This is a genomic window from Mucilaginibacter sp. GW822-FHT03E02, assembly GCF_058801545.1.
The window spans coordinates 1,095,757-1,209,826 of record NZ_JBXANJ010000001.1 but is presented as its reverse complement, the minus strand read 5'-3'; the positions used below and the strand labels follow the sequence as shown (position 1 = coordinate 1,209,826).

Sequence of the window (114,070 nt, the reverse complement as noted above, 5' to 3'; positions counted from 1 at the left end):
CGTAACTCGTCAACCGCTTCTTTTAAATCGGCCAGGCGGGTTTTAATGGTTTGCAGGGTTTCATCTTCCAGCGCCTTTTCTTCCGACAGGCGTTTGATGTTATAAAAAACGTGGTTTAACTGGTTTTTATCTTTGTCCAGTTCCTCTGTCAGCCGTGCCTCTTTATCCTGCTGGAATTTTAGCTGCTCGTTCTTAATCTTTTTCTCGCTTTCGTAAGCACGAATCTTCGATACAAACTCGTTAGTGGTTTTTTGCTGTACTGATAGATTTTTCTCTTTGGTAATGCTATCCAGCTTTTGCTGTTGCAGGGCCGCCTCCAAAGTATCTATCTGGGCAACAATGCCGCCTTTGTCAGCTTTTTGTTTTTGCTCCTGGTCCTGAATTTTTGCCAATGATTCGCTGAAGGATACGATGCGGAACGAGGCCAGCATAATGCTCAACGACTTGTACTGATCCTTTATCCGGTAATAACGCTCGGTTTTTTTTGCCTGGTTTTCCAGTGTTTTTAGGTTCTTTTCAATCTCGAAAAGCAGGTCCTCCACGCGCTCCAAATCGGCCTCGGTATCCTTTAGCTTGTTAAAAGTTTGTTTTTTGCGCAGTTTGTACTTAGAGATGCCGGATGCCTCCTCGAATAAATTACGGCGCGAGCCTTCCTTGTTGGTAATGATCTCGTCAATCATCCGAAGCTCGATAATAGAGTACGAATCTGAGCCGATACCCGTATCCAGGAAAAGATCGGTAATATCTTTTAAACGGCACTGCACATCATTAAGCCGGTACTCGCTTTCGCCGGTGCGGTAAAGCTTGCGGGTAAGGGTAACCTGCGAATAATCAGTAGGCAGTACGTTTTTGGTGTTATCAAAAGTAAGGGAAACTTCGGCAAGATTGGCTGCTTTACGGCTTTTGGTGCCGTTAAATATTACGTTGTCCATCTTCTCCGAGCGCAGCATCTTGGTGCTTTGTTCGCCCAATACCCAGCGAATGGAGTCGACAACGTTTGATTTACCGCAGCCGTTGGGGCCTACAATGGCAGTTACACCCTCATTAAAATTAATGGTGATCTTATCTCCAAAACTCTTAAAGCCCTTGATTTCTAAGCGGGTAAGCTGCATTTAATTTGTTGTATCCCTTGCAAAAATTTAACCTTCAAAGTAATCATAAAAAATTGAGTTTATTAAACTTTTTTTGGGAAAGGGGGAGGAGGTAAAGGCGAAAGGTAAAGGGTGAAAGGTTAACGTGTTTTGTTTGGTTATTTCAGTTTTGGGTAATGGTAAAATTTGGCGAAAAGCCGAAGGAGGAATTACGTTTATCGCATGCCGGCGAGTCAACTCACCCCGACATCGCTGCGCTTGTCACCCCTCTCTCCGCTTCGCGCATAGAGGGGTTAAAAAATAAAAAAAAAGAGCTTCACCCTCTTTGCGGCCTCAGCCGGAGAGAGGGTCGGCCAGCGTAGCGTAGCCGGGGTGAGTCGTAGCCAGCGTTCAAAGCCGATGTTTATTTGAACCGAAACACGTCTGAGTAGTAGGAACCGAAGTTATAAGTCCTTAGTCGATTTTGTATTTTCCGACCCCAGAACATGAACAAAGCTTAACCTAAACTTAAAACAAATAATGCCGCTGTATTTTATAATACTGTGTAACTTTATATCAGCAATAACCAATAAAACCAATTGAGATGAACACACAGGAAGTAGCAGAAAAATTAGTTGAACTTTGCCGCGCCGGCAAAAATTTAGATGCCATAGATGAGCTTTATGCTGATGATGTGGTAAGCCATGAACCCAAGGGCTCGCATATGGAGCTTTCGGAAGGCAAGGAAGCCGCGATAGCCAAAAATCAGCAATGGTATGATATGGTTGAAGAGGTTCACAGCGGCCAGGTATCTGACCCCATTGTGAGCGGTAACTTTTTTTCGGTTACCATGGATATGGATGTAACCTATAAAGGCCAGGGCCGTAGCATGATGAGCGAAGTTTGTGTTTACGAAGTTAAAGATGGTAAAATTGTAACCGAAACATTTTTTTATAACCTTCCCCAATAAACCTGAATATAAAAGCCCTCCGGATATACTATCGGGAGGGCTTTTTTAAATTATGGACGCGGCGGCAAAGGCGGGCGCGGCGGCGTTGGCAAATGCAATGGATTTGGCGGTGCTGGCGGACGTGGCGGCAGCCTTAAATGTAACCTGCGATGCCTGCGTACGCGCCGGTGATGCCTCCTGAACGGATTTGGCGGTGCAGGTGGCCGTGGCGGCGGTGGCGGAAGCCTGATCTGCAAAACAGAAGTTGCTTCAACAACCGGCAATGCTTCGGCCGTGGCATCAAAAGCCTCAAAGCTCATTAGCGCTATGGTTGCAATCGTGATAATTTTTGTTACTTTCATATCTTGTAGTTAATTGGATCAAAGCAAGTTCAACATTATAACTACAAAAAACAACAATTGTTTACTCCGGTTTCTTAAATAATATTTCGTAGTAAAAATCGGCTGCAAATTGTGCTGCCTCAAGCCATCTTTTTTGCGTGGGCTTACCTGCATCAAACAAAGGGTTGAAATGCCGTTGCAACTCGTGGCCAAAACCTTCAAACACTTTTACGCTATTTTTGATATGCAGTTCATCAGCCTTGTGGTGGATAGCGATACTGCCATACATCCCGGTATCGGCTTGTAAAGGTTTTACGATACGGTCATGCGAGCCATAAGCACTCACAATAGGTACCCGCGCATTTTTTAACCAGCGGATGTCAAGAATGCCTCCCCAAAAGTTAATGATGCCCGCAATTTTGGCTTTGTCGCCGGGTTTAAGCAGGGCTGTCGAGTCAACTACGCCTGTACGTCTTGATAGTTCGGCGTTGCTGCTATAAGCGGCTTGTAAGGCTATAATGCCGCCTGCCGAATTGCCGGCAAGGATTATTTTGTTGGTGTCAATATTGTATTCGGCCTGGTGTTGTTTAAAATAGGCAATGGCTGTTTTAACGTCTTCCACGGCGTAATAAATACTTTTTTGCAATTCATCAAAATGAAATACCGGGTTGTTTTTGCTTAGCCGGTAGTTTATAGCCGCGCATACGTATCCGCGCTGAGCAAAATCATTACTCCATATTTTGATGCCATTGTCGGCCTTTGAGCCATATTTAAAACCACCGCCGTGCATCCAGATAATAAGCGGCCTTGCCGCGGTATGGTCGCTTTTGGGTTGATATAGATCAAAAAGGTATGAATTACCGTCGGCAGGCTTTGCACCGGGATTATAAGTTAGGTTTTCTGTTATGCTGATATTAGGGAAAACATGGTCTTTATATTGATGGATAGGCTGGTTTTGCGCCAGCAGGTTAAGGGCGGCGGCTATAGCTATGAAAATAGATAGGGTGTACTTATACATTTGCTTGTTTAATGTATATACGTTACAACCAACACTATCAGATGTTTGCAAGCATGCTTGTTATAACCTGAAGTTGGAAAGAAGATGATTTTTTGATTTTTGCGAAGTGCCCAGAACGAGATTCGAACTCGTACATCCTTACGAATGCCACCCCCTCAAGATGGTGCGTCTACCAATTTCGCCACCTGGGCATTATAGATTTGAGATGTTAGATTTGAGATATGAGACCGGAAAATAATCACACATCCGATTCAATTCTGACACTCGATAACCAGATGTTGGATTTGAGACGAGACGTGAAATTTTCTCAAATCTCACATCTCAATTCTCATATCTTAAAAAAGGCGTGCCCGAAGAGAGACTCGAACTCTCAAGAGACAATTCTCAACGGCTTCTGAGACCGCAACGTTTACCAATTTCGCCATCCGGGCCTGTTGTTTTATTAACAAGCGTGCAAATATAAACGTTTCCGTCAAAAAGCATTATAATAAATTAAAAAATTGGTGGGCAGTTGTTACTTGCCCGGTTTAGGCTTAATTTAGGCTTTATGAAACGTTTTTACCAGCTAATAATCACAGTTTTACTGTTTACGCCATTTATTTCGGCCGCGCAAACCATCACCATTTTACAGCAGGATAAGCCAACCAGCATCCGCGGTTTATCGGTTGTAGATGATAAAATAGCCTGGATAAGCGGCAGCAAAGGCCACATAGCCATTACTACTGATGGCGGCACAACCTGGGCCTGGCAACAGGTTGCCGGCTATGAAAAAGCCGATTTTAGGGATATTGAAGCATTTAACGCCAAAGAGGCCGTGATTATGAGTTCGGGCACTCCGGCGCTGGTTTTAAAAACTACCGATGGCGGTAAAACCTGGCAGGAAAAATGCCGCAAAACCGATAGTATCTACTTTTTTGATGCCATGGATTTTGCAGATGCCAAACACGGCTACATTTTAGGCGATCCTATAAAAAATAAATTCCTGCTGATGGAAACCAAAGATGGCGGCGAAACCTGGGCCGAGATGCAAAACACGCCCGATGCCTTACCCGGCGAGGCCGCTTTTGCGGCAAGCGGCACCTGTTTAAGGGTTAATAAAGATTTGGGCGTGGTTATAGCGAGCGGCGGCATGGCTGCCCGTTTTTTACAATTGTGTAATTGCGATAAGCCACAATGGCAAACAAAAAGTTTACCGCTGGCACAAAATGCAGGCAGTAAAGGCGCCTTTTCGATATCTGATGATTTGCTGGTGGCAGTAGGAGGTAACTATTCAAAAAATAAGGCAACAGATTCTGTAATTTGTAAGTACGACAAAAAAAGCAATGCCTACAAGGTTTTGCCGGCAGGCGTTACGGGTTTTCAGTCATGTGTGGAGCGCATACAGGGGCGGATATATTTATCCACCGGGACATCTGGCACCAGCCTATCAGCAGCCTACGGCGAGTCATGGAAAAAAATTGATAGCACCAGCTTTAATGTTTGCCGCAGAGCTAAACACGGAAAACTGGTTTTATTGGCCGGCGACAAGGGTAAAATAGCTATATTTAAAATGTAGTTTATTGGCAATTAATAGCTTAACAAATACTTTACAATTAATTACAATTAGCACTTGCATCGTATTATTAATCGCCCTATATTTGCACCACTTTAAACGGGAACGGTAGCAGTATCGAGAAAGTTGAAAAGTAATGATTCCGTAGCTCAGCTGGTAGAGCATAACACTTTTAATGTTGGGGTCCTGGGTTCGAATCCCAGCGGGATCACGAAAAGCCTTTGAAAGAAGGCTTTTCTTATTTAAAACCATAATGAATCGCTTTGAACCGAAACGGTAGCAATACCAAGAAGGTTGAATTTTGATTCCGTAGCTCAGCTGGTAGAGCATAACACTTTTAATGTTGGGGTCCTGGGTTCGAATCCCAGCGGGATCACAAAGACCACCCAACAGGTCGATCGTTTAAAGCTAAAAGGCGCATGAAAATGCGCCTTTTCTGCTTAAAATGCATTTTAAATGCATATTTGGCCCCTTCCGCCAAAAAATAATCAGATCATTTCAAATCAAAGCGATTCATTCTAACTGGTGCCCTATTTCGATTGGGCACCAGTTGAATTATATTTGGGCACCAGTTCGGCAGTTAATTAATTGCAAGAGAATGGTTTAGGGCAACAATTTAAGTTTCGGAGTTCCGCAAAACAAATTGTTCACCAAAGTTCATTAAAATGAGAAATCATCAAAAATTGACGTTGCTATTTTGGCATCGTAAATCAAAACCAGACGCAAAAGGATTTGCGCCTGTCATTTGCAGAATTAGTATTGAAGGCGAAGTTTCTGAAGAGCTCGCCATTGGGATGAAAGTCCATCTCAACGACTGGGATGTCGAAAACAAAAAAGCGAAAGGCGGCAGCCATGGCAAGAAGGTTAACCTTAAAATCAGTGAGGTTACCGTCGATCTTAACAGAGAGTTTGTCATATTACAAGCTGGCCACGAGCTAATAACACCGTTGATGGTCAAAAACGTATACAATGGATTACCGGCTAATAACATAAAAACTACCATTAAGCCGGTGCTTAAGCTAATCCCTACCCTGTTACAGATTTCTGATCTGCACATTGCTAACTTTAAAAAGATGGTAGATAAAAAGCTTCGTTCACCGGAAACGTTAAAACAATGGAATGCCACCAGAAAGAAACTGGAGGAGTTTTTAATCTATCACTTCCGGTCAAAGGATATGGATCTAAGTTCAATAGAATTTTCATTTGCTGTCCAATTTTATAATTACCTAACCGTGGAACGAGATAAAGTTCTTGGGGAAGCAGCAGCAAAAAAGCAAGTTAAAAATTTAAAGGAAATCCTGACGGTAGCTGAAACACATAACTGGATAGTAAAAAACCCTATCATTAAGTTTAAGTGTGGTGGTGACGAGACAGACGTCCCCCCATTAGAATATTTCGAGGTGGAGAAAATATGGAACAAGGATATCAGGATCCAAAGAATAGCCGAGGTGAGGGATGCGTTTATCTTTCAATGTTTTACAGGTTTCGCCTTTCAGGACGTCTTTGCACTGACCACTGAAAATATTGTTAAAGTGGGTATCAAAGGTGAAAAGTGGCTAATCAAAGACAGGGGCAAAACCGGGGTCAGTGAAACTGTTCCAATCCTTCCTATTATTGAAGAACTTATCGAAAAATATAAGGACCATAATTGCCGGAGAGAAAATGGCTTACTGATACCTGTTAACAGCAATGCGCGGTATAACGGATATCTCAAGGAACTTGCAGTGATCTGTGGAATTAACCGGGAATTAAATACGCATTTGGCGAGACACACCTTTGCTGATATTATGTTGAATATAATGGAGTTTTCACTGGAGGAAGTAAGTAAAATGCTTGGCCATAAAACGACCAGGACTACGCAGCGTTACGCAAAAGTGAGGAAAAACAAGATCAGCAAGACGCTGGCTCGGGTTAAAGGAATTGTATTTACGGAGGAGGGACAATTGAGGAGAATTGCCATCTAAGGAATAAAAAAATGGCGGAATAAAGTTGGTAATTCACCAACTTTATTTTATCTTTGATTTATCATTCCGGGAAGGTCCCGGTTGAGCGACGTAAAAATGTAAAAAAGTAAGAAATTAAGGAGATCGCCGATGACAAACAATAAACGCAGAAACGATGATCATCATCCGTCAAATGAAATTGAAGGAATTTGCAAAAAAACATGCAGACGCCGCTAACAGTATCACTACCTGGAAAAAGGTAGTTGAACAAGCCAAATGGAAAAAAGGTGCCGATATTTTGGCCGACTTTCCGAAAGCTAAACTTATACCCGCGAAACGGGCACGCTTCAAAATAACAGGTAATAAATACCGGTTGATTATCGAACTGGATTATGCCGATCAAATCGTAGAAATTCGATTTATAGGCACGCATGCAGAATATGATAAAATTGATGCGAGTACCGAATAGGGTTAACTTACTAAGATATGACCAAAAAGCATTGGTTTTTACTAGAAACCGAACAACAGTATAATGAAGCTGTTGACCGGTATGAAGCAATCAAATATGCAACAGCAGGAGAAGATCATCAGGAAAAACTCCTGTTGGTGCATTTGATTGCTAATTATGAAGAAAAAAACTGGGACCTTCCGGAAGTAGATCCTGTCGAGATGATCAAGATCCGTATGGAGGATTTCGGGTATAAGGCGTCCGACCTGGCTGCTGTTTACGGCGACAAAGGTACCGTGAGTAAGGTGCTCAATTATAAGCAGCCCTTATCGTTGACCATGATCCGAAAATTCAGCGAATTCCTGCGGCTGCCTGCAGCAGCGCTGGTTAAGGAGTACGACCTGACTCATTAATATTGCCCCTTCCGCAAAAATTTAAGGAGTTGTAAAAAAGTTTTTGCGGACTGCTGTAAGCGGCTATTTTTGGTTCTTATGACTACAGCAAGGGATCAGATCAAAGCAGAATTAAAAAGGCTTTCTAACCAGGGGGTTAACCTCTTCAACGCCATGCAGGTAGAGCAATTTCCTGAAAATATGGAAAGTCACTTTACCAACGTATTAAAAAAAGATTACCAGTCCTTCGTTAAAACACTGCCCGTCTTTGGGCAAGAATACCAAATCTGGTACTCCGCCGCTCAGGCAGTTATCAGGCAGTTTTTGCCGGGCCGTCTTCCGGATTTCATCAATCTTTATGAGCAGCCTAAAGGACGAAAAGAAATTCGGTCGGATAATTATGTCATCGAAGATTATTTAAAAAAGGTTGTCATTACCGCCGGATTTGACAAAAAAATCGTCGCCAGTCCCCCGGACGCCATACCCGTTTTTCAGCAACAGGTAAATATCCTGAATGCTGTTTTTGACCGGCTGGATAATTCTCTTTTCGAAATCAGGCAATTGCTGCAGGCAGAGTTGCTGGACCAGGAACTGGCCGTAGCCCGCCAGCTGGGTAAAGGACAGTTTATCAGATCTGCGGGTGCGATTTGCGGTGTCGTAATGGAAAAGCATTTCAACGAACTTTGTCATGTTCATCATATCAAAGTGAGCAAAAAGAATATGCTGATCAAAGATTATAATGAATTATTAAAAAAACACCAGGTCTACGGGTTTGAGACCGCTCGTTTCATCCAGTATTTGGGCGATTTGTGGGAGTTAAGCTGCCGCAATAAAAAGGAAATGCCTACAAGTGAGGAAATCAACGATTTGATTGAGGGTACGGAAAAGTTTATCAAAACAGTCTTTTAGCAATTACTGGCTTGAGATATTTTACGGTCAAGTATCCAGTTCCAGGCAGCAGCTTTCCAATTGCGGATGCGGGTTTGCCGTTTATTTTTCCATTTCCTTTTATGAAAGTAATCATAAAAGGAAATGGCTTCCTGTTCCGGTACATATTTTTGAGAAAAGTAGACCAGGACATGGGCCTTTACAGGTGGTACTGATCTCCCTGCTCCATTAGCTGAAGTTGTCATATTGGTAACTGGGTGTTTCTATGCTATATACTTTTGCGAACCCTGTTGGTTTCAAACAATTGGTATATATCATCCGGGTCATAATAAATATTGCCACCTATTTTGGTGAATGACAATAATCCAGAATCGCGGATGGTTTGTAGTTTACCGGGAGAAACGCCGATCAGTTTCCGGACTTCAGATGATTTCAACCATTTTTTGGGGCCATTTTCACTTTTGATCATGGACTTTATGGCGGATAAAAGATCGGTTTTGAAGATCTCCAGGTCTTCGATCGTGACCAATTGATATTTATTATCTTTTGACATGGTTACAAAAATCATGGATAAATGAGTGAGACAGAAAGGCTACTGCCTTCTACCTTTGGGAGAAATGTCGTTATTGATATTTCGGAGCGCGTCCCGCTTGCTTATATTCTCCGCAATAAAAATGTCCAGGCCTGTCGCTGATAAAGGGGTCACTTTTGCCTTCCAGTTCATTTGAAAAGGATGCTCAAACAAAAGATCTGTTTCACCGATGCCGTACTCGCGGGCGACGGCCACTGGATCGAGTTTCAATTCATTGGGAATTTCGAGCACGACAACATTTTCGGGCATTTCGAAAAGGTTCTCATCAGCACTAAAGAGCTCATGCGATTCCGTATTATAAAAGCATAAATATTCTTCACCGCTGTCCGACATTTCCATGTCCTTAAAGCTGATGGACTTCCAGGGTAATTCTGTTTCTCTAAATTCTTTCAGGCGCCAGTCGATCGTGAAATCGGTTCCTGCTAAATCAATGTGTGGCAGCCTGCCTGAAAGCCTGAGTGCGGTATCATGATCACCAAGATAAAAACCCCATTCATTATGCTGGCTCATCGCGTTAATATCCTTTTTAAACGTTTTTGTCCACGATGCCGCAGCATCGATTACCGGTGCCGGAATTTTAACGGTGATATTTTTTTTATAGATATTAAAGACTGCAGTATAGACATCATCCGATTTATCTAAGGCGGAAAAGTTAAGAACGTTGTCGGGCTTGTTGAACTGCCTGAATTCCTTTTTTACCGGATCAATGATAAAAGGCGTTGCGCCGATAGCGATCATGGCTATACTATTTTTCATGCGATTCGGTTTTGGAGAGTACCGGTGCTGCCTGGTCGAACAGGCTGTCGATGTAGTCTTTCCGGGCTTTTAAAAGTTCGAGGATTTGGCCAAGTGCCTTTTTCAGGACAGTATTGTCAACTCCGGTAAAGGTAAATTGAACCTTCAGATCGTCCACACTGATAATGGTGACGTGTGAGATATTTAAACAGTGCATAAGTTTAGTCTGCCGTACTTTAAAATCCTTGATCTGCATGGGCTCCAGCCAGGTCACTGTTTTGACTATGATACCGGTGCTGCTCATGAACATTTCAGGAGAAATGATATACAATTCCGCACATAATAAACTGACATGGCAGACAAACGCAATTAGCATCAGCCAGCTTATGATGACCAGTAATGGGTTTAACAGGTAAGCACCTGCGATACAACAAAGGAATAATATGAACCAGGAAAAAGTGCGAATAAATATAAATCGGACGGAAGGCCGCATGGGCGCTATCCCAAAAGGAAATGGTTTCATAAATAAGGAATTAAGTAAGAAGTCAGCAGGCGTTTTCAAGGAAGAGGAAAAGCCTATAATGCATTAAGGTGAAAGCATCGTTCACCTCAGAAAATGATTTAAAAATAAAAATCCCCAAACACTCGCTGCCGGGGACTTTCAACCTAAACCTTATCACAAATTCGGGCAGAGAAGCCCGCTTTTAAGATGTTGCAAAATAACAATTAAATTTAATAGTTCCTGTTGTAGGAGGCATTGCGCATGTAATCGTTAAACCTGCGCTGGAATTCTCTTTCCTGGTTTATCCGTTTATGGAGCACTGAACATCTCCAGGCACATAAGCCAATGGCCAGAAAGGCCACAGATAAACAAGTCAATGTTTCTTTTCTTGCTTCAGCGGCCTGGGCAGGGGTCATTTCAGCTTTGCTGTGTTTTCTGCCTACTGCGCCAAAGAAGCAAAACATAGAGATTACACAGGTTAGTAAAATGTTGCGAATAATAGCTTTCATAGCGCCGATTTCTTAGTTAAAAATACTAAATTACTTAGTAATATACAAGCTTTTTTTCAATTTAATTCATAAATATGATTGTTATGCCTGGCCTGCTGGACCCGCTCCCGGATGGTATCGGTGACCTTTGATACCGGGATACCCCGGAACAGTACCACCTGATTTTCAACATCCGTCGTTTTCAGGGTCAGGTACATGAGCTTGAATAATTGCAACAAAAAAGGTTGTGTAATAATGTAGTCTTTTACCCGGAACATTTCGACCTGGTCAATGCGTTTAAAGAATATGCCACGGGTGATCAGGATATATTCGGCGCTTATTAAATACTTAAAACTGCGTATATAGAGCAATCGATACCAGGCCACGCCGCAAACGGCCATGCTAAAGACGATAAAGTATGGGGAAAGTGTCCAGGCCAGAAAAAGGAAAGCGATAGCGAACAGCATTAGCGGCGCCACTTTAACAAAAGCGAATAACATAGCCGGCTTCAATAAGATATCATCATTCTGCGTCATGTTTTAATTGGTCTAAAAAGTTTAATGATCCGACCGGCTTGGCCGTGCGGAAGCGTGGACGTATGGAAAAAGTTTCCTGAAAAGCATGCAGGGAAATCTTTTCCTGATTAAAAACCTGTAAACGTTGGCCACGATAAATATGGATTTCTGAGCCCATATAGCTGATCTGGACAGGGATATTTTTTATTGCCGCTGCTAATTTTATATCGGTGATATGCCCGATCAGGTCTTTACCAAATACCAGTGTAACCAAACGGCCAGGAAAACTTTGCCTGATCCATTCAGCCTGCGCGTTATGCATCCTGTTGCCTATGGCGATAAATGCCAGCTGCTCCAGCCGTGGAAACCGATGGCGGTTAAGCGTGATAAAGGCCATGGCTTCCATTACGGAATAGGTAATGATCAAATGTGTTGCATGACTGGTGCCTGCAAACCACAGGTTGGGCGTGGATGGTACGATGTGAAAACCTGCACCATATCGTTCATGCTGATCACCATAGGAAAAGAAGAGTTCCTCATCTGCCTTAAAAAACGCCTGGATTTCCGATGGAATACCAAGTCTTATTAACTGTTGATTCATCACCGCTTACCTTCCCTTTCGGGACTGCGACCGTTCGAACTGGTGCGGCTTGAAACCATGCTGGTTCTCGATATCCTTAATCGCCTGGTAATAGCCTGGGCTTAATTTTTCAGCAGCTTTTTGATCACGTTTCTGGTTAAATAAGGCATTCAGCCCTTTAAATACCATATAGGATATGCCGCCGTCCATCAGGATGGATGCAACCAGCGCCAGTTTATTGGAGCGGATACCATGCCGGTCTGTTGCGGAATAGCTGAAGCGGGTGCCGTCTGGTATCTGCACTTCTTTGCCCTTTCGGTAATTCTCTTTTTGAGCAGGGGTCAGAAATTCCTTATTGACCATATCGGGGGCTAAGATCTTCTCCGTATCTGAAACGATAAATTCCTTTGTTTCCGGATCGTATTCGACCAGCATTTCCTTTTTATTGCCATGGTTATCGAGGGCTATTCTCAGCACACTCCCAACTTCACCCTTTTGTAATTGAAGGGCTTCATTCCTGGTCAGCAGATCGGGGATCACCGCATCGCGATAGATCGGGTGGATCAAGAGGTCTATCTGCCCGTTTTCATTCGGCTTTAGCGATATCTTGGCATTGATCGATTTGATCTTGAAATTTTCTGATTCCAGGTCATGCAATTCGAGTAAGCTGGTACGGCGACCTGAAAGCAAAGCTTTCAGGTCATCGACGTTCAACAGCAGCTGGCCGCCAGCGGCCAGCCCGATGGTCTCCAGGTCCTTGACCGGGAGATTATCTTCGTGATATAATACCGGGTTCATCTTATCGTCCTATTTTATAGTTTTGTCCCTGTTCTTCGGATTGGCCCTGTGCCTCGTCGAGCGCCAATTCGGGTTCCCTCGGATTGGTTTTGGCCTCTAACAAAGATTTGTAAAGCCCGTATTCCGGCTTCAGCACTTTACGGGCACCATCGGCATCTTGTACTTTGATGCTTTTGGTTTTGTAGGTTTCCAGCACCTTGTAAGTGGTGTCCAGGTAGGCGATCTCGTCACCTTTCTTAAACCCGGTTTCGACACTTTGCTTTTGTTCCCTTTTCTGGTTGACACCCAGGAGGAGGTTGGCGATCTTTTGTGCATCCCGGGAAGCCTTGGCAATTTCAAAAGGTTCATCCTTTAATATTTTAACGAAATTGTTCATATAGGCCGCCTGCTGTCCGAAGTTATGGCCGATCTTCAATTCGCCTCCGATCAGAATGCCGGCAATGGCTGCGCGTAATTCTTCGCGGGCATAATCCATAGAGCCGAATTTTCCCTCCATCGGGCGGTTAAGGCGGTTTTCATGACCGGTCCAGTGCGCCAGCTGGTGGATAGCTGCCTGCAGGTATTTAACCTCATTGCCAAATGTCTCCGGTTCTGGCAGGAATATGGCATCCCGTTTTTTGTCAAAATAAGCTTCCTGTCCGCCATGGATAATGACGGCTTTGCTGTCATCGATCAATTTCATGGCACGTTCCGTTGGATCCATCGTTTGTCCGGCCTCCTGTTTTTGCAGGAACTCCTGCAAGGGAATGACATCGTTCATTTGCTCGGCATTAAAAAGGAACGCCTGGCCTCGCTGCGGTTTTTCGAATTCTACGGTTTTGGTTTGGGTGACGCCATCTTTTTTGATCCTGTCCCCTTCAGCAGTACGGATAGCCTGGATATCGCTCGTTTTCGGGAACTCGATCAGCGTACCTTTTTCATCTTTCTTCACCCAGTTTCCTGCGAAACGAGCGGCATCGGCTGACATCCAGCGCGGATCGTCGTGGCGCTGCATGCCGAGGATCAGCGCGTTCATCGCGCTGTAGCCTTTGCCGGTGGTCGGATTGATGGGTGTGACAAAGGCAGGCATACCATTTTCCTTAATGGGTTTCTGAAAGAGGGAATTACCCTCTTTGATTTCCGCTACCAGCTTATCTGAAAGCTGCACGGGTAGTGCTTTGAAAGTTTTGCTCATTTTCTTGTTTTTTTAGCAGTTCGTATAAAAATTTAAGTGGATTGATGTATTTGTGCCTGTAGATGATACTGAAATGCAGGTGTTCGCCGGTTACCCGTCCGGTTGCGCCGGTGAGGCCGATAGGTTCACCAGTGCGTACGGTATCGCCCGGAAAAACAAACATCCTGCTGAGGTGGCCATAGACCGATTCCAACTCGCCATGTACGAGCCGCAGGCGCAGCCCCAAACCCTCATCATTGCCGGCAGCTTTTACCCGGCCAGCCAGAACAGCATATACCGTATCATTCCGGGCTTTGAAATCAATACCGGCATGCAGGCTATATTTCCCGCTAAGCGGGTGGATGCGGTATCCGTAGTCAGAATTTATTTTCAGGTGTTTGAGGGGAAGGCAGACCAGGCAAATGCCGATCAGCATTTTCAACGGGTATAGGTTTTCGCCAGATCCTGATTTGGTCCCTGGCTGATGGACTCCAATACACGTTCCTGCACGCCTGGATGATCTCCGGCCAATGCCAGCGCGGCATTTAAGGCCTGTGAAGTTCCCCTGTCCTGCAGCAGCATGATCTTGTACATGGCTTTAAAGTCATCGAGCGGCATTTCTGAACTGTGGTTGGTGAGGTCGTCAAAGACCTGTTTTTTGTCTTTGAGCATCATTACCTGGGCGGCGGGAAAAAAGGCCTCGCCGCCTTCGGGAAAGCGTACATAATTCTCTGTTTCGGACCTGGCATAGGTCAGGACGCCGATCTGTGCCTTATTCCTGCCGGTCTCGTTTTCCGGATCCGGCTGTACCAGGACAAGTGTCCCGGCTAGAGTTGCATTTTCCATATTGTTTCATTTTAAAGATTTACCTGCCTATTTTTCGGGATGGGGCAATTTCTATGATCTCATTCAGCCGGATCGTTGCCCAGCGATGGAGTTCCGGGTCGTCGTTTAACTGTTGGAAAGCATTCCTGCGTTCCAAGTCAGATCCGGTTTCCTGTAGTCTTGCAAGATTTTGGAGGTTCTCAGGTATGGGCGCCCATAGCGCCGCCCTTTTATTTTCTGCTGTTTCCTTTAACTCTACAGGAGTTCTCATGACGAACAGGTGTTCCGAACGAAAGGGTTCCACTTCCTCATCCTCAAACCTTACCCAAATTTTGTCGTCCGTAAAGTCTGCGTATTCAATGATGCCGATTTTGCCCATGAAATCGGATAACCACAGACTGGGACTAACCATGACCATTAAGTCTATCGTGTCTTGTTCATTCATCATGTTTTCAAGTTTTTATTACCTGCCCCGTTTGATGTCCTGATCGAGGCCCAAACTTTTTTCAAGTGTGATCAAAGCGGCTATTATAAGTTCAGGGTCTTTTTGGACGATCTTCATGGCTGCCCGCTGGTGTTGCCTGGTGCCGTAATCCAGCAGCAAGGCGATAGTTTTGAGGTCTCTGAAGGTGTCGACCGAAAGCGTCAGCGCATTTTGATGTATAAACCCATAGATGTCCGAGGGGTCTTTAAAGGTCAGCAAGGCGTCAGCACTGTAAAGGCCAACCACCTTGTCCTCAAAGCCGACAAAAAATTCGTCTGTATTTAAAATGGCTGCGGTAATGATGCCGATCTGGCCCTGCTTATTCACCGGGTCATCATTCAAGTCCGGGTGTACCAGCAGGAATTCAGGCAGCTGCACTTCATTGGTTTCTTCTTTCATTTTTTCATGGTCGCTTTTACGGGTATGGTCGGTAGAGGCGGTTTAAAGGCCAGTACCATTTCCTGAATTTCCTGCGAGATGTGATTAAAGTTCTGCCGCAGCTTTTCGTCCATTTGCCCGCCAAAATCATAAAAGGACGGCAGGGTTCTATAACCCCGCTCTTCCTTCCTGATCTCTTCCATATCCAGGTTGATGCGGCAATTGACGGCGGAGGTTTCAAACTGGCCGGTATATTTTTCCTGGGCATCAGCGGCAATCATGCCCACCATTTCTCCCGAATTGAGGGAAGCAATTTTCCCTGCCGGGATCAGCGCCTCCAGCTTTTCATTCAGGGATGTGGAGGTTTTATTGCGGTCTATGGACAGCCCTTCACCCAATTGCTTGGATTTGCCAAAAAGCCTTTCCAGCCATTCCAGGGTTTCCTTATTCCTGACGGAACCGGAAAGGACTGTTCCCACCACTGCGGTGATGGTGGCAGCGGTATCTTTCCCGTACTGCTGATTGAATTGGGGCAATTCCTGCAGGCCCATCAGAACAGCGACCTTATTCGACCGTGCGGTGGCGATCAGGTTCTCCACCCGGTGAACAAATAAGGTGGGCACTTCATCGACGATCAGCGCCGATGGCAGGTTGCCTTTGGTGTTGATGAGCTTGGTCAGCCGGTTAATAATAATGGAATAGCAGGCAGAGTTAATATTCTGCGTGTTCGGGTCGTTGGCCAATACGAGCATTCCCGGGTTTTCCTTTGCGGATATCTTCAGGTCAAAGTCATTGCCGGAAAAGACCCAAAAAGTTTCTTTCGTTGCCAGCCGGCTGATAAAGATCTTCAGCGTACCGATCTGTCCCTCTAACTGGTCAAATGCTTTGGCATTATAAGCCGTCATAAAAGGAGACAGCAGGGAACGCAGCTCCGGCTCGGAGGTCAATGCGTTGAAGATCTCCTCGTAAGACCGGTTCAGTAAGGCCAGTACATGGGGAAAGCTGGAATAGATGCCGCCTTTGTATTTGCTCATAAAATACACGCAGGATGCTAAGAAATTTATTGCAGACTGTGTGAAGAACTGGTCGCTGCCGCCGGAACGGTCGCCTTTTTTTAGCGCTTCTACGAGTGCCTCGGCGGTTTCCGCCGCGTCGGCCAATGACCTGATATAATCTGCCCGCCAGGGATTTATACGACGGCTCTTTTCAATATCGTTCAGGTTAATGACATGAAAGGCAAAGCCTTTCAGCTTCCCGTTCTGCTTAGCCAGCAGGTAATGGTAATAAGCAATGTGACCCAGATCTGGGAACTTGAAATCATACAGGCAGACCGCAAACTCTTTGGCGATCAGCTGCCGGATGAAAGGATTAACGATAGAAAAGCTTTTCCCGCTGCCGGGCGTTCCGATGACCATCGTGCCCCGGAACACATTACAGATATTGATCCAGCCCTTCCAAACTTTGCCTTTATGGTAAAAAAGCATGGGTATATTCACCGAGTAAGGCGTATCTATCCGTTTTACCGGCTGCATAAAGCTTTCCGCTTCCGTGTTCCATATATCCTTTCCCAGGCCCGATTTAATGAACTTGGAAATGTTGTCCATCGATAAACTCACCATGAGTGCCCCGCCGAATGAGCAAACCATGTACAGCAGATCATACCAGCTCGTATAAGCAAATGCCAGCGGGGAACCGCGGCCCTGAAAAACGAGACTGCCAAAGAATAAAAACAGACCGAATGCAAGCGGATAGACGATGTGCTTTTTAGGGTCGAGGTCTGTTTTCTTTTTTGCCAGCGTACCGATGCTGACCAGGCAGGTCAGGCCAAACGTTGTCAGCTTACTGTAGACCAGGCCGGAATAAATGACCAGGTGGCTGATCCTGTCCAGTGGGGTAAAAAAAATGCCCCAGAAAGGGGCATCGTGATAAATGAAGATAGCGGCTTCTAATCCTATGGACAAATAGATCGCACATTGCAAAAACCCATGGAGTTTTTGCTGTTCCCTGGTTTCTTCCATCGGGCACCTGTTAAATTTAAAAAGCCACAGCCATATGGTGCGGCCCATCCTGGTATAAGGCAATAATCCAAGGCTTACTTTATCGTCTTCCTAAGTATTACAGGTTTGACAAGCCAGAAACTGCCTGTTTTCTATACCCATGGGTAAATGCCTAACCTAAAAGTTTAGCGTTTGATGGATGCATAAGCTACTTCTGTTTGTTGTGCCTCCTGCGGAATAATTAATTGTTCTGTCCCGGCTTCACGCTCTCTTTCTGCGATCTTGTTGCTGATCTCCAGTTCCAGTCTGGCCAGTTCCTTTTTCAGGGAGGCCAGTTCATATTCCTGTTCAAAGGGACGTTGGGTGAGTTCTCTGACTTCAGGGATCTGCTGAATGATACCGGTTAGCTCTTTTTCATAGCGTTCAGCCATACTAACCACCCTGTTGATGGCTTCCAGGAAATACCTGGCGGCCAGTTTAGGATTGTCAATATTGGGTGCCCCGCCGTTTTGCATGTATTTGATACCAGTAGAACGGCTTTCCGCGTAAAGGGAGGTTACCTGTTCAATCCGGCTGGTAAACCCGGTCTCCACTGACTGCAGTTTGCGCCGGATAAAAAGATCAAAACCATATAACTCACCCAAATGCTGTTCAGGTTTGCTGAGATCGGCCGGTGCCCAGTTTTTATACAAGTCGATAAAGCGGTTTCCAATGGCAACGGCATCTGATTCGGCTATATTGGTCAATCGCAGGGGATTGAGCTTTGTTCCTTCAGCATCATATTTCAGCACCGCTTTGTATGCCTGCTCATCCTTGCGGACCAGTTCCAGCGTTTGCGTTGTTTCCCGGCTTTTCTTTTCCAGGTCCTCCAACAGGTAGCGGCTCCTGGCAACCTCCTTGAAATGCGCGCCTTTATAGCCTTCTAATTCAGCAACCTTCTTTTCGACCCTCGTCTTTTCCAATAATGAAGTATCACCTGACAGGATCGCGATATATTCGGAAAAGCTCATGCCGCTTTGCTCATCGATGGCTCCTTCGTCGAGTGTTCGCACGGACAGTTCATTGTTCTTCATCTGGCTGATGAAGATCTGTTTGTTTTTGAGCAGGTTGAATTTATAGTTATCCAGGGATTGTTCGACGGCGTAAATAAAATTCCTGACCTTGTTACCGTAAGCCATTTTGGCGAGCCAGTTTCCCTGCCTGGCGCCTCTTCCGTCCCGTTGTAGGCTAAGCACCCAACGCCTTGCCGTATTACTACGGTAGGTTTTCAAGTACTCGCCCCCGAACCGTACGTACATGTCTCCATGTATACGGCTCTCCACTAATATTATCAGTCTATCCTCCATGATGAATTTTACCGTGACAATCAAGGCATACTGCCATCGTTTTGCGATTACGGGCGATCATTAGTGTTTCCCAATAGCTTTTGCCTTTGAGATCTTTTAGTTTTCGCACATGATGCATTTCCAACTTACAGTCTTCCTTTCCACATAACTCGCATTTATTGGCGGCAAGCCTGTCAATAAGGCTCGTTGAGCTTCTATAAATGACCGAGTTAGGGATGATGTCAATTGATTTATCGTACCATGAATTTTTTATTCGCTTAAAACCATCATTATAAAACACCCTTGTCTTTGTTTCACCTTTTTTATTGCGGTATTTCACCACAAAGTCCTTATCCTGTCTAAATTTCTCTATGACATTGTGGACGGAGGTTCGGTATTTAGTACCGTATGTTTTATACATACTGTACTTCATGATGTAATAGAATGAGTTGATTAAAGAACTGTTGTTGGCAATTGAGTAGTAGTTATAGAACCCTCTGATTTCAGCATTGTATTGTTCCAGGATTTCGAGGTCGTCATTGTCTTTTAAAGAATATCTGCCTTTGGGTTTCCATACTTCATGTCCGTTATGATTAACGATTTTCAGTACCCGGTAGTCCAGTAGCTTTTTCTTAATAGTCTCGTTTGTTATTTCGAGAACAATTCTTCCACCGTAATTCCTTACTAATTTTCCTGCTTTATCCCTTTTTGTCAGGTTCGATTTCCTTACATAGATGTCATATCCCAAGAATTTTGCAGGCTTATTGGCATGGGTAATCAGCGTCTTTTCTTCTGAAAGCTCTAACTTCAATTCCGTTGACAGGAACTTGCCTATCTCGTTTTTGATAAGTTGGCTATCTTCTTTACTGCCGATTATGCCAATCAGAAAGTCATCTGCATATCTCTGGTAAACAATCCTCCTATATTCGTTATCTTGCGCTAACGTGAATGGGATATTGGGGCGTTCTTTTTCTATGTCCCTAATAGTTTTAATCAGTTCCTCTCTCTTAATCTCATTCGTTTCTGTTTTAAGTTTTCGAACCGCATTGCCTCTTTGGACTTCAAGTTTTCGGTAAACAGGATTTCTCTGCCTTGCTTCTCCTTTGTCGAATTTTTTCTTGTATTCGGACATATGTTTATCCAGTTTATCCAGATAAATGTTTGCCAGTATGGGGCTGATGATACCACCTTGCGGGGTTCCGCTGTTGGTTCCATGATATACCCATTCTTCAACATACCCAGCGTTCAAAAACTTTCTGATAAGGCGTATAAATCTATCGTCAGAGATTCTTTCCTGAAGTATGCTAATCATGGTTTCATGATTGATATTATCAAAAAAGCCTTTTATATCTCCTTCAACAAACCATTTCACGCCGGTAAAAGTGGTTTGGATTATCTTTAAGGCTGTATGGCAGCTTCTTTCGGGTCTGAACCCATGAGATGTTTTCTCAAAGTAGCCTTCATAAATAGCCTCTAAAATCATCCTGATTACCTCTTGTACCAGTTTGTCATTGAAAGCCGGAATTCCAAGAGGACGTCTTTTCCCATTTTTTTTGGGAATGTACGTTCTCCTCGAGGGCATTGGCTGATACGCTTCATTTTTCAGCATATCAATAAGCTGTTCAATTCTGTCGATACTCATTTGGTCAATGGTTTCTTCATTGACCCCTTTTGTCATGTTGCCTTCTTTCGCATAAATGTTTTGATAGGCAATAAAGAACATCTCTTTGTTGAACATAATCCTGTAAAGTCTCTCAAACTTGTACTCTTTTAAAGCACTGTGTTCTGTCAGACTGTTTAACACTCTTTCTGGATTTCTCATAATGTCTCTCACATTTTCCATTAATTGTATTAAAAATATTAGCTGTCCTCCTTCGCCATGTACAAGGCTTTCCCTTGCTCGGACTACTACGAGGACTCCGTTACCATATCGGATATTCAAAAGCCTGCGCTTTATAGCCACGCCAGTGGCATTCCGACTTAGGTAATCCCCGTTTAGCTGCATACTAACTATTGGCGCGACAGGTTCTCGGATACGACTTCTACCTTTTAATGCTTATTGCACTTGCGCTGTGGTTTGTTTATGCTGATGCTCCTGAACAGCGGAACAACAGTACCACAGTATGACGATTTCAGTTACCTTACGTCATAGTCCCGAGACAGACCACTTAGGCTATCGTTCAATCAGTATGGATTTTATCCTTATACCTGTCTTTTCGTCTCACCATTCAGTCGCAGCGTTGGTAACTCGCTGACTTATGGGTTTGTCATTGTGCTATGTTCCCTGATATTTGGTTTCCCTCACAGGTCAAATGACTGACGATAGACTTATAAACACACGTCTACTACCTTGCCATAGGTAGATTTATTATGCAGCCTTTACGGGCGCACGTTCCAGCTCGGATGGTTTCCAGGGTATATCCAGATGATGCATGGCGACGATGCGTTCCTGCACATTTAAGCCTGTTCCCGCTTTCTCGGTGCTGCCGATCAGGATGCGGATGTCACCGGAATTCATTCTTTTGAAAAGTTCCTTGCGTTGTCTATCCGTTGCCCAATGGTGGATAAAGGTGATCTGGTTCGCCTGAATATTAAAATCAGTAACCAGCTTGTCCCGCAGCGCATCATAAACATTGAATTCACCCGGCTTTGGCGTGCCGATGTCGCTGAAAATGATCTGTGTTCCCTTATGCGGGGTGCTTTCATGATAGATCTCTGCCACGTTTCGTGCGCATACATTAACCTTATTGCCGGGGTGGTCATCGTATTTTTCCGGGTTGACCAGGCGCATGTCCACAGCCATTTTCTTGGCGTAATTGGTGGCAATGAGCATCCGGCCCTTATCCTCATCCCGGGTTAGCGGACGCCTGCCGATCACGGTCGCATCACCGGTTTTGGCAAATTGCATCAGCCGTTTGATAAATTCCTGCTGATCAGGTGTCGGCTTGATATTCACCAGGGTTTCATCGATCTCCGGCTTGTCGAGGTTGATATGTTTCGCCGTTTTGTAATCGGTGATCTGGTTATAAAAGAGCGCCAGTTCAGGCACCTTGATAAAATGGCGGAATCGTTCCTTTGCCCGGATCTCGTTGGTTACCGTAAATTCAAAATCAACAGTCTTCCGCGCGTACACCGCTGCCCAGGCATCAAAATTGGAAATGCACTGGCGTTCCAGTTCCCGTGGCCGGAGATATTTGAAGATCAGGTACATCTCGGTCAGGCTGTTGGAGATCGGTGTGCCGGAAAGAAAAGTCGCGCAAAGGTCGGTATCATTGCGGTCCTGTAAGGTACGGATGGCAAAAAGCATGTTGAGCGCTTTCTGGCTTCCCGCTATATTTCCCAAACCTGCGACCTTGGTATGCCGGGTAGTGAAAGTGAGGTTCTTAAATTTATGCGATTCGTCGATGAACAAATGATCAATGTTCATCTCGCGAAAATTTATGCCGGTGTCTTTGCGTTGTTCTATGGCCTCGATCACGCCTTTTAATTTTGCTTCCAGGTTTTCCTTGCGTATCTCCAAACCTTTAAGCATCTCCCGGCTGATCTCCTCGCCGGCTTTCCGGATGGTCAGCAGGTCCAGTTCGGTATTGCCCAGCTCAATTTGCAGGATCTTCTTTTGAATTTCCGGTGCCTGCGGGATCTTTCCAAACTGGTCATGGGTCAGGATGATACAATCCCAATTGTTGTTCTTGATCTCATGGAAGATTCTTTTCCGTTTGGCCGGTTCAAAATCATTTTCACCGGGCGCCAGTAGTTTCGCTTTCGGATAAGCTAGCCGGAAAGTGTCCGTGATCTGCTGCACATTGGCTTTCAGCGCCAGGATCAATGGCTTATGCACTATACCGAGCCGTTTCATTTCCATTGCAGCAATGATCATCGTGAGGGTTTTACCTAAACCTACTTCGTGGTCGATCAGACCGCCATTGTTTTGGATAACCCGCCATGCCGCATTTCGCTGTGAGGGATACAGGTCTGTGATCTTTAATGCCTTAAAATCGACGCCAGGAAGGGAAAGATGGCTGCCGTCAAATTCCCGGAGCGCATAGCAGTTATACGTTTCATTATATATCCTTTCTAAAAACTGTTTTTCCTCGTTGGGCAGTTCCAGTAGCCAGAGCAGGTATCGTGACCGTATATGATCGATCTTGCGATGGGCGTTCTGGATCGCTTCCGTGTCGGGCACCCGGACTACTTTGCCATACTGCTCTACCGGGTAGGTAAAATGCGGAGTGGTATTGAGCAGTGCATATTCCAGCAGGACACGTCCCGTCACCTTATTGCTTTCCTTGGGGGTAACTGAGAATTCTTCGTTGGTGATCGTGTTTCCTTTTTTTGGATAACTTACTTTATAGTCGTCTACAGAAACAAGGTAGTTGATCTTTGTATCCAACTTGAACAGGTCCGAAGCAAAGCGCTCGTAATATTCGAGCGGTACCCAGCGTTCGCCGAGGTTAAAATCCAGCCTTTCAAAGGGTATCCGTTCGGGCTGTACCCGGCGGATCGCGGCAAGGCTCCGGGCAAATTGCAGGTTATGCGGTTCCTCAGCGGCGAGTTTCTCGGCGATCTTTAATTTGTCTACTACGTTGCCGGACAAATAATTGTCGGTCGTTTCCCATCCAAGCGTTTGGGGGTTCAGCAGGATCTGCTTATCCAACCGGACAATGATCTCGTCCTCTACCAGGCCGGTTACCTGTGCGATGACGGAAAGATCGACCCGCCCTGTATCATTCAGGCAGCGTGCCAGCGCTTCCAAGGGATCATCTGTTTTCAGCAGTTCCTTTTGCTGGAAAAGCGGTCCGTAAAATATATCCGACCGTACCATTTTTTCCTGCTCCCTGATTTCCAGAGAGGAAAGCACCTTAAAGCCCAATGCTACATCCTGGAGGATCCGGTTACGGTTAACAGTTTTGTTGAGCACCCCGTATTTGTTGACAAAGTCCTCGTAATAAGAGTTCAGTGACTGGCGCAGTTCAGGAAACTGGATAGCATATTCACTTTCATTGCCTGCAAGTTCCAGGTAAATATCGCGCAGGGTCAGGTAATCCTCGAAAAAGGCCACTTCCGGCTGCGGGTCAAGGGGCTCAAATTTGGCCTCAAAATGATGTGGTTCGCCGATCAGGCCGACCTTTCCCCCGAAGATGACCAGGGTATCTTTACTGTAGAATGGTTTCAGGTCCGTAAAAGACCTGGGACGTTCCTGAGCTAATTTAAAGGCCGGTTCCAGACTTGTATCGCCTTCGTAGCGGTAATCATGACCGAATTGTTTGAGGCGAACGGATAGTGCGTCCAGCTCCTGGCCAAGGCTCGTGCCCGACATCCATTTACCCGGGAATGAAATTTCAGAGAGGTTGCTGTACAGCTTATAGGTATACCTGTTATTCGATTGTGCGCGGGCGGTCAGTAAGACAATACTGTCATGCAAGGGCCGCTGTGTTGTCCGGATAATGCTGATCAGGCGTGCGGATTCTGTTGCTATAAATTGCCTGTCCAGATCATCCAGGTAGTCCAGCGCTTTATTTGCCGTCTCTGCCTGTGCCGGTGCATCAAACAAACCCAGTTGTCCAATAGTTAACACGGGCTTTTCATTTGCTTTTTCCTTTTCAGGAACCGGTAAAAAAGTAAACTGCTTGAGCAGGGCCTCTTTTTTGTTAAATGAATTGGACTCCCATTTCACGTAGTCAAAGTTTGCAAAACCTGCAACCAGTTGTTCTTTGAGCAGGGGGACGATATCCAGCATATCGCCGTTTTGCCAGGCTACCCGAGATGCTTTCCCCCGGGCATTGGTGCCTTCGATGATCTCATCTGCATAGATCAGTTCGTTCTTATCTGCAAGCCAGGCATTCAGGTGGTATCGTCCAAACGAGTTTTCGACTTCCACGGTTTCGAGCAGTTTGCATTCCGCTTCGGTGAGCGTTTCCTTGGTATCATTCTTCTGCACGAGAATCAGGTGCATCCCGACTTCGACATTGGCGTTTTCCTTCATCAGGTTGGCAGGTAAAACGGCTACGGTCAGCAGGTCTGCAGAGGTGAACAGGAATTTCCGCGCTATGGCATTGGATGGGTTATTCAGAAAGGCGTCTGTCACGATATAGGCCAGGATGCCGCCGTCTTTGATCTTATCCAGCCCTTTGGCAAAGAAATAGGTATGTACTTTTGCTGAAATGCCGCTTTTATTATAGGCCGGATCATGAACTGCGATCCTGCCAAAAGGAATATTACTGATCACCAGGTCAGACTGACCTTTTTCCGTTGCCGCAGTTTCCTCCAGCTTTTTGATCTGTACTTCGATTGGTGTCGTGTAGGCCGAACAGATAGCGGTCAGGATCCGCCCGGTGATGATATCCTTTTCCACGGCTGTAACCTGTTCCAGTTCCGGAAACCCAAGCAAAGCTTCTTCAATAAAAACACCGGCCCCGGCGCTTGGTTCATACAGACGTTTAGGCAGGATATTACATTGCAGCATAGCGGTATAGATCGCCCTCGGAATGTAGTCTGGTGTATAGTAGGCGGTCTGGGAGCTGCTTTTCAAGGCATCAATTGCCGCTTTATATTCCTTTGCTGTCAGTTTTTGTTGCAGCACTTCATGCAGTTCCGTCACCAGGGGAAAGAGTTTCATGTCAGCTTTTGAGGCACCGAACTTTTCCCATGCGGAAATTTCACCGGGCGGGAAAAGAACGGCCTTTAGACCGCCAAATCCAGCATATTGTTTAAGTTTTTGAAGATCCGGATCAGAAAGCCGCTGGCCGGTAAAGTCCAGGGCGATCCGGATGGCCGAAAGATTATCGGCCATTTTCCTTACCGGATTGAAGGCCATATCATATCTCCTGTAAATAATCTGCTATGGTTCCGATCACCTCATATTTTAAGAAGCGGTCGTCCTCGTCGAGCCCGGTGACCAATGGTTCACACAGTTCGAGGATATTAGTAAGCTCGTAGTGGAGAATTCCATGATTGGAAAAGCGCAGGTAGGTCCTGTAAAACTCCTCCTCCAATACCAGCTTTACGTAATCGTAGGCTATGGAATCAGTCATAAAAATAAGTTTGAGCGTTAATTCGGCAGGATATCGGCATCAAGGATATCCTGGTAGGAGATCGTAAGTGTGATGATCCGCCCGGACAGCTGCCTTTCGCTGAGTTCCATATACAGAACCTTATTGCCAGGAAAGGACATTTTTTTAAAGACAAAGATGTTCCGGTAGTCCTTTAAAAAACCAGGTACTGCCGAAAGGATAAATTCGGGCCTTATCTCCACGGATTGATTGTTTGCGGCTTTGGTTACCTTTTTATCATCTATCCGGAACCGGAGATCGGCGATATCATATTTCAAATTGGTGTTATTGTGAAATCCGATGTCCAGGAATAAATACTCATCTACCGTGTAAACGTGATACAATTGTCCTTCGATCCCAAATGCCTTCACTTTTTCCACCCGTTTTTCGGGACGCCTGGCTATTAAACCGAGTGCGAGTCTTTTCAATTGGTTTTGGGAGAGTCCGATGCCGGAAATATCCAGCGGGTTCATATCCGCAGGAACGATATCAATCGCGGAGGGAACACCGGGATAACCCGGAAGCAGACGGTACTGCGCAAGAAACTTTTCACCTGCGATGGTGATGACCGATCCCTTAAAGGACTGCAGGGAATCGCGCAACTTCAGACGCAATACGTTTTTTATGGGCAGGTCACCGGCCAGTTCTTTAGTGGAAATGTCGACGTATTGGATTGGCTCGGGAGAAATAAAATGAATGGTCAGGTTTTCCGGCAGGTAGACAACCGGTAGCGTTTTTTGGGCATAGATTTCCGTTGTGCAGAGCACAAGTAAAAAGAAAAAGATCGTTTTCATGTTTATAGCTTTTTATATGTGATTATGGCTTTTCAGCGATACCCAAAAGGCTTTCGCGTTTCTGGTCGTTTTGTAAGGCATCCGGATCGATTAAATAGAGGTAAGAGTTGTACTTAAGCTTTGCCTTGTTCTTTCGGATCAGCGAAGCAATGGCGGAAGAAGTGGACTGAAATACTTTGTCAATTGAGCTCATGATAAACTGGCTGTTCCCCGAGCTTCCGTCGATCGTTACGCCCTGTACAGCGTTACCGCCAAGATCCTTTGTAAAATCCCGGAAGGCTGATGAGGGTACATACAGGCCGGGTAATCCGTCCATGTCATAAACATCAAGCCTTACCGGCAGGATCTTTCCATCAAATAAGATCGAGGTGATGGAAAGCGTCACTCGCTGTTCTGAAAAGCCGCTGACCTGGGCAAAGACATAAGTACCTTTTTTAACTAGGTTGTTACCTGCATGTATATCTTCCAGTAATTTCAGCCTTAGCCGTGATCCCGCGTAACCGGTGATATTTTCGTCTATGACAGCGCTGATAAAGGCCGGTGCTTTTTCAGGAAGTACGGTATTGAAATCAGCCGAGACGGTATTGGCTTTTCCCACGGTCAGTTTAACCTGGTTTGCCTTTAGTTTTGCAGCTTTATCAGCAAGCTCTTTTTTCTTTAGCTCATCTTTGTAGTCCGGGTCATTCTGCTTGCTGACACTATCCATGATCGCCATTTGCTGCCGGAAAATATCCATAGGATCTTTTTCCCGGGGCACTTTTTCCACCGGCTGAACATCGCTGGACCGGCGACGGCTCATGGCTTCAACCGCACTGGCAACCTGCTGGTCCTGCATTACCACGGGTGTCCGTATTTTTCCTGAAACAACCCGATCAGCCGTTCCGAAACGCAGCTTCATCGCCTGGCGGATGGAATCCAGTTTTTTCTTTTGCTGATCTGAATAGTCGTTGTTGTAATCCGGGTTAATGGAACTATCACGCGGGATCACATTTACTGCGGTCAAACCGTCTGCTTCCTTGTAGGTGTTGCGGTAGGCATCCAGCTTATCGGCTAAGGCTCGTTTTTGTACATCTGCAGATACCTGGCCGACCGATCCATTGAGGGCAACGGTTTCTTTGACTGTTTCCTTTGGTTTGGAAAAGCCGCTGTCCCAGGTATAAAAAAACAGGCACAAAAACGGCAACAGGATGACCGGCAGCACATATTTGGGCTGTTTAAAATTAATTTTCATAGCATATTTACTTTAATGTTTGATGAATTTCCGCAAGATGGCTGAGCGCGCTATCCAGCAGGATGCTGTCTTGTCCGGACAGTTGTTTCTTAGCTGTAAGGCTATCCACCAGCTTCTTAAGTTGCATCGTTGCACGGATATTACCGGTGGCCTGCAGTATCTTGCTGAAGCCGTCTTCTACCGGGCTGACCGTTTTAACCACGGGAACGGCAGCTTGCTGTGGCTGTCGGAAAACCGAAAAGGATAATACCAGGGAGACCATCATCAGGAAGACCATGCAGCCGAAGATGAACTTTGGATATGCTGCGGCGAGTCGCCTGGTGGCTTTTCCGGCAATCGTAAAATAGGTTCCGAATTCCTTTTGTATTTCGCTGTAAAGCGTATCCCGGGGATCCCGGTTAGAATGTATTCTTTTCCACATCTTGGAGGTCTTTATTTTCAAGGGTCTTCCAGCCACAGATCAGGACGCCATGGGGATTATTATCACTCCTTGGAATGTCCTTCAGGTTTCCTTCGGTGATCAATGAGCGCAGGACGGTAGAACTGCGCCGGTCGATCTTTAGCTTGCCGTAATAGCGGAAGTAATGTTTGGGCAGGTCTATTAAAATGGAATCCGTTTGCAGCGTTAATACCGAACTGGAAGATAGAATCGAGTTGAAAAAGCCGTTCTCCTTGAGATTGTTATATTGCTGCATTCCCGATTCGTCCACCAGGTACATAGCTTTTTTCATCTGGTATTCCATATAGTTATCATCCGGTGTGAGGGAAAAAAAGAGCGAGTGAAAAAGGTCGACATCCGCCCGGTATTCTGCCGGCCGATTGAGCTGTACATCCGTTTGCCTGGCCAGTATAGGCACATTATTATCCAGGATATATATGTTTTTATGGGCATTGGATACCAGCTTGAAAGCATACAGGCAATTCATACCCACAATGACCAGCGAGGTCAGCAGGCTGCCTGCTGCAATAAATGTCGCCAGCCTGATTTTGGCTTCGATATTTTTGATGATCATAGTTTTAGTATTAATAAAAATGGCCGGCCCGTATGCACGGGTCGGCCTGACATTAGAAAAATGGAGAAAATGAAAATAAAAGAAGAAAAGGAAAGAATTTGGGATCAGAAAAAACTTCCGGCAGCCTTGCGGGCTATACCGGTCACGGTACCCGCGCTGCGGCCAAATGTTGATACGGCAGAACTGATTCCGGAGGTCGAGATGATCCAGGTCGAGATGCTGGGCACAGTGAACATACAGATTGCGCCGATCAGGAATACGATAATGACCGTTCCGAAGGACAGTACGCCATTCCCTGCAAACCAGGCCATTTTTTCGAGGTTGGCATTCAGGCCGTTTTCGCCGACCAGCTCCTTATATTTGCTGATCTCGGATCTTAAGGCATATTCCTGCATCAGTCCGCATAAATACATAATGAGATAGGCTATACCACTGTAGAGGTTAACCGAAATAAAACGGGCGATCCAGGTGCTGAAGCTATCGCGGAATGCCGGCAGAATGCTGGCTGCAACAGCGAATGGCCCAAGTATGATCAGGATAGATGAATAAATGATCTGTATCATAAAAATAATATAGACCGCTATTCTAAGGATCCATATCCCTAACAGTTCCAGTAATTGTGTAAATAACAGCTGCATCCCCACAGTGAGGCGGTTCTTTAATTCCAGCAAGGGCGAGACTACGTTACTGATCCCTTCCTTTACGGTACTGGTAACCGAATCCCATGCCCGCCCGTACCAGGTGTCGCTCTCTTTTTCCGCTACCTCTGCCTGTGCCTGGTAAGTGTATAAGGAATTCGCAACGGCCAGCATCAGGCTGGAACGGTTAAGGCGCAGGTTATTGACCGTTGTCTGCTGACTGTTAAACATCTGCTCGGTTTGGTTGGCGACGACGTCTGTCGGAAAGGCGATCATTTTGACGAATACACCCCACCAGAGGATGACCATTGCCAAACCAAAGGGACGCAGCAGCGGCATGATTTCCAGCTGTTTATCTCCGACCATCATCTCATATGATTTTATGGCGAAAAAGATGATCATAAAAATGGCGGAAAGCGCTTTGGCATCGGTAATAAACAGGCCAAAATGTGACCATACGGATGCTTTAAGTCCTTTTAAAAACACCATTACCCCCGTTTCATATACGCCATCACCCTGGAGAAACTGCAAGGTTTTGCCATTGTCGGGTGCAGGTGCGGTTTGGGCAAATAAGGCGCTGATGCAAAAGCACAGCAATATGACTAATAGGAGTTTCTTTTTCATTGGAGGTGCTTTAAAACGTCTTTAGCGATCTGGATATCGGTTTGTGGTGTCCAGTCGCTGACCGTCACCTGGCCAGCCTGTATCTTTTGCTGCCGGGCGGTCATATTAATGGTGGCCTGCGCGGATGAAGTGCGGATCGCCCAGACGCCCGCGAGGTTCCGGTATTCCAGCAGCAAGCGGTGATACGCCAATATTCTGGCGCCCCTGTCCATGGTTGTGGAACGGGCGGCATCGAGCCGTTCTTTGAGCATATCCAGTTCATTTTTATACCAGCTGTACAATCCTTCGGCCACCAGTTTCGCGCTGACTTCCGGTGAAAGCCCGCCTAGAATAGCCGACATAGAATGATCCAGTACTGGCCTCAGTTCCCTGCTGTAATAAAGCCGCCACAGGGGGTCGGCGCCGGAAACCAGCCCCGACTGATTAGCGATTTCTGAAATGGCTGTGTTGCGAACCGTATCGGATTGCAGCTTGTATTTATTGTCCGTATTGTTCATGGCGCCTACTAACACCAGGCGCTGGGTTTGCGGACCGGCAGCGCTTAACGGCCGAAGATCATTTTTATGGTAATTGGGATGAAATAAACCCCAGGTGAGCCAGTAATAGGGATTGAGGCTGAGAAAGCCGGCTTTCGGTTCGAATTTGTTTTGGTCCCATTGCAGGTACACCATGCGTTCCTGCTGATAGCGGACGGCCCTGTCCCGGGCGGTTGTCTGACTGATACCTTGCTGGATCAGCGCAAACCATATGAATGGTAGCGGAATTAGAAATTTCATTGTCTCAAATATTTTGCGTTCTGAATGATCTCGCCAACCAGGCGGGTATCCTGACTAATAAAATTTGCGAACGGGTTTAAAGCAGCAATTACACCGCGTTGTTTGGCCCAATACATGGCTTTCCAGGCACCATAGGCCAGGCCGTCCAATAACTGTAATTGCGTGATCACCTTGCGCAGTAACTGATCCCGGGCATTATAGTCGGCCAATACATTATTGCCTTCTTTCAGAATGTAGCCGGAGACATCGGACACCAGGGCCAGCGAACGCTGCCGCATTTCCGAGGCGATATTTCCTGCAAATACCAGCAGGTAAGGTTCGTTCCTGGCCATAGCCAATGCCTGGTTGATGTAAACTGTCATATCTGCGATAATGGCGGCCATATTTTTAACGGCCAGCCCTTCTTTTAAAGCGGAGTTCACATTGGATAGCCCTTCATAGATCATCGTCTGCGCTAATACCACAGAACCCACATTGGTATTGAGGTCGTTGATATGGTTATTGATCTTACCCAGGTATTGGTCATGGGTCATTTCTGCGCTGCTCCTGACACCAGCATTCTGAGAAACCGCGATAAGGTGCTGATAATCGATTACATACTGCTGCGCTTTTGCCCAATAACCAGGAAGGAGCAATAGCGGGATAATAATTAACGATTTCATTTTAGATACCTGGCGTTTTGAATGATGTCACGACCGATAGCCTTATCGGCGTCAATAAAATGCTGAAAAGGATTTGCCGCCTTCAACAGGGAAGCCAGGCTGGAATATTGCATCATGTTCAGCATATTGCCGGAGAGATCCTGGATATTACTTAACTCGGAGATCACGTAGTCAAAAAGTATCTTCCGGTCGGATGCCTTCATTTGATTCACATCACCAAGCGACAGCGAGAGTCCCGTTACATAAGCCACAAGGCTTCGGGCTTGCGAAGTGAATTGCAAGGCAGACTGATATCCGAGTGCTATCAAAGCTGGATTTTTCTGCACCAACTGAACGATCTGCGCCTGGTTATTCACGATACGTTCAACCATCGGCGTCGCATAGATACCGATTTCCGCGATATTGATGACGGTACCTAAAGTATTGTACCGTTGCTGCAGGGTTCTGTACATCGCTTTTGTTTTTTCCAGTAAAGTCAGGTTTGCCTGTTCGTTGGCGGTTGCCAGGGCCTGTTGGTTCTTTGCTTTAACCTGCAGTTTGTTTTCAGATTCCGATGCATTTACCAATTGATGGAGCGCCGGGATATTGAGTATTTTTTGCTGGGCAAAACAGACTGTTCCCGCCAGTAAAGCAGTAAATAATACGATTATATTTTTCATGAAACTATTTGATTTTACGACCATTTTTATGCAACAGCGTCCAGCCGGGCCGCTGGTTCCAGCCATATAACTGAAGCTTCTCTTTATATGGAAATTCACTTTCAAGGAACTCATAAGCGTCCTTCGGCTTTTCGATCCTGTTTTTCACGCTTCCCGTGAAAGCAGATCCAATCCTGTTCATGCAATCATCTGAAAGCGCAGGTCTTTTACCTTTGCTGCCGATCAGCAAAAACTCTACGGCTTTTTCGCCGGAACCAGGTTTCCATTTCGGTCGTACCCACATCAGTGTTCCCTGCATTTCATATCCCAAGCGGGTCATATACTCCCGGCAGTCGACCGAATGTTTTCCCGGCGTCCAAACGAAAATGAGGTGATCGCCGGCCGTAAAATCGTGCAGGGCGTGTGCAATGAATTCGAATGCGTCGAGTGCCCGCCATATTTTTGGCGGCATTACATCCGATAAGATGACCGGCCTGGTCCTATATGTCGTAAACCATTTCCATGGCGGACAAATCATTACCATATCAAATTTCATGGTTTGAGATATTTAGCGTTTGTTAAGACGTCGTTGGCGATCCTGACGTCCTGGTTCTGCCATTCTGCCCAGGGATTGAGTGATCGGAAAATGCCGTTGATCTTTGCCCAGTACATGGCCCGGCTCATGCCATAGGCGATGCCGCGCAGGATACGTATCTCATCGGCAATATGATTGAGCAGCCTGCCGCGTTCGCCGGAATCCATGAGGTTCTTTGTTCCGCCCTGCAATACAAAGGAGCTGACCTCCGCAGCAAGCATCGTCGCCCTTGTCTGAAAGTCCCTTGCACCCCTTTCCGCAAACAGTAACAGTACCGGATTGGATTTGGCCAGCCTGACAGATTCCTCCACGTCGCCGATGATATCCACGCCGCATTGGGCGATCTCTTTAACGGTATTCAGGTTATTGATCACGGATGCGACCTGGCTCAGGCCCTGGTAAATTTTATTTTGCAGGTTATTGACGATTACGAGCTGGCCGGTGACGGCAAGCTGCCCTTTCTGGATCAGATCGAGTTTGTTATTGGTTGTATTCAGCTGCCCGTTGATTACACCTGCATTAATGGCAATCGCGGCAGATACGGCAGGGTCAACTGTTAATGTCTGCGCGCGCGATGAAACGGAATTCATGACCAGCAAGGACAGTAAAAGCGGCCATATGATAAATTTAGTTTTCATGATGATTACTGATTTGGTTAACCTGCGAAATGAAAGCGGGTAAAGATTTTCCGCTATCTTGAAAATCCCGGACAAAGGCGTCCAGCCCTTCCGGGTAAGAACCAAAGCGTCCTGTATAGCTCTCAACCGCGGATTTTTCGGGCTTTTCGGTCGTATAAGTAAGATATTGTTGAAGCGAAACTTCTACGCCGTAGACTTCACCAAATGCCCCGCGACGGATATATACCTCCTTGAACCGTCCCCGACCATCTGTATTATCCAGCTGGTTGATTGTAAATATCTTCCTTCGCTCGGTTTCATTAATGGAGAGCAGTGCGGCTATATCGTTATAATTATCCTTGAACTTGGTTTGGTCCAGCAGGCAGATGGTATCCGAGTTATTGATGATACTGTCTTTGACCACAGCATTTCCAATAATGTCCCCAAGTTCCTGGGTAACAACAATTGCTTCGCCCCAGAATTTCCTAACGGTCTTGTAGAGGTATAATAAATATCCGGCCATCAGGGGACTGGCAATGGCCTTCCATGCTTCTTCGACCACCAGGGTTTTACGCCTGTCCGAGCGGTAACGCATCTTTTGGATGAATACGTCCATGATGATGAGCGTGGTTATCGGGAAGAGAGTCTTGTTCTCTTTTATGGAGTCGATTTCAAACACGATGAATCGTTCCGTGAACAGAGATTTATCCGCTTCTTTATTCAGAATAGGCGCAAACTCGCCGCCTTTGTAGAATTTTTTGAGAACATATCGGAACTCATCGAAATCAAACAGAATCTTTTCTTCCGTCTTGATCTCGGGGATTTTATCCAAGGCGAATTCATAAAAAGTGTTGAAGCTCAGGTCACCGTTTTCAGCAAAGAACTTGCTGTAATAGGCCGAGATCACATTCGCGATCACGTCTCGTTCGACGGGAGTTAATATGCCCTCGGCACCTTTCCAGGTGACCCCGATCAGTGTACAGAGAAAATCTTTTTTCTCGATATTATATTCTTCCTCCGTTATGCGGAAGGGGTTCATGGTGATCGGGTTTTTATCCGTATAAGTGATATATTTGCCCTGATAATACGAACAGAGCCCTGAGTAAGAGTGCCCGGTATCTACAATGACCATGTCCATGTTGTAGAGCATGTACTGCTCGATCATGGCATTCATAAAGAAACTTTTACCCGAGCCGCTGGGCCCCAGCACGAACTTGTTCCGGTTATTGATGCGGCCGGTCCGCATGGGAAGGTCTGCTGGATCCATGCCAACCGGAATGCCCTGGCGGTCCGTAAATCTTAACAGGAAATCAGATGGCTCATCCCTTGGCAGAGACTCTTTGAAGAAAAAACAGATCGCGGCATCACAGGTGGTCAGGAACCAATCGTATTCTTTCAGCTCTACACCATTGCCGGGTAATGCTGTCCGGAACAGTTCCAGCTGATTATAGGCATTTTTGCTGGGGATAATCCCCAACTGGAACAGTGAACTTTCTATAAAATTGACCGCCTTTTGGATAGCTGAAACTCGTGCAGCTACCAGCATATTGAAATGGCAATTGACGAGTAACTGGTTTTCCCGGACGACATCGTTCAACAATAGATCAATATCCTCAACGCATAATTGATTGGCAGGATCAGGAATACCAGCATGTCTTTTCTTTTTCTGCTCCAGCTTCCGTAGGGTCACGACCTGGTTTGGTATTTCAATAACCTGGTTATACACGATCACATCCACGCCCGGCACTTTAAACAGGAATGACAGGAAGTCCACGGGAAAACCGCGCATGCTTTCCTTGTCATTTAACTCAATATGCGGGGAGACCTCCGGTGGCAGGTCAATGCTGTCTATATTAACAAGGCTGATACTTCGAACCGATCGGTCACCTATCCTGATCTCTGTTTCAGAGGGAGCGATATTATCAAGTACAATATTTGACCTGCCAAAATCCATACTGAGCAGTTGCAAGATCAGGCGGTTTAGCTGTCCCTCGTTCAGCGTTTTGGCTGATGGCAGTACGTCTAATATTTTTCCTATTGCCTGCCTGAAATCACTTAGCAACCTGGCGTCATAAACATAAAACGCGCCTTTCTTTACCTGGCGCGTTATGGTTAAATAGGTTGCCACCTGCAGGCATTCCCGGCCGTTAAAATGGGCATTGTATTGTTTTTGCAGGTACTCGGTGGCCGGTGGCCCTTTATAAGGTGAGCGGCTGATGACATCCTGTTTTTGCAGGAGATAACCATCGCCTAAGATCTTAATTACATTATTGAGGAGATGGTGAAATTCCTCATAGCCAGCCGGATAAGCAGAATAGCGGATGACCGGGTTTACCAACCGGATCACCACGGAACATTCGCCGTTCGGGCCGATAAGCAGATCATATTCCCCATCTTTATCCACGCCCGCATAGGGAATGTTAAATAAGGTTTTTGCGGCCATAACGATTTAGAATGTTAATATTTGAGGAGCGGCTTTTAGCATAAAGGCCGCCTTTTTGTTTGCCGGCGGTAAATAGCAGACCACCGACAATAAAACCGATCAATACCATAGCACCCAGCCACATATTGATCAGTGACATGGTCAATGCGCCGAATACAAGGCCGGAAAGCAAGGAGGCAATGCCCCAATAAATAAATTTTCCTTTGAAGCCTTTGAATATAAGGGGCCGTTGGAGCCCCTTATAAACCGGATATTTCCTGGCCATAATTATAAGCCAAAAAAAGCCTTGACTACAAGCGCGGAAACCACGAGAAAGACGCAGGAGCCGCCCCAACCCATCAATTCTTTGTTAATATCTTGGTCGCCGGAATTCCACTTGGAGTATACCCGGATCGCACCAACGATACCAACGATGCCGCCGATCACCAAAGTAATATTGGTTACGGGTGCAACATAGGTTTTTAAGGTGGAGGTCGCTGTGTTCAGGCCGTTAACGCCGCTTTGGGCGAGCACAGGAAATGACAGGGCCAGCAGTACGGCTGAAGCCCATAATTTTTTTGATTTTGAAAACATTAATTTGGAGAAAAAATAAAGGCGGAGATCTTTTAGAGCCTGTTGAGTGCAGGCCGGCTATCCTAAAAGAGCGTTCAGATCACGAACAACGCCCCGATTATTTCACCCTTGAGTAATGACAGTATCGCAACTGCCGGACAAATCCCCTATGGATCTGACATTTTGAAGTAAGTTATGAAGGGAAACTTTTATGACTTCCAGGCAGAAGCATTAGAGAATAACGGGCATTCAGATTCCGAACAATGCCCGCAGAAAAGGACCCGCAAGGATCATAAAAAAGGAAGCAAAGAACCAGCCGGCAACTGCCGAATCAATATGGTCCCTGCCCATCTGCCAGTTATGGTAGATCCTAAGACCGCCGAAGAGGCCAAACAGGATGGCCAGCACCAGGCAGCAGTCAAAAGCCGAAAAGAACGACCTTGAAAGGTCTTGTTTAGCCTGCTGCATTTCGGCGATGCCGGGTTGTGCATAAGTTGCCGCAGTTAACAGACAGCATCCAGCAGACAGTAGAAATTTCATGCATTTAAAAACTTACAGATTTGATGTACTCGACCGATTCTTCACGGGCAAGATTAAAAAGCTGTTTAAGGCTGACACCACCGGAAAAGGCGACCGGCGACTCCTTGCCGGAACCGGAGCTCTCTTCGTAATGAGATTTTACGGGTTCGATGTCTTCCACAAAGGTGAGTTCATGTTTATCGTTATCGGTTTCCCCGCGGCTAAGACGGAGGTAGTCCCAAATGATCAGGGCAGCATAATAGGTGGTATAGATACCAAGCAGCCACAATGCAAATTTTATCCAGGTCATAATTGATTTCTGTTAAGGTATGTTTGAATGATAATTTTAAGTTCGGGATAGGTCTTCAGTAGATGATGTACCGAAAACGCCACGAATTTGGACATATCCACGCCGGTGGCCAGTTTAAACTTATTCAGCGTATCGACCGTTTGCCGTTTGAACCGTACATGCATCAATGTCTGATGATCACTGGTGTCATAAGCAAAAAGTTCTTTTTTTATACTGCGATCCGAATACCGGGCAGTATCTGCCATATGGGTGGGTTGTATTGGCGCTATGGGTTTCGCCGCAGGTGTATTCATACCTTTGCCGATGTTTGGACCACTTTCCAAATATTCCTGCCACCTACGATAGGCATAATGGGAAAGGAAACTGCCCAGGAGCAATGCCGAAACTTTTGTGATATTCATAAGTCAGTGTTTTGAATGTATTTTTTGATGATGGTTTTGAGTTCAGGGTGGGCTGCCAGGAAATGTTTGACCGCAAAAGAAACGAACTTGGTGACCTCGATACCTGTCGCCATTTTAAATTTATTCATGACATCGACCGTCTGCTTATCAAACCTGGCATGGACCATGCTTTTGTTTCCGCTGTTATCATAGTCCTTCAGCGCGGTAAGAATAGTTACTTCCGTTTGCTTCTCTGCTTTATTATTGTTGGTTTTCTTTGGCTTTGGCCCGGTATTTCCGGCCTCTTTTGTCTGATTGCCAGCCGGCTTGCTCATTTGCTCGCGAAGCTGATCAGCTAAGGTTTTCATTTTTTCCATAAGCGGTCGGCAAATATTTGTTCAAACACCGGAGTGATCACGCCGTAGAGTGATAAGGGGGTTTGGAACGTGGTGATACGCTGAAAATCTATGCGGTCAGGAATTGCGGCGGTAATGATGCCAAATTTGGAGAGCTGTTCATTGACCTCGCTCATGATCTCAAATTTTACATTGGCCTTGATCCGGTTCGGGATGAAAAAAACCTGTACGCTGGGGTTTACCTTTTTTAGGACCACCGTAAACAAAACTGTCGATTCAAAGGTGAATTCATCATAAGCAAAGGGACAGATCACCATGTCAGCAGACCTGAAGACGGGAATCAGCCCATCATCATCCAGTTTACCCGGCAGATCGATGAGTATGGCGTCCTTCTTGTTTTTGGTCAGGACATTGGCCAGCATCGGAAAGTTTTCGAGGGTTGCCGGCAAAACATCATAGGGCTCAGCATTTTCCAGCACCTTTGCCTTTTCAAACTTCTGTGAAATGGATTGCTGGTAATCCATATCAATAATGGTACAGGGCCATTCTCTAGCCAGGCTCAGGTAATTCCCTGATAGGACGGTGAGCGTACTTTTCCCGACGCCGCCTTTTTGGTTGCCATATAAACAGATCATAATTTTTCAATGGAGTAATAAGTTTTAAATGAAATACAAACTCATAAAAATGGCTGGCCTAACGGCTGCCACCTGAGCTAACGGGTATTTGTACGGGCCTTTTTTTTCCGCCGGCGTCTCATCCCCATTACCTGCTGATCATCCACATCATCAGCGATCATCACCGGGCTGATATACACGGGTTCCGGCGCGAATTCCGAATAATAGGTGATGGCATTTTCGGCCAAATAATCATGCAATTCGATGCTTTGCGGTCGGTAAATATTTTCAGTTTTGATATTTTCATCCAGCAGGTATTTGAGGTTGAGGATTTCGCTTCCTTTAAAAACCTGTTTAGTGGCATGGTCTATGACCGAATACCCGTAAGGCTTTTTACTCCCGGAAGAATGAAAAACCAGGTCAAGCTGATAAATGGTGTGCATTGTTTGCACAAAATCAGGGTCTGCCTTTCGGGCATTAAAGAGGTCCCGAATCTCGGATATTCTTAATTTATCAGGCGTATAAGCCTTCATTTTTTTTTGTAATTTTTCATCCTCGACATAATCCCTGCCGAGAAATCCCTGGTTCTCCAGGATCAGATAAAACTGGGCTTTAGTGCTAAAGCGGTATTGCAAGGCGAATGAATAACCCAATACCTTATTGATATTCCGGACCGCCCTGACCTGCTCATAATCCCGGTCTATCTGTCTGCCATCCTTACCGACACGCGAACTCACGATATGTACGTGATGATTATCCGTGTCTTTATGAAACACAATAAGATATGGCTGTTCGCCATATTTCATTTCCTTCAACCACATTACAGCAGCTTTTGTTAATTCCTGCTTGTTATAATTGCGACCACGGGCGGAGATTGTTGCATGGAACTGTGTGTTTTTGATGCCTTTATTTTGCGCGGACACCATCAGGAGGTAATTGACCAGGTCCTGTGGTCTAGGATTGCTTAATGCCTGAAGGATGCCAAAGTTGGCGATCAGCATAAGCTCCCCTGTGTTTCGGTCGACCTTATTGGTATTATATTTTACCCCAGCAAATGTTCGTGACGTTTTTTCTAATATGTGAGCGATCATGGGAACCGGGGTATTATAACATGATGGCACCCTACCAAGCAATCCAGATAACGCAGTTTCGGGCAACCTTTATAAGGGTGTAACACCAGGACACGATAACACCCTAACACTGGATCGGCCGAACACGATAACCCACTAACGTTGTAACACCGTAAGCCTGTAACTTGGTAACATGCTAACTCAATAACTTCATAACGCGATAACACCAGACCGTGGTAACAAAATAACAGTGTAACACTGTTCCCCGATAACGAAGTAACCGGCTAACACTGTAATTTGCTAACGCTGTTCCTTTATAACCCTATAACATGCTAACTCCATTCAAGAATAGATTATAGTCCCATCGCCCTAATGATTTTTCGGAGCGTAACTTCCAAAGATTGCTGGATAGTGATATAGGCTTCAAACAATTCCTTATAGTCCTGGATGATCACGGGAGATAGCTGGCCTTTAAGATTTAAGGTATTGGCGTGCCTGGCCAATTGATTGATATTGTTACCGATCCGTCCCATTTCAGCGCCGATGCCATCCATGTTCCGGATCAGTTCCCGGGCGTTGATCACTACTTTTTTGGAGTCAGAGAGCACACGCAGTCGTATCAGGTTTGTTTTGGAAATTCCCAGCTGATTTTCCAGTTCGGCAACTTCCGCATACTCCGTTTCGGTAAACCTCACATTAATGAATTTGGTGCGTTTACCCTCCTTTAAGGCGGGCCGCCCATTCAGTTTCTTAACGTGCTCCATGAAAAAATGAGTTGCGAATTTTTTTACATCCCCCCGGGAGGGCAAGTGACTTTTTGTGAAACAAAAAGACATCTTGCCGTTGCGAAAGCAACGGAAATGACCATAAGCCGAATGGTTTTTTCAACCATTATATTGGAAGGAAGGTGCCGATATTTCCGGATTTCAGACGAAATATTACGCCACCTTAAAAAAGTACCTACGGTATATTGAGCAGTATAAAATCATCGCCCTACAGGTTTATAGCCACATAGATCACCAAAAACAGAATGCCTAAATAGAAAGCTAAATTTTGATAGATAGCCAATTCGCTATAGGGTGATAGTCGTTTGGTTGGATCATTTTTATAAGCAATGTCAGCACCTTCCAGTATGCCTGTAATTGCGCCATGATTAAGTAACCCGAAGAAAATGCTTAGGAGCATAAATCCCCAGGTTACATATATTACCCATAGGTTTGGGATAGGCTGGCCTACCGGAAGCCTGAGGATATCCTTTATGAATGTTGCCGTTAAAGCCAGGGTGCCGGTCGATAACGTGATCAGCAATTTGGTCAGGTCAAGGGCGCCATCAAAAGCTTTCTTCTGATGTTCCTCGAAAACAACTTTGTTTGGGTTTTCACTTTCCATTACAATATGTTTTTAGCTTGGATCATATTTATTGCAGGGTTCACGAAGGAACGGATAAAGTGGACAAAGCCGTCTTTTCGCTTTATCTAATGACCATTCATGTAATCGGTAGGACCCATCTGCAATAGCGTCGTTTGCCATTTGGTCGGCGAGCCTGATAATATTCTTAAAGGCATCTTCCAGATTTTTAAACATGATTTTGGAGATGGTTTGGCCGTTATAGGCTGTTGGAATTTCATTATGTTCAATCGCATGTTCAATGCTGTTTTGAATAAAAGCCTCTACTTCCATACCTGAACCCGTTTCCGGATTGACATTTTTGGAGATCACATGATTTACAAAGGTCGTATAGAGCGAGCTAATCAGTTCGGAAGGCAAATTGTAATTGGTCATCGTATTTGGTTTGTCGGTGATTGTTTCCTTTTGCAGCAAAAATAATTTCCTGGAGATGATGAGCCCGTAGAAAAACCCACAGACCGCAAATACCACTATAACGCTTTGTATGGCCAATGGCCCTGATTTATCCAGGTCATAGGTCTTGCTATAAGCATCAGCAAACTCGGAAAAGGCCTGGTAACCCTTGGTAAGATTAATTAAAGCGAGGCCTGTCAATATTTTCGTCAGCCAATCAGCTATTACTTCAAGGTTCGAGTTTACCGGCGATCTTTCATCTTTATTTGTGTAAGGGATCCCGAATAAAAAGCCGACAAAGGTTGCGCCTGCAAAACATATCGCTCCTAAGGAGAAACCCATTTCAATTATGACAAAGGCTTTGGCGGAATCTTTTAATAAAAGGTAGGGCAAGCTGATCAAAAAGGGATATAAAAAGGCTATCAGCGGGGTAGGGAGATTAGAAAGCCTTTCCCGGTAAATATTACGGATTAATTTGATTGAACTGACAGGCATAGGATGTTGGTATTGATACCAATAAATATATAAAATATTATTTTACAATACATTACGGTTTTTATTGCGGCCGCCAAAAAATAATATAAATTCCAGCTGTGTTTATTAACGCTTTTAAATGCACGATAAATCCGCATTTAAACCGACAGCATGAAATTTCGATCAGGCATACATCATGACGTTGATGGGGTGCTGCCGCTGCTAGATCCCTGCTATCCTAAATGCACCGTACACCTTCACTTTATTGAGTGCCGGCTAATGGTCGTATGCAAGGGCGTTACCTTTCAAAAGGTACATGTACGTTGGCAAAGAAATCTGTTTTATTTGAGGGCGGCATATCGTGTACCTTTAACTGCGACTTGATCTTGTCATTATAGTCGTTAAAGCCCTCATAAATAACTGATCGATCTGTTGCATATGGCAGTGCTTTGATAAAGTCCCTGCTTGCTAACTTACCTGCTTTATCCCGGTCAAAGTAAATATCGAGCGATGAAAAGGCTTTGGCCTTCGTGATGCCCTGATGAAGTAGAGTAAGTGAGTTGAGCACGATAATACTGTGGTCGGCCTCCGGGTTATCAAAACGCCAGCTTAAAAAATCTATAAAACCTTCAAATACCGCGGCCTTTTTAAGGTGTCCCGGAATAACAGTAATGCCTTTGTGCCCCATACAACCTTTAAAATACCGGTTTCGAACTTCCCAGGAATTGTTTTCATTAAGCCAACCTGCAGCAAAGTAATGTTTACGAACATCGTTGTCGTCCTCTACAAAATAATAGACTTCGCTCAGGTAAAATTTGGCTACTTCAAATACACCACGGCTTTTCAAATAATCGGTTATAGCGGGATGTGCGCCTATTGGCCTAACTTTCTCTACCACATGACTGACCTTTATTGGTCTACGTGGCCGAGGGGGCCGAGGTTCGGCAGCTTCAATAGCGCATACATCCTGGATCTTTTTAACGACCTCGTTAAATCCCAGGTGCTTCCAGTAGGCCAGGCCAAAATCGATAATATTACCGCCCTTCCCGGCACCATGGTCAAACCATACGCCAAGATCATCATTCACGCTAAAGGACGGGTTGCTATCGTTATCCCGTAGCATACTGATGTACATTTTTTCCCGGCCACGTTTCGGCACGGGCTGGTATCCTAAACGGCTTAACAGATCTACCAGGGAGGCTTGTTCCTTCAGCTCCCTGGCGGTTAATAACTTCGACATATAAAATGGATTTGAGTTAACAGAAAGCCGGTAACCGGCAAAAAATAAAAAGACACCTGTTCGTCCAAGAAAGGTGTCTTTATTCAATGTACCGGCAGCGGGTATCGAGCCCGATAATTCGCTTCTGCCGGTATATATTTTCGGGATTACTCACGTCAGATCCTACGATCCGGGCTACCTGCCTGCCTTCGCGCTTTCGGTTTTTGCGGCTTTACGCTCACCTTCGCGAAATTTCCGGCTCCCCGCCGGATAATGCTTTATCCCCCCATGTCAAATAACGCTCGCTTGATAACCAGATCAACTGGTTGATCGACTACCGTTGCGGTAATCATGTAGGCAAAGCAAGCGGATATGGGGATGCGCAACCAGTGAAAGGGGGTGAAAGAAAGTTTTCACCCCCCTGTTACAGATAGTCGTCTTCTTGTACTTACAATAATGTAAATACTTAATATAGAGAGATTTACTTTAATTCGTCTGCATCCATTAATTCGGCAAGAGTAATTTCAAGGCCCTTGCATATTGCAGATAAAGTACTGATGGAGGGGTCGGTTTGTCCCAGTTCAACATAAGATACCTGGCGGTAATCTACTTCAGACAATTCAGCCAGCTTTTCCATAGAGAGCTGTTTATGTATTCTGAGAAATCTGATTCTTTGTCCTATGGCTTTTATTAATTTTTCGTTTCTGACGTGCTTCACGCAGCGAATGTGCAATACAAATCTGTTGTTTAGTATGAAGTATATTTCATATCCACATTATTTGTATTTAGGTTTGTATGATAATAACCAATTTTGATATATTCAAAATGTAATTAATTTTCTGACACAATGCTAGAAGTGAGTAAACTTGATTGTTCCTTTTCGACACTGGGTGTAGGAAATCAATTTATCCAGCAAGCGGAGCGGCTCGGCTTATATAACCTTGGGGATATTATGAAAGTAAACCTTGCAAAACTGAAAAAGCACAAAGAATTTAGCTTCATCTGGTACGCAGATATGCTCGACTTACTAAAAGAACAGGGCTTGCTGCGTCAATTCCAGGAAAATCAGTTATAGCATTTTTCAGCTATAATTTGACAAGTTAAAATTTGTATTTAGCCAGTTCAGCATGCCTATCAGATGTCCTTTCATTTTTTGCGCGGTTGAAAATTCCACATCGGTAGATTTCTTTTGCAAACTGTCAGCTGACATAAACAGGGTATGAGGAGTGTAAAAGTGTAGGGCAAAAAAACTGAAGAGATCGCCGAGGTTTTCTTTAGGCAGCAAACCTTTTTCTATTTGCATCCGGATAAAAAGGCCAAATTGCGGCACCGGCAGATTCATTAGGAAGCGTATACCGGCATGGGCTCTTTCCTTATCCATGACGGCTTCCCGCCGGAGTTTCAGCAATTGTTTTACAAAAAGGTATTTCTCAGAAAGAAATTGTTCCAGATCTTCGTATAAAACAGACGATACACCAGGCATCCGTAATCCTTTTTCGATACGTGAATTATAAAGCAGATCTTTTTCGGTCAATAACATTTCCTGTTGTTCATGCAATCCCGGGATGTCTGACAAACGCTGACGCCAGGTGATGACACAGTAATGGAAAAATTCCGGCAGGTTGAAATCGTTAATGATCAGTATTTCCATTAAAGCCCGTGTATCCAAATCCTGCTTTTGTAAAACAAGTCCTGCCAGGTTATGCAGATAGGCTTCATCAATTCCGCGAAGTCCCTTTTTTAATGTAATCTGGTTAAAGCCATGGAGTACAAGCTCCTTTAAATGATCATCGATATCCATTCGCTGCAAATGGTCCCTTAATAGGGAATGCTGTTGTTTCAGCTTCATTTTGACCTGCTTCAAATCAAAGTTGGTGATTTTTACGAGGCCTTTGCAACGATTTCTATCGCACAGGCTGGAAATGAGCTCTTCGAAAATATTGCAGGTATGCAGGTAATTGGACCTGATTTGATCGGCCTGGGGATGGTTTTGCCAGATCGGGTGGAGTCTGGTCAGGTAATGATGCACCGAATTGCTTATATCAACGAGTTGATTGATAAATATGGTCATGCCGGTTTTACTTTTGCCGATCTTCACATTTTGGCAATAAGCGGTTGAGCTTTTCAATTCAGCAATTTGATGAGCTAAAAAGACCCTCCAGTTTTCAAATTCTTTATTTGAAATCTGGTGTCCAGCGAAATTTTGCGGATTTAATGAATCGCTTACAAAAAGCTGAAGCTGTTTGGATAATAAATTCATAGTTTACTTCAGATAGATTTTTCATTTGCAATAAATAATTGGGAACGAAGGAGTTACAAACCTTCGAAACATCAGTTGGAGAACAGTGGTTTAAATTTGAAAATATCATATGCCTGATTAATATTAAGATAATGGTTTACTTGTAATTGTTGGAAATTTGAAGCTGTTTGTCAACTTCGACGAAAGCGTTCAGGACCTTATCGAGATGTTCGGTGGTGTGAGTCGCCATTACATTCATCCTGATCCTGGCATTCTTTTTTGCTACGGCCGGATACATGATCGGGTTGGTGTAAATACCTGCCTTTAAAAGCAGCCTTCCCGCTTCCAAGGTTTTCATGATATCACCCACTTTGACAGGTATCACGGCAGAGGCGGTTGAACCGACCTCAAATCCTAACCTGATCAATCCATTTTTCAAATAATTGATGTTTTCCCAAAGACGGTTTTTCCAGATTGGTTCTTCATCAACTAAATCAATGGCTTTCAAAATACCCATTACTGCCGGGGTTGCGGTTGTGGAAAATAGATGCTGTTTAGACTGATATTTGAGATATCTAATGAGCTCGGGGCTAGCAATGACATAACCACCGATGTTCCCCAGTGCCTTGCTAAATGTGCCTGTTATGATATCCACCTGGTCAAAGGCATCATCCAGTTCAATCACACCTCTTCCTGTTTCGCCGATAACTCCAATACCATGAGCATCGTCGACTACCAGGTAAGCACCGTAACGACGGGTCAGAGCCGCTATTTTAGCGATCGGCGCAATATCCCCATCCTGGCTGTAAACGCCATCAATAACCACAATCTTTGTCCGGTATTGATGTTCTGCATTTTTCAGCACATGCTCCAGCATGACCAGGTCATTGTGCAGAAAGGTTTTGACTGTTGTGGTCAATACGCCTTCATATACGCTGGCATGTACATTCATATCCAGGATCGCGATATCGTTTTTCCGGGGATTGCCGTCCCTGTGCAGAATACATTGCAAAGTGGCGCTATTAGCGGTGTAACCGGTTGTATATAAAATGGCGTCCGTACGTTTGTAGAATGCGGCGATTTTCCTTTCCAGTTCCTCATGGTAAACAAAATGGCCACCAATAGCAGGCGAAGCGCCTGAGCCTGTCCCAAACATTTCAATGCCCCTGATCACGGAAGCTTTGACCAACGGGTGCTGGCTAAACCCGAGATAATCATTTGAGACCAGGCAGACACACCAGGTGGGGTGTTGATCACCGGGTAAGATCAGGTTCATTTCCGGGCCTACCGGTGATAAAGATTCTATCCGGTAATTCAGATGGCCATTCGCACGTAAAAAATCCAGGTACGCTGCAAATTCCTTTGCGGTCTCATAAATATTCTGACCTTCAATATTCTCAAAATCCTTGAAGCTGGCATTGTTAAAGTCTATTCGCATAGATTAAGATTAAATTAACTTTAATTTAAAATTAACATCAGAAAATATGCGAAGTGGTGAGTTATGTATATTTTTTCGATATTTTTTAATTTTTAGATAATATTAATCTCCTAACTCACCACTTTTAATAAAAAATGCACTTTTATTTGTTGTTTAAGAGTTTGAATAGGATATTATAAAACTTCTGACCAGGGGTTTTTATGTTCAATTTGATTTGCCGTATACATTGAACGTTTATGAATGGGGAATCACTGATCGGCTATTTATCTGCCATTACAAAGTTATCACCCGAGTTTCAGGAAGATTTACAAAGGGTACTAGATAAGGAACATTACAAACCTCACCAGATAATTCACTCATCAGGGCAGACAGAAAATCGACTTTGGTTTATAGAATCCGGCTTTGCCCGCATCTATTATTTTGACCATACAGGAAAAGAGCATACGATCAGTTTTTATGTGGCAAGAGAGATTATCTTTTCGTATAAAGGTTACTGGAAAGAACCTGTCGATTATTATCTGGAGATCCTGACACCATCTGTCCTCATCTCGCTGTCGTACGAGTCACTTTATAAGCTGGAACATTATGAAGAAGTGAAGTTGCTAATCAGGATCTTCATTCGTCAGCGTTTTTACCAGGAGCTCTTTAAAAGCCGGCTCATGACCTGGGCCGCGGAAGAGCGTTATCACCAGTTCCGCAACGTCCATCCCGACATTTTTAAAATAGCCTCCATACGTCTCATTGCTTCCTACCTCAATATGACCAGGGAAAACTTAAGCAGGCTAATGGGTCGGGAAACGTGATCAAATGATATCGTTTCATTACAAAAACTGGTGATTTAATTTGGACAAACTGGTGATGGATATCACAACCGAAATCTTCATCTGCCGCTATCTTAGCCTTCATAAATTATCAATTAAAGTAATCTACTTAGCTATTGAATTAATCCTTAGCTGGAAAAGAAAGGAGTATAGTGACAAAGAGAAAAAATTCAATCCGCAGGTTATATACCTGCTGGTAACGAAGTTACCATTTAATCATTGATGGACAACCCAGCTTGCTATGGAACGAATAATCAGAAGCAAAATAAAATTCAATATTTCACTAGTAGCCAAAGAAAGAATAGTTACAACCATATGTTGGATCGGCATGGCCTTATTCCTATATACCGCTTATGCCAAAATAAATGATCACGACCGTTTTCTAAAGGGACTGACAAGAGTACATATCATTAGCGCTTTTGCCGTATTTATTTCCTTCGCTGTACCGACCGTTGAAATTATTGTTGCATTGTTACTACTTATTCCAAACACTGTGAAAATTGGGCTCTACAGCTTTATTGCTGTGATATTATCATTCACTATTTATATCATCTGCGCAATGATCTGGGAAAAAAATCTTCCATGTAACTGCGGGGGTGCCATCGAAAAACTAAGTTGGCTGGGGCATATTTGGTTTAATTTCTCATTTATAATTATGGCAAGTTTTGCCCTCCGGCTCATCAAATTTGATACAACATTAAAAACTTAAGAAAAATGAAAAACATCAAAAAAGTAACATTTGGCCTACTAGTAGGTGCAATGGCAATAGGTTTTAGCGCATTTACTAATGCAAATTCCACAAAATTGCCTCCTGGGGATTTTAGGTTCTACAATATTAGCGGGGTCAGCAATACAGATCCTTCAAACTACAGGTTCAGGAGCAGCACCACCCTCTGTAATTCCGCATCCACTGTATGTTCGGAGGTTTGGAACATTGGCGCTTCATCTACCCCTTCTGATGGCGATTTAGCAAGCGATTTCGCCGTGCATACCAAAGTTGGCTCTCCCATTTCAGGCGACTATACTGGTAATTAAACATCATAAGGCCGTTCCTAACGGACGGCCTTATATTACTTATCTTTTATCACAAGTACATCTGCTTTTCGTTTGGCCTTAATAAAGCTGAGGCCATATTTTTTTAATTGGCGATTTACGGCCTGCATGTCAGTAAGATTACAGTTTATAGTTATATCGACCAAATAAGCGATTCCAGTTTCGTCAAAAAAAGGTGTTGAATTATGTCCATACACGTAATTATCAAAAAAGCTCATAAAGCGTTTTAAGGGCATATGATTAAGAACATACGATTCCTTTGAATACCGCTCGGCTCTTGTAGTTTTTTTAGTTCTCAAACTATCATTGTCACCAATTTTAACCAATACATATGATAAAACCAGTCTTTTTTCGACTACTGAAATGACATTTAGGGGCTCATTAATATATCTTGAAATGTCTTGTTCTAACATCTTATAACCCTTTAAAATATCTTTAGGGTTCTTCCATGTCAACTGATAGCAAAAGCCATTTTCCTTACTCCATTCGTCATATTTTTGTCCTTTAGCACTAGAATTAATACGATTAGCAGTAGTTGAATCTTTCAATTCCATCACAAACCTTCCTGGACTAAAAAAGATTGTGCCATATTTTTGATCTGTGAGTAACGCATAGGCGATCTTATAGAAGAAGGAAGGAGCAACATTTGTCGCGCTGACTTGAGTCGAGTCATATCTCATTTGACCCTTAAGATTCGAGATATGCTTGGTAAATATAGACTGATAAACGACGCTCTCCGGGTTAACGGCCCGGTTAAATACACTGCCGTTTTCTTGCACCAGTGGGTTTGCGATCTCAAAAAATCGCCTATCTTCTGGCTGTTCAAATATGAAATTGGCATTGTTTATTTTAATATTCCTTAGTTCCTTAAAATCACCTTTTAGCGCTTTATTTATGTTATTTTCGTTAACCTGATCATCTTCTGTGATCGCCGAGACAATGCCATTTTGGTCTATCCACATATATGTTGGCCGGTATTGGTAGGGCATAAGTTGATTGAATATCGTATCACCTACGACCGATACTGGTTTAATCCCTTTTTCAGCGTAAACCTTGTTATAAAATTTCACTACCGTTTCGTCCTTTTCTTCTGTTACCGACAAAATTTGAAGATCAGTTGCGAATTTTTTTTGTAGTGAATCAAGTTTTGGCAGGGCAGTTCTGCAAGGGCTGCACCAGGTTGCCCAAAAATCGAGTATCAATAATTTTCTTTTATAATTCGACAAAGTTGTAGTAAGCAATTTATTATAAGTTCGGGTTTTCATTTGTGTAACCTCCGGCATTTTTTCACCGATTTGTATAGGTTTTATTTGCGCCTTAGCATTACTTAAGATGATGATCATAAGTAAAAGACTTATTTTAATTTTCATACTTATTTACGGGGGTTTTGTTGAATGCCACTATTAACTATTTCTTTATTCTCAATCGGTAAAACAAATCTTAAATCGTTAGGTGGAAGTTGATAACTTTGGCTATTCAAAAGCCGAACTAATGTCGTTTTATAAGTGTCTTCGTTATTAAGCCTTCTAAGATCAGTCCATCTTAAGCCTCTAAAACATAGCTCTTTCCGGCGTTCCAAGATGATTTTTCCTATTAGTACGTTTTTATCTTGTGTGGTAAAATCAGAATAACCAGATTTTGAAAGTCTGTTTTTGAGCAATGTGTTTAGTTCATTTAGCGCATCCTGAAGATTTCCGGCACGTGCATTGCATTCTGCACTAATTAGTAAAATTTCATCAACCGCCAATCCTGAAAAGAAAATTGCGCTACTGTCGTATGATCCGATGAATGCAGTGTTTGAACCGTTATAGTTAAAAAAGATCCTTAATCTTAAATCATTTGGAGAATACAAATTAAGAAGATCAGGAACCACATCTAAATTAGAATCATAAAAAGCAGATACCATTCCTAAAGTTGAATGGAAGATTACCTCGTCATTAAATTGAGGTACCGGATTTGCAAAGGCTAAATCAAGTGTTGAGTAATCAATGAGGATATTCGAAATTGCAAGACATGCTTTTGCATTGATTAAGGCATTAGTATAGTCGCCCATGCTTAAGTAAACTCTCGCGAGCATTGCGTAAACTGCTGCTTTTGAAGGCCGGGTCTTGAAGCTTTGAGTAGCTGGAAGCAAATCTTTAGCCTGATTAAGATCGTCAATAATCCTGTCATAAGTTTCTTTGACACTTGATCTTTTTGAAACCTGATTAACATCAGAATTTACCCTAAGTGGAATACCTAAATCTGTTGTTGCAGAGTTAGTATATGGTTTGCAATATTGTTGTGCGAGATTATAAAAGGTATAAGCTCTATAAAACAAGGCACTACCTTTGATATTGTCCCAACTCCCACCATTTGTAATATCACGTGGAATTTTATTTATCCCTTCCAGTGCTAAGTTTGTGAATAATACTTCTTGGTAGGAATAACGCCACTCGGGGTCATCGCCCTCGTAAAAATCATCTGACGCTGACCAGACGTATGCATTGCGGTACCTTGCTTCGAATGTTAAGAACGATGAGTAAGTTGTTTGAAAATCCCCAGCGCCAATTTCACCCAAATCGCCCGTTTGATTTTGGTTCATCGTTGAGGTATTATCTAATAAAGCTTGAAAATCCTGAACTTTATTAGGTACAACCAACGAGTTATTCGGCTTTGCATCTAACCAGTCTTTTTTACAGGAAGTCAATAAGAAGATGCAGGAAATTATTGTATAATAAATAAGCTGTTTCATAACAATTGTTTTTATAAGGTTGCTTTTAAACCTATTGAAAATGTTCTTGTGTAAGGTATTCCGCCGGTGGCAAAATCCGGATCTAATCCCTTTTTATTGGCTCTCCAAAGTATCCCCAAGTTATTCCCGTACACAAACAGTTGTAATTTGGTGATGGGAAATCGCAAGTCCTTTTTGTAATAAAAAAAGTCGTAGCTGATATTAATATCCTGCAACCGTATATGGTCTCCTTTTTCAACAGTTGCTTCGGAGTATTGGTAAAACTGGTCCCTGTTTGAATTGGCCGGATAGATCATGGAAGGAACAGTGGTTGTTAACTCATCACCTGGCTTTTGCCAGCGGATGTTGTAATCTTTGTTACCACCGCCACTTTGAAATAATGAAGAATAATTAATGGTGGAGCGCCTAAAGAAATAATCGAACTTGTAATTTATGTTAAAAATAAAAGCAACTTGTTTATAGGCAAGGCGATTAGTTATTCCACCGAAAAAGCGTGGCCGACTTGGGCCGACATAGGCAATATCACCTATTGAACTCGGGGTAGTCAATGCATTATAATCTTTACTAACAATACCATTCACGTAACCCTGGGGATCGCCTGTACTAGGATCAAGTCCGCCGTATTTGTAGGAATATAGTGAATATACAGGCTTACCTATACTGGGTATAATATTCCATCCACCACCAACAAATGCTGCGAAACTTGGATTGGTTGATTGATCATACTTTGTAACCTTATCGGTCGAGTAGCTTAGATTTATTGTTGTAAACCAAGATAATGCTCCATTGATATTTTTTGAAGTTAATTGAAGATCTACTCCCCGTCCGGACATATCGGCAAAATTCCCCGACAGTGTGCTGGTTCCTGTAGTAGGATTGAGATAGCCAACACTTGGTGCTAATGACTGATTCCCAATCAGATCACTGCCTTTCCGCGAGAAGTACTCAATACTGCCGGAAAAAACGTTATTCTTTGTGCTGAAATCCAGACCAAAGTTTAAAATGCTATTTTTCTCCCACCTCAACTCAGAGTTTCCAATATTTGAAATACCTGCATTTGGCAAATTAGTTAACTGATCATTTGTTTGATAGTAAAGGGTAGTAACTCCTGTTACAGTCTTATTAAGGTTACCATTGTATCCATAAGTCACCCGTAATTGCAATAATGGCAACCACGAGACATCATAAAATTTCTCTTTATCAATTGACCATTTTCCACCGACCGACCAAAGTGGTACAGTCTTTTGATTGGTAGCGACTCCAAAGTAATTGGAACCATCTTGCCGCGCACTTGCCGAAAGTGTATATTTATAATCGTAAGTATAAGATCCTGCAAAGAAGTAGGAGCGAAATCGGTCTACGCCGCTTGAAACCCCGTTGCCGTTAGGAATTATTCCATTTCCCCTTGGACTCACTGGATAAATAGTATTGAAAATTACAGAGGTAAAATTGTCGGTATTTGGATCATAACCATAAAATTGTGCAGTGTTTGCATTGTTCCGTGATTGCGTAATTTCTGCACCAACTATTGCATTAAAACTATTCTTACCTATACTGCTATAATTTAATTGGCTTCTAAAGTTATTGGTAGTAACTCTGGAATTTATAAGATTTAAAATATCTCCCAATGGTATATTGTAGCCGGTTACTTTCCCACCTGTTAAAACCGAAAATCTATTAATTAAATCCCTTGTTGTAAATAAATTTTGGCTCTGTAGATTAGACAAATTGCTATCATATTTTTGATACTGGTATTTGCCTTCAATGCTAAACCCTTTAATGAAAGTATATTTTAAACCAGAATAAAGTCGTAGATCATTTGACTTGGTGCTACTTTCATTTTCGCCCCGTTCTGATAAGGGGGTATAGTCGTAATTTAAAAAGTTATTTTGAGCGGTTCTAGCTTTGTAAACATTACTGTAGCCACGATTTATGCTAAGGGGCGTACCATTCTGATCGGCAAATTCTGTGTATGGAAAATATATATTTGCTACAGACGTTGCATTTGATAAAGTCAATGGAATACCCGAATGATTGTTACCCAACACATAAGATATTTGAGTGGCTATATCCAGATTCTTAAATGGCTTATAAGTATGGGAAAAATTAAGCGTTAACCTATCATTATAAACACCTTGTTGTGCACTTTGATTCTTATCATAGCCAACGGAAAAATAAGACGTACTTAAATTTGTTCCAGAACTGGCTATAAATCCATATTGTTGATGGATTGGATTTGTATAATAATATTTAAGCAGGCCGTTGCGGATATCAATATTACTCAATTTAGCAATTCGATCTAAGGAATCCTGCTTAGTAATTTGCCCGCTTCTTCTTGCTGCCAAAATTTCAACTGCCGCTGGAATTGACGGGTAATTACGAACATTTATAAGATCTGCATCATATTTACCTTGTCTAAATAAATATTGCTGTATGTCAATGTAGTCTTTTGAAGATATAAAGTTAGGGTCATAATAAAGGTTGGGTTTTTCACCAACCGTGAGATTTGACACGACATCGAATTTAGTCGCCTGGTTTAATTTGCCTTTTTTGGTCGTAATAACAATAACACCGTTACCAGCCTTCACTCCCCAAATTGCAGCAGAGGCAGCATCTTTGAGTATATTAATAGACTCGATATCTTGCGGATTTATATTGCTTAAGTTGCCATTATATGGGAAGTTATCGACAACAATTAAAGGTTGATCATTAGAGTAAATAGTACTTCGCCCTCTAATATTAATATCAGGATTAGAAGGATCAAGTCCTCCAGAACTGGAATTAAAGACTAAACCACTCGTAATACCTTGCAAACGCTCTACTATGCTGTAGCTAACTCGTGCATTATACATATCCTTTTGTGGTTGTGCGAAACTTCCAGTTGCTCGCTCTTTTGGTATATTCTGATACCCAGTAGATACCACACTTACTTCCTGAAGAATATTTTGATCTTTAGGAAGTAATATTCGAAATGAGCGTAATTGGATTTGGGGAAAATTGATTTCGACTGATTTATAGCCAACAAAACTGATAATTAATATTCCTTGTTTAATATCAGTATTGATTGCAAAATTCCCATCTTGATCACTAGTTGTTGATATTTTTGAAGATTTTATTTGAATGGTTGCGCTATGAAGTGGTTTATTATCGGCCGAGTCAATCACCTGGCCTGTTATACGGGTGTTACCTTGGGCAAACGTTCGAAAATTTGGGCAAAGCGCAGCCAGTACTAATATTAGTATGATTTTTTTCATTTAATTGGAGCTGTTAATAAGAAACTATTCTGTGATTGAAGCGAGAAAGAAGGCAGCCCCAAAAACTTCAACTATTAACTTATCTTCGGGCTGCCAATCCTTGGAGATCAGACTGGAGCCTTAATTATGTTTTTAAATCTATTTTTGAGTTGTTTAGAAGAAATTTCTTGACAAAATATATAACATACATAATGACCGTTGCTTTTGAAAGCAATTTGTAAATGGTCATTATTTAAATGTTTTTTGCTCATTATTGATTGAATCAATAACAAGTCTCATAAGGCATATAAATCAATAGGGTTGAAACCTACTCCGCCATTTGTACTCCAGGCTCTGACAAAGCCTCCGCCGAAGCGGTAGAACCACAAATACGTAAGCAGGCCCAACCCTATTGATATAGGGATTGGGCGCTTAAACTTACTCTCGCGGTTCTATTGAATTGTCAGATTCGGAGTGCGAGACTTGTTAAGCGCTTACCTTCTTTCTATTTGAAGAAGCGCTAAATTACTACTTTTTCTAAGAATGTTAATTTCATTCAAAACACTAATTTGCAAAATTTAATTTATTGATTGCCAATAATCTAAATAAAATTTGTTCCTGTGAATTACATTTTGTAACTTAGATTATGCAAAAAGATATCGATATTGTTGAATTGCTGAATTCATTAGGGCGAAATGTATCAGCAATTAGAAATGCGAAAAGGGAAACGCAATATGGTGTTGCTAAGTCTATAGGCGTTACGCATCCTGTTATAAGCAAAATTGAAAACGGCACTTATAATATCACTATCGAATTATTAGTAAAATTATGCAACCATTTTAAAATTTCGTTGAAGCAGGTTTTAGAATTAGATAACAACCAGATTTTTTACTTTACCCAAAAAAATATAACTGGTAACTTTCACAAACAGTATGTCGTTCATGAATTAGCCGATGGCTACGATATCCTAATTCATCAATTGCAATCAGAAGTTACCTATCTTCGTAATTATTTTGAACAACATTCAAAAAGTAATCCACCATTAGAATCATAGTAATGTTAAAACATCAAACGAACGATATTGTCCCAGAAGAGCTTTTGAAGACCATAGGGAAGAACCTAAGTAAAATCCGAAATGATAAAAACGAAGAAATTAAAAATGTTGCAAATGCGGTTGAATTAAAACCATCCATAATTGAAAAAATTGAACAAGGCTCTGATGAATTATCGATTAAAACTCTTGCTATTTTGTGTAACTACTATGAAGTAAGCCTACAAAAGGTTATGGAGCTTGAAGGTGCGCAGGTATATCATTTTACACAAACAAATTCAGCCGGTAACAACCATAAACAATACGTTGTTAATGATCATACTAATGGTTACGAACTTTTAGTACAACAACTACAATCAGACGTAGAATATTATAGAGCTAGATATGTCGCGTTAACTGAGGGTTCTAAGAATCAGTAGTAGATCATCGTAATATAGGATTCAAAATAGGCACCTTATGGCATCTAAAGACCAAATTAAAAATAAGATTTCTGCATCCCTGCTAAAAAAAAACTCACTCGCCAATGATCAATAATATTGTTGTCATTAATAATGTAAGTGTTGCTCTGAGTATTAAGTTTCGATACCACATTGGCCATGATGAATTCCACAATATTGGAGAGGAGTATGTAGATGCGGGCAGTTCAGGTGGAATATTAATGGGCAGCTGACCTTAACCGCCATTGGTGTCATTCACTTGGAAAGGGTGAAATTAATTCAGTTCCGTGCGCTGTTATTTTTTTCCTGTTACTCTTGATCTTACCGTTGCTATACAATCAAGAAACTTATCGTAAGCAATGGGCTTTGGTAAATAGTAAAAGCTTTCATCTTTAAATAACTCCTGAACAAAGCGTGGAGTTGAAGTGATAAAAATAATGGTAGTGTACCTTTTTGCCGCTATCGCAAAATCAATTCCCGACATCTCCGGCATATCCACATCCAGAAAGGTTAAGTCGGGTCCATTCTCTATTGCCACTTCCTTTAGTGCGCTAACCGGATCTGTGGATGAGCCGGCTAAAATTAAGCCCTTGGTGGCATCAATTAATTCGATAAGGTAATCGATAGCATGCTGTTCGTCATCCACGATATAGCAGCTTAATTCTTTCATATTTTGCATACTCTTCAATGAATAAATTAAGTTTGATCAATAAGCTTTTACCTTCAATTTCTGATAATCCCACGCATTATTTTTATCCGCCTCTGCCAGTTCATCATAATAACGGTTGGCCAGACCCATAAAATATTCGAATTTCTTTTTTCTTTCCGCCAGTTGGCGGTCACTAAACCGCCAGACTTCTATCGGCGCATACCGGTTGGTAAGCTCTTTACATATCTGCGCCCTAAGTACTTTCAGCATAAAATTATGCATCTGCAAGCTATCTGCACGCTCAGCCATTTTCAGGGCTAACAATAATTTATTGGTCGCCTGATTAGTGCTAAAATCCGGATTGTTAACGAAGCTGTTATGCTGTACATAAAACAATGCCCTGTAAAACAAACTGGTCGTATCGTTTGCATTCACCTTTAGGTTTCTGTCCAGGCTATCCATGAATGGAGCATATTTTTTTTCATTCCTGTCCAGCGAGCTACTGCCCACGAAAATTATTCCGTCCATCATTTTTACAGGGAGCTGTGCATGCGAGGCATGCAGGACAAAAACCATTGGGATCGTTAAAATGCAGCAAGCGGCGAATGTTTTCATAGTGCATTATATTGGTGACTGAAAATACAACTCAACGGCCTACAAATTAAAGTGCATTTTTTATTCAAAGTGGTGAGTTGGTATGAATTTTTGATGATCTTGCATTAATTTAAACTCAAATTTCGCTTTGTTTTTTTTGTCGGGTCTCTGCCTGTTTGTAAATATTCTCGATAAACTGCTTTAGTTCCTCTGGAAAGCAAGGGGTATTTTCACCGTTCAACTTGCAAAGATCAATACTTTTATCATCCAGGCTTTTGTAGAACCACTCATTCAAATCAGATTGAAACTGTTCATAAGGCACCCGGGAAAAATATTCCATAATTCCCGAAAGGGTACTGAAATCAGGTGGATTATTTGAGAACACATTTTTCTCCATACTTATATATTAGGGTATTCAAAATCCATAAAAAGGCACCGATACTTGTTTAGATTTTCTAAACAAGTATATAGAATTTCTATCCAAATTTAAATATATTGTTGCATTAAATAATACAGATGTACATTAATTCTAAATAAGTGTTTAGAATTATACAATTAATGACTGAGTTAGGACTCTTTTTATCAAAACGATCTGTAAATAAAGCCGAAATTTCCCGGCGAACCGGAATCAGCAAATCACGTTTAACTCAGCTTTCAAATAGCAGCTCCACTAAATTAACCGCTGATGAACTATACCTCATCGCCTTATCCATCCAAGTAACTCCTTGCGAACTCTTGAATTTTATTTGCGCTAGTATTACGTTGCCTGATCAAAAGTAAATGGCAGATGCATCCTGTCAAATACTTTGATGGCCATTATCTTTACTTGTCGCCTGATACGCCCAGCTAACAATCATCTCAATTGCTTTCAGCATTTCTTCTCTACCTGTCTCCGTAGCTATATCAATATCAGAAAACACACCACCATTAAAACGGGTGTGTAAAATGCTATAATAAATACCGCCGACCAGTAAGGCCGCTACCGCCCGGAAATTAACACCCGTATTGGCAAAATGCTGATCTGTTAATTCAAATAGTTTTTGCCCCATGCTTTCGCGCGCATTATGAATACTTTTCATTAAAGGACTGTTGGTGGACACCTCCCACAGGATCAGCTTCTGCATTTGTTTATCCAGGAAGAAATACCTAAACTGATTTTGCAGGATCTCGGTGATCAGCTTCTGATTCTCCGTATAAGATTTCCCATCGATCAGGTCCTGAACACGATCAGCGAATACCATCCAGTAGTCTGTTTCCAAAATGTATGCTTCCACGAGATTATTGAAATCACGTTCAAAGTAATCATAGATCAGTTTTTTGGTTACACCGGCCTGCTTGGCTACTTTATTTACGCCGAGACCGGTATGCCCTTCTTTTCGGAATATCTCGCCTACAGCGTCGATTAGTTTCCTTTTGGTGAGCTCTTTGTTTCTGGTGATTTTGGGTTTGTTATTGCTTTTCATAGGTCGGGTAAGTTTAGGTCATTGTTCTGTTTGCCATAAAGCAGTTATGGATAAACGGTCCAGGGTTTTCTCTCGGAGCGCGGCAGAAGAAGGAGGCAGAATTTTCATCGCAAAATGAATGAGCTCGCTTACCACAATACGTAGTATGTCGTATTTGTGAATGTAATCGGAATAAAGCTCCTCAATCATCCGATGAAATACTTCGTCAAAAAGCTTCACCTGTTGATCAGATAATTCAAAAACGTGATGACCACCGGGTTGAAAAACGGCGTATTTAAGGAGGTTGCAGAACTGATCAAAGAAGGCCTGATCAAAAATGCAAAAGTAACCGCCATTGGCCCCTTCGGCATTCTTCCATCTGCATGGAATCTGCGAATTAAAGAACATTAAAGCCGGCTTCTTAACGTGAACAGCATGATTGGCATATGCAATGCTGCCTTGTCCCGTCAATAGTATTATCTTAAAACATCCGCGGTTTTTGAAGTATATATGATTAGCATTCCGCCCCTTGTAAGATTCCAGTTTAAAAACATGGATATGCCCGAGCTCCAAGCGCTTGTTACCGGACACCCCATGAAAAACGCCATCCATGGTAAATTTTCCTAATTGCTATCCATAATCGTATTGCTAATAATAAATACAAAATTAGAACCGGACGACACAGCGGGTTAACGAAAAAGAAACAATAGTCTACGAAAATCAAACATTTCTGAATTTAACGGGATTTTGGTGTACGTGTTTTTTGAAGAAGTTATTGAAATGGGTCAATTCAGTGAAGCCCAAAACATAGGCAATTTCGGAGACCGTCCATGGGGTTTGCTTCAGCAGCACCTTTGCTTCCTGCAATAAACGCTCGTTTATGATGTGAGAGGTTGTCTTATTGGTAATTTTCTTGACCGCGCGGTTTAAATGATTGACATGTACATTTAACTTTTCGGCATAATCAGAAGCAGAACGAAGTGTAAGTGATTGGCAGGTGCTATCAATAGGAAACTGCCTTTCCAGGAGTTCCATAAATAAAGCGGAAATTCTCTGGGCAGCATTTATCGGTTGTTTATCAGAAGTTCCGGATGGCTGCATTTTCAAAGCAAAGTGAATGATCTCAAATACGATCGTTCTCAAAACATCACACTTGTGAATGTAACCAGAAGCAAGTTCATCCACCATTCTTTCATATAGGCCGGTTAGATGCGTTACCTCTGCGTCATTCAGTTCAAATACGTGATTGCCATTGGGCTGAAAAAGCGAATAGTGGTTGAGATTGCCATAATGATGAAAGAAAGCCTGATCGAAAAAGCAAAAGTAGCCATGAGTAATGCGGTCCCTTTGTTGCCAGCTATAAGGTATTTGCGGGTTGGAAAAGACGACAGCGGATTTTATAACTTCAATTTCCTTATCTGCATAAAGAAATTTTCCATTGCCATTTACAAGGGTGATTTTATAATAGTCTCTCAGTCTGAAAGGGGCGGGCTTTGCTCCTTTACCAACATAGGGGTCCAGCTTAAACACGTTGAAATGCCCGACTTCATTAGCATGATTATCAGGTAGAAAATCAACTTTGTTTTTGTAAAGGTCTTGTATGGTCTCAACCCTGTCCATGTATCTAATTTACGAATTTCTACTCATATTATGGGCAAATGAACAAGCGGGTTCATTTGACAAAAGAGGTATAGTCATTTATTCTTCACTTTACGGGACACTTGCATCCTCTCTCCAGCATTTTCAACCAGTTAACATGGTGGTGATTGTAAAAGGGGGTACCCTACAGGTATAAAAGCGGCTTTATCAATGTTCCTCAAAAACCTGTTCCGATAGCATAAAAAAGCCTCCCCTGCTCCAGGGGAGGACATCACTATTAACTAACCTTCATATATCGTTATGAAAAACGTAAGAACAAGGAAGCAAATTCTTAATTCCTGAGACCATCGGTCAGGCGTTCAGCCCGAGACCATTCGCCGTTAAAACTATTGATCTGCGGATTTACAATAATTCATCGAGGGTTTTGCCCTCTTTTTATACATTACCTGGCTTGATTTTCTGGCATTAATACCATACGGATATAATTTGCTCCGCTAAGGTATTTTGAAGCAGCGGCTTTAATAAGGGCCGGAGTAACTGCCTGCAAATCCGATTGGTAGCTGTCTAAGGCATGCAGGTCATCATTATTGAATTGCTGGCCATTCAGATAACCGAGCCACCAACGATTTGTCTGCATGTCTGCTTCCGAACTCCGGATGCTTTCTGCCCGCCATTTGTCCACGTTGACTTGTGGCGGACCTTCCGTTTTCAATTTCATAATTTCGTCAAGGGTTGAAGCAATAAGCTTATCAACATTCTGCGGGCCGCAGCCGAATTGAACTTCCAGGGTATAACGGCTCCGGGGGTATTTGGCACTTTGCACGTCTACACCGGGCGAATAGACACCGCCCTCATCTTCCCTTAATCTTTCCAGCAAGCGAATCTCCAGGCACTCCCTGAGCGCATCCATGATTACCTTTTCCGACCTGCTGTAATTAAAATTGCCGGACCAGTAAAGCTGAACACTTGCCTTGGGCTCCGCACCTTTATAAACTATTTTCTCAATCTTTCCTTCAGGAACGGAGATGCCCAGATCCTTTGCAGGCGAATCATGCCCGCTGGCGGGCAGGCTGCCGATATATTTTTCGAGCAGTGGTTTAAGCTGTTCAACATCGAAGCTGCCCACAAAAGTAAATACAAGACCGGATGCATCGCCGAATCGCTCCCTGTAGATTTCAAAGGTGCGGTCCAGGCTGACCTGGTCGAGTTTAGCAAGCGTGGGACCTGTGCGGCGAATATTATAGTTTCCTAAGGTAGCGCTGACTGAATCCCGGAACACACTGCCCGGGTCGTTGGACCTATTTTGCAAACTGGCTTTCGATCGGGCCATAATACCCTGAAAAAGGTCAGCGTCTTTTCTTGGCGCAGTGTAGTAGGCATTCAAAAGCTGCAAAGCCGCTTCCAGGTCACCGGGTATGGCAGCGCCGTTTACGCCTTGCATGCGGTCACTGATAAATGGCCTCACGGCCAGATGCTTGCCTGAAAGAAATTTTTCAAGTTGTGTCGGATTATAATTACCAACGCCAAATGCCGGGATCAATCCCCCGGCGTTTGCGGCGCTCTGGTAATCCGGATCACTATAAAGGGAAGTACCACCGGGTGCATAGGCTGTAAATAACACCTCGTTGTCTTTAAAGGTTGTAGGCTTAAGCAGTACTTTCACACCATTACTCAAGGTGATGAGGCTTGTGCCTAACTTTTCGTCTTTCACTGTACTGATTACCTTTCCGCTTACCGGCTGTACCGCCACTAATGGCTCCGTGCTCACTTCATCTTTATATGGCTCCAGTTTTTCCTCTGCCACAGCGTTCAGCCAGAAATTGACCATGGCCTGATTTGGAAGCTTGTCCTTATCGGTTTCCGGCGCCATCAGTAAAATATCCCTGTTCACCTGAGTAATATATTCAGCAGACAACCGATTAACTTCATTGAGCGAAATGCCCGGCAGATCATTTTTGACCATGTCATATTCCTGTTGGATACCCGGCGCTGCTGTTCCTTTTAAAAAATAAGCCAGGTATTCATTTACATAATCCTGTGAATTGGTCTTATTCTTTTCTTTCAGCATCGACGCCATGTTGTTCATATAGGTTTGCTTCGCTCTGTCCAGTTCAGTAGATGTAAAACCAAAACGTTTAAGCCGTTCTGTTTCGCGCCAAACAGCTTTAAACCCTTTTTCCAGTTCACCGGGCCTTGAGACCAGGCTCACGCCAAAATTATCCAGGCCGCCTATAAAACTGCCGATGCCGGCATTTCCGCTTACAAAAGGAGGATTAGCCTGGCGGGACAATTCCGTATAGCGGTTATTCAGCATTTGATTGTAAAGTTGGCGGATAATGTTCTGACGATAATCAGCAGCAGTATGGAGAGACAACATCGGTCTCTTCATGATAACTTCCATGGCGGTGGAAGTCATTTCCTTATCCGTTACGGCGATAAATTGATTGTTACCGGTCAGGCCAACAGTATATTTGGAACGAGGCTTTTCATTTGCCGGATTTTTCAGATTACCGAATTGTGCTACAATGTTTTGCTCCATTTGGTTGACATCCACGTCTCCTACGACGATTAGCGCCTGCAGATCGGGACGGTACCAGTCATGATAAAACCTCCTGATCGTTTCAGGCTTAAATTTATTCAGTACTTCATCGGTTCCTATTGGCATGCGCACGGCGTACCTGGAGTTGTTTAAAACTATCGGCCAGTATTTCGAGCGCATACGTTCCTGAGCACCCTTCCCAAGTCTTTTTTCCTCCAGTACCACACCTCGTTCTTTATTGATCTCCAGCGGGTCGAGCGTAGCTTCCTGTGCCCAATCCCGCATAATGGCGACACCTTTTTGCAGGAGTTCCGGATTGTCGCTAGGCAAGGGTAACTGGTATACGGTTTCGTCAAAGCTGGTGTAAGCATTCAAATCTGCACCGAACCGGACACCGCTTTTTTGAAGATAGTCGATCAATTCGTTCTTTGGAAAATGAGTCGTTCCATTAAAGCTCATATGTTCCATAAAGTGGGCCAGACCCCGTTGGTCATCGGATTCCAGTATGGAACCTACCTTGTTGACGAGGTAAAAAACGACACGCTTTTTCGGTTCCTCGTTATGTCTGATAAAATAGGTGAATCCGTTGGCGAGTTTGCCTGTACGGACCGCAGGATCGAGCGGCAGCGGCTTTTCCTGTGCTATTGCAGCGGCTGACATGAAAAATACTGCGAAAAATATAGGCAGTCTTGGAATTTGCATCATGAGTGATTGTGTTTCGTTTGAAAAAGCCGATTGATTGGGCCTTTATCTTATTGTAAATTTGAAATGGTTCTATTTTTCCGACATCCAGCTGGCCATGCCATCGGTATAACCAGCTGGGAACCGGAATAGATCATTAGTATTTTGCTTTGCGTGTTATCTTCTTTTTCTATAGATCAATACCGATGAAACGGAAAGTGCGATCAGGCCGGGCAGTATGCCCATCCATGCCCAGCGTAACCAGGTTATCCGGGAGCTGTTCACCATGATTTGATTGTCCTGAGGTTGGGGGCGGGTCGTATCAATTGGAAATTCACCATTACTAAACCATTTGAACAAATCCGTAACGAAGGCAAAATTGATTGACCGTGGTGTTCTTCTTCTGAGCTCGGCATTATTCATAAAATCTGCATCGCCAATAACAAAAACACGCTGTTCGCCACGCAGCATCTTACGACTAAGTGCCAGGGCTACCGGATAGGACTTTTTATCTTCATTTTTTCGGTCATCCATTAACTCTGTGGTTTTATCGACCTGAACAGACGGCATGAGCCAGGTATTCGCAGCCTGGGTAACCAGGATAGGCATGGTTTTAAAAGGTGAATTAAGCAGCACCTTCAGGGGTGTAGCGGTGGGTGTCGTTACAAATGCGCTGTCCTTATTTAGATACTCGGAATCACCTGCCATTTTAATCCAGTTTCCTGTGGCCAGCCCGCTTAAAACAAAAGACGCCTCAAAATTCTGGCTCCTTTGCACGAGCATGCCGTCCCCCATTTCAACACCTACTAAATTCAGCAACGGATTAGAGATGCTCTTGCTGCCTGGTTCAGCGGCAATCAGCAGATTTCGACCCTCGTTTATATAGTTTTCCAGGTTTTTCAATTCTCCGGGCGTATAAGCAGTCAAAGGATCTGCGATAATCAGGACGTCTGCCTGCTTTGCAATTCCGGGTGTTTCCAGGTTGACCGACTGCACTTCAAATCCCTGATTGACCAAAGCATAGCGGAAGGCTATTTCGGTGCTGGACACCTGATAATCATTGTCGCCGGTCTTGTTGATATTCCGTTCGCGGTGACCGGTAACAAAACCGATCTTAGGGGACGATGTCACCAGTTTTTTCAGGGCTGCAGTGGTCTCTTTCTCCGACGGGTACCTAATCAGGTCGTCAAACATCCGGAGAAAGACTTTCTTCCCTTTGTAAGAGAGTGTTCTGACCATTCTGTTACGTTCCTGCTTGAGATCGATGATTTTTCTGATCTGTTCCGGCCGCAGGAATTCATTGAAATTCATACCGGTGATCTTGGCCATTTTCTTAGCCAGTTGTTCATCACTTAATCCGGGATTCTCCTTATATAATCGTTCGTTTTCGGAGTGGTCCCAGTAATAGATGTAATCCATGCGCATATAAGGCATGAACCGGAGGTATTTATCGAAAGACTTCCGGTCATTGTTCTGATTGGATGGCAGGCCCATAGAATAGTTTTCATCCAAAAGATTGACATAGGTGGTCATCGTAACCGGCTGATCGATGCGGCTGATGACGTCCTTGCTCGGTTGCGTCAGGGTGCGGTTTTGATCAACCGTCATATCTAAATAAACGATATTTTGAGGCTTGGAGCTGAAATACCCGATCAGCAGCATAAAAGCTATCAAGCCGACGTATCCTGTTAATTTGCGCGGCAAGGATATGGTCCTGCGCTCAAATTGTAGCTTTAAAAAGGTCAGGCCGAGAAATAAGCTGATAACGACCAGGAAATACAGGACGTCGTTACTGCCTAACAGTCCATTGATGGATTCCTCCGCTCTCCCGGAAATGGAAAGGAAATAGGTAATATCCCTGACGAACTGGATATCCTGCCACAAACCGCCAATGAAATTTAAAAGGGCAAGTACGACCAATGTACTGATCGCGGCTACCACCTGGTAGCTGGTCAGGCTGGACATGAAAAGCCCAACCGCGGAATAAGCGCAGATCAGGAGATATAATCCTATAATACCCGAAAGGATAAAGGTAAAATCAACGTTTTTGATGGTAAAAACGGATATACCGCCAAGGCCCAATAACAAACCCATCAGGAGCAGGCAATAGGTAACCATAGCCAGGTATTTTCCCGCTATGATATCGAATACCCTGATCGGGGAGGAATATAACAGTTTAATGGAGCCACTTTGCGTTTCCCTGCTGATCAATCCCATCGTAAGCAGGGGGATATATAAATAGAGGTATTGCTGCATTTTTGGAAACAGCCCGCTATAACCTGCAAAAAAGGTATAAGTTAGCGAATCAAGTTTAATGCCCATCTGCTGTGCCTGTTCCTGGCGCTCCAGCAGGGTCATATATCCCCAGCCGGACTGCACAATAAATACCAGTAAGACAATCCACGCTACTGGGGAATAGAATAAAAGGCTCAGCTCGATCCGGGCAATCCTTAAAATATTTTTCATGATTAATTCTTAGGTGATTTATTTGATAGCTGGGCAAATATTTGGTCCAGAGAACTTTTCTCCAGTGTAATTTCCCGCATCTTCCAGCCCTGATCAATGCTTTGTTGAATAAGTCGTTCGCAGATCTCCGGGCCGGCTGTAAAATGAATTCTGAATTTGGTATCGCTCAGCACTTCGACACTTTTCACTTCTCCGAAATGCTCCAACTGTTCTACCGGCGGCGGATGGAGGAGTGATATAACAAGGCTGTCCGGTTCTATGTAGTTGTTGAAGTCATCCATGCTGCCTGTGAAAACCATTTTTCCATTTTCAATCATCTTGACCTGACTGCAGGTGGCTTGAATTTCTGAAAGAATATGAGAGGAAAAAATAACGGATTTTTCTTCACCGATGGTTTTAATGAGCTTTCGGACTTCGGTTATTTGATTGGGATCTAAGCCGTTCGTCGGCTCATCAAGCACCACGAGCTTTGGTTCATGAATGATGGCCTGAGCAATGCCTACCCGTTGTTTATACCCACCGGAAAGGTTAGCGATCAGCCTGTTCTTGAAATGTGTTACCCCACATTTTGCCATGGCTTTGTCGACGGCAAAAGGGACATCCTTTTTATCGATCAGCCGGAGATGGGCACATTGGGTGAGGTATTCCCTGACGGTCAGCTCCATATATAACGGCGCATTTTGCGGCAGAAAGCCAATCAGCTTCTTCGCACCGATTGGGTTATCCCGCATATTAAATCCACCGATTTCCACCGTACCTTCGGTCTGATTGAGCACGCCGCACATGATATTCATGGTGGTTGACTTACCGGCACCATTGGATCCTAATAAGCCAAGTACGCCGTGCTCGCTGATTTCGAATCCGATGTCGCGGATAGCCCATGAAGTTCCATACCGGTGTGACAGTCCTGTCAACCTTACTATATTATTATCCATTAATTTAAGTTTGAAGCCTGGTACCCCGCGCCATATTAGCGCGGGGGATTCGGCATGTTTCTATCTGTAACCTTGGTTTTGTCTAAGATTCGGGTTAGCATCAATAGCTGTTTGCGGTATCGGATACCATTGGGCAAAAGGCTGCCAGGTCGGCTTGAGCGCGCCGATCACGGCATTAACCCTGCCGGTCCTTTTCAAGCTTAGCCAACGGTCGCCCCGTTCACAGAACAATTCTATCCTGCGCTCGTGCTCGACCGCTAATCGTAAATCAACGCCCTGTGCTAGTGGTGGCAAACCCGCTCTGTTGCGTATGATATTGACATCGGCCAGACCTGCGGTGTTGTTCCCCAGTCCTGCATATGCCTCAGCCCGGATCAGGTAAACTTCCGCCAGGCGAACCACCATCGGTGCCTCATTCCTACCGGATGCAACTGCCGAGTCATTGTCATAATTCTCATATTTAAATGGTTCCGATGCGCTGACGCCGTCCAGCGTAACATCCCGGACCCAGGCGCTGCGCCGCAGGTCGTTTGGTTCAAATGCATTCAGCAGCCCATCTGTCAGGGTGTAAGGCAAGGCGAAAGTATATTGATTACTTACAAATTCCTGCCCCTCATTGGTATAACCGGAAGTGGCGTTAAATGCCGGCCCCAACTGCAGGATCGCCTCTCTCGACCCGGCGAGAAAAACGTTGGCAAGCTGCATGCCGGGCAGGAGTCCATAAAGATCGGTGTGGTTAATGACTTCCGTTGCATTATCAACGGCCCCCTGCCAGTTTCCTGTTGCCAGGTAAGCCTGCGCTAACAAAGCGGCGGCAGCACTGCGGTTAAACTGGGACCGGCGGCCTATACCGGCATTAGCAGAGTAGGCTTCGCTTAAACCTGCTTTTGCTTCTGTCAGATCCGTAATGATCTGCGCATAAATTGATGCAGCCGGCGAATTGGGTAACAAAGCAGAAACGTTCACATTTGTGGTGATCACTAAGGGAACATCGCCAAAATGTCCGACCAATTGCAGGTAACAATATGCACGGATCGCCTTTGCTTCAGCAAGCATCTGGGTTGCTGCTGTTGCGTTGATAACAGTGTTGTTTGTCAGTCGCTCAATAATAGTGTTAACACTATAGATAGACGTATAAGAATCTGCCCAGATATCTGATGTATAACTGCTTGTCAGCGGCTCATAGGTATTGTTTTCCTGTTGGACATACCTGGCCAAACCTGAAAGTGCATGCAGTTCGTCTGCCGCTAAAGCATCCACTAAAGTTAAATTAACACTATAGGTTTGTGATCCGGATAGCTGACTGTAAGCTCCGGATAACGCGCTTCTTGCCGTCCCTTCTGAACTGAATATCACTTCTGAAGGTAGTTCATTTTTAGGCGGTTCTATATCCAGTAATTTCTGACAGCCGGAGGCGAGAAAAACCGAGAGGGCAATAGCAACTGTCTTAACAAATTTTGATATATGATTCATTGCAGTTAAATTAAAAGGTAAATTGAATAACACCGACAATTGTCCTTAAAGGCGGCAGGTTGACACCCTGAGATTCCGGATCAAAACCCAGGTAGTTGGTTACCGTAAAGAGGTTTTGCGCCTGGACCTGAAGCCGGAGGTTTTGCAGTTTCACCCGTTTCAGCCACTCTCCTCTAAAGTCATAAGCCAGGTTTATATTCTTCAGCCGGATGAACGAAGCATCGGTTAAGATGGCATCCGAGGTATTGTAATAACTATAGGCAGTATAGGCTGCGTTGTAGGTGCTGGTGATCTGCGGCTGCGCCGGTAGACCCGCACTGATATAGGCCAGGATCGGCTTGGCTGCCCCGTTATACATCATCCCCGGCGGATAGAAGGACTGGGATAATACGGATCTTCCCTTTTGTTTAACAAACTGAAACAGGAAATCCAGGGTGACATTCTTGTATACGAGTGTATTGGTTAATCCTCCGTAATATTTCGGCTGCGAAATACCCGCATAATAACGGTCTCCGCGTCCGTTGGCGGCGAAGCCGGTGTTCACCCTGCCGCTGCCGTTAAGATCTGCAAATTCCGGTAAGCCGGTTTGTGGACTGAATCCTGTATATTGATAGAGGTAAATGCTCGAAAGCGGGTTTCCAACCAGGTAACGCGAGTAATATGACGTATTCTCTATGTTTGGGAACGACAATAATTTATTGCTGTTAAAGGAGATATTGAAGGAACTTGACCATTTGAACGCTGAATTTTTGATATTTTGCGTGTTCAGGGTAAACTCCCAGCCTTTGTTCTGCACCATCGCTGGCATATTCGCCTGATAGCTGTAAAACCCAGACTGGATGCTGAGCGGGAATGCCACCAGCTGGTTGCCGGTCCGGTTCCGGTAATATGCAGCAGTCACCGAAATTTTATCCTTCAGGAACGAAAGGTCGATTGCCGCTTCCAGTTTCCTGGTCTGCTCCCAACGATAAGTAGGGTTGGCGATACGGGTCGGCACCAGGCCGGTCACGGTATTATAAACATAAGGCACGGAGACATAAGAGTCCAGGTACTGATAATCACCGATCTGGTCGCTGCCGACAACGCCATAGCTCGCCCTTATTTTACCAAAGCTGATCAATGGAACTGCCCGCAGGAAATTTTCCTCTGTAAATACCCATGCGGCTCCGGCCGAACCGAAGTTACCGTAGCGGGAATCAGGACCGAACCGGGAAGATCCGTCTCTTCTGAAATTCAGGTTCAGGATATATTTCCGTTCCCAATCGTAGTTCAAACGTCCGAAAACAGAGGCATATTTATATTGGCTTGAACCACTGCTGGTACTAACATTTTGTGCTGAGTTCAGGTTTTCGAGGAAGTTATCCGACGAAAAACCGCTGGCTGTAGTTGAATATGGTGTCCTGGAGCTTTGATATTGCCAGGTCCCCCCGACTAAAGCTGTCAGGTCGCCTTTCGCTATTTTTGCCGTATAGGTAAGCTGTGGCTCAACGATATAGTTGTTACTCACATTGTAGGCGAATGAACTGCTGGAGACGTTATAACTGATGCCCGGATCCATTGAAGTGCTTGGATTCAACCTTTTTTGATCCATATCTGACCGGCTGAACCCAAAAGATGTCTTAAAATTCAAGTCTTTGGTAATATGATAACCAAGCATCATGTTGCTGATCAGGTTACTGCCCTTATTGGATTGCTGAGCGTTGAGCTGCCCCAGGGGATTTGCCCGGATGCTGGCAACACCACTCCAATACAGGCTGCCGTCAGGGTTACGCAAGGGATAATTTGGCGGCAGATAATAGGCCGCAGAGGTCTGATCGAGCACCGATATATTATTTTGGTCCGCGCTGTAAATGACTGATAAGGCTACTTCAAACTTTTGATCTGCGGTCTTATGTCCGAGGTTGAAGTTTAATGAACTGCGCCTGTATCCCTGGTCGCCGATAAATACATTCCCTTCCAGGTGATGTGTTGCGCTAATGCGGAAGTTCGTACCTGCATCACCGCCACTTAGGGCAAGATTGGCATCCGTGGTGTGTGCCGTATTGCCGATCAGCAGTTTTTGAAAATCTGTGTAAGCGTTTTGATCCCATCGCGTTAAATCATATGCAGCATCATTTACCGGATTGATACCGGTATTTTGGTATGCCTTTGTCCGTATGGCGAGGTATTCCGGAGTGGATAGTGTTTGGACGAAATGGTTCACTTTTGATGCACCATGCTTAACCAGACCTTCCACATGAATATCGCCCGCTTTACCTTTTTTGGTTGTGATCAGGACAACACCGTTTGCGGCCCGAGATCCGTAAATGGCCGTCGCATCCGCATCTTTTAATACGGTAATGCTTTCAATATCTGCAGGATTGATGCTATTAAGCGGACTGGTGGCGCCGTTGGCTGCGGCCATAGCCGGCAGTGCATCTGCAAGGTACGGCACACCATCCACGATGAACAGCGGATTATTCCCGCCGGCAATCGAATTAGTTCCGCGAATAGTAAAGGTCATGGGACTGCCGGGCAGGCCGTTGGCTTGCGTGACATAGACGCCGGTCATCCTGCCCTGAAGGGCGGAAGCGGGATTGGTTGCAGGGGTATTTATCAGATCCTGGGAGGAAATTTCTGTTTGGGAACCTGTACTCGTCCTTCGGGTGGAGGTTCCGTATCCGATGATCTGTACCTCATCGAGTTTTCCAGGGTCGGTTTCCATTATGAGGACCATTGCCTGGTTCCGGTTTGCTATCCGCTCTGCTTTTTTGTAGCCGATGAAGCTAAAAATCAGGACCGATCCGTCGTTTGGTATGCCTATGTTGAAATTACCGTCCCGGTCAGTTAAGGCAACATTGGCCGCATTGTTGAGCCGAATGGTAACCCCCGGCATCGGATCGCCGTTTTCGTCTTTTACAGCGCCCGATTGCAGGAAACCGGTCGTAGAAGGCTGTTGCGTTACAGTTGGGGCTGCAGCCGGCCGCGCTGGAGATTTAGTGCTCTTCAACACAATAAACTGATCATCGATGACTTCGTAATCAATATCAAACTGGCTTCGCATCCAGTTAAGGACTGTTGACAGGCGCTGACGCGTAAACGTTTGGTTTAGCAATATTTTTTTATCGAGTAGTTTATCGTTATAAACGAACTTGATATGGCTTTGCCTTTCCAGGAGTTTAAGACCGCTCTCAAGCGGAACATTGTTAAAGGTAATGGTTACCGTCTTTTCCGCAGGTGTTTGTGCGAAGACAGGATTGGTGTGAAACAGCAGGAAGCCGAGCATAAGAAAAGTGGCCACGTTAGCATAAAAGAGTGCCCTTTTCCTATTCAATCCTATGGCTGCCGCGTTCCACGAAGAATTGTTGTGAATAACCCTTTTAGATATGGCACAGAAAGGCCATGTCAAATCTTTTTTATACATTTGGTAGGTTTGATTTTTGAGAAATAAAAAAATTAGGAACCAATTGACGGGGGTGTTGGTAGCACTCCCGTTTTAATTTAAGTAAAGACTATTTATTCATCGAAACAGCCTCCTCCTGTTAATTGAATTTTATTTTCATGAATCTTGTAGGTAGCATTAATGGAGCGGCAAAGCAGCATCAACGACTGCTCCAGCGGCTGGTTAGTAAGATCGGCAGTTATTTTGCAGGATTTATATTCGCCGGTATATCCTTCAAAGTGAACATCAAATTTTTGTTCAAAACGATGCATAATCTCTTCGAAGGGCGTTTTTTCAAAGGCCATGTCATACTCCGTTCCCGCAGTAATTGATTGAAAGCTCTCTTTCTTGGACTTGCTTACTACGGTTTCTACCGCTCCCTGGTCTGCCTTGAATACCTGGTTTGCCGTTACAAAAAGCACTTTACTCTCCTGACCTGGTGTTTTTTTAATTATACCGACTTTACCTGTGAGAACAGCAATTGAAAAGTCGCGATCATCTTTTCCAGACTTAAGGTTAAAGCTTGTACCCAGTACAGTAGTAAGGTAATTTCCTGACCTGACAATAAATGGCGCTTGAACATGATGCCTCACTTCAAAAAGCCCCTCGCCGATGAGTTCTACTTCTCTTGTATTCTTTCCGAAATTTGCCGGGTAAATAAGCTTGCTGTTACCCTTTAGCCAGACAATACTACTATCCGGCAGGATGACCCTCCGGACGGTCCCGATACTTAGTACCTGCTGATCGGCATTTGGTGCCATTGGTTTTGAGTAATATTGATAAGCAAGAAAGGACATTCCAAAGAACAAAATGACGGCTGCCGCAGTTTTTGCCCATACCGGCAATCTCCTGAAGATGGTTTTTTGCCCTTCGGTTCCTAAAGCGGTATTGATCCGTTTAAACATGCGGTTTTTCAACTCGGGTTCGTCAGTGCCTTCCAACTCGAAAGCGTCAGGAAGTGGTGCGTTATACCAGGCATCCAGTTCGCTTTTTTCAAGCGCTGTTAAACTGCCTTTTTTCCACTTAAGAATCAAATGTTTGATATTTTCAGGGACGAACATAGCTAATGATTCAATTTACTGATACTATAGCCGGTTTTTTTCTGCCGAACACGTACGCCCAGGTGAAAAAAAGTAGATTTTTTTTAGTTTTTTTTCTGAAAACAGAAATATGGGCTAAAAAAATATAGAATTTATATTTTTTAATGTGCGCCTCAGCAGCTTTAAGGCTTTGCTGATCTGTGTTTCTACCGTACGCGTTGATAAATTGAGCTCAATGGCAATTTCACGGGTGTTCAAGCCTTCATTTCGGCTCATTTTAAAAATTAACCGGCATTTTTCTGGCAGGCTATTAATAATTTCATTCACTTGTTGCTGAAGTTCTTTCATTTCCAGTGAATAAAACCCTTCTTCCTGAATGAGCAACTGCAGATCGGCTTCATCTATGGATAGCTGATTTTTCAGGTGAATTTGTTTGGCAACAAAATCCAGTGTCTCATACCTAAGGGCAGCGTAGATGTAGGTTTTAAAAGAATATTGCAGGGTAATTTTTTCCCTCCTTTGCCAGATTTTTATAAAAAGTTCCTGAACAACCTCCTCTGCATCTTCCTGACTTTTTAACCGGTCGAATGCCTTGGCCAGCATGGCACTCCAATACCGCTCATACAATTCACTAAATGCCCCAAAAACGCCATTTTTTAACATGGCGATCAGTTCTTCATCAGAAGCGGCACTTATTTTGTTCATCAGGGGGTATATAGAAAAACTTCTAAGGTAAACAATATTTAATCCTTTCCCTGTCCAGCGTATGAATTTGCTTTCCCAGGCATAAACGCACAATAAATTCCTGTAATCTGTCCATATATTTAATCGGGGTTACCCGATCCCCATATACCCTAAGAATTTAAGCGTTCCAGTCTGGCCTTATTGAATTCCTTTTATCCATTGTACAATAACTTATTAAAGATAAAGTATTCTGTCCGGGACACTAACTGATGGCTGGCTAATCAGTAAAATTGGTAAGTAAAACAGTAATCTGTATAACAATGATTACAAATATTGATGGGATTTTTGTACCGCTTATGAGTACACTGCTCAAAGAGCCTTTATGAATAATCATGGGCAATTGTGATCGCTTTTCGCAGACCATGAAGGCCGGCCAGTTGATGCATCCGAAGAATATTCCGATGAGCAACCGGTGTTGATGGCTAACCTAAATTCCAAAACTTTTACTGTTTAAAATGCACCAAGGCTGCATGATTAATAAAAGGAGGGGATCATCGTTACCAGGAAATCAGGTATGCCTGTAATCCCTGTTCAATGAAAACGAATACAGTTCTGGTAATTGGTAAACGACGAAAATAATGACAGTAATCAATTTAAAAATTAAAGGAAGGAACGAGGCTCAGCCACCAAGTCAGTCTGAAAAGCGCCGGAATTCACGCTTAAGACAATACCTGACGCTGAAACGGACCCTGTTCAAATCCATTGATGGCTATGCCGTTCCACCAATAACATGTATATTTTCATAAATTAGTTGATAATTCCGCTGCCATGTTAAATAACTTTCCTTTTTATCTGAGCCTGATCATCGTTATCTTACTACTGATCATGTTAAGCAGGAAGATCAGGGTCGCCTACCCGGTTTTACTGGTATTGGCTGGCCTGGCAATTAGTTTCATACCCGGGCTCCCTGCTGTGCATATTGAATCGGAATTAATTTTCATTCTTTTTTTACCACCACTCCTATATGATGCAGCATGGCATATTTCCTGGAAAGAACTATGGCGATGGCGAAGGATCATCGGAAGTTTTGCCTTCCTGGTGGTGTTTTTTACAGCCCTGGCGGTTGCGCTGACCGTACATTATCTTATACCGCATTTTACGCTGGCGCTAGGGTTTTTACTGGGGGCCATCGTATCGCCGCCCGATGCCGTTAGTGCAGGCGCGATCCTGAAGTTTGTAAAAGTGCCTAAACGGGTTTCCAATATTTTAGAAGGGGAAAGCCTTTTGAATGATGCTTCATCCCTGATTATTTTTCGGTTCGCACTGATCGCGGTGGGCACCGGCAATTTTGTCTGGCACCAGGCTGCACTAAGTTTTCTGTGGATGCTGACCGGCGGTATTGGAATCGGGCTGATCATTGGCTATATCTTCATGAAATCTCATAAATATTTGCCAACAGATACCAATACAGATACGGCCCTGTCTATTTTAACACCCTATATCATGTATATTTCTGCCGAGGCAGCCCACAGTTCGGGGGTGCTTGCAGTAGTAGGCGGTGGCCTGTTATTGTCCAACTACAGGCTGCGGTACCTGAGCAGCAGCTCCAGACTGAGCGGGCTGAATGTCTGGGATAGCCTGAGTTTTATTTTGAATGGTTTGGTCTTTATGATCATCGGGCTTGACCTTCCGCAAATAACGGCCGGACTCGAAGGGGTGTCCATTCGTACGGCTATAGGTTACGGGCTTTTAGTTACAGGGGTGCTGATCATCGGCAGAATCTTATCATCGTTCGCAGCGGTACTGGTTACCCTGATCGCCAGGAATTTTATAACTGTTGCCGACAGAAGAAACCCCGGCTTAAAACTGCCTTTTTTAATGGGATGGTCAGGTATGCGTGGTGTAGTTTCTCTGGCCGCGGCATTATCCATCCCGGTCTACCTCGCGGACGGTTCGGCTTTCCCACAGCGTAATCTTATCCTCTTCATTACTTTCGTTGTCATTCTCAGCACATTGCTCCTACAGGGGCTGACTTTACCCTACCTGATCAGGAAACTGGTTTTAACAGATCCGGACGACAACGTTTCCGACGAAGAGGTTTACAACGATATCAGAAGGGAATTAACAAGGCTGGGATTACACTATTTAAATTCAAATTACGCGTTGCAACGAGGCAGACAACCAATGCTTCAGCAAATCGCCCGCAAATGGGAGGATAGTGATTCCCTGCCTGATGATATCATTTTCACTGAAGAATTTAAATCAATATATCTGGAGATATTGGACGTGCAAAGGGAATGGCTTATCAAAAAGAATAAGGAAGACGGGGACATTGATGAAGAAATTATCAGGAGACACCTCATGTATCTCGATCTGGAAGAAGAAAAGCTGCAATATATTTAGGTTATAAATCAGTAATCCGGTTCCGGTATCGTTATTCGATGCAGGTAACCATCAGTTAATTTGAATTTCTTAAATTTATCCAATGGAAAATAATAAGCTTTCCCCTGTTTGTGAAACCAGTGCAGCAGACTTAAAACTGAGAGGCTTTAAAGTTTACGAACTGGAAGAAACGGTTACCGAGGTTCCCGCCTTTAACAGGAGGGATTTTTATAAGGTATCTTTACTTACCGGCCATAGCATCCTTCATTACGCGGACAGGAGTATTGAAATGAATGGCACATCCCTGTTTTTTTCCAATCCCCACATTCCTTATTCTCCGGAGGTGCTTTCAGAGGAACGATCCGGATATGCCTGTCTGTTCACAGAGGATTTTCTGGCTGTTAAAGAACGTTCTGAAAGCCTCCAGGAATCGCCGTTATTTAAAATTGGAGGGAACCCGGTTTTTCCTCTAAACAGTCAGCAGGCCGAATTTGCCAGCAATATTTTTCGAAGAATGCTGGAGGAACAGACAACAAGCTATGTATTTAAAGACGAGCTGATCCGTAACTATATTAACCTGATCATTCATGAGGCTTTGAAAATGCAGCCATCCGAAAATTATCACAAACAAAAGAACGCATCCTCCCGGATCACCTCCTTATTCCTCGAACTTTTAGAAAGACAATTTCCTATTGAAAGCCAGGGTAAGCCGCTCCGGTTAAGGAACGCGCAGGATTTTGCAAGCAGCCTGTCCCTGCACGTCAATCACCTGAATAAAGCAGTACGGGAGATCACCGGAAAACCTACTACCACACATATTGCAGACCGGGTGATCAGCGAAGCGAAGGCATTATTACAACACACCAACTGGAGCATTGCCGAAATCGGTTATGCGCTGGGGTTTGAATATCCAACCTATTTTAATAATTACTTCAAAAGACTTACAGGAACAATCCCAAAATCCTTTCGGGTTCAAACTACTTGAGAATCATACTTTTTTGTTTGATTATCATTATTTGCCAGTGTATTTGTCAGCTTAACTTTGTGTCATCCAAAAGGAGACGCAAAATTTATGAATACATCAGCGCATCAAAATATCTTTCCCAAAGGCGACCGGGCTCCAGCCGAATACTTCACAGGAACGGCCTGGGTTAAAATGCTTGTACCCAATGACCCTGTTTTTAACAGCGCAATTGGCAACGTCATTTTTGAACCGGGCTGCAGAAATAACTGGCATAGTCATGCGGGCGGCCAGATCCTGATCTGTATAAACGGCCTTGGTTATTACCAGGAAAGAGGCAAACCTATTCAATTGCTGCAGATGGGTGATGTAGTGACCATTGCACCGAATCTGGTACATTGGCATGGAGCAACGCCGGACAGCGAGTTTACGCATATCGCCATCAGTACCAATACCCAAAAAGGCATTGTTGAATGGCTGGAGCCCGTGTCTGACGAACAATACAATAGCTACAATAAGGAAGACAAGTTATGAAAAAGAGAAAATTAGGAATCAGCGGCCTTGAGGTTTCCACGCTGGGGCTCGGCTGTATGGGACTGAGTTTTGGCTATGGCCCTGCCACTGATACCCTGGATGGCATCAAGCTGATCAGAGCAGCGATTGAAAAAGGTGTGACTTTCTTTGATACCGCGGAAGCTTACGGTCCGTTTACGAACGAAGAGTTGCTCGGCGAGGCGATTGCACCATTTCGCGATCAGGTTGTCATTGCTACCAAATTCGGTTTTGCAGGCGGCAGTTCCAAAGCAGGCCTTGACAGCAGACCGGAGCGTATCCGGGAAGTGGCTGAAGCTTCACTAAAACGTTTACGAACCGACCGGATTGACCTTTTCTATCAGCATCGTGTTGATCCGAATATACCTGTAGAAGATGTGGCAGGAACGGTAAAGGACCTGATCCGGGAAGGAAAAGTAAAGCATTTCGGGATGTCTGAAGCCGGTGTTCAAAGTATCCGAAAGGCACATGCTGTACAGCCCTTAGCTGCTTTGCAAAGCGAATATTCCTTATGGTGGAGAGAACCTGAAAAGGAGATCATTCCCACTCTGGAAGAACTGGGGATCGGATTTGTTCCGTTCAGCCCGCTCGGTAAAGGTTTTTTAACCGGGGCGATCAACGAAGATACCAAATTTGACAGTACTGATTTTCGTAACAGCGTACCCCGTTTCACGCCCGAAGCCCGTAAGGCAAATCAGGCATTAGTGGCATTATTGAGTAAAATAGCCCAACAAAAAAATGCTACACCTGCCCAGATCGCGCTGGCCTGGCTGCTCGAACAAAAACCGTGGATCGTTCCTATCCCGGGCACTACGAAAATACACCGCCTGGAAGAAAATATCGGTGCGGCAGACATTGAGCTTTCCGCCGGCGATCTTCAGGAAATTCAGCGCGCTGCTGATCATATTACTATCGAAGGCGACAGATATCCTGCGCATTTACAACACAGGGTAGGTAAATAAAATTCCCTCTTCCGGCTCCCGGCAACGCATGTTCCGGGGGCGGAATATCCGTGAGCTAATGCTCTTCCTACAGCAAAATAATTGCTTTATTAATATATTCAAGATGAGCAACCATCTAAGTCCTTTCTCATTCGATCTCCACCCTGCTGAACCCAAACTTAGGGGATTTAAGGTTTATGAAATAGAAAGCGGGGCTAATCATGCACTGAGCAATAACAGGAGGGACTTTTACAAGATATGTCTGAATACCGGGAACAATATTATCCACTATGCAGACAAAAGCATACCAATGGATGGCACGTTCCTGTTTTTTGTCAATCCACTCATTCGCTATTCCTGGGAAATAGTTTCGCCTGTTTACAGCGGTTATGTCTGTGTTTTCACGGAGGACTTTTTCAGGAAAAACGAAGGTTTAGGGAATTTGCAGGAGCTTCCTGTATTTAAGTTCGGAGGTGCACCTGTAGTTCCGTTAACCGATGAAAAAAAGGTATGCGTTACCACCATCTTCAGGATGATGCTCGCCGAACAGGTTTCAGACTATTTCTTCAAAGGCGATCTGATGCGTAATTATATTGATTTGCTTATCCATCAGGGCATTACTTCCCTTGCAGGTAGTTGATATTTATCAAGCCTACAAACCGGAGAGGAAGCATAACCTCCTGTTTTTATGTTGATACTTTTTTACCAAAATGTAAGCATATCATTTCATCCGGAATATTTTTTTTAGATAGCTGTGTATTTTACAGTTATTTTTAGAAGTATAATTTCGGCCCGGTCCAATAACGCTATACCTGATCAACTATGAAAACTTTGCGCCTTTTGTTGTTGCTCCTGATTTGCTGCCCCTCAATCCTATCCGCTCAAACGGACGGTAGCGGGCAAAAATCAAGGACGCACCTTTGTATAGATACCGGTTGGAGGTTTGCTTATGGCCATCCGTTTGATGCCAACAAAGATTTCAGGAACGGAACCGGTTATTTCTCCTATTTTGCCAAGGCCGGCTACGGTGACGGCGCCGCCGCCGCTGATTTTGACGACAGGCCCTGGCGCAAACTTGATTTGCCTCATGACTGGGCAGCAGAACTTGGTTTTAGCGAAAAAGGAAGCTATAGCCATGGCTTCAAAGCGCTGGGCCGGAATTTCCCCGAGAGCAGCGTAGGCTGGTATCGTAAAAAATTCACCATTCCACAGCAGGATTTTGGCCGGCATATCACTATCGCATTTGACGGTGTTTTTCGAAACTCCACCGTTTGGGTAAACGGACATTACCTGGGTACCGAGTTAAGCGGCTACAATGGTTTTGAATATGATATTACCCAGCTTTTAAATTACGGTGGTGATAATACTATCGCCGTGAGGGTCGATGCCACTATGGAAGAGGGCTGGTTTTATGAAGGGGCCGGAATTTACAGGCATGTGTGGCTCAATAAAACATCGCCGCTGCATGTGGTTACCAATGGTACATTTGTGAGCAGTACTGTCGGGAACGGCAAGGCGCAGCTGGCGATTAAAATCGATATAAGCAGTTACGATACGGACGCTGGTAATTTTACCATTGTACAAAAAGTTTATGACCGCGACGGGCATTTGCTGGCCACTAAACAAAGCGGCGGCCATAGCCTGCAGCCTTTTAAAACGGGTGAGTATAGCAGCGAACTGGAAATAGCGCAGCCTAAGTTATGGTCGGTTGATACGCCGTATCTGCATCGTTTGGTGACCACCATTTTGGTTAATAACCTACCCGTTGATGAATATGTGACCCGTTTTGGTATCCGGACACTGCGTTTTGATGCCAATTCCGGCTTTTATTTAAATGGAAAACGACTGGAAATAAAAGGCACCAATAATCACCAGGAACATGCCGGAGTAGGAACAGCTATACCCGATGAGCTGCAATACTATAGAATTGCCCGTTTAAAAGAAATGGGCAGTAATGCCTTCCGCTGTTCGCATAACCCGCCCGCACCCGAACTGCTGGATGCCTGTGATAGCCTGGGTATGCTGGTGATCGACGAAAACCGCCTGATGGGCATAGATGATTACCACCTGGGCAATCTGAAAAAAATGATTGACCGCGACCGAAACCATCCAAGCGTGATCAGTTGGTCGGTAGGAAACGAAGAATGGGGAATCGAAAACTCAGCGCAAGGCGCACGTATCGCAGCCACTATGCAGGGCTATGTCAAAAGCCTGGATACCACCCGCGCGGTTACCGCAGCATTTAGCGGCGGTTGGGGAAAGGGCTTATCCGCAGTGATGGATTTAATCGGCTTTAACTATATTGCCCAGGAAAATCCCGACGCGCAGCATCAGAAATTCCCGCAGCAAAAAGGCTGGGGCACGGAAGAAGGGTCAACTTTTGCCACCCGCGGGGTTTACTTTACCAACGATTCGCTCCATTATAAAGCTGCTTATGATGCCAAACCAAGGCCCAGCTTTTACAGCATTGAAGAAGGTTGGAATTACTATGCCAAACGGCCTTTTTTAGCAGGTATGTTCATCTGGACCGGTTTTGATTACCGGGGCGAGCCTACACCTTATGGATGGCCATCAATTGGCTCGTACTTTGGGATGCTCGATCAGTGCGGTTTTCCCAAAGATAATGCCTGGTATCTGCAGGCCTGGTGGGGTAATAAGCCGGTGCTGCACCTTCTGCCGCACTGGAACTGGAAAGGCAGGGAAAAACAACCCATCAATGTTTGGGCATATAGCAATTGCGATGAAGTAGAATTGTTTTTAAACGGCAAAACCCAGGGCAAAAAAAACATGTCCAGAAACGGGCACCTGGAGTGGACCGTGCCATACAGCCCCGGAACACTGAAGGCCGTTGGTTATACCGGCGGCAAAAAGGTTTTAACCGAAACCGTGCAAACCACCGGGACCCCACAGGCGATCGCGCTTAAAGCCCATAAAAATGTACTGAAAGCGAACGGGCAGGATGTGGCCGTGATTAAGGTCAGCCTGCATGATAATAAAGGTCTGGCGATACCTGATGCCGGCAATGAAATAAGCTTCAAAATTGAAGGTCCAGGAAGAATTATAGGAGTAGGTAACGGAAACCCTACCTCGCTGGAGCCTGACAAATTCCTGGAAACGATGGTAAATATGCCTGTTGAAGACTTGAAGGAATTGCCGGTACCTGATACCATTCGCAAAAGCGAAATCGCCGAGACCTATGACGACAGCGGCTGGCAAAAGGCGTTTACCAATATAGGCGATACTACCGTAAAAGCCTGGGTTTATCGTGGCAGTATTAAATTAACCAATGAGACGACACGTTTTCCACTCACCTTTTTTTACAAAAGTATCGGCCGCAAACAATCGGTATATTTCAATGGCCATTTGTTAGCTGCCCAGTTAGACTATCATAAGGACCGGGACGTGTTCACCATACCTAAGGCATTATTGCACCCGGGAAAAAATAGTATAGTCATCGTTGCCCTGCCCATTAAAAAGATTAACGCCTGGGATACGCCAAACCAGGACCCCGGCGTAATTCAGTTTAAAGCCCCCGCAGCAACGTGGAAAAGAAAGCTGTTTAATGGCCTGGCCCAGGTTATTATCCAGTCGGACGGAAGCCATACCGGCCCCATCACCTTAACCGCAACATCCCCAGGATTAAAAGGGCAAAAACTTATTATTAACGTCAACGATTAAATTTCAAAAGGGGTACATCGTACCATTTTGCGTTTGTATTGGCCGGAGTCCGCTGTTTAATCGCGTGACCCCGGCAATTGCAGGATTAGTCTTGCTCCACCTGACAAAAAACCGGCAGGTCAGTTTTGACCATAGCATCGAATTAAGCATATCCTCCTGAATATCCTGAACGGCAGGGGGATTTCCGGTAATACGACTTTAATTTCAGCGAATGATTTATCCGCTGAATGACTCCGGAACGACCGGATGCCTATCCCCGTGAAATTTCCTCACTGCTTACAAAGAGCATACCCTGCTTATTACGGAAGAAATATTCGCGCAGCAAAAGAGTACCGGAAAATAACCGGACATCCATGACTACCATCTGTGGAAAGCCGTCCATGCCACGAGCGATGCGGGAACGCGTTTATTTCCTCCAATTATTATATGATGTTTGTCGGGCAGGCTGCAGGCTCGTTTTTCGGACAAGCTTTCCCGCAAATAGCTTTGAATCCCTATCTATCAGGGCACTAGCCGCATTTCGATACCTGCGACCGGCTGTAAAACTACTTGAAAATCATACTTAATTGTTTGATAATCTTTACCCCGCACCCTGATGCAAGGGTAACTTTGTCTTAACCAAAAGGAAAACGACAACAGCAATGACCACGGCAGAAAATCCCAGTACCGGCACTCCGCAACAAAGCACTTGTTGCGGGAATATGACCTGGTTCACAGATAGCCGAAAACAGATCCCGGTAAACCAATCTATTGCGGCTATAAATATGAACGTGATCAGGGACGAAGGGGTACTTACTATCTGGCATGCACATGATGGCATCCAGATTCTAATTGTCGTAGGAGGTGAAGGCTATTACCGGGAAAAAGGGGGTGAAATCAGGTTGCTGAAACATGGTGACGTGCTGTTTATCCAGGCAGGAATTGAACATTGGCACACCGCCATGTCTGACAGTGAGTTTATACATGTGGTGATCCAAGCCGGCAGTAAAAGTGAAATTGTTACCTGGTTGCAAAAAAGAAAAGATTAAGCATATCATTCTAATATAATTTAATATGAAATCGAGGAAATTAGGCGATAGCGGCCTGGAAGTGTCCGCTTTAGGCATGGGTTGTATGAACCTGAGTTTCGGAACCGGAAAAGCCGTAGATATCCATGTTGGGGTAGACGTTATCCGCGCAGGGGTTGAAAAAGGTATCACCTTTTTCGACACTGCTGAAGGATACGGACCCTATACGAATGAAAAATTGGTGGGTGAAGCCTTAACGCCATTTCGTAAAGATGTCATTATCGCAACAAAATTTGGTTTTAAACTGGAGAATGGCGCCATTGCCGGGCTGGACAGCCGTCCGGAACATATACGCCAGGTAGTGGAGGAATCCTTAAAAAGATTAAAGACAGATTATATTGATCTTTTCTACCAGCACCGGGTAGATCCGGGCGTACCTATAGAAGATGTAGCCGGTGCATTGAAAGACCTGATCCAGGCCGGCAAGATCAGGCATTACGGTCTTTCAGAAGCTGGTGCTGCCAGCATTCGCAGGGCCCATGCCGTTCACCCTGTAGCTGCCATACAAAACCAGTATTCGATCTGGACAAGAGAGCCGGAAGCGGAAGTCTTGCCCGTATGTGAGGAACTGGGTATAGGCTTCGTGCCCTGGGGCCCGCTCGGTACAGGATTTTTGGCAGGAGATATCACCCCGGACAGTAAGTTCGATCCCGCGACTGATCTTCGTGCGAATTTCCCCCGATTTACACCGGAAGCGATCAAGGCCAATATGCCTGTCGTTGAAATGCTGGATAATATTGCCAAAAGAAAAAATGTATCTAAAGTACAGGTCGCGCTGGCCTGGTTGCTAGCACAAAAACCCTGGATCGTTCCCATACCAGGCATGGACAAAATCGCTTACATAGACGATAATATACAATCAGCGGACCTTAATCTGACAGCCGATGATCTGAATGAGATCGACCAGGCGATGGAAAAAATCACACTGCACGGTGCAAGGCTTGATGAAGGTCTGCTTTCCATGTCAGAAGACTAAAGAGCATAAGGCTAACCTCCAGTTGGTGATTAGCCATGATATTAACAATAACGATTACTTATGGATAGTGTAAAATTAAATAACGGCGTTGCAATGCCCGTCCTTGGATTCGGAGTTTTTCAGATCACCGATGCGGCGGAATGTGAACAAAGTGTCCTTGATGCGATCAGCGTTGGTTATCGTTCTCTGGATACCGCAGCTTCATATCTGAACGAAGTTTATGTAGGCAATGCCATTAAGAAAAGCGGCGTTGCAAGAGAGGACCTCTTCATAACCACTAAACTCTGGATTCAGGATGCAGGTTACGAAAATACTAAGAAAGCGTTTAAGGCATCTTTGGACAGACTTCAATTAGAATACCTGGATCTATACCTAATCCACCAGCCTTATGGCGATGTGTATGGTTCGTGGCGCGCAATGGAAGAATTATATGAAGAAGGAAAAGTGAGGGCTATCGGGGTTGCCAATTTTCAACCAGACAGGTTAATTGACCTGATCCTGCATAACAAAATTAGCCCGGCCATCAATCAGATTGAAACGCATCCCCTCCATCAGCAAATTGAATCACAAAAATTCTTAGTGGACAATAATGTTCAGATTGAATCCTGGGGGCCATTTGCTGAAGGCAAAAATGACATTTTTAAAAATGAATTACTGCTTTCTATAGGCAAAAAATATAGCAAGAGTATTGCACAGGTCATTCTTCGCTGGTTAACACAGCGTGGCGTAATTGTCATACCCAAGTCGGTAAAAAAAGAAAGGATGGCAGAGAATTTCAACATTTTCGATTTTAATCTTTCGCCCGGGGATATGGTAGCCATTGCAAGCATGGATACCAATCAAAGCTTATTTTTCGACCACCGCGATCCCGAAATGGTCAAACGGCTTAGTGGCAGAAGATTGGATATTTAATTAAAGAATTCCGGCATGCTGATTATCAAAACTTCCACTGGATAAAAAATATTTATATGAATCGTAGAAACCTGTTAAAAACAGCCGGACTTGCCATAGCTGGCGGTGCATTATTACCTGCGGCCGGATATGGTCAGCCGATAAGTCCTAAACCTGAAAATACGGGAAATAACCCTGCTTCGCGGTTACTTTCCGGCAGGCGAAAATTAGGCGATACGCTTGAAGTTTCCAGTATTGGATTGGGTGTTCAGAACATGAGCCGGACCTACCAGACCATCATCCCTTCACGTCCGGAAATGTTAAGGATCATCCGGGCTGCATACGATAATGGGGTAACCTTATTTGATGCAGCAGAGGCATACGGCCCTTTTGAAGTAGAACGGATACTTGGGGAAGGTATCGCTCCCTTCCGCGATAAGATAGTGGTAGAGACCAAATTCGGTTGGAACATCGACCAGGAAACCGGTAAGCGAAATCCTGGATTGAACAGTCGTCCGGAGCATATCAAAATAGTTGTTGAAGGCATGCTTAAACGCCTTCGCACTGACCGGATTGATTTATTGTACCAACATCGTGTTGACCCAAATGTGCCGATAGAAGACGTTGCAGGAGCCATAAAAGACCTGATAAAAGAAGGAAAAGTGTTGCATTACGGGCTTTCAGAGCCGGGTGTGCAAACGGTAAGGCGGGCCCATAAAATACATCCTGTTACGGCTATTCAAAACGAATATTCCATGTTATGGCGTGGCCCTGAAAAGGAAATTATTCCATTGTGTGAGGAACTTGGTATTGGCTTTGTTCCCTGGAGCCCGCTTGGTGTAGGTTTTCTTACCGGAGCCATTGATGCCAAAACAAGGTTCGCCCCAGGTGATATCCGTGCCATAGAATCCCGGTTTTCACCGGAGAACTTATCAGGTAATCTGGCACTGGTGGAGATACTGAAAAACTGGAGCGGGAAGAAACAAGCAACGCCTGCTCAAATTTCGCTTGCCTGGCTACTGCATCAGAAACCCTGGATAGTTCCTATACCAGGCACCACACAAATGCCCCATATGTTAGAGAATATCGGGGCAGCCGAAGTGACATTCACTCCGGCAGAACTGCGGGAATTGAATAACAAGCTGGATACTATAAAAATCTCCGGGGAAAGACTACCTCCCGAAGTATTGGTTTTTTCAGGGGTGGAAGCACCAATTAGAAAGCAATAAACGAAATGGATGTGTTATTAATTAAGGATGCATAAGTGATAGAAATAATGAAATTACCTCACATGTTATTGCTGCTGACACTTATCATAACCAGTGCAACCGCCTGTTCTCAAACGAAGACAAAACCTCAACGTGCTATGGAAAACGAACAAACAGATCACAATAAATCGCAGATAATAGCCTTATCCCGGCAGTTGACCCAATTGATGATCGAAAAGGATACGGCAGGACTGAACAAGATTTTAGATACGCATTTTACGCTTACCCATATCACAGGATATGTGCAATCCAAAGACAAGTGGCTCGCTGAGATCACAAGTGAACGTATGAAATATTATTCCTACAAAGAGGTAAAGACATCTGTAGATTTAAAAGGAAACGAGGCCACCTTTATCGGCCAGAATGTACTTGATGCCCGGATTTGGGGTTCGCGAAACAACTGGCGTTTACAACAGACGATGCAGCTTGAAAACCGGGGTGGAAAATGGATCATCCTGAGATCGGTAGCAACCACATTTTAATGAACGAACAAAAAATAAATGAAGACCAAAGGGGAAACCAGGAATATTGCCCCTGACATAATTGCTGGTTGATTGCCTTTAAGGCTATGGTTAAGGTCCTGTATTGTAACACATTTCAAGCTTATACAAACCATTTTATAAAAGAGCCTGACACGGTCAGCCGATAAATAATTACTCATAAACACTTGTTTCACCATTAAAAAATTACGCTATGGAATACATTAAATTAGGAAGCACTGGTATGGACGTTTCCAAAATCTGTCTTGGTATGATGAGCTTTGGCAAGCCCGGCAAAGAATTTGGGCTTTTTCCCTGGGCAAAAGACTTTGACGACGCGAAACCTATCTTTAAAAGAGCGATTGAATTGGGAATTAACTTTTTTGATTCTGCCAACGTCTATCAAACGGGCACCTGTGAAGAAGTCACCGGTAAACTCATTAAAGAATTTAATTTAGACCGTGATGAGATCGTGGTTACGACGAAGGTTAGAATGCCTATGCGTCAGGGACGTCCGAACGGCGGCGGTCTTTCGCGTAAGGAGATTTTAAGCGAAATTGATAAAAGCCTCAAACGCCTGCAGATGGATTACGTTGACCTCTATCAGATCCACCGTTTAGATCCGGAAACTCCGATGGAGGAAATTATGGAAGCGCTTCATGACGTGGTTAAAAGTGGCAAAGCCAGATATATCGGGGCTTCCACCATGTATGCCTGGGAATTCGAAAGAATGCAAAACATTGCCGAGAAAAACGGGTGGACCAAATTCGTATCGATGCAAAATCACTATAACCTGATTTATCGGGAAGAAGAACGCGAAATGATACCACTTTGTAAGAACCCTAAAATTGCCATTATACCATGGAGCCCGCTGGCCGGCGGCCGTTTGACCCATCCATGGGGTACCAGAACTCCCCGTGTAGAAATAGACGAGGTTTCAAAATGGGTATGGGATAGCTGTAACGCAATGGATAAAGTGGTGGTTGATAACCTGGAAAAAGTAGCCGGGAAGCGCGGCGTGTCAATGGCGCAGGAAGCCCTGGCCTGGATGCTAAGCAAGCCATTTATTACCTCTCCTATTGTAGGGACCACAGCTGTGAAACACGTAGAGGAAGCCGTTGCAGCCTTGGATATCAAACTTTCGGAGGATGAAATTAAAGCGCTTGAAAGTCCCTATGTTACCCATCCCGTGTTAGGTATGATGTAATTCCGGATCCCGGACCGGGTATTTTAACCGCCTCATATGATACCCGGGTACACCAACTAACGAGGAAAATGATTCACTTGCAGCTTAATTACGATCAGAAATAATAGTAAGTGCAGCATTAATCATGTAATAAAAGATTTCATTGTATGTCATGAAATCCGGAAATATATTCCACCTGCGGAGGAATGCAGATTCTAAAAAAAATCTGCGGGAGGAATATATTTCTATCAAAAAAAATGAGCAATAATTAATTCATCAATTATGAAATTAACCATCAGAAATCTCATTTTAATCGCCATTGCCTCAGTATCTCTTTCAGGCTGTACAAAAGCACAACAACCAGTGTCTGCTAAAAAAATATTGATTGTTTATCTTTCCCGAACTCATAATACAAAAGCGGTCGCAGAATTCATTAAGCAAAATACAGGGGGAGATCTGGTTGCGATTGAATTGGTAAACCCATATCCGGCTGATTACCAAACAACGGTAGATCAGGTCGTCAGAGAAAATGAAACAGGTTATCTGCCGCCACTAAAAACAAAAATTGACAGTATTGAAAAATATGATTCGGTTTTTATCGGATTTCCCACCTGGGGGATGCAATTACCGCCGCCGATAAAGAGCTTCCTGAACCAATACCAGCTGAAAGGGAAAACAGTTATTCCCTTCAATACCAATGCCGGATATGGCATAGGAAGCAGTTTTGATCAGGTTAAAGCGCTCTGCCCGGATAGCAGGGTATTGGATGGTTTTACCATCAAAGGAGGCATAGAAAGAGATGGGGTTTTGTTTGTAATGGAAGGTAAAAAAGAAGAAGAAGCGAAAAAATTGGTCAAAAGCTGGCTAACAAAAATCGGTATGCTGTAACATAGCGAGAAATCATATAAAAAACACGCAGCAAATGAAGAAAGTAATCATTATCGGCGCAGGCGGCAGCCTTGCGGCCCATGTTATTGTAGCCCTGAAAGAACTTGCAGGGGTTGAGCTTACGCTGTTCGTCAGAAATAAAAGAAGGCTGGATCCGGGCCTTGTCGGAGGATCTGCGGTTATCGAAGGTGATGCGATGAATTTCGCGGAGGTGAAAAATGCTGTCGCCGGTCAGGATATTGTCTATATCAACCTTGCCGGCAACCTGGAAGCTATGGCCAATAATATTGTAAAAGCAATGCAGGAAACAGGTGTGAAAAGGGTAATTGCCATCAGTTCAATTGGCATTTATAATAAACCTGTTCAATCTGTAGTTATGCCTTACCGAAAACTGGCAGATGTTATTGAAGCATCAGGACTGGACTATACCATACTTCGGCCCGACTGGTTTACAAATGCCAGTGAAATTGACTATGCCCTGACCAAAAAGGGTGAGCCGGAAGCAGGCACGGCCATTTCAAGAAAAAGTATCGCGGCCTTCGTAGCTTCTGTTATTCAAAATCCCGGGCTGCATATAAATGAAAATCTGGGGATCAGCAAGCCCGCCTAAAGATAGGCGCCCCGGCTAAACGAAAGGTTTGGTGCGCTTGCGGATAAATCTGTTAGATCGGGTTTTGATAAGCAGCGCAGCCGGACAAGTTTTTGTATGCTTTTTAAAAAGCTTAAAGCCCAAAGCAATTAAATTGCTAAATTGTACCATATTCCTTTTGCTATGCCTGACCGTCAAATCCTGTTACTCGCTCCCTCAGCATGTTCAGACGCCCAATTGCAGGCATTTCACGACCTGGTGGTATCAGGCGGACAAGTGGACCCGGAAGGATTGCCGGGCCGGATAGCTAACGCAGCGATACTTGCTTTTGCCTATATAGGCGATCAGCTGGCCAGTGTAGCCTCGATAAAAAATCAAAAACGAAGTTACATCACCGGCATCTTCCTGAAAGCAAAAATTCCCCGGCAGGCCGTTCATTACCATTATGAAATAGGCTATGCGGTAACCCATCAGCATTTCAGGAGGCTTGGGCTAAGCCGGGAAATGATCGCCGCGTTAATGGCCAGGGAAGCGGGCGCCTGTTTCTATGCGACGAGCAAAAATGAACATATGTGCGATCTCTTACTGAAAATGGATTTTAAAAGAGCGGGATCAAGCTGGAAAAACCCACAGGAAGAAGAACTTCACCTCTTCGTATCGAAAGAATTTTAACCGGATCAAATATTTAAATAGAACGGAAGCCCTGAATTTGTGACCCGCTATTGTAATATGGCAGGTAAAGGATTTTATAGGGCCAACGTCTTTTATCTTGGAAGCATTTTGATCGAACCGGATAATCCCGAAAGAAGGGAAAATGTGGTCTTTTACTCCAAATTATTACGGTACCAAAAAATAGAATTACATAACATTACATTTTGGATCAACGAGTTTGGCAGCGGAATTTCGCTGCAGAAAATCCCCGGCGCGGATAGTTTAGAACAAGCAATGCTCTTACCATGACCCCGGAGCGGTTTCCTTTGCGGGCAGGGTTGTGAAAGGCAGCATTAGAAATATTGTTTATGCAAAACATACTCCGGTAGAAAACCTATATTTACCATCTAAACGAATCTTATCACATGGACCGCATCAAAAGATTACAAGAGCTGCAAAAGCTCATTGCACCCCTGAATGAAAAACGGAATTTCCTTGCGCTCAAGAAGTACCTGAACCAGATAACAGCGGCAGAAGAAGCAGAATTAGCAGGACTCATTCAGGAGTTACTACCCCTGGTAAAAGAGTTTGATGAAAAGCGTATCCGGTATTGGATCACTTATAAGGGAAAGTTGTATGATCACCTCAACAACAGTTATTACTGGGGAGAACCCATCTTAGAACAACGGTTTTTCTTTACAGATTGTCCGATCGATTCGATGACTACCCAGTCCGTTAACCTGCCTGATTTCAGCGATTTGATCGCGGAGGTCGGCAACTATATTTATATTCAGCAATTTAATGAGTATGAGATCCTGAATATTGCCCGGGTCAGGTAAAGTTGCCCTTCTGGGAAGATCAACCGGGTGTTTCTCCAAATACCACAGGCAGCCCCGGCTTAGCCGGGGCTGCCCGATTTTAATAACTATAATTACTGCCTGCCATTTCCTGATGTTTTTTACGCAGCTGCCCATGGGTCATCCCGTCGCTATTGGCCAGGATGACAAATGATTTGATAACCGTTTCCCTGATCTTCCAATTGAAATAATAAACCAGCACCTCATTTTGCAGCTTTACAGTTAAGGGAATAGGCAGGCGGTTTCGGTGTGCTTCAGCCAGTATGGCCATTTTCTGGCAGATGGAATGATATTCCTTTTCGTCATCGCCTGCCGCTTTCAGTCTTTCGGAAAGCTTTTCCAGCTGACAGCGGCGGAGATCAAGCACCTGTTTATGTTTTCGTGTTTTAGGATTGCCCGGTTTTCGGTGCAGATCATTGAGCAATTGCCATTCTTCATAATCGGGATACCTTACCTTGATCTCTTCTAAAGCAAACAGCTTGTTTTGTTTAAAAACACGCCTCACAAAATTCTTGCGGCTGCGCTCCTGGGACTGCAGCGCTTTCCTTTCAACAGTTTCCTTTGTTATCGTATTTACAATTTCATTTCGGCTGGCGGCAGCTTTATACAATTCTCTCAGCAGTATTTTAATGGCTAACCGGTTTTCGCCATCCTGCTCCTGCATCATCATCATGGAGATTTCTTTTGCCGAATAACTACTGCCATTTTTGATCAGCTCCCGCATAAGCAAGGTTACCTCGTTTTCTTCGGATGATTCAGTAACCGATCTGAGTTTCACCGCCTGTGAACCTATCGGGCATCGCTCCCGAAAAGTTTTTAATTGCTGTAAAAATGCTTTGCCTACTCCGGGCGTTTCCCGGTCTAAAAACTCCGCTTCCTGTTCTTCCGCATAGATCAGTTTATCCCAATGCTCGTATTGGTGATAACAAAGCCGGATGTCAAAATGGTGGTATTCTATTTCCTCCCGGTTCATCGGGCGTGACAAAAAAGGAACAGCATGGTAAAGCCCCATCGGCCTGCGATTGCGGTCGCACCATAACTCCGCGTGCATGAACACATAAATGCGGGGCGGGTATTTGGTTTGCGGTTTATAGTAAAAATCAACCCGCCCCGAAGTCTTGCGTGGCAGGGCATTTTGCCTGTCATATTCCGCTTTTTCACGGGCATTCATTACATAGCCCTCTTTGATCTTTACCATAATTTTAGTTTTGAAAAAGGCCTGTGTTTCAAAAAAGCAAGCTGGCCATAGGCAGGCATGATTTTATGAAAGTCAGGCAACCCCATACGCCAGCCTGCCTGTTGCGGATGAAAGCAGCAAGTGGCAGGCTGGCGCGATTTTTTATTATTCCCTCAACCGGCTTAATTTTTGGAAGACATCTTCCCAATAAGCCTGCAAGCCCTCATCCAAAGTTTTGAATGAGGGATCGGTATGCCGGTAATGGCGGTAATCGTCCGCTTGCAGGATGGCTAAATCGAGGTTTTCGATGGTAATCACCTTGCCGTTTTTGTCTTCAATGTTCATAACCGTCATGCTGCTTGAGATAGTTGGTCACCCTGCAGATTGTTGATTACAGGGGAAGTGATTTTGATTGGTGTTGTCCTGAAATCTTTTAAGTTCATAAAGAACCCGCAATAAAATAAAATGCCCTCCCTGAATAACTGCCACAGCAGGGATGAACCCATATTGGCTAAACTGGAATTAATAAACAAATCCTGTTTGGTCAATGCTTCGGCTAATGAACAGCTCGGTGTATTGTCGGCAGCATCTGCCGTTAGCAATAAATCCTTAAAAATTTCGGTAACGAACGGGAGGTTTCCCACGGGTGCGTATTTTTTGGATTCCGGCTGCTTATGCTTACCGATGGTCGAAAGAACTACCTGCCCCGTGTCCTTGCTGTTACCCAAGTCCATCCAGTATAAGGGTCGGTTTCGCTCGTAGGTGTTGTAACTGCTGAACTCATGCAGGATGTCAGCAATTTCAAATCGTGAAATCGCATTGTCCACGCAGGAAATGAAAAGATTAGCTTTGCCCTCATTAGAATGGCTTTCCACGTAACCCGCATCATAGCGGCGGGTTACCGCTTTCCAGTTGGTGCCAAAAAAACGGTTGATGCGGTTGATCAGCACCACGCTTTTATATAAACCTAATTCGGCATCGGCAAAAAGCTGCCTGCCGAGGTTGGCCTCGCTCACGGTGTCATCATCATAGGCATAAACCATAAAGCCCGGATGGTTGAGCGCAAGCATGGCCTGATGCATACGGGCGAGGTTGGTGAGCATCTGACTGCCCGTACCACCGCAGCCAATTAAGTTCACGGTAATCGGGTTGGTCGGATTGACGAGGTAGTTGTCTGTTATATGAATGGGTGTTAGTGTTTTCATTTCAGTAAATTTTTCAGGTGAAACTTATTTCGTATCAGCACATCGGTTGGGAATGGCTCTTTCGTAGCGGTCAGACTTTGCCAAAGCTGGATGATATTACCGTTGACAGGCTGATGCCCGCCAAACAGGTGGCTGAAATAGCTGTTGAAAAAATAGCTTTGCCAAAGTTCCATGAATTGCTCGAGTCCGCAGTCTTTGGGAATGCCTACCCGTACGTTACCCATGCAAACCCTGCCGTCAGGGTAGACGTTAAAAAAAGGCGCATGACAAAGGGCGGTTTGTGCTGAAAATTCGGTATCGGCAACCGCAAAGACCTGTAAACTGTTCTTTCCGGCTTTCCAAACCAAAGCAGGAATGCTGGCGATGCCTGACGGAATATGCAGGTTTTCGGTAAACAGCAATTTGACCGACTGCGGCGGCGTATGCCAAACCGCATAACCTGCCTGACCGCTGTTGATGGTTAATACGTTGGCAGGCATCAGCCCCGCAGGGTTTAAGAAGCCCTGTGCTTTTTTTTCGCTTGCCTGTAAAGCTTTCGCTAATTTATTGCTTTCAGCTATGGACAAGGGATGCCCGTTGATGGGGCAACCTCTTTCGTCCATATCGTAACTTTCTATGTAAAAATCGCTTTGGTGACCATCTCCTGTTTTCTGCATAATCAGCAGGGCTTTTACAGGCTCGTATAGATTACCAAATGTTCCTGTTAAATCTTTCATGGCTTGTAGTATAAAAGGGTACATAAATCATCTATCAGTTTCAATAGTCTTTCCTCGTAGGCGAGTTCATCAGTATAAACTGATTTGGGTTCATTGAAAAAAGTCACGATTTCGGGTTCCTGATAGCGGCTGCGTTCATTAAAATCATCATTGACCATGTTTTTAAGGTCGTCGCTGATGCTGTCCCGCACACTTCCGATAAAGGAGAAATATTCATGCATACCCACGTAATCATCATCGTAATCTTCGGGTTCATAATCTTGCAGGCTGGCATGTTTATACAGGTTTTGTTCAGGAAAGGACTGCCATAGTTCCCAGGTGGATTTAGCGACCGTCAGGCATTGTTTATCAAATTCGGTCACCGCATTAAAGTTGGCTATCAGGCTGCCGAGGCTGTGGCGAAACCCGTTCGCCATCATTTTTTCCTGTATGAAGTCTCCCTTCGCTGCGGCCTGCGCATAATCGTATTTCTGCCTGCAATAGTCATCTTCATCCTCCGCTTCAAATGCCCTTTCGTTGATCCACTCCTCCAAGTACTCGTAGTTACGGTACATATAGGTATCCTCATCACGGTAATAATCTATACCCGCTTCCGCATACAGGTAGGCGCAAACAGCGGTGAGTAATTCGCCGCAATGGGCATGTTCAGGCTGTTGCCAAAGGTCATATACCGGCATGACGGGGATGTAATACAGCCCGAAATCGCTGTTGAATGTTTCCGTTATCGTGATGAATGTTTGCTTATCATCCTCCTGAACAATTTGTAAAGCCCGATACCTGCCCTTTGCTTTTAGTTTGCGCTTCGCTTCCCGTTCCGCCATCAGGATATTATACGGGTATGGCAGGTAGCGGTAATCGTTAAGCGGTAGCCCGTAATAGTTTTCGAGGCAGGAAAGGGATTTGAAAAAATCCATTTCTATGGTTGCTGCCTTGTGTAAATCGGGTGCAGGCTTGTACAGGGGCATAAAGCTGTGCCTTAAAAAACCATCGGCAGCAAGTGCTGCGGTGCTGATTTCGGGCGGTTGAGCCTTGCTTCCTGCGCATCGGGCAGCCTGTCGAGGTCTTTGGCGAAGTGGGCGATTTGCTGATGAAGTTTCCATAGCTGTTGCTTGCGTTCTTTGATTAATCCTTTATCGTTTTCTGTGCTCATGGTTTTACCCTTTCACCCCTATGGTGGACACAAATTCATATTCCCTGCAATCGTTCACAAATTCCGGCCCTGTGATTTTGGCGGTGGTGAGTATGGCGTACAGGTTGCTGTAATAATTGCAGACCGCTTCGGGGCTAAAATCCTCGTTGGGGTCAGTCAGGCGTATCTTTTGCCCGTTCTCGGTATGGACAAAAACTCTCGGTAGTAATTTCGTTGCTAACATGGCATTAGGGTTTTATTCTGCGTTAAAATTTAAGAGTGCTTTTTCGTACAGGTTGGCTTGCTGTTCGAGGTACTGGCGTTTCTTTTTCAGTTCGTTTTCCTTATTGGGGTGTTCCTCAACGCTTGGCAGGACGGTCAGGGCTTCTGAAAATTTGAGTTTCTTTATCAGTTCGCTTACCTGCTCCATTGCGGTATCGTAGGCTTTCTTCTTTTCTTCCTTGCTGATTTTTGGTTCGGGCAGTTCCGCATCGTCCGACTTTTTCGGGGTTGATGCCAATGGTGCTTTTTCCTTGTTCTTTTTGTCCTGTTCCAGTTTAGAGGCTGCTTTAGCCTGTTCCACGCTTTTGAGGTGGGCTTCCAGATTGGTTTGCAGTTCAGCTGTTTTGGTTACAGGCTCGGTTATCTTAGTAAAAAACCCCTCGTCCAAATCCTGCGCTGTGCCTGTAAGCGTGTAGGGAATAATCAGCTTTACGGCTTTATCCCCGCAGGTGGCGTTAAAAAGTTCCGATACGGTCATATTGCCCGCTGCATCGGTTTGTATCACCAGCTTCCATGTGCCGAGAAGCCCGAGGCTTGCTATATTTTGAAAAAAGTTCGTTTTCATGATGTTTAATTTTTTGGTGTCCGTTTGTTCAGTTCAACTAAGTGGTTTGCCGACCTGCCGTCTGCGGTAAAGAGGTATTCATTGTTGAGAATGCTTTCCTTGATGGCGGTATCGCTTGTCAGGAACTCGTATTGGTTTTCGAGGGATTTGTATAGGTGGCGGTTCAGGATTTCCGCAACGGAGCGCAACCATTCTTCCAGTTTGTCCAGTTCTTCGAAGATGTTGTCATGCGTTTTACCGTCTTTGATAACTTCCGATATGCCCAAGTCGGTGACGATGCCGTATTGCCTTGTCCTGCTGATAATTTGCGGTTCGCTTGGCAATAAGCCTCCTGCTACCAATGCCAATACCCTGCGGTCAACCTGCGGAACGATGAATAAAAACTCCTGCATCGGGGCGTAGTCTTTCCACGCTTGACCAGCGATTGCGCTAACCAGTTTAGGTATGTCTACCATAGCGGAGAACCCGCTGCCGTCCCCCTGTGCATAGAAGCCCCTGAATTTGATACTGTCTTTATTAACCGTTATGCCTAAATAGGAACACAGTTCTATAAAATCCTCCAATTCATCGTTCCACCAATCAAAGCCGATGTTCAAATCCTGATAGGTGGTCAGGGCTTTTTGTTTAGCATGTTTATCCAGTTGATTAAAGTTGTATAGTTTTAGGGTTATCGTTTTCATGACCGTTGCCCTTTCTTCCTTTCCAACAGGATTTCCAGTATTTCCCCGCTGTCTTCGTAGGTGTAATTTTCAAAGGTGTAGGTGTCGGCTTCTTCGTCATATTCATACAGGTCAAAATCGATCGGCTCTAAAAAGATGTCCTGTAGTTCGCCCTGCTCATAGGTTGCCTGACCATAAATCAGGTTAGCCGTTTCTGTATAGTCCAGTATGAATCCTACCTGATAATGGTCTGCTATTTTTTGCATCGCACTAAAATTTGGCGACCATCGGGTATCATAAAAAAGCCTGTCGCCGTCCCATTCGATATTAAAGAACCAATCCTTATCAGGCGTGATAAAGGACGGTAGCTGTCCTTTTTCCTCCTGTTTTTCCTTGATTGCCATGTGAGTGAACAGCATGGCTATTTTTTGTAACTGGCTTTGCTCACCTGTGAACACCGCCATATTTCTGCACATATTTGCCATTGTTTGAATTTTAAGGGTTAAAAAAGAGTTCAACTGCGGTTTTGAATTTGGGGTCTGTATGTTTACCCTGCCCGGTGTAGGTGGTCAGGCAGTGATGCAGGTACAAAGCCCCGTAGCCGTCAAATAACTGGTCGGCAAACAGGTTACTGCTTTTCTCCAGTTGCCTGCCGTACTGTTTGATTTTGCGGTCTGAATCTGCTGAAAGCTGAAACCAAAAGTCAACCCCGAAAAGCTGATTTTTCCAAACCTTGCGCACCTCATCGGGATGGTCTTTGATAAAGGCTGACAGTTCCTGTGTATAGGTTAAAAAGCCGGGTATTTCAGGGAGGAATAAGGCGTGTATCAATTTGGCCTTTTCTACATTATTGAAGGTGTTTAACGTTTTCATATCATCTGCTATAGTTTTTTAATAAGGGGGATTGCTCCCCCTATGGAATCTTAGTTAAGGGTTAATATCTCTGCTCCGTTCTTGGCATAGCCAAGGCATAAATCAAAGGCAGCCTGTGTGCGCAATTGCCCTGTACCGCCTATAATGGATTTTACTTTGGCTTCATCGTCCTTGTATTCCTTGACATTTTGGAAGTAGCCTGTGATGGCGTTGAACGCGCCGAACAAAGTACCTTTGGTGGTTTCGGTCTGTTGGGTGGGGCTTGCCATAGCGTACATAAAGGCGTTGTCGCAGATGTTTTTGAACACGGTCGAAAGTTCCTCACCAGTTTTCAGGCTCTTCAAAACCTCTTTACTGGGTGCCATTGCCTGTTGTATCAGTTTCATGATGTCCTTATCGGTGATGCGCACTTTTGTCCATTGGTTAAAGATGCCGTCGAGTTCGTCCGCCATTTTATTCGATATGCCCATGACCTTGTGGGCTTCCTTCAGCCTGTCCTCCGCACTGGCGGTGTGGCGTATCTTAATGGTATTGGAGCTGTTATGGAGTGCAGCACTTAGCGTATTTTGGCAGACAATTCTGATAGGGGTAAATGCTGCGGTGATACTGCCCGAGCCATCGTGCGAGGTGGTCAGGAAAAGATATTTTTCGATATAATCATCGCTGCCGACTTTGATATAACCGGGAAGTTTGGCGGTGATAAAAATGCGTTCGCCCTTGCCTAACGCCCCTGCGGTTTCATACTGCATCCCGTCCCCGCCGACAATGGCGTCAAAGAAACTGAATGCATCTGCATTCTGAACAATGTTATAATCTGTGCCCACTTTGTCGCCTAATACTTCACCGTTATCCGTACGGTAAGTGAAAAATGAACTTTTGGAAATGGTTTCTGTGCCGTCCTGCAGGCGGTGGATGTTCGGCATTTTAACGACATTAAAGTCGAGCCCCGCAAAAGCTAATGCTTCCTTACTGGTGGGGTAATCCTGTACGATTTGTCCTAATCCGTGCCATGCCTTTTCCTTGACACTGAAAAAACTGTGTTGTCCTGTCTGCTCGTTAAAATTGATATTGTGTGCCATGATTTTTGATGTTTAATGTTGCTGCTGAAATAGATTTTAATGTTGCGGGTAGATTTAAAAAGGCAGGTCGTCGTCGTCTGCGCCTGCGCCCGTGGTGTAGGGTGCAGTTTGCGTTGTTTCGGCTTTTGGTTCGCTCTTAGCGGTAAGCGAAAACAGCTTGATGGTATCGCAGGTGCATATGAGCCTTGCCCGTAAACCGTCCTTTTTGCTTTGGTAGGCCTGCGCCTCCATCCATCCCGATATTTCCACTACGGCGCCTTTGGTCAGGTATTCTGCAATGCCTGAATTGCGCCAGTAGGCGCAGTCAACGAATGCGGTCTTTTCTTTTTTTTCGCCCGCCTTGTTTTTCCATTTTTGGTTAATGGCTGCGGTAAAATTAATTACCTGTTTGTCCCCTTTGACCGCTGTTACTTCGGCGTTTGCGGTCAGTCTTCCTGTGAATAGCATACGATTTGCTTTTTTAGTGAATAATTATTTTGTTTACTGCTCTTCTTTCGTCGCCCTTGCCTGATGGATTATTTTTAAAAGAAAAAGGGAAAAAAGAAAGCAAATCGTAAAGCCCGGCAGCAGGCAAAAGGAAACGAAATAATTGGAGGGGACCCTCTGGGGAGGCAGCCGTTTATGTCGTAGTCTTTTGCCAACCCCACGACAGGTCCGGGCTTGATTTTAGCTGCGCTTTTTACCCGTTTCGTTTAAAATAATAATGGATTAAATAAAAAAATGCCATTGGAGCCGCAGGCGATAACATTCCAGCGAATAGAATCGGAAGAGGAGAATCCGGCTTGAAAGCCATTGTTCTGCACTTAGCAATGGTGCAGGAAATAGGGTTCGGGCAGGATAAATTAGCGGAGATAAACAGGCAGGTTTGCACACTTCACCCGTCGCTGACAGGTTTCCGGATTGTTTCCGGAGCTACCGCCGGTCTAAAGGAGGGAATCAAAAAAAAAGGCCCATGGCGGGCCCTTTATCAATAATTGATTTTAGAATTTCAGTATTACCTTCACATAGATTATGGCTGAAAGTACGATTAGATTACTTCCGATTGGTGAAGTTTTGAAGTTGATCAGTGCAATCAGCTGCTGACCGGTTTACCCCCGGGCTGCATCAACACTTGACCTGGTCTGATCGCGGGTATTCATTTGTTTTCCTTCCATTGATAGGTTTGATCCTCGAATATTTCTCTCCCCCAAATTGGCAATTCCTTTTTCAGCCGTTCGACTACCTCTGCACAGGCACCTGTAGCGGCCTTCCGGTGTGCTGATGAGGTAAATACAAAAAGACACAATTCGCCGGCCTTAACCATGCCAAGGCTATGGTGGATGTGCATACAAACAAGCGGGTATTTAGCGAAAATCTCTTCCCGGATGATCTGCATTTTTTCAAGTGCCAGGGGCTCAAACGCGGTATATTCGATGGCTGTTACCGTTTTGCCATTCACCACATCCTTCCTAACCTGGCCCAGGAATATCTGGTGGGCACCGATGTCAGTTTTTGAATGATGCCCGGCAATGTGTTCTGCAATAAAAGACGGCGATACAGCGCCATTGATGAATATGTTTTTTAGTTTTTTATCACTCATTTGACCATTGTAATTGTTCGGACCAGCGTGTAACTCCGCCGGCCAGACTGTAGATGTTTTTTTTGTTTCCGTAGATAGATTCAAGTATCCTTGCTGCTGTCATGCTCCTGCCGCCATGCTGGCAAATTAAAACGATATGCTGTTCATTGATCTCTGCGGGAAGGACGGCCTTAAAAACCGACATCGGCAGCTTTAGATGTTTTATAGATAGTAAAGGCCTTTCGTGGATCTCCCTGACGTCGATAATCAGTGTTGAATCCGTGCCGAGCAGTTCATTTAATTGACCAATGCCGATTTTTGCTATATCCATATAATTTTCGGCGGGGAACAATTGGCATTTGATATCGCTGAATTCGGTCTTGCTTTGCTGGAGTAAGTAGGTGCCTGCGGGGGCGGGAGTAATGTCTAAGGTATATATACTTTGTTGGAGCAGGTTGTAATTCAGTAACTGATTGATCAGCGGCTTGCCGCTGCCGGTAATCAGTTTAATCGCTTCTGCAGCCTGCATAGTGCCGAGAATGCCGGGAAGCACGCCTATAACCCCGTTTTCCTCGCAGTTGGGTATTTCATCGTTTCCCGGCTGGTTGGGGAACAGGTCGCGATAGTTTGTTCTGATGTCCGTATCCGTTGCTTTATGGAAGACAGCCAGTTGCCCTTCCCAGGCAGAAACAGCGGCAAATATCAGGGGTTTATCGAGCAGCACACAGGCATCATTCACCAGGTACCGGGTTTCGAAATTATCGCTGCAATCTAATACCACATCATACCGGTCGAGTATGTCAAGGCAGTTGTTAGCTTTGATCCTGAAAGGATAAGTGTCGATGCGGAGCTCCGGATTAATAGCGGTCAACTTTTCGAAAGCAACCTCGGTTTTCATTTTGCCAACATCTTCCGTATTATACAGCACCTGACGGTGCAGGTTATTCAGGCTGACGGTATCGCCATCTGCAATACCGATATGCCCAAGGCCGGCGCCTGCTAAATACTGCAGCGCAGGGCAGCCAAGGCCGCCGGCACCTATGACCAATACAGCGGCCATGCCGAGTTTTTCCTGGCCGGCGGCACCAAAATTCTTCAAAACTATTTGCCTGCTATATCTTTCATTCATACATCATTCTGCTTAACCACCTGAAAAAGGCGACATGATGGCTACAGCGGAACCTTCCGGAACAGCCATATTTTGATGAACAAGTGCTTTGTTCAAAGCCAGTTTGTACTTTATCCCAGCCAGGCGGGGATAGATACGCTCCAGGTAAGCTTTAAGCTGATCTGTGTCGGTTTGATCCGGAAGCGATAGGCTGCCATTTGCAATAACGTCGGTTATATTTCCAAATGTGATGATCTCTATTTGCATGTAAAAAGACTTACCTGTATATAAAAAAAAACATCCTGCGCTGACCGGGCTGAAACATTGGCGCCATGATGAAACGGGTTGATGATTAACCGGTATAACGGTACCTGCTGTTTAGCTATGGTATATTATACTTCCGGTTCCTTGCTTATCCCTATCCTCCGATAGTGATCATACTCCGGTTGTTAAGCATTTCGGGCAACAGTTTCTCAAAGTTTCGTCCCAGTTGCCCGCCAAGTTCCTTTTCCTTTTGCCAGATACACGCTTTGATCACCGGCAGCACGTCGCCCCCCGCGCGCAACACCGATAGCAAGTCAGCCTCCCCGGAAGAGAAGAGGCAGTTTTTTAATTTGCCATCCGCCGTCAGGCGCATGCGGTTGCAGGTATCACAAAAGGGTGCGGTCATCGTACTGATGATGGCAAAAGATCCCTGGTGGCCGTCCAACCGGTAATTTCGTGCCGTATCATTGGGCTTTGAGGCAACTGCATGATAGGAATAGACTGCCCCGATGACCTCTAAAATCTCCTGCCGGGAAAAAACCTGATTACTTGTCCAGCGGTTGCCGCTGAACGGCATAAACTCAATGAATCTGATCTGGACCGGTTTCTCTTTTGTCCAGGCTATAAAATCGATGATTTCATTGTCATTAAAGCCTTTCATCAACACCATATTGATCTTCACGTTGATACCATGCTCCAGCAACAGATCAATATTGTTCCAAACCTGTTTAAACGATTTGCTGCGGGTCGCCAGTAGAAACTTATCTTCCTGCAAGGTGTCCAGGCTAATATTTACCGAGTGGATGTTTGCTTCAACTAATGCCGGCAACATTTCATGCAGACGGCTGCCATTGGTGGTGATCGTCAGTTCCACAGGAAGCTTGCCCAGCGCGGAGATGATCAATGCCGCATCTTTACGCACGAGCGGTTCGCCGCCGGTCAGCCTGATTTTCTTCACCCCCTGATCTACAAATAATTTAGCCAGCGTAATAATTTCATGGAGCTGCATCAGCCTGGATGCAGGGGTAAAATCATAGTCTTCGTCGGGCATACAATAGAAACACCTGAAATTGCAATTGTCTGTAAGGGAGATCCTTAAATAATCATGAATCCGTCCGAAAGAATCTTTTATCATATATATTGATGTTAGGCGGCTGGTTGGGGACTGAAGAAGCCGTCAGGTATAATTTTCGTTGCCACCGGAATGATCAATAACCGTTCAGTTCCTGCTCGTTAGCGAGCAGGTCTTTATAGTTCTCTTCCGTATCTATATCTATTGCCGCCTGTTGCAGCGGTACACATTTCAGGTCACGCAGGTTGGCTGTCAATACATGTTTTGCACCTTCATCACCTGCCAGTTTTTTTAATTCCGGGTAGTAGGTGACCTTAAATATAGCCGGGACACCCATTGTATCCCCGTATTCCGCTGCGACGATGCCGGCACCTGTAGTCAGTGCCATATTTTTAAGACCTTCAAGAAAGGCAGCGGTAATAAAAGGCTGGTCGCAAACCATAAAAAGCACGTGGGTAACATCAGGATATTCACTTTCCAGGTGAGTAACCGCTCTGCGTATAGAGGAGGCCATCCCTTCAGGCCATTTGGGATTGGAGAGCACCTCTACAGGTGCACTGTATAGCGTCGCTGCGACAGATTCCTCATCTGACCCCAGGACCACCAAAACCTTGTCAGCAACCGCTGCTGCGTTTGCTATGGCGTGCTGCAGCAAGGTCTTTTCCCGGAATACCAGGTTTTGCTTCGGCCGGCCCAACCTGCTGGAGGGGCCAGCTGCAAGTATTACGGCGTATATCATCATTTATCGGTTAACTGTTCTTGTTGGGCAATAGTCTCAGACCGGTCATGGATATGCGCTTTATTTTTCAGTGGCCGGGGATCCCGCTGCTTTAAAACTGACTGGATCTCAGAAACGATAGCGAGCGCAATCTCTTCCGCGTTTTCGGAGCCGATATCCAGGCCCGCCGGTCCGTGGATATTTTTCGGGATACTGTAATCATCCGCCGGCAACCGGGTCAGCTCTTCCAGCATGCGCAGCAAGCGCTTTTTCGGACCAAGTATCCCGATATAGCGAAGCTTAAACGGCAGCAAGGTTTTTAGCAGTGCGGTATCATAATTGTAATTATGGGTCATCAGCATAAACACGGTATGCCTGTCGACTGCCAGTTGGGGCAGCACATCCTCCGGCCTGGCGATGATCAATCGGTCAGCCAAAGGGAAGCGATCGGCAGTGTTATAATTTGCGCGGCCGTCGGCCAGTGTAACCGACCATCCCAGAACCTTTGCGATCTGTATCAGCGGCATAGCGTCATTCCCGGCCCCGGCGATCACCAGTGAAACAACAGGCTCCAGCAGTTCTATAAGGCAGGTATAATCACCGTGGCACAGATAGGTATGGTTGGAACGCATTCCATGAGCAAGAACGTACAAGGCATGATTTTCTACAACCCCGGCAAGGACATCGTCGGCTATTGTCCCTTCGATCCGTCCACCGGATTCAATGAGCATCGACGTTCCGTATTGTTCCTTATAACGGTCTTCCATATTAAAGACCGTGATGAGCATTGCCCGTTCACGCTTGCGCAAAAAGGACCTGAAGAATTCTACCGGATTAAGCTCCTGGCCGGGTGACACCGGCTCTATCAGAATTTGAATAATGCCGTTGCAGCCTAATCCTACACCAAGTTTTGCATCGTCATCGTCAGTCGTATCATAGGTGACCAGCATCGCTTTTTGCTGCACCATGGCCAGCCTTGCTTTGCGCAGGGCATCACCCTCCAGACAGCCGCCGCTGATCGCACCGGTAAGTTGCCCGTCCTCCGTCATCAGCATACGTGCACCGGCCCTCCTGTAAGATGAACCGTCGACGTGTACCACTGTGGCCAAAGCGGTTTGCTTTCCCAGGCTTTGTGCCAGGTCATAGGCCTTTACGATATCATTCAGCTCTTTCAAATTTCCTCGTTTAAACTGTCGTCAAATCAAACGGTAGTTTCCGTATACGCTTACCGGTCAGGTCAAAGATCGCATTGGTTAATGCCGGTGCAAAGGCAGGTAATCCCGGTTCGCCCACACCACCTGCGTCTTCATCATTCTCCATGATAAAGACGTCGATAGAAGGCATGTCGGTAATTCTCGGCATTTTATAATCATAAAAATTCCGTTGTTCGACCAAGCCGTCTTTGAAGGTGATCTCATGAATGGTCGCTGCACCGAGGCCCATCAGGATCGCGCCTTCCACCTGCGCCTTAACGATATCGGGGTTTACATACCAGCCACAGTCCATGATTGCCCATACATGGTCTATCTTCAGTTTTCCTTCCGCATTCTTAGAGACTTTAACCACCTGGCCTACGGTACTTGAAAAACATTCGGTGATCGCGGTACCAAAACCTTCGTTCCTCTTCCTGTTTTTCCAGCCTGAAACCTCTTCCATTTTGTCGATCAGTTTCTGGCTCCGCTGGTCTGTCAGATATTGCCTGCGCAGATCCAGCGGATCTTTAGCGGCGGCATGTGCCATTTCATCTAAAAAACTTTCATAGGCAAAGCCATTGGTTGATGCGTAGACAGAGCGCCACCACATGGTAGGTATCGGCGTTTCAAAAATGACCTCCGCAAAGCTGATATTTTTAATCGTGTCATAGTAGGGCTTTAAAAAGCCCTCGGAGGTGCTGCGGTTCGCCTTGCCGCTTGGTCCATCCCGCCAATGGTCATTGTTTTGACCCGCCATTCTGAATTTAAGCGCTGTGATGTCCCCGTTTTCTATGGCGCCTTCGCAGCGATAGCTGATACCGGGGCGGTATGGCCCTTGTGTGGCATCATCCTCACGTGTCCAGATTACCTGGACCGGGGCGCCTATCTCTTTGGAGATCATGGTCGCTTCGTGCGGGTAATCCATAAAGGCTTTGCGGCCAAAGCCGCCGCCAAGGAAGGTCATATTGACCGTAACTTTGTCATTCGTCCAGCCAAGTTGCCCGGCAATATATTCCTGCACCCATTCCGGAGCCTGGATTGGCCCCCATATCTCCACTTTGTCGCCCTGATAATGCGCTACACAATTAACAGGCTCCATCGCACTGTGGGATTGGTAGGGTGTTTGATAAACAATATCCAGCTTTTTTGCGGCACTGTTGATAGCGCCGTCCGGATCACCCTGTTTTTTCAGGATCAGACCTTCTTCCACCTTTAATTTATCCTGCTGGCTTTTAAAGATATCCGCGGTGTTAACATGATCGAAACCGGTATCATCCCATTGTACCCGTAATGCTTTTTTGCCTTGAAGGGCAGCCCAGGTGGAGGTAGCTACAACAACCACGCCCTCCCGGAAAGTTTTAAAAACGCCCATTCGGATTTTGAATACCTTGGTTACGCCCGGAACTTTCAGGGCAGCGGTATCGTCGAAGCTTTTTACTTTTCCGCGAAGGCGCGGATTACGTTCCACGGCTGCATACATCATGCCCGGAAGTTTTTTATCCAAACCAAATCCCGCAGTACCATTGGTTTTGAGCGGTGTATCCTGGCGGTGCAATGGCTGGCGAATCAGCTTATAGGCCGATTTGGGTTTCAGAACCACATCTTTGGGCGCTTCCAATTTAGAAGCGTCGGTTACCAGTTCGCCATAATGAAACTTCTTGCCTGAGGGACGATGGATGATATGCCCGGCTTCGGCATAACAGTCCGTTACAGGCACTTTCCATTTAGCGGCAGCCACAGTGGTTAGCATAACCCTTGCGGTGGCTCCCAGTTTCAACAGGTTTTTGTAAGAGCCGCGGATAGTTGAGCTGCCGCCGGTGATCTGGTTGCCGTATTTCGCCTTGTTTCCCTGTGCAAAAATAATATTCACATCTGCCAGGTTAACTTCCAGCTCTTCAGCAAGGATCTGCGGGACTGACTGGTAAGAGCCCTGGCCCATTTCTGCGCGGTGATCGACGAGGGTTACTTTACCGCTCGCATCAATTTTTATCCAGGCGTTAAGTTCAATCTCTGAAGGATCTGCTGAACCGGTGTTGATCACATCCGTTTCATCTGTTGCCGAAGAGAACATAAAGCCAAGACAAAGCGCTGCAGCGGATACGCCGGTGGTCCGCAGAAAGCTTCTTCTTGATATATAACTCGTATTCATGGATTTAAGCATTTATTGGTAATTGACAACTGATAAGCTTCTTATTTACTCGGTGCATAAGCCCCTGTTTGTAACCAGGTCAACCATGCTTTTTTGAAGGCCGCATGGCTCATTGGCGGAAGTTTTCGGCCTTCGCCCGGATTCCAGCCGGATTTAACCAGCCCGTCATCGGCGTGTTCAATCAGTTTCTTCATATCCTTATGTCCATTCTGATTAGGATCTATCAATTGCTTGGCTAACTGACGAGGTGTCCTGCCCTGAAATACCATCTTCATGTCATCAGGTGGCAAATGCCAGTTAGGGTTTCCCGGAGGCGTATGCAGGCCCGGGGTATTGGTTGGCTGGTGGCAATTTGAGCATTTCATCGCATAAACACCTTTACCATCAATACCCCTGCGGGGCGACATGGTGTGCAGGTGGCTGTCTTCGCCCTGTAAAGGTATATTTCCTGAAGGGTGGCAATTCATACAACGGGCACTCATCAATACCGTATAGACCTGTTGGAATGCTTTAACGGAGGCCACGCTGTCTTTTTTTACAGCAGGGATGTCTGCCCTGTTATTTTCCGGGCTTTTGTTGGAGTCGCCCACCGCGAATGCCATTATGCAGATCATGGAAAAAAGTCCGATGATCACGGACAGTGCTTTCAGCGGAAACTTCCGGGCAGCGTGATTTTTATTTTGCTTTCTCATTTTTTTACGGTCTCCTTTCTCTGCAATCTGGCAGCCAGGTGAATTGCTTTCCGGATACGCAGGTAGGTTCCGCACCGGCAGATGTTACCGGCCATTGCCGAATCTATATCTTCATCATTGGGATCAGGGTTCTCGCGCAACAGCACGGCGGCCGACATGATCTGACCGGAATGACAGTAGCCGCATTGCGGTACGTTTTCCTCATTCCAGGCTATTTGCGCGGGATGATCATTGTTTTGTGATAAACCCTCAATGGTTACGACATTTTGACCTTCGGCACGACTGACCTTGGTGACGCAGGAACGGACCGCCTCTCCGTTTAAATGAACAGTGCAGGCACCGCATTGCGCGACGCCACAGCCAAACTTCGTCCCTGTCAGGCCGATGATATCCCTGATCGCCCATAGCAACGGCATATCAGGATCAGCATCGATCCGGTAGGTCTTTTGGTTAACATTTAGTGAAATCATAGTTTATTCCTTTGATAGATGGTTACAGTTCATTTGATAGGTCTGTTTTGTTTCATTTGCCGGTCATTCTTAAATCCAATGGCATTTGCCGGAAATCAAAATACAAAAATACCGGGGTTTGATCCGGAGCGTCTTATACCATCGAGATTTCAACAAATCCGCGATCTGACGCATATAATCGGTCATTTCTTACGTAAGAAGTGGGGACATCCGCCAGATAACACGATTTATTCAAATTTACCCTGACAAATCATAAGATCACTTATACATATTACTGTTTTACCTACCAATTTTACTGATAACGGATCTTTCTTTTAACGGTCCTGCGGAGATATGCGATGTTAATGATCAACCTGATATGCCGTTATCATGCTGCTGCTATTACTTAAAACTACACAGGGCCAAATCGGTAAAAATGCATGGAAGTAAGCCACCTGTAAAACTGGTAGGTAAAACAGTAATTCATATAAGTTCAGATCGGGTCAAAGACCTGACCTTTGTTCCGGCAATTATCAGAAACCACCATCTATATGAAAAATGTAATATTAAATAATGGCGTTGAAATGCCGGTTTTAGGATTGGGCGTTTACCAGATCCCCGAGTATGATGTATGTAGACAAACGGTTTTAGATGCAATGGAATTGGGTTACCGCTCTATTGATACCGCAGCAGGTTACCGGAATGAAGAAGCAGTAGGAGCAGCAATCAAACAAAGCGGTTTAGCAAGAGAAGAATTATTTATTACGACCAAGCTTTGGATTGCAGATAACGGCTATGAAAAAACAAAGAAAGCATTTGAGCTATCCTTAAATAAACTACAGCTGGACTACCTGGACCTTTACCTCATTCACCAGCCTTACGGAGATGTACACGGTTCATGGAGAGCGGTGGAAGAGTTGCATGCAGCGGGTAAAGTTCGTGCGATCGGCGTCAGTAACTTTCATCCGGACAGGGTAATGGACCTTATCGTCAATAACAAGATTGTACCCGCGGTAAACCAGATCGAAACCCATCCATTCTACCAACGGGAAACAGATCTTGCATTTTTAACAGAAAACGGCGTTAGAATGGAATCGTGGGCCTCTTTTGCGGAAGGCAAAAATAACATGTTCCAAAACGAACTGCTTAGCGCTATTGGCAAGCAATATGGAAAGTCAGTGGCGCAGGTTATTTTACGCTGGCTCATACAGCGTGACATCGTTGTCATACCCAAATCAGTCCGGAAAGAGCGACTCAAAGAAAACCTGGACGTATTTAACTTCCAATTGTCCGACGAAGACATGCAGTCTATTCAGTCGCTTGACACCCAGCGTAGTCTGTTCTTTAGTCATCGGGATCCTGCGATCATTAAATGGTTTTCCACAATGATCAGGTAAGAACATGACGGAAAGGAGAAAGGGGAAAAACTGTCCATCAGCAAACAATTTTAAATTTATCAGAATATGGAAACAAAAAATATCAAAGCCTATGGCACTTTAGGTGCCAAAATGCCCTTGAAAGCAATGACCATACAGCGCCGGAAACTGATGGCACATGATGTTGAATTGGAGATCTTATACTGCGGTATCTGTCATTCGGATATGCACCAGGCGCATAATGATTTCGGTGGTTCCAGTTACCCGATGGTACCTGGTCACGAGATGGTCGGGCGTGTTACAGCCGTTGGCGGCCATGTTACTAAATTCAAGGTGGGTGATCTGGCCGGCGTTGGTTGTATCATAGACAGCTGCCGGGAATGCGTGTATTGTCTGCAGGATGAGGAGATGTTTTGCAAAGGCGAAGTACTCTCTTTCAACTCAAAGGACGTCTATTTAGGTGGCTCGACCTATGGTGGCTATGCCGAGAATTATGTGGCTGACGAACGGTATGTTTTACACATTCCGGAAAGCCTGGAATTAGCCGCGGCCGCGCCACTGCTTTGTGCCGGTATCACCGTATACTCACCTTTTAAACACTGGAATATCGGCCCTGGCAAAAGGGTGGGAATATTGGGTATCGGGGGTTTAGGTCACATAGGCATTAAAATTGCAAAAGCGCTCGGCGCATATGTAGTGGTACTGACTACCTCTGATGCCAAAGTTGCCGATGCTAAACGCCTTGGTGCAGACGATGCTGTTTTGTCAACAGATGCTGAACAGATGCAAAAACATACAGATAGTTTAGACCTGATCCTGGATACGGTATCCGCCGACCATGATATCAACGTCTATTTGAACCTGCTGCGGGCTGACGGTACCGTTGTTTTGGTGGGGCTGCCACCGAAGGATCTGGCCATCAATCCTTTCAATGTGGTCAAAGGCAGACGAAGCTTCTCGGGTTCCAATATCGGGGGGATTGCAGAAACCCAGGAAATGCTGGATTTCTGTGCCCTGCACAGTATCACAGCCGATATCGAAATGATTCATATCGATGATATCAATGAGGCTTACGACCGTTTGCTGAAAGGCGACGTACATTATCGTTTTGTCATAGATATGGCCTCCCTGAAAAATTAATTATCAGGATCGGCACATGCCGTTTGCATGATTTACAGGAGTTATCTATCAATCAGCTAACCGGGATTTTCCGCTATGACTGAACTTGAATATCATATGAACTAATACCGCGAGCTTTATGGAACTTATCAACAGTGATTCCCTGACCTTTAATTATTCGGACATCTTTTTCAGCTACCTGCATAACAATGAAAGGCAGTGCACGCAGATGGCCAGGAACCACGTGCTGCTTTATGTATATTCCGGCGAATTCATGGTCGAAGAAGGAAAAAAGAAAACGACCATCGGAAAAGGCGAAAGTATATTTATCCGCCGGGATAACCGCGTTATCATGACCAAGCAGCCATCCGCTGCTGAGCCCTTTAAAGGTATCTTCCTTATTTTCAAACGCCAGTACCTGCGGGATTTTTTCCAAAAGGCGGACAAGGCATACATGCCCGCTGAGCGACTGAAAAAATTGCTCAGCGTCATCAGGATTAACAACAATGCCAATATTGACAGCCTTTTTCAATCCATGCTGCCCTACTTTGACAAATCGGTAATACCGCCGGAGAAACTGATGGAGCTCAAAATGCAGGAAGGGATCTATTCCTTGTTGAATATCGACCCAATGTTCTATCAATGCCTCTTTGATTTCAGTGAGCCCTGGAAGATCGACATTATGGAGTACCTGGAACAAAACTTCAGGTATGAGCTAACCATGGAGGAAATAGCCGCCTTTACCGGCAGGAGCCTGGCCACGTTCAAGCGTGATTTCAAAAAGATCAGCAGTGTTTCACCTCAGCAATGGCTGATCCAGCGGCGGCTGAAGGAAGCGTATGAAAAACTGAAATACGGAGGTAAGCGGGTTAAAGACGTTTATTTTGAAGTGGGATTCAAGAACCAATCGCATTTTTCACTGGCTTTCAAAAAGCATTATGGGTTTTCTCCCGGACGATAAAATTGAGCCGCACAACAATATTCTTTGAGCCGCAGAGCAACACGCTACTGTGGCTTTTTTGTGTCCTTTGTAGGAGCAAACAGATAAGGAATGATCAGCAGGAATCAGTGGGAAATGATGGACTTCTTATACATGGTCAGTCCAAATGCTTTTGCAAAAGAAATTAAATATCATACCATTATGCTTAGCGCAAAACAACAGAAGATCGCTTTGATAGCAGCCTATACAGCGATTAGCGATACCCCTAAATTAACTCAATCCCTCGATGAAGGCCTGGATGCCGGATTAAGCATCAATCAAATTAAAGAGATCTTTCTGCAGATGAATTTATACTGCGGATTTCCACGGGGAATTCGCGGCGTAGATATTTTCATGGGGGTGCTGGAAGAAAGAAAGGCGAAAGGCGTTCAGGATACTGATGGTCCTGCTTCATCTGCATATTCCGGTACCCGCAGCAGGTATGAACGGGGCGAGGAAGTGCACCTTCGCATCACCGGACTAAGCGCTGAAGCGCTGAAATTTGGCGCCATGGGTTTTATACCGAAAATTGATGTACAGTTGAAGGAGTACATCTTCGCCGACGCTTATGAAAGCGATTTGCTTTCTTATGCGGATCGTGAAATTGCAACGGTGTCGGCCATACTTACCATGAACGACCTGGAACCCCAGGCGCAGTTCCATATAAATACCGCTTTGCAGGTAGGGTTAAGCGAGCAGGAGATTAACCAACTGATCGTTCTCCTGGAAAATGAATTTGGCAAGGCAAAGGGCGACACCGGCAGGAAACTGCTGGCCAATGTCATAGCAGCACGCATTAATAAATAATCAAATACCAATAAAATGTATAACAATCAAAAAGTATGGTTTATAACCGGCGGCAACAAGGGACTGGGTGCGGCCATGGTCAAAGAAGCGCTGGCGAATGGCTACAATGTCGTCGCTGCTGCCAGAAATATTGACGGTGCCAAAGAAACGTTAGGGGACCATCCTAATTTATTACTGGTAAAACTGGATATCTCCAATGATGGAGAGGTTTCTGCTGCGGTAAAGGCCACCCTGGACCATTTTGGAAGAATTGACGTACTGGTCAATAATGCTGGTTACGGTTTGCTGGGCTATTTTGAAGAAATGTCTGAAGACTCCATTCGCCGGCAGATAGAAACCAACGTGTTTGGCACCATGAAAATCACGCGTGCCTTTTTGCCTGTCATGCGTGAGCAAAAATCAGGTTTCGTAGTAACGGTGAGCTCGACTTCCGGTATTAAATCTGTAGCCGGCGGTTCAGTTTACAGCGCATCCAAATTTGCGTTGGAGGGCTGGTCGGAAGGGATGAACATCGATATGAAACCGTTCGGTATTCGCTTTATGTTACTGGAGCCGGGAGCATTCCGCACCGATTTCGCCAACGAACAAGCATCCATGCAATTGCCTGACCTGAAAAATGAGGCTTACCAGGAGCAGCGCGAAGTTTTGGAAAAAATATTCCGTACGATGAACGGCAACCAGGCAGGCGATCCCGCCAAACTGGCCAAAGGTTTGGTCAAAGCAGTGAATTCCGAAAATCCCCCGGTACGCCTGCTGATCAGTAAAGGAGCGATCCCTGCCGTTGAAAGCTATTACCATACCCGGTTCGCAGAGTTTGAACAATGGAAAGAAGTTTCGGCAGACAGCGACTTTGAGAATTAATAATTTATAGGAATCTAATTTTAAATATCATGTCAACATATAATTTGAATGGAAAAGTGGCTTTGGTCACAGGTGGTGGAACAGGGATAGGTTTTGGAGCTGCCAAACGTTTGGCAGAGGCCGGTGCCTTTGTGTATATTACGGGTAGAAGACTGGACGTACTTGAGAAGGCCGCGGAAAAAATCGGCGATAACGTGCGTGCGATACAGGCGGATGTGTCCAATAATGATGATATGCTTCATGTCGCTTCGGTGATTAAGGAGGAAAAAGGCAGCCTGGATATCATTCTTTCCAATGCAGGCTATTACAAAGTCAGTAAACTGGGTGAAATTTCCGGAGAATTCTTCGACGCGATGTACAATACCAACATCAAAGGCAATTTATTTACGGTTCAAAGCATGCTCCCGATTTTAAAAGATGGAGGTTCGATCATCCTGACCTCATCCATGACAGCGCTGATCGGCTTACCTGATTATACTTGTTATGCAGCCACCAAAGCGGCTATCATAGCCATGGGCCGCTGCTGGACAACGGATTTAAAAGCCCGCAAAATACGGGTAAATGTGGTTAGTCCCGGGGCCGTACCGACAGAGGGGTATGAGACCGTACAGGGATTATCTAAAGCGCAGATCGATGCCTTTGCGGACACCCTGGCCTCACAGATCCCGGTTGGTCACATGGGTACTTCGGAGAACATCGGAGATGCCGTAGTTTTTCTTGCTTCGGATGCCAGCGAATTCATCAATGGTGTCAATCTGGTGGTTGACGGTGGGCAAACACAGGTATACGCCGGTAAGC

General features: G+C 44.7%; 122 protein-coding genes and 4 tRNA genes (2 of these 126 running past the window's edge). 39 read left to right on the top strand and 87 right to left on the bottom strand.

All coding sequences use genetic code 11. The annotated features are described in order from the left end of the window. On the bottom strand, positions 1-1,112 hold the 5' end (the start) of the coding sequence (gene smc, locus AC1RM2_RS04955; RefSeq protein WP_492983896.1) for a chromosome segregation protein SMC. 2,428 nt of this gene lie to the left of the window's left edge; 1,112 of the gene's 3,540 nt are visible here — the first part of the coding sequence; its start codon is at positions 1,110-1,112; the stop codon falls past the left edge of the window. A 562-nt stretch (positions 1,113-1,674) separates the two neighbouring features. Here smc and AC1RM2_RS04950 point away from each other — a divergent pair. Beyond that, positions 1,675-2,040: a SnoaL-like domain-containing protein gene (locus AC1RM2_RS04950; protein WP_492983895.1), complete on the top strand. Its 366-nt coding sequence runs from the start codon at positions 1,675-1,677 to the stop codon at positions 2,038-2,040. Positions 2,041-2,090: 50 nt separating this feature from the next. Here AC1RM2_RS04950 and AC1RM2_RS04945 read toward each other — a convergent pair whose 3' ends face one another. The 4 genes from AC1RM2_RS04945 to AC1RM2_RS04930 all read right to left on the bottom strand — a co-directional run bounded on the left by AC1RM2_RS04945 (position 2,091) and on the right by AC1RM2_RS04930 (position 3,809). Next, positions 2,091-2,381, bottom strand: a complete 291-nt coding sequence (locus AC1RM2_RS04945) for a hypothetical protein (RefSeq protein ID WP_492983894.1) — start codon at positions 2,379-2,381, stop codon at positions 2,091-2,093. A 61-nt stretch (positions 2,382-2,442) separates the two neighbouring features. Continuing rightward, the gene (locus AC1RM2_RS04940) at positions 2,443-3,378 is read right to left on the bottom strand and encodes an alpha/beta hydrolase (protein WP_492983893.1); all 936 of its coding nucleotides are present in this window, start codon (positions 3,376-3,378) and stop codon (positions 2,443-2,445) included. Positions 3,379-3,485: 107 nt separating this feature from the next. After that, positions 3,486-3,569 (bottom strand) — tRNA-Leu (locus AC1RM2_RS04935). 156 nt (positions 3,570-3,725) lie between these two features. Then, a tRNA-Leu gene (locus tag AC1RM2_RS04930) sits at positions 3,726-3,809 on the bottom strand. A gap of 116 nt (positions 3,810-3,925) precedes the next feature. Between AC1RM2_RS04930 and AC1RM2_RS04925 the strand changes: the two genes are divergently transcribed. The 7 genes from AC1RM2_RS04925 (at position 3,926) to AC1RM2_RS04895 (ending at position 8,622) form a co-directional block, all read left to right on the top strand. Then, positions 3,926-4,933 (top strand): WD40/YVTN/BNR-like repeat-containing protein, encoded by a 1,008-nt coding sequence (locus AC1RM2_RS04925; RefSeq protein ID WP_492983892.1) that lies wholly within the window; start codon positions 3,926-3,928, stop codon positions 4,931-4,933. Positions 4,934-5,068: 135 nt separating this feature from the next. Further along, positions 5,069-5,141 (top strand) — tRNA-Lys (locus AC1RM2_RS04920). Between the two features lie 92 nt (positions 5,142-5,233). Next, positions 5,234-5,306, top strand: a tRNA-Lys gene (locus tag AC1RM2_RS04915). Positions 5,307-5,595: 289 nt separating this feature from the next. Next, positions 5,596-6,894: a site-specific integrase gene (locus AC1RM2_RS04910; protein WP_492983891.1), complete on the top strand. Its 1,299-nt coding sequence runs from the start codon at positions 5,596-5,598 to the stop codon at positions 6,892-6,894. 154 nt (positions 6,895-7,048) lie between these two features. Further along, positions 7,049-7,342 (top strand): type II toxin-antitoxin system HigB family toxin, encoded by a 294-nt coding sequence (locus AC1RM2_RS04905; protein ID WP_492983890.1) that lies wholly within the window; start codon positions 7,049-7,051, stop codon positions 7,340-7,342. Positions 7,343-7,359: 17 nt separating this feature from the next. Further along, a complete protein-coding gene (locus AC1RM2_RS04900; RefSeq protein WP_492983889.1) occupies positions 7,360-7,734 on the top strand; it encodes a helix-turn-helix domain-containing protein in 375 nt (124 codons plus the stop codon). A gap of 78 nt (positions 7,735-7,812) precedes the next feature. Beyond that, the gene (locus AC1RM2_RS04895; RefSeq protein WP_492983888.1) at positions 7,813-8,622 is read left to right on the top strand and encodes a hypothetical protein; all 810 of its coding nucleotides are present in this window, start codon (positions 7,813-7,815) and stop codon (positions 8,620-8,622) included. Here the strand turns inward: AC1RM2_RS04895 and AC1RM2_RS04890 are convergent. From AC1RM2_RS04890 to AC1RM2_RS04740, 31 genes are all read right to left on the bottom strand, one after another. After that, positions 8,619-8,846, bottom strand: coding sequence for a hypothetical protein (locus tag AC1RM2_RS04890; protein ID WP_492983887.1), 228 nt, complete (start codon positions 8,844-8,846; stop codon positions 8,619-8,621). The two genes, AC1RM2_RS04895 and AC1RM2_RS04890, sit on opposite strands and share 4 nt — an antisense overlap. Before the next feature lie 23 nt (positions 8,847-8,869). Continuing rightward, complete coding sequence (locus AC1RM2_RS04885; RefSeq protein WP_492983886.1) at positions 8,870-9,154, bottom strand: helix-turn-helix domain-containing protein; 285 nt, start codon at positions 9,152-9,154, stop codon at positions 8,870-8,872. 39 nt (positions 9,155-9,193) lie between these two features. Beyond that, positions 9,194-9,949, bottom strand: coding sequence for a hypothetical protein (locus tag AC1RM2_RS04880; RefSeq protein ID WP_492983885.1), 756 nt, complete (start codon positions 9,947-9,949; stop codon positions 9,194-9,196). After that, a complete protein-coding gene (locus tag AC1RM2_RS04875; protein WP_492983884.1) occupies positions 9,939-10,451 on the bottom strand; it encodes a hypothetical protein in 513 nt (170 codons plus the stop codon). The genes AC1RM2_RS04880 and AC1RM2_RS04875 overlap by 11 nt, the downstream gene beginning before the upstream one ends. 209 nt (positions 10,452-10,660) lie before the next feature. Then, on the bottom strand, positions 10,661-10,939 hold the full coding sequence (locus AC1RM2_RS04870; protein ID WP_492983883.1) for a hypothetical protein: 279 nt from the start codon (positions 10,937-10,939) through the stop codon (positions 10,661-10,663). 56 nt (positions 10,940-10,995) lie between these two features. Then, positions 10,996-11,454, bottom strand: coding sequence for a PH domain-containing protein (locus AC1RM2_RS04865; RefSeq protein WP_492983882.1), 459 nt, complete (start codon positions 11,452-11,454; stop codon positions 10,996-10,998). Further along, the gene (locus AC1RM2_RS04860) at positions 11,441-12,034 is read right to left on the bottom strand and encodes a hypothetical protein (protein ID WP_492983881.1); all 594 of its coding nucleotides are present in this window, start codon (positions 12,032-12,034) and stop codon (positions 11,441-11,443) included. The genes AC1RM2_RS04865 and AC1RM2_RS04860 overlap by 14 nt, the downstream gene beginning before the upstream one ends. A 6-nt stretch (positions 12,035-12,040) precedes the next feature. After that, positions 12,041-12,811, bottom strand: coding sequence for a DUF4099 domain-containing protein (locus AC1RM2_RS04855; protein ID WP_492983880.1), 771 nt, complete (start codon positions 12,809-12,811; stop codon positions 12,041-12,043). A gap of 1 nt (position 12,812) precedes the next feature. Further along, a complete protein-coding gene (locus AC1RM2_RS04850; RefSeq protein ID WP_492983879.1) occupies positions 12,813-13,985 on the bottom strand; it encodes a zincin-like metallopeptidase domain-containing protein in 1,173 nt (390 codons plus the stop codon). Next, complete coding sequence (locus tag AC1RM2_RS04845; protein ID WP_492983878.1) at positions 13,942-14,400, bottom strand: M23 family metallopeptidase; 459 nt, start codon at positions 14,398-14,400, stop codon at positions 13,942-13,944. Before AC1RM2_RS04845 ends, AC1RM2_RS04850 begins: the two co-directional genes overlap by 44 nt. 2 nt (positions 14,401-14,402) lie before the next feature. Beyond that, positions 14,403-14,810, bottom strand: a complete 408-nt coding sequence (locus AC1RM2_RS04840) for a hypothetical protein (protein ID WP_492983877.1) — start codon at positions 14,808-14,810, stop codon at positions 14,403-14,405. 19 nt (positions 14,811-14,829) lie between these two features. Continuing rightward, positions 14,830-15,237, bottom strand: a complete 408-nt coding sequence (locus AC1RM2_RS04835; RefSeq protein WP_492983876.1) for a hypothetical protein — start codon at positions 15,235-15,237, stop codon at positions 14,830-14,832. A gap of 15 nt (positions 15,238-15,252) precedes the next feature. Further along, positions 15,253-15,672 carry a hypothetical protein gene (locus AC1RM2_RS04830; protein WP_492983875.1) on the bottom strand — a complete coding sequence of 140 codons (420 nt, stop codon included), beginning with the start codon at positions 15,670-15,672 and terminating at the stop codon, positions 15,253-15,255. Then, positions 15,669-17,669 (bottom strand): type IV secretion system DNA-binding domain-containing protein, encoded by a 2,001-nt coding sequence (locus tag AC1RM2_RS04825; RefSeq protein WP_492983874.1) that lies wholly within the window; start codon positions 17,667-17,669, stop codon positions 15,669-15,671. Before AC1RM2_RS04825 ends, AC1RM2_RS04830 begins: the two co-directional genes overlap by 4 nt. A gap of 164 nt (positions 17,670-17,833) precedes the next feature. After that, the gene (locus AC1RM2_RS04820) at positions 17,834-18,994 is read right to left on the bottom strand and encodes a hypothetical protein (protein ID WP_492983873.1); all 1,161 of its coding nucleotides are present in this window, start codon (positions 18,992-18,994) and stop codon (positions 17,834-17,836) included. Further along, positions 18,984-20,978 carry a reverse transcriptase/maturase family protein gene (locus tag AC1RM2_RS04815; protein WP_492983872.1) on the bottom strand — a complete coding sequence of 665 codons (1,995 nt, stop codon included), beginning with the start codon at positions 20,976-20,978 and terminating at the stop codon, positions 18,984-18,986. Before AC1RM2_RS04815 ends, AC1RM2_RS04820 begins: the two co-directional genes overlap by 11 nt. A 363-nt stretch (positions 20,979-21,341) precedes the next feature. Next, complete coding sequence (locus AC1RM2_RS04810; protein WP_492983871.1) at positions 21,342-25,787, bottom strand: helicase-like domain-containing protein; 4,446 nt, start codon at positions 25,785-25,787, stop codon at positions 21,342-21,344. Between the two features lies 1 nt (position 25,788). Beyond that, complete coding sequence (locus AC1RM2_RS04805; protein WP_492983870.1) at positions 25,789-26,004, bottom strand: hypothetical protein; 216 nt, start codon at positions 26,002-26,004, stop codon at positions 25,789-25,791. Positions 26,005-26,021: 17 nt separating this feature from the next. Then, positions 26,022-26,816 carry a DUF4138 domain-containing protein gene (locus AC1RM2_RS04800; RefSeq protein ID WP_492983869.1) on the bottom strand — a complete coding sequence of 265 codons (795 nt, stop codon included), beginning with the start codon at positions 26,814-26,816 and terminating at the stop codon, positions 26,022-26,024. 22 nt (positions 26,817-26,838) lie between these two features. Next, the gene (traM, locus tag AC1RM2_RS04795; RefSeq protein WP_492983868.1) at positions 26,839-28,047 is read right to left on the bottom strand and encodes a conjugative transposon protein TraM; all 1,209 of its coding nucleotides are present in this window, start codon (positions 28,045-28,047) and stop codon (positions 26,839-26,841) included. A 7-nt stretch (positions 28,048-28,054) separates the two neighbouring features. Continuing rightward, positions 28,055-28,468, bottom strand: a complete 414-nt coding sequence (locus AC1RM2_RS04790; RefSeq protein ID WP_492983867.1) for a hypothetical protein — start codon at positions 28,466-28,468, stop codon at positions 28,055-28,057. Further along, positions 28,446-29,060, bottom strand: coding sequence for a conjugative transposon protein TraK (gene traK, locus AC1RM2_RS04785; protein ID WP_492983866.1), 615 nt, complete (start codon positions 29,058-29,060; stop codon positions 28,446-28,448). The genes AC1RM2_RS04790 and traK overlap by 23 nt, the downstream gene beginning before the upstream one ends. Before the next feature lie 104 nt (positions 29,061-29,164). Beyond that, a complete protein-coding gene (locus tag AC1RM2_RS04780; RefSeq protein ID WP_492983865.1) occupies positions 29,165-30,322 on the bottom strand; it encodes a TraJ family protein in 1,158 nt (385 codons plus the stop codon). Beyond that, the gene (locus AC1RM2_RS04775; RefSeq protein WP_492983864.1) at positions 30,319-31,098 is read right to left on the bottom strand and encodes a hypothetical protein; all 780 of its coding nucleotides are present in this window, start codon (positions 31,096-31,098) and stop codon (positions 30,319-30,321) included. Before AC1RM2_RS04775 ends, AC1RM2_RS04780 begins: the two co-directional genes overlap by 4 nt. Beyond that, a complete protein-coding gene (locus tag AC1RM2_RS04770) occupies positions 31,095-31,760 on the bottom strand; it encodes a hypothetical protein (RefSeq protein ID WP_492983863.1) in 666 nt (221 codons plus the stop codon). Before AC1RM2_RS04770 ends, AC1RM2_RS04775 begins: the two co-directional genes overlap by 4 nt. After that, a complete protein-coding gene (locus AC1RM2_RS04765; RefSeq protein ID WP_492983862.1) occupies positions 31,757-32,419 on the bottom strand; it encodes a hypothetical protein in 663 nt (220 codons plus the stop codon). The genes AC1RM2_RS04770 and AC1RM2_RS04765 overlap by 4 nt, the downstream gene beginning before the upstream one ends. Positions 32,420-32,423: 4 nt before the next feature. Next, positions 32,424-32,954, bottom strand: coding sequence for an MT-A70 family methyltransferase (locus tag AC1RM2_RS04760; protein WP_492983861.1), 531 nt, complete (start codon positions 32,952-32,954; stop codon positions 32,424-32,426). Continuing rightward, entirely contained in the window at positions 32,951-33,631 is a 681-nt protein-coding gene (locus AC1RM2_RS04755; protein WP_492983860.1) for a hypothetical protein, read from the bottom strand. The genes AC1RM2_RS04760 and AC1RM2_RS04755 overlap by 4 nt, the downstream gene beginning before the upstream one ends. Then, entirely contained in the window at positions 33,621-36,053 is a 2,433-nt protein-coding gene (locus AC1RM2_RS04750) for a TraG family conjugative transposon ATPase (RefSeq protein WP_492983859.1), read from the bottom strand. Before AC1RM2_RS04750 ends, AC1RM2_RS04755 begins: the two co-directional genes overlap by 11 nt. Further along, positions 36,031-36,318: a plasmid transfer protein gene (locus tag AC1RM2_RS04745; RefSeq protein ID WP_492983858.1), complete on the bottom strand. Its 288-nt coding sequence runs from the start codon at positions 36,316-36,318 to the stop codon at positions 36,031-36,033. The genes AC1RM2_RS04750 and AC1RM2_RS04745 overlap by 23 nt, the downstream gene beginning before the upstream one ends. A 2-nt stretch (positions 36,319-36,320) precedes the next feature. Next, positions 36,321-36,626, bottom strand: coding sequence for a DUF4134 domain-containing protein (locus tag AC1RM2_RS04740; protein ID WP_492983857.1), 306 nt, complete (start codon positions 36,624-36,626; stop codon positions 36,321-36,323). On the opposite strand from AC1RM2_RS04740, the gene AC1RM2_RS04735 reads away from it, so the two are divergent. Beyond that, positions 36,617-36,742 (top strand): hypothetical protein, encoded by a 126-nt coding sequence (locus tag AC1RM2_RS04735; RefSeq protein ID WP_492983856.1) that lies wholly within the window; start codon positions 36,617-36,619, stop codon positions 36,740-36,742. The genes AC1RM2_RS04740 and AC1RM2_RS04735 overlap by 10 nt on opposite strands. Positions 36,743-36,854: 112 nt before the next feature. On the opposite strand, the gene AC1RM2_RS04730 is transcribed toward AC1RM2_RS04735, so the two are convergent. The 11 genes from AC1RM2_RS04730 to AC1RM2_RS04680 form a co-directional block, all read right to left on the bottom strand. After that, positions 36,855-37,145 carry a DUF4134 family protein gene (locus AC1RM2_RS04730; RefSeq protein WP_492983855.1) on the bottom strand — a complete coding sequence of 97 codons (291 nt, stop codon included), beginning with the start codon at positions 37,143-37,145 and terminating at the stop codon, positions 36,855-36,857. A gap of 4 nt (positions 37,146-37,149) precedes the next feature. Continuing rightward, positions 37,150-37,434: a hypothetical protein gene (locus AC1RM2_RS04725; protein WP_492983854.1), complete on the bottom strand. Its 285-nt coding sequence runs from the start codon at positions 37,432-37,434 to the stop codon at positions 37,150-37,152. Then, on the bottom strand, positions 37,431-37,835 hold the full coding sequence (locus AC1RM2_RS04720; RefSeq protein WP_492983853.1) for a hypothetical protein: 405 nt from the start codon (positions 37,833-37,835) through the stop codon (positions 37,431-37,433). Before AC1RM2_RS04720 ends, AC1RM2_RS04725 begins: the two co-directional genes overlap by 4 nt. After that, entirely contained in the window at positions 37,832-38,191 is a 360-nt protein-coding gene (locus AC1RM2_RS04715) for a hypothetical protein (protein ID WP_492983852.1), read from the bottom strand. Before AC1RM2_RS04715 ends, AC1RM2_RS04720 begins: the two co-directional genes overlap by 4 nt. Next, positions 38,179-38,805, bottom strand: coding sequence for a ParA family protein (locus AC1RM2_RS04710; protein WP_492983851.1), 627 nt, complete (start codon positions 38,803-38,805; stop codon positions 38,179-38,181). Before AC1RM2_RS04710 ends, AC1RM2_RS04715 begins: the two co-directional genes overlap by 13 nt. Positions 38,806-38,882: 77 nt before the next feature. Next, positions 38,883-39,785, bottom strand: coding sequence for a relaxase/mobilization nuclease domain-containing protein (locus AC1RM2_RS04705; protein ID WP_492983850.1), 903 nt, complete (start codon positions 39,783-39,785; stop codon positions 38,883-38,885). Between the two features lie 422 nt (positions 39,786-40,207). Further along, positions 40,208-40,618, bottom strand: a complete 411-nt coding sequence (locus tag AC1RM2_RS04700) for a plasmid mobilization protein (protein ID WP_492983849.1) — start codon at positions 40,616-40,618, stop codon at positions 40,208-40,210. A gap of 229 nt (positions 40,619-40,847) precedes the next feature. Then, entirely contained in the window at positions 40,848-41,243 is a 396-nt protein-coding gene (locus AC1RM2_RS04695) for a hypothetical protein (RefSeq protein ID WP_492983848.1), read from the bottom strand. Positions 41,244-41,255: 12 nt separating this feature from the next. Continuing rightward, the gene (locus AC1RM2_RS04690) at positions 41,256-42,047 is read right to left on the bottom strand and encodes a hypothetical protein (protein WP_492983847.1); all 792 of its coding nucleotides are present in this window, start codon (positions 42,045-42,047) and stop codon (positions 41,256-41,258) included. A gap of 379 nt (positions 42,048-42,426) precedes the next feature. Continuing rightward, positions 42,427-43,368, bottom strand: a complete 942-nt coding sequence (locus tag AC1RM2_RS04685; protein ID WP_492983846.1) for a DUF8464 domain-containing protein — start codon at positions 43,366-43,368, stop codon at positions 42,427-42,429. Between the two features lie 460 nt (positions 43,369-43,828). After that, positions 43,829-44,065 (bottom strand): helix-turn-helix domain-containing protein, encoded by a 237-nt coding sequence (locus AC1RM2_RS04680; protein WP_492983845.1) that lies wholly within the window; start codon positions 44,063-44,065, stop codon positions 43,829-43,831. A 234-nt stretch (positions 44,066-44,299) separates the two neighbouring features. Here AC1RM2_RS04680 and AC1RM2_RS04675 point away from each other — a divergent pair, with 234 nt between their 5' ends. Beyond that, positions 44,300-44,422 carry a hypothetical protein gene (locus AC1RM2_RS04675; RefSeq protein ID WP_492983844.1) on the top strand — a complete coding sequence of 41 codons (123 nt, stop codon included), beginning with the start codon at positions 44,300-44,302 and terminating at the stop codon, positions 44,420-44,422. Positions 44,423-44,428: 6 nt separating this feature from the next. On the opposite strand, the gene AC1RM2_RS04670 is transcribed toward AC1RM2_RS04675, so the two are convergent. Beyond that, a complete protein-coding gene (locus AC1RM2_RS04670) occupies positions 44,429-45,196 on the bottom strand; it encodes a hypothetical protein (protein ID WP_492983843.1) in 768 nt (255 codons plus the stop codon). Here AC1RM2_RS04670 and AC1RM2_RS04665 point away from each other — a divergent pair. Beyond that, positions 45,176-45,466, top strand: a complete 291-nt coding sequence (locus tag AC1RM2_RS04665; protein ID WP_492983842.1) for a hypothetical protein — start codon at positions 45,176-45,178, stop codon at positions 45,464-45,466. The genes AC1RM2_RS04670 and AC1RM2_RS04665 overlap by 21 nt on opposite strands. 277 nt (positions 45,467-45,743) lie before the next feature. Here the strand turns inward: AC1RM2_RS04665 and AC1RM2_RS04660 are convergent, their stop codons facing one another. Continuing rightward, the gene (locus tag AC1RM2_RS04660; protein ID WP_492983841.1) at positions 45,744-47,024 is read right to left on the bottom strand and encodes an aminotransferase class I/II-fold pyridoxal phosphate-dependent enzyme; all 1,281 of its coding nucleotides are present in this window, start codon (positions 47,022-47,024) and stop codon (positions 45,744-45,746) included. Positions 47,025-47,260: 236 nt separating this feature from the next. On the opposite strand from AC1RM2_RS04660, the gene AC1RM2_RS04655 reads away from it, so the two are divergent. The 3 genes from AC1RM2_RS04655 (at position 47,261) to AC1RM2_RS04645 (ending at position 48,880) form a co-directional block, all read left to right on the top strand. Continuing rightward, on the top strand, positions 47,261-47,827 hold the full coding sequence (locus AC1RM2_RS04655; protein ID WP_492983840.1) for a Crp/Fnr family transcriptional regulator: 567 nt from the start codon (positions 47,261-47,263) through the stop codon (positions 47,825-47,827). A gap of 259 nt (positions 47,828-48,086) precedes the next feature. Beyond that, on the top strand, positions 48,087-48,554 hold the full coding sequence (locus AC1RM2_RS04650) for a MauE/DoxX family redox-associated membrane protein (RefSeq protein ID WP_492983839.1): 468 nt from the start codon (positions 48,087-48,089) through the stop codon (positions 48,552-48,554). A 5-nt stretch (positions 48,555-48,559) separates the two neighbouring features. Further along, positions 48,560-48,880, top strand: a complete 321-nt coding sequence (locus AC1RM2_RS04645) for a hypothetical protein (protein WP_492983838.1) — start codon at positions 48,560-48,562, stop codon at positions 48,878-48,880. Positions 48,881-48,915: 35 nt separating this feature from the next. On the opposite strand, the gene AC1RM2_RS04640 is transcribed toward AC1RM2_RS04645, so the two are convergent. The 3 genes from AC1RM2_RS04640 to AC1RM2_RS04630 are packed head-to-tail and all read right to left on the bottom strand — an operon-like array spanning position 48,916 to position 54,886. After that, positions 48,916-50,241, bottom strand: coding sequence for a TlpA family protein disulfide reductase (locus tag AC1RM2_RS04640; protein ID WP_492983837.1), 1,326 nt, complete (start codon positions 50,239-50,241; stop codon positions 48,916-48,918). 29 nt (positions 50,242-50,270) lie between these two features. After that, complete coding sequence (locus tag AC1RM2_RS04635; protein ID WP_492983836.1) at positions 50,271-51,632, bottom strand: RagB/SusD family nutrient uptake outer membrane protein; 1,362 nt, start codon at positions 51,630-51,632, stop codon at positions 50,271-50,273. A gap of 11 nt (positions 51,633-51,643) precedes the next feature. Next, positions 51,644-54,886: a SusC/RagA family TonB-linked outer membrane protein gene (locus tag AC1RM2_RS04630; protein ID WP_492983835.1), complete on the bottom strand. Its 3,243-nt coding sequence runs from the start codon at positions 54,884-54,886 to the stop codon at positions 51,644-51,646. A 625-nt stretch (positions 54,887-55,511) separates the two neighbouring features. Between AC1RM2_RS04630 and AC1RM2_RS04625 the strand changes: the two genes are divergently transcribed. After that, on the top strand, positions 55,512-55,919 hold the full coding sequence (locus tag AC1RM2_RS04625; protein ID WP_492983834.1) for a helix-turn-helix domain-containing protein: 408 nt from the start codon (positions 55,512-55,514) through the stop codon (positions 55,917-55,919). A gap of 2 nt (positions 55,920-55,921) precedes the next feature. Beyond that, positions 55,922-56,335: a helix-turn-helix domain-containing protein gene (locus AC1RM2_RS04620; RefSeq protein WP_492983833.1), complete on the top strand. Its 414-nt coding sequence runs from the start codon at positions 55,922-55,924 to the stop codon at positions 56,333-56,335. 313 nt (positions 56,336-56,648) lie between these two features. Here the strand turns inward: AC1RM2_RS04620 and AC1RM2_RS04615 are convergent, their stop codons facing one another. From AC1RM2_RS04615 to AC1RM2_RS04605, 3 genes are all read right to left on the bottom strand, one after another. Beyond that, entirely contained in the window at positions 56,649-57,023 is a 375-nt protein-coding gene (locus AC1RM2_RS04615) for a LytR/AlgR family response regulator transcription factor (RefSeq protein ID WP_492983832.1), read from the bottom strand. A gap of 36 nt (positions 57,024-57,059) precedes the next feature. After that, complete coding sequence (locus AC1RM2_RS04610) at positions 57,060-57,617, bottom strand: hypothetical protein (RefSeq protein ID WP_492983831.1); 558 nt, start codon at positions 57,615-57,617, stop codon at positions 57,060-57,062. 115 nt (positions 57,618-57,732) lie between these two features. Further along, entirely contained in the window at positions 57,733-57,993 is a 261-nt protein-coding gene (locus tag AC1RM2_RS04605; RefSeq protein WP_492983830.1) for a hypothetical protein, read from the bottom strand. Between the two features lie 161 nt (positions 57,994-58,154). Here AC1RM2_RS04605 and AC1RM2_RS04600 point away from each other — a divergent pair, with 161 nt between their 5' ends. Next, entirely contained in the window at positions 58,155-58,376 is a 222-nt protein-coding gene (locus AC1RM2_RS04600; protein WP_492983829.1) for a helix-turn-helix domain-containing protein, read from the top strand. Positions 58,377-58,393: 17 nt separating this feature from the next. On the opposite strand, the gene AC1RM2_RS04595 is transcribed toward AC1RM2_RS04600, so the two are convergent. The 10 genes from AC1RM2_RS04595 to AC1RM2_RS04550 form a co-directional block, all read right to left on the bottom strand. Beyond that, on the bottom strand, positions 58,394-59,059 hold the full coding sequence (locus tag AC1RM2_RS04595) for a TetR/AcrR family transcriptional regulator (protein WP_492983828.1): 666 nt from the start codon (positions 59,057-59,059) through the stop codon (positions 58,394-58,396). A gap of 18 nt (positions 59,060-59,077) precedes the next feature. Beyond that, positions 59,078-59,650 (bottom strand): hypothetical protein, encoded by a 573-nt coding sequence (locus AC1RM2_RS04590; RefSeq protein WP_492983827.1) that lies wholly within the window; start codon positions 59,648-59,650, stop codon positions 59,078-59,080. Positions 59,651-59,758: 108 nt separating this feature from the next. Next, on the bottom strand, positions 59,759-60,568 hold the full coding sequence (locus tag AC1RM2_RS04585) for a helix-turn-helix domain-containing protein (RefSeq protein ID WP_492983826.1): 810 nt from the start codon (positions 60,566-60,568) through the stop codon (positions 59,759-59,761). Between the two features lie 511 nt (positions 60,569-61,079). Then, positions 61,080-63,881, bottom strand: coding sequence for a M16 family metallopeptidase (locus tag AC1RM2_RS04580; RefSeq protein ID WP_492983825.1), 2,802 nt, complete (start codon positions 63,879-63,881; stop codon positions 61,080-61,082). A gap of 153 nt (positions 63,882-64,034) precedes the next feature. After that, on the bottom strand, positions 64,035-66,323 hold the full coding sequence (locus AC1RM2_RS04575; RefSeq protein WP_492983824.1) for a Gldg family protein: 2,289 nt from the start codon (positions 66,321-66,323) through the stop codon (positions 64,035-64,037). 2 nt (positions 66,324-66,325) lie between these two features. Then, entirely contained in the window at positions 66,326-67,258 is a 933-nt protein-coding gene (locus AC1RM2_RS04570; RefSeq protein WP_492983823.1) for an ABC transporter ATP-binding protein, read from the bottom strand. Between the two features lie 60 nt (positions 67,259-67,318). Further along, positions 67,319-68,731: a RagB/SusD family nutrient uptake outer membrane protein gene (locus AC1RM2_RS04565; RefSeq protein ID WP_492983822.1), complete on the bottom strand. Its 1,413-nt coding sequence runs from the start codon at positions 68,729-68,731 to the stop codon at positions 67,319-67,321. 10 nt (positions 68,732-68,741) lie between these two features. Next, positions 68,742-72,134 (bottom strand): SusC/RagA family TonB-linked outer membrane protein, encoded by a 3,393-nt coding sequence (locus AC1RM2_RS04560; protein WP_492983821.1) that lies wholly within the window; start codon positions 72,132-72,134, stop codon positions 68,742-68,744. 92 nt (positions 72,135-72,226) lie between these two features. After that, the gene (locus tag AC1RM2_RS04555) at positions 72,227-73,213 is read right to left on the bottom strand and encodes a FecR family protein (RefSeq protein WP_492983820.1); all 987 of its coding nucleotides are present in this window, start codon (positions 73,211-73,213) and stop codon (positions 72,227-72,229) included. A gap of 114 nt (positions 73,214-73,327) precedes the next feature. Next, entirely contained in the window at positions 73,328-73,897 is a 570-nt protein-coding gene (locus AC1RM2_RS04550) for an RNA polymerase sigma-70 factor (protein ID WP_492983819.1), read from the bottom strand. An 807-nt stretch (positions 73,898-74,704) separates the two neighbouring features. Here AC1RM2_RS04550 and AC1RM2_RS04545 point away from each other — a divergent pair. The 16 genes from AC1RM2_RS04545 (at position 74,705) to AC1RM2_RS04470 (ending at position 91,224) form a co-directional block, all read left to right on the top strand. Continuing rightward, positions 74,705-76,279 (top strand): Na+/H+ antiporter, encoded by a 1,575-nt coding sequence (locus tag AC1RM2_RS04545; protein WP_492983818.1) that lies wholly within the window; start codon positions 74,705-74,707, stop codon positions 76,277-76,279. Positions 76,280-76,361: 82 nt separating this feature from the next. Then, complete coding sequence (locus AC1RM2_RS04540; protein ID WP_492983817.1) at positions 76,362-77,243, top strand: helix-turn-helix domain-containing protein; 882 nt, start codon at positions 76,362-76,364, stop codon at positions 77,241-77,243. 87 nt (positions 77,244-77,330) lie between these two features. Beyond that, complete coding sequence (locus AC1RM2_RS04535; protein WP_492983816.1) at positions 77,331-77,753, top strand: (R)-mandelonitrile lyase; 423 nt, start codon at positions 77,331-77,333, stop codon at positions 77,751-77,753. Then, positions 77,750-78,733 (top strand): aldo/keto reductase, encoded by a 984-nt coding sequence (locus AC1RM2_RS04530; protein ID WP_492983815.1) that lies wholly within the window; start codon positions 77,750-77,752, stop codon positions 78,731-78,733. The genes AC1RM2_RS04535 and AC1RM2_RS04530 overlap by 4 nt, the downstream gene beginning before the upstream one ends. A 103-nt stretch (positions 78,734-78,836) precedes the next feature. After that, positions 78,837-79,352 carry a hypothetical protein gene (locus AC1RM2_RS04525; RefSeq protein ID WP_492983814.1) on the top strand — a complete coding sequence of 172 codons (516 nt, stop codon included), beginning with the start codon at positions 78,837-78,839 and terminating at the stop codon, positions 79,350-79,352. A 182-nt stretch (positions 79,353-79,534) separates the two neighbouring features. Then, positions 79,535-82,390, top strand: coding sequence for a beta-galactosidase GalA (galA, locus tag AC1RM2_RS04520; RefSeq protein ID WP_492983813.1), 2,856 nt, complete (start codon positions 79,535-79,537; stop codon positions 82,388-82,390). Between the two features lie 641 nt (positions 82,391-83,031). Continuing rightward, positions 83,032-83,418 (top strand): cupin domain-containing protein, encoded by a 387-nt coding sequence (locus AC1RM2_RS04515; RefSeq protein ID WP_492983812.1) that lies wholly within the window; start codon positions 83,032-83,034, stop codon positions 83,416-83,418. A gap of 25 nt (positions 83,419-83,443) precedes the next feature. After that, the gene (locus tag AC1RM2_RS04510) at positions 83,444-84,433 is read left to right on the top strand and encodes an aldo/keto reductase (protein WP_492983811.1); all 990 of its coding nucleotides are present in this window, start codon (positions 83,444-83,446) and stop codon (positions 84,431-84,433) included. Positions 84,434-84,493: 60 nt separating this feature from the next. Further along, complete coding sequence (locus tag AC1RM2_RS04505; RefSeq protein ID WP_492983810.1) at positions 84,494-85,345, top strand: aldo/keto reductase; 852 nt, start codon at positions 84,494-84,496, stop codon at positions 85,343-85,345. A gap of 56 nt (positions 85,346-85,401) precedes the next feature. Next, positions 85,402-86,553 (top strand): aldo/keto reductase, encoded by a 1,152-nt coding sequence (locus tag AC1RM2_RS04500; RefSeq protein ID WP_492983809.1) that lies wholly within the window; start codon positions 85,402-85,404, stop codon positions 86,551-86,553. A gap of 137 nt (positions 86,554-86,690) precedes the next feature. Further along, positions 86,691-87,074, top strand: coding sequence for a nuclear transport factor 2 family protein (locus tag AC1RM2_RS04495; RefSeq protein ID WP_492983808.1), 384 nt, complete (start codon positions 86,691-86,693; stop codon positions 87,072-87,074). A 241-nt stretch (positions 87,075-87,315) separates the two neighbouring features. Continuing rightward, on the top strand, positions 87,316-88,278 hold the full coding sequence (locus tag AC1RM2_RS04490) for an aldo/keto reductase (RefSeq protein WP_492983807.1): 963 nt from the start codon (positions 87,316-87,318) through the stop codon (positions 88,276-88,278). Positions 88,279-88,539: 261 nt separating this feature from the next. Beyond that, positions 88,540-89,145: a flavodoxin gene (locus AC1RM2_RS04485; protein WP_492983806.1), complete on the top strand. Its 606-nt coding sequence runs from the start codon at positions 88,540-88,542 to the stop codon at positions 89,143-89,145. Between the two features lie 34 nt (positions 89,146-89,179). Continuing rightward, positions 89,180-89,755, top strand: coding sequence for an NAD(P)H-binding protein (locus AC1RM2_RS04480; RefSeq protein ID WP_492983804.1), 576 nt, complete (start codon positions 89,180-89,182; stop codon positions 89,753-89,755). Between the two features lie 162 nt (positions 89,756-89,917). Then, positions 89,918-90,406 carry a hypothetical protein gene (locus AC1RM2_RS04475; RefSeq protein ID WP_492983802.1) on the top strand — a complete coding sequence of 163 codons (489 nt, stop codon included), beginning with the start codon at positions 89,918-89,920 and terminating at the stop codon, positions 90,404-90,406. A 404-nt stretch (positions 90,407-90,810) separates the two neighbouring features. Beyond that, positions 90,811-91,224: a hypothetical protein gene (locus AC1RM2_RS04470; protein WP_492983800.1), complete on the top strand. Its 414-nt coding sequence runs from the start codon at positions 90,811-90,813 to the stop codon at positions 91,222-91,224. A gap of 79 nt (positions 91,225-91,303) precedes the next feature. Here AC1RM2_RS04470 and AC1RM2_RS04465 read toward each other — a convergent pair whose 3' ends face one another. From AC1RM2_RS04465 to AC1RM2_RS04360, 22 genes are all read right to left on the bottom strand, one after another. Beyond that, positions 91,304-92,440 (bottom strand): hypothetical protein, encoded by a 1,137-nt coding sequence (locus tag AC1RM2_RS04465; RefSeq protein WP_492983798.1) that lies wholly within the window; start codon positions 92,438-92,440, stop codon positions 91,304-91,306. A gap of 144 nt (positions 92,441-92,584) precedes the next feature. After that, complete coding sequence (locus AC1RM2_RS04460; protein WP_492983796.1) at positions 92,585-92,773, bottom strand: hypothetical protein; 189 nt, start codon at positions 92,771-92,773, stop codon at positions 92,585-92,587. Then, positions 92,770-93,624: a PRTRC system ThiF family protein gene (locus AC1RM2_RS04455; protein ID WP_492983794.1), complete on the bottom strand. Its 855-nt coding sequence runs from the start codon at positions 93,622-93,624 to the stop codon at positions 92,770-92,772. Before AC1RM2_RS04455 ends, AC1RM2_RS04460 begins: the two co-directional genes overlap by 4 nt. Further along, on the bottom strand, positions 93,621-94,340 hold the full coding sequence (locus AC1RM2_RS04450; protein WP_492983792.1) for a PRTRC system protein B: 720 nt from the start codon (positions 94,338-94,340) through the stop codon (positions 93,621-93,623). The genes AC1RM2_RS04455 and AC1RM2_RS04450 overlap by 4 nt, the downstream gene beginning before the upstream one ends. Continuing rightward, positions 94,337-95,305: a hypothetical protein gene (locus tag AC1RM2_RS04445; RefSeq protein WP_492983790.1), complete on the bottom strand. Its 969-nt coding sequence runs from the start codon at positions 95,303-95,305 to the stop codon at positions 94,337-94,339. Before AC1RM2_RS04445 ends, AC1RM2_RS04450 begins: the two co-directional genes overlap by 4 nt. Positions 95,306-95,316: 11 nt before the next feature. After that, on the bottom strand, positions 95,317-95,490 hold the full coding sequence (locus tag AC1RM2_RS04440; RefSeq protein ID WP_492983788.1) for a hypothetical protein: 174 nt from the start codon (positions 95,488-95,490) through the stop codon (positions 95,317-95,319). Between the two features lie 4 nt (positions 95,491-95,494). Next, positions 95,495-95,713 (bottom strand): PRTRC system protein C, encoded by a 219-nt coding sequence (locus AC1RM2_RS04435; protein WP_492983786.1) that lies wholly within the window; start codon positions 95,711-95,713, stop codon positions 95,495-95,497. A gap of 12 nt (positions 95,714-95,725) precedes the next feature. Then, positions 95,726-96,316: a PRTRC system protein E gene (locus AC1RM2_RS04430; protein WP_492983784.1), complete on the bottom strand. Its 591-nt coding sequence runs from the start codon at positions 96,314-96,316 to the stop codon at positions 95,726-95,728. A 5-nt stretch (positions 96,317-96,321) separates the two neighbouring features. Next, complete coding sequence (locus AC1RM2_RS04425; RefSeq protein ID WP_492983782.1) at positions 96,322-96,996, bottom strand: DUF8835 domain-containing pootine; 675 nt, start codon at positions 96,994-96,996, stop codon at positions 96,322-96,324. After that, positions 96,993-97,460, bottom strand: coding sequence for a DUF1281 family ferredoxin-like fold protein (locus tag AC1RM2_RS04420; RefSeq protein WP_492983780.1), 468 nt, complete (start codon positions 97,458-97,460; stop codon positions 96,993-96,995). Before AC1RM2_RS04420 ends, AC1RM2_RS04425 begins: the two co-directional genes overlap by 4 nt. A 10-nt stretch (positions 97,461-97,470) precedes the next feature. Then, entirely contained in the window at positions 97,471-97,848 is a 378-nt protein-coding gene (locus AC1RM2_RS04415; RefSeq protein WP_492983778.1) for a hypothetical protein, read from the bottom strand. Between the two features lie 50 nt (positions 97,849-97,898). After that, positions 97,899-98,927: a DUF932 domain-containing protein gene (locus AC1RM2_RS04410; RefSeq protein ID WP_492983776.1), complete on the bottom strand. Its 1,029-nt coding sequence runs from the start codon at positions 98,925-98,927 to the stop codon at positions 97,899-97,901. 54 nt (positions 98,928-98,981) lie between these two features. Continuing rightward, a complete protein-coding gene (locus AC1RM2_RS04405) occupies positions 98,982-99,374 on the bottom strand; it encodes a single-stranded DNA-binding protein (RefSeq protein WP_492983774.1) in 393 nt (130 codons plus the stop codon). Positions 99,375-100,062: 688 nt separating this feature from the next. After that, the gene (locus AC1RM2_RS04400; protein WP_492983772.1) at positions 100,063-100,506 is read right to left on the bottom strand and encodes a molybdenum cofactor biosynthesis protein MoaE; all 444 of its coding nucleotides are present in this window, start codon (positions 100,504-100,506) and stop codon (positions 100,063-100,065) included. After that, positions 100,499-101,614, bottom strand: coding sequence for a ThiF family adenylyltransferase (locus AC1RM2_RS04395; RefSeq protein ID WP_492983770.1), 1,116 nt, complete (start codon positions 101,612-101,614; stop codon positions 100,499-100,501). Before AC1RM2_RS04395 ends, AC1RM2_RS04400 begins: the two co-directional genes overlap by 8 nt. A 12-nt stretch (positions 101,615-101,626) precedes the next feature. Then, positions 101,627-101,860, bottom strand: coding sequence for a MoaD/ThiS family protein (locus tag AC1RM2_RS04390; RefSeq protein ID WP_492983768.1), 234 nt, complete (start codon positions 101,858-101,860; stop codon positions 101,627-101,629). A gap of 151 nt (positions 101,861-102,011) precedes the next feature. After that, positions 102,012-102,992, bottom strand: coding sequence for a GTP 3',8-cyclase MoaA (gene moaA / locus AC1RM2_RS04385; RefSeq protein ID WP_492983766.1), 981 nt, complete (start codon positions 102,990-102,992; stop codon positions 102,012-102,014). Between the two features lie 73 nt (positions 102,993-103,065). Then, on the bottom strand, positions 103,066-103,671 hold the full coding sequence (locus AC1RM2_RS04380; RefSeq protein ID WP_492983764.1) for a nucleotidyltransferase family protein: 606 nt from the start codon (positions 103,669-103,671) through the stop codon (positions 103,066-103,068). Further along, the gene (locus AC1RM2_RS04375; protein ID WP_492983762.1) at positions 103,668-104,822 is read right to left on the bottom strand and encodes an XdhC family protein; all 1,155 of its coding nucleotides are present in this window, start codon (positions 104,820-104,822) and stop codon (positions 103,668-103,670) included. Before AC1RM2_RS04375 ends, AC1RM2_RS04380 begins: the two co-directional genes overlap by 4 nt. Before the next feature lie 10 nt (positions 104,823-104,832). Next, positions 104,833-106,989 carry a molybdopterin cofactor-binding domain-containing protein gene (locus AC1RM2_RS04370; RefSeq protein WP_492983760.1) on the bottom strand — a complete coding sequence of 719 codons (2,157 nt, stop codon included), beginning with the start codon at positions 106,987-106,989 and terminating at the stop codon, positions 104,833-104,835. 41 nt (positions 106,990-107,030) lie between these two features. After that, positions 107,031-107,681, bottom strand: coding sequence for a hypothetical protein (locus tag AC1RM2_RS04365; protein ID WP_492983758.1), 651 nt, complete (start codon positions 107,679-107,681; stop codon positions 107,031-107,033). Next, the gene (locus AC1RM2_RS04360; RefSeq protein ID WP_492983756.1) at positions 107,678-108,151 is read right to left on the bottom strand and encodes a (2Fe-2S)-binding protein; all 474 of its coding nucleotides are present in this window, start codon (positions 108,149-108,151) and stop codon (positions 107,678-107,680) included. The genes AC1RM2_RS04365 and AC1RM2_RS04360 overlap by 4 nt, the downstream gene beginning before the upstream one ends. 530 nt (positions 108,152-108,681) lie before the next feature. Between AC1RM2_RS04360 and AC1RM2_RS04355 the strand changes: the two genes are divergently transcribed. The 6 genes from AC1RM2_RS04355 to AC1RM2_RS04330 form a co-directional block, all read left to right on the top strand. Then, entirely contained in the window at positions 108,682-109,527 is an 846-nt protein-coding gene (locus AC1RM2_RS04355; protein ID WP_492983754.1) for an aldo/keto reductase, read from the top strand. 66 nt (positions 109,528-109,593) lie between these two features. After that, a complete protein-coding gene (locus AC1RM2_RS04350; protein WP_492983752.1) occupies positions 109,594-110,646 on the top strand; it encodes an NAD(P)-dependent alcohol dehydrogenase in 1,053 nt (350 codons plus the stop codon). Positions 110,647-110,764: 118 nt separating this feature from the next. After that, entirely contained in the window at positions 110,765-111,586 is an 822-nt protein-coding gene (locus AC1RM2_RS04345) for a helix-turn-helix domain-containing protein (RefSeq protein WP_492983750.1), read from the top strand. Between the two features lie 90 nt (positions 111,587-111,676). Beyond that, positions 111,677-112,411, top strand: coding sequence for a carboxymuconolactone decarboxylase family protein (locus AC1RM2_RS04340; RefSeq protein WP_492983748.1), 735 nt, complete (start codon positions 111,677-111,679; stop codon positions 112,409-112,411). Between the two features lie 15 nt (positions 112,412-112,426). After that, positions 112,427-113,272 carry an SDR family oxidoreductase gene (locus AC1RM2_RS04335; RefSeq protein ID WP_492983746.1) on the top strand — a complete coding sequence of 282 codons (846 nt, stop codon included), beginning with the start codon at positions 112,427-112,429 and terminating at the stop codon, positions 113,270-113,272. 29 nt (positions 113,273-113,301) lie between these two features. Continuing rightward, a protein-coding gene (locus AC1RM2_RS04330; RefSeq protein WP_492983744.1) for an SDR family oxidoreductase crosses the window boundary here: on the top strand, positions 113,302-114,070 show its 5' portion. It continues 5 nt past the right edge of the window; only the first 769 of its 774 coding nucleotides appear in the window; it begins with the start codon at positions 113,302-113,304; its stop codon lies beyond the right edge, outside the window.

Bases quoted from the DNA above. Each gene is read 5' to 3' on its own strand.
- AC1RM2_RS04685 (WP_492983846.1), bottom strand. From the start codon at position 43,368: ATGTCGAAGTTATTAACCGCCAGGGAGCTGAAGGAACAAGCCTCCCTG.
- AC1RM2_RS04510 (WP_492983811.1), top strand. From the start codon at position 83,444: ATGAAATCGAGGAAATTAGGCGATAGCGGCCTGGAAGTGTCCGCTTTA.
- AC1RM2_RS04655 (WP_492983840.1), top strand. From the start codon at position 47,261: ATGAATGGGGAATCACTGATCGGCTATTTATCTGCCATTACAAAGTTA.
- AC1RM2_RS04530 (WP_492983815.1), top strand. From the start codon at position 77,750: ATGAAAAAGAGAAAATTAGGAATCAGCGGCCTTGAGGTTTCCACGCTG.
- AC1RM2_RS04770 (WP_492983863.1), bottom strand. From the start codon at position 31,760: ATGAAATCGTTAATTATTATCCCGCTATTGCTCCTTCCTGGTTATTGG.
- AC1RM2_RS04565 (WP_492983822.1), bottom strand. From the start codon at position 68,731: ATGAATCATATATCAAAATTTGTTAAGACAGTTGCTATTGCCCTCTCG.
- AC1RM2_RS04495 (WP_492983808.1), top strand. From the start codon at position 86,691: ATGGAAAACGAACAAACAGATCACAATAAATCGCAGATAATAGCCTTA.
- AC1RM2_RS04605 (WP_492983830.1), bottom strand. From the start codon at position 57,993: ATGGAGAAAAATGTGTTCTCAAATAATCCACCTGATTTCAGTACCCTT.
- AC1RM2_RS04405 (WP_492983774.1), bottom strand. From the start codon at position 99,374: ATGCTATTCACAGGAAGACTGACCGCAAACGCCGAAGTAACAGCGGTC.
- AC1RM2_RS04505 (WP_492983810.1), top strand. From the start codon at position 84,494: ATGGATAGTGTAAAATTAAATAACGGCGTTGCAATGCCCGTCCTTGGA.
- AC1RM2_RS04805 (WP_492983870.1), bottom strand. From the start codon at position 26,004: ATGACTGATTCCATAGCCTACGATTACGTAAAGCTGGTATTGGAGGAG.
- AC1RM2_RS04790 (WP_492983867.1), bottom strand. From the start codon at position 28,468: ATGTGGAAAAGAATACATTCTAACCGGGATCCCCGGGATACGCTTTAC.
- AC1RM2_RS04525 (WP_492983814.1), top strand. From the start codon at position 78,837: ATGAGCAACCATCTAAGTCCTTTCTCATTCGATCTCCACCCTGCTGAA.
- AC1RM2_RS04435 (WP_492983786.1), bottom strand. From the start codon at position 95,713: ATGTTAGCAACGAAATTACTACCGAGAGTTTTTGTCCATACCGAGAAC.
- AC1RM2_RS04875 (WP_492983884.1), bottom strand. From the start codon at position 10,451: ATGAAACCATTTCCTTTTGGGATAGCGCCCATGCGGCCTTCCGTCCGA.
- AC1RM2_RS04555 (WP_492983820.1), bottom strand. From the start codon at position 73,213: ATGTTCGTCCCTGAAAATATCAAACATTTGATTCTTAAGTGGAAAAAA.
- AC1RM2_RS04545 (WP_492983818.1), top strand. From the start codon at position 74,705: ATGTTAAATAACTTTCCTTTTTATCTGAGCCTGATCATCGTTATCTTA.
- AC1RM2_RS04925 (WP_492983892.1), top strand. From the start codon at position 3,926: ATGAAACGTTTTTACCAGCTAATAATCACAGTTTTACTGTTTACGCCA.
- AC1RM2_RS04835 (WP_492983876.1), bottom strand. From the start codon at position 15,237: ATGATGAATGAACAAGACACGATAGACTTAATGGTCATGGTTAGTCCC.
- AC1RM2_RS04895 (WP_492983888.1), top strand. From the start codon at position 7,813: ATGACTACAGCAAGGGATCAGATCAAAGCAGAATTAAAAAGGCTTTCT.
- AC1RM2_RS04635 (WP_492983836.1), bottom strand. From the start codon at position 51,632: ATGAAACAGCTTATTTATTATACAATAATTTCCTGCATCTTCTTATTG.
- AC1RM2_RS04755 (WP_492983860.1), bottom strand. From the start codon at position 33,631: ATGAAAACTAAATTTATCATATGGCCGCTTTTACTGTCCTTGCTGGTC.
- AC1RM2_RS04910 (WP_492983891.1), top strand. From the start codon at position 5,596: ATGAGAAATCATCAAAAATTGACGTTGCTATTTTGGCATCGTAAATCA.
- AC1RM2_RS04550 (WP_492983819.1), bottom strand. From the start codon at position 73,897: ATGAACAAAATAAGTGCCGCTTCTGATGAAGAACTGATCGCCATGTTA.
- AC1RM2_RS04620 (WP_492983833.1), top strand. From the start codon at position 55,922: ATGTTAAAACATCAAACGAACGATATTGTCCCAGAAGAGCTTTTGAAG.
- galA (WP_492983813.1), top strand. From the start codon at position 79,535: ATGAAAACTTTGCGCCTTTTGTTGTTGCTCCTGATTTGCTGCCCCTCA.
- AC1RM2_RS04465 (WP_492983798.1), bottom strand. From the start codon at position 92,440: ATGGTAAAGATCAAAGAGGGCTATGTAATGAATGCCCGTGAAAAAGCG.
- AC1RM2_RS04440 (WP_492983788.1), bottom strand. From the start codon at position 95,490: ATGAGCACAGAAAACGATAAAGGATTAATCAAAGAACGCAAGCAACAG.
- AC1RM2_RS04705 (WP_492983850.1), bottom strand. From the start codon at position 39,785: ATGCTGATCGCCAACTTTGGCATCCTTCAGGCATTAAGCAATCCTAGA.
- AC1RM2_RS04870 (WP_492983883.1), bottom strand. From the start codon at position 10,939: ATGAAAGCTATTATTCGCAACATTTTACTAACCTGTGTAATCTCTATG.
- AC1RM2_RS04950 (WP_492983895.1), top strand. From the start codon at position 1,675: ATGAACACACAGGAAGTAGCAGAAAAATTAGTTGAACTTTGCCGCGCC.
- AC1RM2_RS04490 (WP_492983807.1), top strand. From the start codon at position 87,316: ATGGACGTTTCCAAAATCTGTCTTGGTATGATGAGCTTTGGCAAGCCC.
- AC1RM2_RS04485 (WP_492983806.1), top strand. From the start codon at position 88,540: ATGAAATTAACCATCAGAAATCTCATTTTAATCGCCATTGCCTCAGTA.
- AC1RM2_RS04535 (WP_492983816.1), top strand. From the start codon at position 77,331: ATGAATACATCAGCGCATCAAAATATCTTTCCCAAAGGCGACCGGGCT.
- AC1RM2_RS04840 (WP_492983877.1), bottom strand. From the start codon at position 14,810: ATGGAAAATGCAACTCTAGCCGGGACACTTGTCCTGGTACAGCCGGAT.
- AC1RM2_RS04340 (WP_492983748.1), top strand. From the start codon at position 111,677: ATGATCAGCAGGAATCAGTGGGAAATGATGGACTTCTTATACATGGTC.
- AC1RM2_RS04630 (WP_492983835.1), bottom strand. From the start codon at position 54,886: ATGAAAAAAATCATACTAATATTAGTACTGGCTGCGCTTTGCCCAAAT.
- AC1RM2_RS04720 (WP_492983853.1), bottom strand. From the start codon at position 37,835: ATGAATATCACAAAAGTTTCGGCATTGCTCCTGGGCAGTTTCCTTTCC.
- AC1RM2_RS04665 (WP_492983842.1), top strand. From the start codon at position 45,176: ATGCTGTTGTTTCAGCTTCATTTTGACCTGCTTCAAATCAAAGTTGGT.
- AC1RM2_RS04395 (WP_492983770.1), bottom strand. From the start codon at position 101,614: ATGAATGAAAGATATAGCAGGCAAATAGTTTTGAAGAATTTTGGTGCC.
- AC1RM2_RS04760 (WP_492983861.1), bottom strand. From the start codon at position 32,954: ATGAAATTTGATATGGTAATGATTTGTCCGCCATGGAAATGGTTTACG.
- AC1RM2_RS04625 (WP_492983834.1), top strand. From the start codon at position 55,512: ATGCAAAAAGATATCGATATTGTTGAATTGCTGAATTCATTAGGGCGA.
- AC1RM2_RS04570 (WP_492983823.1), bottom strand. From the start codon at position 67,258: ATGGATAATAATATAGTAAGGTTGACAGGACTGTCACACCGGTATGGA.
- AC1RM2_RS04345 (WP_492983750.1), top strand. From the start codon at position 110,765: ATGGAACTTATCAACAGTGATTCCCTGACCTTTAATTATTCGGACATC.
- AC1RM2_RS04860 (WP_492983881.1), bottom strand. From the start codon at position 12,034: ATGAATCAACAGTTAATAAGACTTGGTATTCCATCGGAAATCCAGGCG.
- AC1RM2_RS04850 (WP_492983879.1), bottom strand. From the start codon at position 13,985: ATGAGCAAAACTTTCAAAGCACTACCCGTGCAGCTTTCAGATAAGCTG.
- AC1RM2_RS04580 (WP_492983825.1), bottom strand. From the start codon at position 63,881: ATGATGCAAATTCCAAGACTGCCTATATTTTTCGCAGTATTTTTCATG.
- AC1RM2_RS04445 (WP_492983790.1), bottom strand. From the start codon at position 95,305: ATGCCCCTGTACAAGCCTGCACCCGATTTACACAAGGCAGCAACCATA.
- AC1RM2_RS04645 (WP_492983838.1), top strand. From the start codon at position 48,560: ATGAAAAACATCAAAAAAGTAACATTTGGCCTACTAGTAGGTGCAATG.
- AC1RM2_RS04500 (WP_492983809.1), top strand. From the start codon at position 85,402: ATGAATCGTAGAAACCTGTTAAAAACAGCCGGACTTGCCATAGCTGGC.
- AC1RM2_RS04865 (WP_492983882.1), bottom strand. From the start codon at position 11,454: ATGACGCAGAATGATGATATCTTATTGAAGCCGGCTATGTTATTCGCT.
- AC1RM2_RS04575 (WP_492983824.1), bottom strand. From the start codon at position 66,323: ATGAAAAATATTTTAAGGATTGCCCGGATCGAGCTGAGCCTTTTATTC.
- AC1RM2_RS04825 (WP_492983874.1), bottom strand. From the start codon at position 17,669: ATGGAAGAAACCAGGGAACAGCAAAAACTCCATGGGTTTTTGCAATGT.
- AC1RM2_RS04855 (WP_492983880.1), bottom strand. From the start codon at position 12,811: ATGAACCCGGTATTATATCACGAAGATAATCTCCCGGTCAAGGACCTG.
- AC1RM2_RS04450 (WP_492983792.1), bottom strand. From the start codon at position 94,340: ATGAAAGATTTAACAGGAACATTTGGTAATCTATACGAGCCTGTAAAA.
- AC1RM2_RS04940 (WP_492983893.1), bottom strand. From the start codon at position 3,378: ATGTATAAGTACACCCTATCTATTTTCATAGCTATAGCCGCCGCCCTT.
- AC1RM2_RS04660 (WP_492983841.1), bottom strand. From the start codon at position 47,024: ATGCGAATAGACTTTAACAATGCCAGCTTCAAGGATTTTGAGAATATT.
- AC1RM2_RS04400 (WP_492983772.1), bottom strand. From the start codon at position 100,506: ATGAGTGATAAAAAACTAAAAAACATATTCATCAATGGCGCTGTATCG.
- AC1RM2_RS04820 (WP_492983873.1), bottom strand. From the start codon at position 18,994: ATGGAGGATAGACTGATAATATTAGTGGAGAGCCGTATACATGGAGAC.
- AC1RM2_RS04360 (WP_492983756.1), bottom strand. From the start codon at position 108,151: ATGATTTCACTAAATGTTAACCAAAAGACCTACCGGATCGATGCTGAT.
- AC1RM2_RS04390 (WP_492983768.1), bottom strand. From the start codon at position 101,860: ATGCAAATAGAGATCATCACATTTGGAAATATAACCGACGTTATTGCA.
- AC1RM2_RS04800 (WP_492983869.1), bottom strand. From the start codon at position 26,816: ATGAAAACGATCTTTTTCTTTTTACTTGTGCTCTGCACAACGGAAATC.
- AC1RM2_RS04350 (WP_492983752.1), top strand. From the start codon at position 109,594: ATGGAAACAAAAAATATCAAAGCCTATGGCACTTTAGGTGCCAAAATG.
- AC1RM2_RS04845 (WP_492983878.1), bottom strand. From the start codon at position 14,400: ATGCTGATCGGCATTTGCCTGGTCTGCCTTCCCCTCAAACACCTGAAA.
- AC1RM2_RS04470 (WP_492983800.1), top strand. From the start codon at position 90,811: ATGGACCGCATCAAAAGATTACAAGAGCTGCAAAAGCTCATTGCACCC.
- moaA (WP_492983766.1), bottom strand. From the start codon at position 102,992: ATGATAAAAGATTCTTTCGGACGGATTCATGATTATTTAAGGATCTCC.
- AC1RM2_RS04740 (WP_492983857.1), bottom strand. From the start codon at position 36,626: ATGTTTTCAAAATCAAAAAAATTATGGGCTTCAGCCGTACTGCTGGCC.
- AC1RM2_RS04595 (WP_492983828.1), bottom strand. From the start codon at position 59,059: ATGAAAAGCAATAACAAACCCAAAATCACCAGAAACAAAGAGCTCACC.
- AC1RM2_RS04650 (WP_492983839.1), top strand. From the start codon at position 48,087: ATGGAACGAATAATCAGAAGCAAAATAAAATTCAATATTTCACTAGTA.
- AC1RM2_RS04615 (WP_492983832.1), bottom strand. From the start codon at position 57,023: ATGAAAGAATTAAGCTGCTATATCGTGGATGACGAACAGCATGCTATC.
- AC1RM2_RS04905 (WP_492983890.1), top strand. From the start codon at position 7,049: ATGATCATCATCCGTCAAATGAAATTGAAGGAATTTGCAAAAAAACAT.
- AC1RM2_RS04715 (WP_492983852.1), bottom strand. From the start codon at position 38,191: ATGGAAAAAATGAAAACCTTAGCTGATCAGCTTCGCGAGCAAATGAGC.
- traK (WP_492983866.1), bottom strand. From the start codon at position 29,060: ATGATCATCAAAAATATCGAAGCCAAAATCAGGCTGGCGACATTTATT.
- AC1RM2_RS04600 (WP_492983829.1), top strand. From the start codon at position 58,155: ATGACTGAGTTAGGACTCTTTTTATCAAAACGATCTGTAAATAAAGCC.
- AC1RM2_RS04780 (WP_492983865.1), bottom strand. From the start codon at position 30,322: ATGAAAAAGAAACTCCTATTAGTCATATTGCTGTGCTTTTGCATCAGC.
- AC1RM2_RS04745 (WP_492983858.1), bottom strand. From the start codon at position 36,318: ATGGCCAGGAAATATCCGGTTTATAAGGGGCTCCAACGGCCCCTTATA.
- AC1RM2_RS04695 (WP_492983848.1), bottom strand. From the start codon at position 41,243: ATGGAAAGTGAAAACCCAAACAAAGTTGTTTTCGAGGAACATCAGAAG.
- AC1RM2_RS04815 (WP_492983872.1), bottom strand. From the start codon at position 20,978: ATGCAGCTAAACGGGGATTACCTAAGTCGGAATGCCACTGGCGTGGCT.
- AC1RM2_RS04710 (WP_492983851.1), bottom strand. From the start codon at position 38,805: ATGATCTGTTTATATGGCAACCAAAAAGGCGGCGTCGGGAAAAGTACG.
- AC1RM2_RS04460 (WP_492983796.1), bottom strand. From the start codon at position 92,773: ATGACGGTTATGAACATTGAAGACAAAAACGGCAAGGTGATTACCATC.
- AC1RM2_RS04420 (WP_492983780.1), bottom strand. From the start codon at position 97,460: ATGGCAAATATGTGCAGAAATATGGCGGTGTTCACAGGTGAGCAAAGC.
- AC1RM2_RS04640 (WP_492983837.1), bottom strand. From the start codon at position 50,241: ATGATCATCATCTTAAGTAATGCTAAGGCGCAAATAAAACCTATACAA.
- AC1RM2_RS04765 (WP_492983862.1), bottom strand. From the start codon at position 32,419: ATGAAAAATATAATCGTATTATTTACTGCTTTACTGGCGGGAACAGTC.
- AC1RM2_RS04380 (WP_492983764.1), bottom strand. From the start codon at position 103,671: ATGATGATATACGCCGTAATACTTGCAGCTGGCCCCTCCAGCAGGTTG.
- AC1RM2_RS04425 (WP_492983782.1), bottom strand. From the start codon at position 96,996: ATGAAAACGATAACCCTAAAACTATACAACTTTAATCAACTGGATAAA.
- traM (WP_492983868.1), bottom strand. From the start codon at position 28,047: ATGAAAATTAATTTTAAACAGCCCAAATATGTGCTGCCGGTCATCCTG.
- AC1RM2_RS04880 (WP_492983885.1), bottom strand. From the start codon at position 9,949: ATGAAAAATAGTATAGCCATGATCGCTATCGGCGCAACGCCTTTTATC.
- AC1RM2_RS04370 (WP_492983760.1), bottom strand. From the start codon at position 106,989: ATGAATACGAGTTATATATCAAGAAGAAGCTTTCTGCGGACCACCGGC.
- AC1RM2_RS04410 (WP_492983776.1), bottom strand. From the start codon at position 98,927: ATGGCACACAATATCAATTTTAACGAGCAGACAGGACAACACAGTTTT.
- AC1RM2_RS04455 (WP_492983794.1), bottom strand. From the start codon at position 93,624: ATGAAAACACTAACACCCATTCATATAACAGACAACTACCTCGTCAAT.
- AC1RM2_RS04700 (WP_492983849.1), bottom strand. From the start codon at position 40,618: ATGGAGCACGTTAAGAAACTGAATGGGCGGCCCGCCTTAAAGGAGGGT.
- AC1RM2_RS04725 (WP_492983854.1), bottom strand. From the start codon at position 37,434: ATGACCTGGATAAAATTTGCATTGTGGCTGCTTGGTATCTATACCACC.
- AC1RM2_RS04515 (WP_492983812.1), top strand. From the start codon at position 83,032: ATGACCACGGCAGAAAATCCCAGTACCGGCACTCCGCAACAAAGCACT.
- AC1RM2_RS04590 (WP_492983827.1), bottom strand. From the start codon at position 59,650: ATGGATGGCGTTTTTCATGGGGTGTCCGGTAACAAGCGCTTGGAGCTC.
- AC1RM2_RS04675 (WP_492983844.1), top strand. From the start codon at position 44,300: ATGAAAGTAAACCTTGCAAAACTGAAAAAGCACAAAGAATTTAGCTTC.
- AC1RM2_RS04355 (WP_492983754.1), top strand. From the start codon at position 108,682: ATGAAAAATGTAATATTAAATAATGGCGTTGAAATGCCGGTTTTAGGA.
- AC1RM2_RS04730 (WP_492983855.1), bottom strand. From the start codon at position 37,145: ATGAAATTTCTACTGTCTGCTGGATGCTGTCTGTTAACTGCGGCAACT.
- AC1RM2_RS04480 (WP_492983804.1), top strand. From the start codon at position 89,180: ATGAAGAAAGTAATCATTATCGGCGCAGGCGGCAGCCTTGCGGCCCAT.
- AC1RM2_RS04945 (WP_492983894.1), bottom strand. From the start codon at position 2,381: ATGAAAGTAACAAAAATTATCACGATTGCAACCATAGCGCTAATGAGC.
- AC1RM2_RS04810 (WP_492983871.1), bottom strand. From the start codon at position 25,787: ATGGCCTTCAATCCGGTAAGGAAAATGGCCGATAATCTTTCGGCCATC.
- AC1RM2_RS04750 (WP_492983859.1), bottom strand. From the start codon at position 36,053: ATGGCCGCAAAAACCTTATTTAACATTCCCTATGCGGGCGTGGATAAA.
- AC1RM2_RS04560 (WP_492983821.1), bottom strand. From the start codon at position 72,134: ATGTATAAAAAAGATTTGACATGGCCTTTCTGTGCCATATCTAAAAGG.
- AC1RM2_RS04430 (WP_492983784.1), bottom strand. From the start codon at position 96,316: ATGAAAACGAACTTTTTTCAAAATATAGCAAGCCTCGGGCTTCTCGGC.
- AC1RM2_RS04475 (WP_492983802.1), top strand. From the start codon at position 89,918: ATGCCTGACCGTCAAATCCTGTTACTCGCTCCCTCAGCATGTTCAGAC.
- AC1RM2_RS04540 (WP_492983817.1), top strand. From the start codon at position 76,362: ATGGAAAATAATAAGCTTTCCCCTGTTTGTGAAACCAGTGCAGCAGAC.
- AC1RM2_RS04670 (WP_492983843.1), bottom strand. From the start codon at position 45,196: ATGAAGCTGAAACAACAGCATTCCCTATTAAGGGACCATTTGCAGCGA.
- AC1RM2_RS04610 (WP_492983831.1), bottom strand. From the start codon at position 57,617: ATGAAAACATTCGCCGCTTGCTGCATTTTAACGATCCCAATGGTTTTT.
- AC1RM2_RS04830 (WP_492983875.1), bottom strand. From the start codon at position 15,672: ATGAAAGAAGAAACCAATGAAGTGCAGCTGCCTGAATTCCTGCTGGTA.
- AC1RM2_RS04365 (WP_492983758.1), bottom strand. From the start codon at position 107,681: ATGAGAAAGCAAAATAAAAATCACGCTGCCCGGAAGTTTCCGCTGAAA.
- AC1RM2_RS04335 (WP_492983746.1), top strand. From the start codon at position 112,427: ATGTATAACAATCAAAAAGTATGGTTTATAACCGGCGGCAACAAGGGA.
- AC1RM2_RS04900 (WP_492983889.1), top strand. From the start codon at position 7,360: ATGACCAAAAAGCATTGGTTTTTACTAGAAACCGAACAACAGTATAAT.
- AC1RM2_RS04890 (WP_492983887.1), bottom strand. From the start codon at position 8,846: ATGACAACTTCAGCTAATGGAGCAGGGAGATCAGTACCACCTGTAAAG.
- AC1RM2_RS04415 (WP_492983778.1), bottom strand. From the start codon at position 97,848: ATGAAAACGTTAAACACCTTCAATAATGTAGAAAAGGCCAAATTGATA.
- AC1RM2_RS04775 (WP_492983864.1), bottom strand. From the start codon at position 31,098: ATGAAATTTCTAATTCCGCTACCATTCATATGGTTTGCGCTGATCCAG.
- AC1RM2_RS04885 (WP_492983886.1), bottom strand. From the start codon at position 9,154: ATGTCAAAAGATAATAAATATCAATTGGTCACGATCGAAGACCTGGAG.